The 109,189-nt window shown below is 72.1% G+C and carries 116 protein-coding genes and 1 tRNA gene (1 of these 117 cut by a window edge); 52 read left to right on the top strand and 65 right to left on the bottom strand.

All coding sequences use genetic code 11. The features are described from left to right. The 4 genes from kdpB to H6G99_RS06670 all read right to left on the bottom strand — a co-directional run. On the bottom strand, positions 1-264 hold the 5' portion of the coding sequence (kdpB, locus tag H6G99_RS06685; protein WP_190610661.1) for a potassium-transporting ATPase subunit KdpB. The gene continues 1,836 nt to the left of window position 1, outside the view; 264 of the gene's 2,100 nt are visible here — the first part of the coding sequence; it begins with the start codon at positions 262-264; its stop codon lies off the left edge, out of view. Between the two features lie 11 nt (positions 265-275). After that, positions 276-1,946 (bottom strand): potassium-transporting ATPase subunit KdpA, encoded by a 1,671-nt coding sequence (kdpA, locus tag H6G99_RS06680; RefSeq protein WP_190610660.1) that lies wholly within the window; start codon positions 1,944-1,946, stop codon positions 276-278. A gap of 98 nt (positions 1,947-2,044) precedes the next feature. Beyond that, positions 2,045-2,227, bottom strand: a complete 183-nt coding sequence (locus H6G99_RS06675) for a hypothetical protein (RefSeq protein ID WP_190610658.1) — start codon at positions 2,225-2,227, stop codon at positions 2,045-2,047. Between the two features lie 180 nt (positions 2,228-2,407). Continuing rightward, a complete protein-coding gene (locus tag H6G99_RS06670; RefSeq protein WP_094587295.1) occupies positions 2,408-3,022 on the bottom strand; it encodes a TetR/AcrR family transcriptional regulator in 615 nt (204 codons plus the stop codon). Between the two features lie 120 nt (positions 3,023-3,142). Here H6G99_RS06670 and H6G99_RS06665 point away from each other — a divergent pair, with 120 nt between their 5' ends. After that, positions 3,143-3,748, top strand: coding sequence for a glutathione S-transferase family protein (locus H6G99_RS06665; protein ID WP_190610656.1), 606 nt, complete (start codon positions 3,143-3,145; stop codon positions 3,746-3,748). A 14-nt stretch (positions 3,749-3,762) separates the two neighbouring features. After that, a complete protein-coding gene (locus H6G99_RS06660) occupies positions 3,763-4,368 on the top strand; it encodes a pyridoxamine 5'-phosphate oxidase family protein (RefSeq protein ID WP_190610654.1) in 606 nt (201 codons plus the stop codon). Here H6G99_RS06660 and H6G99_RS06655 read toward each other — a convergent pair. The 3 genes from H6G99_RS06655 to H6G99_RS06645 are packed head-to-tail and all read right to left on the bottom strand — an operon-like array spanning position 4,363 to position 6,364. Next, positions 4,363-4,743: a cupin domain-containing protein gene (locus H6G99_RS06655; RefSeq protein ID WP_190610652.1), complete on the bottom strand. Its 381-nt coding sequence runs from the start codon at positions 4,741-4,743 to the stop codon at positions 4,363-4,365. The genes H6G99_RS06660 and H6G99_RS06655 overlap by 6 nt on opposite strands. Then, positions 4,740-5,372 (bottom strand): alpha/beta fold hydrolase, encoded by a 633-nt coding sequence (locus tag H6G99_RS06650; RefSeq protein ID WP_190610651.1) that lies wholly within the window; start codon positions 5,370-5,372, stop codon positions 4,740-4,742. The genes H6G99_RS06655 and H6G99_RS06650 overlap by 4 nt, the downstream gene beginning before the upstream one ends. Further along, on the bottom strand, positions 5,369-6,364 hold the full coding sequence (locus H6G99_RS06645) for an SDR family NAD(P)-dependent oxidoreductase (RefSeq protein WP_190610649.1): 996 nt from the start codon (positions 6,362-6,364) through the stop codon (positions 5,369-5,371). The genes H6G99_RS06650 and H6G99_RS06645 overlap by 4 nt, the downstream gene beginning before the upstream one ends. A 98-nt stretch (positions 6,365-6,462) precedes the next feature. Between H6G99_RS06645 and H6G99_RS06640 the strand changes: the two genes are divergently transcribed. Further along, complete coding sequence (locus H6G99_RS06640) at positions 6,463-6,843, top strand: hypothetical protein (protein WP_190610648.1); 381 nt, start codon at positions 6,463-6,465, stop codon at positions 6,841-6,843. A gap of 5 nt (positions 6,844-6,848) precedes the next feature. On the opposite strand, the gene H6G99_RS06635 is transcribed toward H6G99_RS06640, so the two are convergent. Continuing rightward, the gene (locus H6G99_RS06635) at positions 6,849-8,021 is read right to left on the bottom strand and encodes a hypothetical protein (protein ID WP_190610646.1); all 1,173 of its coding nucleotides are present in this window, start codon (positions 8,019-8,021) and stop codon (positions 6,849-6,851) included. 51 nt (positions 8,022-8,072) lie between these two features. Here H6G99_RS06635 and H6G99_RS06630 point away from each other — a divergent pair, with 51 nt between their 5' ends. Further along, on the top strand, positions 8,073-8,609 hold the full coding sequence (locus H6G99_RS06630; RefSeq protein WP_190610645.1) for a WbuC family cupin fold metalloprotein: 537 nt from the start codon (positions 8,073-8,075) through the stop codon (positions 8,607-8,609). Positions 8,610-8,633: 24 nt separating this feature from the next. Here the strand turns inward: H6G99_RS06630 and H6G99_RS06625 are convergent, their stop codons facing one another. Continuing rightward, positions 8,634-9,221 carry a DciA family protein gene (locus H6G99_RS06625; protein WP_094587303.1) on the bottom strand — a complete coding sequence of 196 codons (588 nt, stop codon included), beginning with the start codon at positions 9,219-9,221 and terminating at the stop codon, positions 8,634-8,636. Positions 9,222-9,335: 114 nt separating this feature from the next. On the opposite strand from H6G99_RS06625, the gene H6G99_RS06620 reads away from it, so the two are divergent. From H6G99_RS06620 to H6G99_RS06595, 6 genes are all read left to right on the top strand, one after another. Next, the gene (locus H6G99_RS06620) at positions 9,336-10,397 is read left to right on the top strand and encodes a lipase family protein (RefSeq protein WP_190610643.1); all 1,062 of its coding nucleotides are present in this window, start codon (positions 9,336-9,338) and stop codon (positions 10,395-10,397) included. Positions 10,398-10,498: 101 nt separating this feature from the next. Then, on the top strand, positions 10,499-11,272 hold the full coding sequence (locus H6G99_RS06615; protein WP_094587305.1) for a PspA/IM30 family protein: 774 nt from the start codon (positions 10,499-10,501) through the stop codon (positions 11,270-11,272). Between the two features lie 35 nt (positions 11,273-11,307). Further along, positions 11,308-11,658: a thioredoxin family protein gene (locus H6G99_RS06610; RefSeq protein ID WP_190610642.1), complete on the top strand. Its 351-nt coding sequence runs from the start codon at positions 11,308-11,310 to the stop codon at positions 11,656-11,658. Continuing rightward, complete coding sequence (locus H6G99_RS06605; protein WP_190610640.1) at positions 11,645-12,856, top strand: aminotransferase class I/II-fold pyridoxal phosphate-dependent enzyme; 1,212 nt, start codon at positions 11,645-11,647, stop codon at positions 12,854-12,856. The genes H6G99_RS06610 and H6G99_RS06605 overlap by 14 nt, the downstream gene beginning before the upstream one ends. After that, complete coding sequence (locus H6G99_RS06600) at positions 12,853-13,671, top strand: biotin--[acetyl-CoA-carboxylase] ligase (RefSeq protein ID WP_190610638.1); 819 nt, start codon at positions 12,853-12,855, stop codon at positions 13,669-13,671. Before H6G99_RS06605 ends, H6G99_RS06600 begins: the two co-directional genes overlap by 4 nt. 78 nt (positions 13,672-13,749) lie before the next feature. Continuing rightward, entirely contained in the window at positions 13,750-15,015 is a 1,266-nt protein-coding gene (locus H6G99_RS06595; protein ID WP_190610637.1) for a M23 family metallopeptidase, read from the top strand. Positions 15,016-15,022: 7 nt separating this feature from the next. On the opposite strand, the gene H6G99_RS06590 is transcribed toward H6G99_RS06595, so the two are convergent. Next, positions 15,023-15,706, bottom strand: coding sequence for an ABC transporter ATP-binding protein (locus H6G99_RS06590; RefSeq protein WP_190610636.1), 684 nt, complete (start codon positions 15,704-15,706; stop codon positions 15,023-15,025). Positions 15,707-15,737: 31 nt separating this feature from the next. Further along, positions 15,738-17,279 carry an NAD(P)H-quinone oxidoreductase subunit N gene (locus tag H6G99_RS06585; RefSeq protein ID WP_190610825.1) on the bottom strand — a complete coding sequence of 514 codons (1,542 nt, stop codon included), beginning with the start codon at positions 17,277-17,279 and terminating at the stop codon, positions 15,738-15,740. A 184-nt stretch (positions 17,280-17,463) separates the two neighbouring features. On the opposite strand from H6G99_RS06585, the gene topA reads away from it, so the two are divergent. The 5 genes from topA to H6G99_RS06560 are packed head-to-tail and all read left to right on the top strand — an operon-like array spanning position 17,464 to position 23,600. Then, positions 17,464-20,253 carry a type I DNA topoisomerase gene (topA, locus tag H6G99_RS06580; protein WP_190610634.1) on the top strand — a complete coding sequence of 930 codons (2,790 nt, stop codon included), beginning with the start codon at positions 17,464-17,466 and terminating at the stop codon, positions 20,251-20,253. Next, positions 20,253-20,768: a hypothetical protein gene (locus H6G99_RS06575; protein ID WP_190610632.1), complete on the top strand. Its 516-nt coding sequence runs from the start codon at positions 20,253-20,255 to the stop codon at positions 20,766-20,768. The genes topA and H6G99_RS06575 overlap by 1 nt, the downstream gene beginning before the upstream one ends. 4 nt (positions 20,769-20,772) lie before the next feature. Then, positions 20,773-21,429 carry a DUF2232 domain-containing protein gene (locus tag H6G99_RS06570; RefSeq protein WP_106220404.1) on the top strand — a complete coding sequence of 219 codons (657 nt, stop codon included), beginning with the start codon at positions 20,773-20,775 and terminating at the stop codon, positions 21,427-21,429. Further along, a complete protein-coding gene (locus H6G99_RS06565) occupies positions 21,426-22,577 on the top strand; it encodes a nicotinate-nucleotide--dimethylbenzimidazole phosphoribosyltransferase family protein (protein WP_190610630.1) in 1,152 nt (383 codons plus the stop codon). Before H6G99_RS06570 ends, H6G99_RS06565 begins: the two co-directional genes overlap by 4 nt. Then, positions 22,578-23,600, top strand: coding sequence for a type 2 periplasmic-binding domain-containing protein (locus tag H6G99_RS06560; protein ID WP_190610629.1), 1,023 nt, complete (start codon positions 22,578-22,580; stop codon positions 23,598-23,600). A gap of 15 nt (positions 23,601-23,615) precedes the next feature. Here the strand turns inward: H6G99_RS06560 and H6G99_RS06555 are convergent, their stop codons facing one another. Together H6G99_RS06555 and H6G99_RS06550 are read right to left on the bottom strand one after the other, a co-directional pair. Beyond that, positions 23,616-24,692: an aldo/keto reductase gene (locus H6G99_RS06555; protein ID WP_286191054.1), complete on the bottom strand. Its 1,077-nt coding sequence runs from the start codon at positions 24,690-24,692 to the stop codon at positions 23,616-23,618. A gap of 79 nt (positions 24,693-24,771) precedes the next feature. Then, positions 24,772-25,317 carry a bifunctional nuclease family protein gene (locus H6G99_RS06550; RefSeq protein ID WP_190610626.1) on the bottom strand — a complete coding sequence of 182 codons (546 nt, stop codon included), beginning with the start codon at positions 25,315-25,317 and terminating at the stop codon, positions 24,772-24,774. 69 nt (positions 25,318-25,386) lie between these two features. On the opposite strand from H6G99_RS06550, the gene H6G99_RS06545 reads away from it, so the two are divergent. Together H6G99_RS06545 and H6G99_RS06540 are read left to right on the top strand one after the other, a co-directional pair. Further along, positions 25,387-26,025, top strand: coding sequence for a riboflavin synthase (locus H6G99_RS06545; protein ID WP_190610624.1), 639 nt, complete (start codon positions 25,387-25,389; stop codon positions 26,023-26,025). 91 nt (positions 26,026-26,116) lie between these two features. Further along, positions 26,117-26,707 (top strand): HdeD family acid-resistance protein, encoded by a 591-nt coding sequence (locus tag H6G99_RS06540; RefSeq protein ID WP_286191039.1) that lies wholly within the window; start codon positions 26,117-26,119, stop codon positions 26,705-26,707. Between the two features lie 9 nt (positions 26,708-26,716). Here the strand turns inward: H6G99_RS06540 and H6G99_RS06535 are convergent, their stop codons facing one another. The 4 genes from H6G99_RS06535 to H6G99_RS06520 all read right to left on the bottom strand — a co-directional run bounded on the left by H6G99_RS06535 (position 26,717) and on the right by H6G99_RS06520 (position 30,471). Further along, positions 26,717-27,091: an AbrB family transcriptional regulator gene (locus tag H6G99_RS06535; protein ID WP_094584905.1), complete on the bottom strand. Its 375-nt coding sequence runs from the start codon at positions 27,089-27,091 to the stop codon at positions 26,717-26,719. 121 nt (positions 27,092-27,212) lie between these two features. Next, on the bottom strand, positions 27,213-27,821 hold the full coding sequence (locus H6G99_RS06530) for a cytochrome c oxidase subunit 3 (protein ID WP_190610623.1): 609 nt from the start codon (positions 27,819-27,821) through the stop codon (positions 27,213-27,215). A 45-nt stretch (positions 27,822-27,866) separates the two neighbouring features. Then, positions 27,867-29,534, bottom strand: coding sequence for a cytochrome c oxidase subunit I (ctaD, locus tag H6G99_RS06525; protein ID WP_094584885.1), 1,668 nt, complete (start codon positions 29,532-29,534; stop codon positions 27,867-27,869). A 43-nt stretch (positions 29,535-29,577) separates the two neighbouring features. After that, the gene (locus tag H6G99_RS06520; protein ID WP_190610621.1) at positions 29,578-30,471 is read right to left on the bottom strand and encodes a cytochrome c oxidase subunit II; all 894 of its coding nucleotides are present in this window, start codon (positions 30,469-30,471) and stop codon (positions 29,578-29,580) included. A gap of 364 nt (positions 30,472-30,835) precedes the next feature. Between H6G99_RS06520 and H6G99_RS06515 the strand changes: the two genes are divergently transcribed. The 7 genes from H6G99_RS06515 (at position 30,836) to H6G99_RS06485 (ending at position 36,987) form a co-directional block, all read left to right on the top strand. Then, a complete protein-coding gene (locus tag H6G99_RS06515; RefSeq protein WP_190610619.1) occupies positions 30,836-31,609 on the top strand; it encodes a hypothetical protein in 774 nt (257 codons plus the stop codon). A gap of 229 nt (positions 31,610-31,838) precedes the next feature. Then, positions 31,839-32,792 carry a COX15/CtaA family protein gene (locus tag H6G99_RS06510; RefSeq protein WP_190610618.1) on the top strand — a complete coding sequence of 318 codons (954 nt, stop codon included), beginning with the start codon at positions 31,839-31,841 and terminating at the stop codon, positions 32,790-32,792. After that, positions 32,785-33,780: a heme o synthase gene (locus H6G99_RS06505; RefSeq protein ID WP_094584881.1), complete on the top strand. Its 996-nt coding sequence runs from the start codon at positions 32,785-32,787 to the stop codon at positions 33,778-33,780. Before H6G99_RS06510 ends, H6G99_RS06505 begins: the two co-directional genes overlap by 8 nt. A 38-nt stretch (positions 33,781-33,818) precedes the next feature. Then, positions 33,819-34,841: an ABC transporter ATP-binding protein gene (locus tag H6G99_RS06500; protein WP_190610616.1), complete on the top strand. Its 1,023-nt coding sequence runs from the start codon at positions 33,819-33,821 to the stop codon at positions 34,839-34,841. A 19-nt stretch (positions 34,842-34,860) separates the two neighbouring features. After that, positions 34,861-35,724: an ABC transporter permease gene (locus H6G99_RS06495; RefSeq protein ID WP_094584879.1), complete on the top strand. Its 864-nt coding sequence runs from the start codon at positions 34,861-34,863 to the stop codon at positions 35,722-35,724. Between the two features lie 11 nt (positions 35,725-35,735). Then, complete coding sequence (locus H6G99_RS06490) at positions 35,736-36,260, top strand: hypothetical protein (RefSeq protein WP_190610615.1); 525 nt, start codon at positions 35,736-35,738, stop codon at positions 36,258-36,260. A 22-nt stretch (positions 36,261-36,282) separates the two neighbouring features. After that, positions 36,283-36,987, top strand: a complete 705-nt coding sequence (locus H6G99_RS06485; protein WP_190610613.1) for an N-acetylmannosamine-6-phosphate 2-epimerase — start codon at positions 36,283-36,285, stop codon at positions 36,985-36,987. Positions 36,988-37,024: 37 nt separating this feature from the next. Here the strand turns inward: H6G99_RS06485 and groL are convergent, their stop codons facing one another. Next, positions 37,025-38,692, bottom strand: a complete 1,668-nt coding sequence (groL, locus tag H6G99_RS06480; RefSeq protein WP_190610612.1) for a chaperonin GroEL — start codon at positions 38,690-38,692, stop codon at positions 37,025-37,027. A gap of 138 nt (positions 38,693-38,830) precedes the next feature. On the opposite strand from groL, the gene H6G99_RS06475 reads away from it, so the two are divergent. Next, the gene (locus H6G99_RS06475; protein ID WP_190610851.1) at positions 38,831-39,073 is read left to right on the top strand and encodes a hypothetical protein; all 243 of its coding nucleotides are present in this window, start codon (positions 38,831-38,833) and stop codon (positions 39,071-39,073) included. 7 nt (positions 39,074-39,080) lie between these two features. Here H6G99_RS06475 and fabG read toward each other — a convergent pair whose 3' ends face one another. The 3 genes from fabG to H6G99_RS06460 are packed head-to-tail and all read right to left on the bottom strand — an operon-like array spanning position 39,081 to position 41,867. After that, complete coding sequence (gene fabG / locus H6G99_RS06470; protein ID WP_094584874.1) at positions 39,081-39,833, bottom strand: 3-oxoacyl-[acyl-carrier-protein] reductase; 753 nt, start codon at positions 39,831-39,833, stop codon at positions 39,081-39,083. A 57-nt stretch (positions 39,834-39,890) separates the two neighbouring features. Continuing rightward, positions 39,891-41,015 (bottom strand): potassium channel family protein, encoded by a 1,125-nt coding sequence (locus tag H6G99_RS06465; RefSeq protein ID WP_190610610.1) that lies wholly within the window; start codon positions 41,013-41,015, stop codon positions 39,891-39,893. Between the two features lie 9 nt (positions 41,016-41,024). After that, a complete protein-coding gene (locus tag H6G99_RS06460; RefSeq protein ID WP_190610609.1) occupies positions 41,025-41,867 on the bottom strand; it encodes a glycosyltransferase family 9 protein in 843 nt (280 codons plus the stop codon). Positions 41,868-41,946: 79 nt separating this feature from the next. Here H6G99_RS06460 and ispD point away from each other — a divergent pair, with 79 nt between their 5' ends. Both ispD and H6G99_RS06450 read left to right on the top strand, forming a co-directional pair. Beyond that, the gene (ispD, locus tag H6G99_RS06455; RefSeq protein ID WP_190610607.1) at positions 41,947-42,654 is read left to right on the top strand and encodes a 2-C-methyl-D-erythritol 4-phosphate cytidylyltransferase; all 708 of its coding nucleotides are present in this window, start codon (positions 41,947-41,949) and stop codon (positions 42,652-42,654) included. An 8-nt stretch (positions 42,655-42,662) separates the two neighbouring features. Further along, positions 42,663-43,745 (top strand): CpcT/CpeT family chromophore lyase, encoded by a 1,083-nt coding sequence (locus tag H6G99_RS06450; RefSeq protein WP_190610606.1) that lies wholly within the window; start codon positions 42,663-42,665, stop codon positions 43,743-43,745. Here H6G99_RS06450 and H6G99_RS06445 read toward each other — a convergent pair. After that, positions 43,732-44,688 (bottom strand): S66 peptidase family protein, encoded by a 957-nt coding sequence (locus H6G99_RS06445; protein WP_190610604.1) that lies wholly within the window; start codon positions 44,686-44,688, stop codon positions 43,732-43,734. The two genes, H6G99_RS06450 and H6G99_RS06445, sit on opposite strands and share 14 nt — an antisense overlap. A gap of 6 nt (positions 44,689-44,694) precedes the next feature. Continuing rightward, a complete protein-coding gene (locus H6G99_RS06440) occupies positions 44,695-45,588 on the bottom strand; it encodes a 4-hydroxybenzoate polyprenyltransferase (protein WP_190610822.1) in 894 nt (297 codons plus the stop codon). A 129-nt stretch (positions 45,589-45,717) separates the two neighbouring features. Here H6G99_RS06440 and H6G99_RS06435 point away from each other — a divergent pair, with 129 nt between their 5' ends. Next, positions 45,718-47,352: a Ppx/GppA phosphatase family protein gene (locus H6G99_RS06435; RefSeq protein WP_094584867.1), complete on the top strand. Its 1,635-nt coding sequence runs from the start codon at positions 45,718-45,720 to the stop codon at positions 47,350-47,352. On the opposite strand, the gene H6G99_RS06430 is transcribed toward H6G99_RS06435, so the two are convergent. From H6G99_RS06430 to petC, 8 genes are all read right to left on the bottom strand, one after another. After that, on the bottom strand, positions 47,327-48,109 hold the full coding sequence (locus H6G99_RS06430) for a helix-turn-helix domain-containing protein (RefSeq protein WP_190610603.1): 783 nt from the start codon (positions 48,107-48,109) through the stop codon (positions 47,327-47,329). The genes H6G99_RS06435 and H6G99_RS06430 overlap by 26 nt on opposite strands. A 134-nt stretch (positions 48,110-48,243) precedes the next feature. Beyond that, a tRNA-Val gene (locus tag H6G99_RS06425) sits at positions 48,244-48,315 on the bottom strand. A 120-nt stretch (positions 48,316-48,435) separates the two neighbouring features. Continuing rightward, complete coding sequence (locus H6G99_RS06420; RefSeq protein ID WP_190610602.1) at positions 48,436-49,089, bottom strand: hypothetical protein; 654 nt, start codon at positions 49,087-49,089, stop codon at positions 48,436-48,438. 82 nt (positions 49,090-49,171) lie between these two features. Next, complete coding sequence (locus tag H6G99_RS06415; protein ID WP_190610601.1) at positions 49,172-49,753, bottom strand: alpha-ketoglutarate-dependent dioxygenase AlkB family protein; 582 nt, start codon at positions 49,751-49,753, stop codon at positions 49,172-49,174. Next, on the bottom strand, positions 49,750-50,514 hold the full coding sequence (gene cobM / locus H6G99_RS06410; protein WP_094584863.1) for a precorrin-4 C(11)-methyltransferase: 765 nt from the start codon (positions 50,512-50,514) through the stop codon (positions 49,750-49,752). The genes H6G99_RS06415 and cobM overlap by 4 nt, the downstream gene beginning before the upstream one ends. Next, positions 50,511-51,371, bottom strand: a complete 861-nt coding sequence (gene lgt / locus H6G99_RS06405) for a prolipoprotein diacylglyceryl transferase (RefSeq protein WP_190610820.1) — start codon at positions 51,369-51,371, stop codon at positions 50,511-50,513. The genes cobM and lgt overlap by 4 nt, the downstream gene beginning before the upstream one ends. After that, the gene (gene petA / locus H6G99_RS06400; protein WP_190610599.1) at positions 51,368-52,309 is read right to left on the bottom strand and encodes a cytochrome f; all 942 of its coding nucleotides are present in this window, start codon (positions 52,307-52,309) and stop codon (positions 51,368-51,370) included. The genes lgt and petA overlap by 4 nt, the downstream gene beginning before the upstream one ends. Positions 52,310-52,365: 56 nt before the next feature. After that, positions 52,366-52,926 carry a cytochrome b6-f complex iron-sulfur subunit gene (petC, locus tag H6G99_RS06395; RefSeq protein WP_094584860.1) on the bottom strand — a complete coding sequence of 187 codons (561 nt, stop codon included), beginning with the start codon at positions 52,924-52,926 and terminating at the stop codon, positions 52,366-52,368. Positions 52,927-53,052: 126 nt separating this feature from the next. Between petC and H6G99_RS06390 the strand changes: the two genes are divergently transcribed. Beyond that, entirely contained in the window at positions 53,053-53,382 is a 330-nt protein-coding gene (locus H6G99_RS06390) for a DUF3067 family protein (protein WP_286191037.1), read from the top strand. A gap of 22 nt (positions 53,383-53,404) precedes the next feature. Here H6G99_RS06390 and tatC read toward each other — a convergent pair whose 3' ends face one another. Next, a complete protein-coding gene (gene tatC / locus H6G99_RS06385; protein ID WP_094584858.1) occupies positions 53,405-54,175 on the bottom strand; it encodes a twin-arginine translocase subunit TatC in 771 nt (256 codons plus the stop codon). Then, positions 54,172-55,887, bottom strand: coding sequence for an Rqc2 family fibronectin-binding protein (locus H6G99_RS06380; RefSeq protein WP_190610596.1), 1,716 nt, complete (start codon positions 55,885-55,887; stop codon positions 54,172-54,174). The genes tatC and H6G99_RS06380 overlap by 4 nt, the downstream gene beginning before the upstream one ends. Before the next feature lie 60 nt (positions 55,888-55,947). Between H6G99_RS06380 and gmk the strand changes: the two genes are divergently transcribed. Further along, positions 55,948-56,523 (top strand): guanylate kinase, encoded by a 576-nt coding sequence (gene gmk, locus H6G99_RS06375; RefSeq protein ID WP_190610594.1) that lies wholly within the window; start codon positions 55,948-55,950, stop codon positions 56,521-56,523. Positions 56,524-56,630: 107 nt separating this feature from the next. On the opposite strand, the gene H6G99_RS06370 is transcribed toward gmk, so the two are convergent. Further along, the gene (locus tag H6G99_RS06370; RefSeq protein WP_094584856.1) at positions 56,631-56,741 is read right to left on the bottom strand and encodes a Photosystem I reaction center subunit IX; all 111 of its coding nucleotides are present in this window, start codon (positions 56,739-56,741) and stop codon (positions 56,631-56,633) included. Positions 56,742-56,752: 11 nt separating this feature from the next. Then, positions 56,753-57,262 (bottom strand): Photosystem I reaction center subunit III, encoded by a 510-nt coding sequence (locus tag H6G99_RS06365; protein WP_190610593.1) that lies wholly within the window; start codon positions 57,260-57,262, stop codon positions 56,753-56,755. A 73-nt stretch (positions 57,263-57,335) separates the two neighbouring features. On the opposite strand from H6G99_RS06365, the gene tsaD reads away from it, so the two are divergent. Together tsaD and H6G99_RS06355 are read left to right on the top strand one after the other, a co-directional pair. Further along, positions 57,336-58,391 carry a tRNA (adenosine(37)-N6)-threonylcarbamoyltransferase complex transferase subunit TsaD gene (gene tsaD, locus H6G99_RS06360; protein WP_190610592.1) on the top strand — a complete coding sequence of 352 codons (1,056 nt, stop codon included), beginning with the start codon at positions 57,336-57,338 and terminating at the stop codon, positions 58,389-58,391. Positions 58,392-58,430: 39 nt separating this feature from the next. After that, the gene (locus H6G99_RS06355) at positions 58,431-58,628 is read left to right on the top strand and encodes a high light inducible protein (RefSeq protein WP_094584853.1); all 198 of its coding nucleotides are present in this window, start codon (positions 58,431-58,433) and stop codon (positions 58,626-58,628) included. Between the two features lie 56 nt (positions 58,629-58,684). Here H6G99_RS06355 and H6G99_RS06350 read toward each other — a convergent pair whose 3' ends face one another. After that, positions 58,685-59,716 (bottom strand): type IV pilus twitching motility protein PilT, encoded by a 1,032-nt coding sequence (locus H6G99_RS06350; RefSeq protein ID WP_502707672.1) that lies wholly within the window; start codon positions 59,714-59,716, stop codon positions 58,685-58,687. A gap of 330 nt (positions 59,717-60,046) precedes the next feature. On the opposite strand from H6G99_RS06350, the gene wecB reads away from it, so the two are divergent. Beyond that, entirely contained in the window at positions 60,047-61,165 is a 1,119-nt protein-coding gene (gene wecB / locus H6G99_RS06345; protein ID WP_190610591.1) for a non-hydrolyzing UDP-N-acetylglucosamine 2-epimerase, read from the top strand. On the opposite strand, the gene H6G99_RS06340 is transcribed toward wecB, so the two are convergent. Then, positions 61,162-62,271, bottom strand: a complete 1,110-nt coding sequence (locus tag H6G99_RS06340) for an efflux RND transporter periplasmic adaptor subunit (protein ID WP_233133850.1) — start codon at positions 62,269-62,271, stop codon at positions 61,162-61,164. The two genes, wecB and H6G99_RS06340, sit on opposite strands and share 4 nt — an antisense overlap. Positions 62,272-62,443: 172 nt before the next feature. On the opposite strand from H6G99_RS06340, the gene ychF reads away from it, so the two are divergent. From ychF to H6G99_RS06310, 6 genes are all read left to right on the top strand, one after another. Further along, complete coding sequence (gene ychF, locus H6G99_RS06335) at positions 62,444-63,535, top strand: redox-regulated ATPase YchF (protein ID WP_094584850.1); 1,092 nt, start codon at positions 62,444-62,446, stop codon at positions 63,533-63,535. Between the two features lie 9 nt (positions 63,536-63,544). Next, on the top strand, positions 63,545-64,435 hold the full coding sequence (locus H6G99_RS06330) for an NAD(P)-dependent oxidoreductase (RefSeq protein WP_190610589.1): 891 nt from the start codon (positions 63,545-63,547) through the stop codon (positions 64,433-64,435). A 62-nt stretch (positions 64,436-64,497) separates the two neighbouring features. Then, positions 64,498-65,241, top strand: coding sequence for an ABC transporter ATP-binding protein (locus H6G99_RS06325; RefSeq protein ID WP_190610588.1), 744 nt, complete (start codon positions 64,498-64,500; stop codon positions 65,239-65,241). Continuing rightward, on the top strand, positions 65,238-67,874 hold the full coding sequence (locus H6G99_RS06320; RefSeq protein WP_190610586.1) for an ABC transporter permease: 2,637 nt from the start codon (positions 65,238-65,240) through the stop codon (positions 67,872-67,874). Before H6G99_RS06325 ends, H6G99_RS06320 begins: the two co-directional genes overlap by 4 nt. Continuing rightward, on the top strand, positions 67,871-69,046 hold the full coding sequence (locus tag H6G99_RS06315; protein WP_190610585.1) for a lipocalin-like domain-containing protein: 1,176 nt from the start codon (positions 67,871-67,873) through the stop codon (positions 69,044-69,046). Before H6G99_RS06320 ends, H6G99_RS06315 begins: the two co-directional genes overlap by 4 nt. A 34-nt stretch (positions 69,047-69,080) precedes the next feature. Next, a complete protein-coding gene (locus H6G99_RS06310) occupies positions 69,081-69,314 on the top strand; it encodes a hypothetical protein (protein WP_094584845.1) in 234 nt (77 codons plus the stop codon). Here the strand turns inward: H6G99_RS06310 and H6G99_RS06305 are convergent. Continuing rightward, complete coding sequence (locus H6G99_RS06305; RefSeq protein ID WP_190610819.1) at positions 69,288-70,436, bottom strand: MFS transporter; 1,149 nt, start codon at positions 70,434-70,436, stop codon at positions 69,288-69,290. The genes H6G99_RS06310 and H6G99_RS06305 overlap by 27 nt on opposite strands. An 80-nt stretch (positions 70,437-70,516) precedes the next feature. On the opposite strand from H6G99_RS06305, the gene H6G99_RS06300 reads away from it, so the two are divergent. After that, positions 70,517-72,121, top strand: coding sequence for an alpha/beta hydrolase (locus H6G99_RS06300; RefSeq protein ID WP_190610583.1), 1,605 nt, complete (start codon positions 70,517-70,519; stop codon positions 72,119-72,121). 1 nt (position 72,122) lies between these two features. On the opposite strand, the gene H6G99_RS06295 is transcribed toward H6G99_RS06300, so the two are convergent. The 3 genes from H6G99_RS06295 to H6G99_RS06285 all read right to left on the bottom strand — a co-directional run bounded on the left by H6G99_RS06295 (position 72,123) and on the right by H6G99_RS06285 (position 75,609). Continuing rightward, entirely contained in the window at positions 72,123-73,142 is a 1,020-nt protein-coding gene (locus H6G99_RS06295) for an ABC transporter permease (protein ID WP_190610582.1), read from the bottom strand. Beyond that, positions 73,139-74,764 (bottom strand): ABC transporter substrate-binding protein, encoded by a 1,626-nt coding sequence (locus H6G99_RS06290; RefSeq protein WP_190610581.1) that lies wholly within the window; start codon positions 74,762-74,764, stop codon positions 73,139-73,141. Before H6G99_RS06290 ends, H6G99_RS06295 begins: the two co-directional genes overlap by 4 nt. Positions 74,765-74,826: 62 nt before the next feature. Beyond that, positions 74,827-75,609, bottom strand: a complete 783-nt coding sequence (locus tag H6G99_RS06285) for a hypothetical protein (RefSeq protein ID WP_190610579.1) — start codon at positions 75,607-75,609, stop codon at positions 74,827-74,829. Between the two features lie 159 nt (positions 75,610-75,768). Here H6G99_RS06285 and H6G99_RS06280 point away from each other — a divergent pair, with 159 nt between their 5' ends. Continuing rightward, positions 75,769-76,629 (top strand): hypothetical protein, encoded by an 861-nt coding sequence (locus H6G99_RS06280; protein WP_190610578.1) that lies wholly within the window; start codon positions 75,769-75,771, stop codon positions 76,627-76,629. 26 nt (positions 76,630-76,655) lie between these two features. On the opposite strand, the gene H6G99_RS06275 is transcribed toward H6G99_RS06280, so the two are convergent. The 11 genes from H6G99_RS06275 to H6G99_RS06225 all read right to left on the bottom strand — a co-directional run bounded on the left by H6G99_RS06275 (position 76,656) and on the right by H6G99_RS06225 (position 85,131). Continuing rightward, positions 76,656-77,993, bottom strand: coding sequence for a homoserine dehydrogenase (locus tag H6G99_RS06275; protein ID WP_190610577.1), 1,338 nt, complete (start codon positions 77,991-77,993; stop codon positions 76,656-76,658). Between the two features lie 33 nt (positions 77,994-78,026). After that, on the bottom strand, positions 78,027-78,446 hold the full coding sequence (locus tag H6G99_RS06270; protein WP_094584838.1) for a SufE family protein: 420 nt from the start codon (positions 78,444-78,446) through the stop codon (positions 78,027-78,029). Positions 78,447-78,463: 17 nt separating this feature from the next. After that, positions 78,464-78,973 carry a hypothetical protein gene (locus H6G99_RS06265; protein WP_094584837.1) on the bottom strand — a complete coding sequence of 170 codons (510 nt, stop codon included), beginning with the start codon at positions 78,971-78,973 and terminating at the stop codon, positions 78,464-78,466. 7 nt (positions 78,974-78,980) lie between these two features. Beyond that, the gene (locus H6G99_RS06260; protein ID WP_158219504.1) at positions 78,981-79,157 is read right to left on the bottom strand and encodes a hypothetical protein; all 177 of its coding nucleotides are present in this window, start codon (positions 79,155-79,157) and stop codon (positions 78,981-78,983) included. Positions 79,158-79,226: 69 nt separating this feature from the next. Further along, positions 79,227-79,847 (bottom strand): 5-formyltetrahydrofolate cyclo-ligase, encoded by a 621-nt coding sequence (locus tag H6G99_RS06255; protein WP_353617188.1) that lies wholly within the window; start codon positions 79,845-79,847, stop codon positions 79,227-79,229. Next, complete coding sequence (gene ruvC, locus H6G99_RS06250; RefSeq protein ID WP_094584836.1) at positions 79,844-80,326, bottom strand: crossover junction endodeoxyribonuclease RuvC; 483 nt, start codon at positions 80,324-80,326, stop codon at positions 79,844-79,846. Before ruvC ends, H6G99_RS06255 begins: the two co-directional genes overlap by 4 nt. Further along, the gene (gene bchI / locus H6G99_RS06245; protein WP_094584835.1) at positions 80,323-81,408 is read right to left on the bottom strand and encodes a magnesium chelatase ATPase subunit I; all 1,086 of its coding nucleotides are present in this window, start codon (positions 81,406-81,408) and stop codon (positions 80,323-80,325) included. The genes ruvC and bchI overlap by 4 nt, the downstream gene beginning before the upstream one ends. After that, positions 81,405-82,904, bottom strand: coding sequence for a DUF3370 domain-containing protein (locus H6G99_RS06240; protein WP_190610575.1), 1,500 nt, complete (start codon positions 82,902-82,904; stop codon positions 81,405-81,407). The genes bchI and H6G99_RS06240 overlap by 4 nt, the downstream gene beginning before the upstream one ends. Continuing rightward, positions 82,904-83,968, bottom strand: coding sequence for a serine hydrolase (locus H6G99_RS06235; protein ID WP_233133846.1), 1,065 nt, complete (start codon positions 83,966-83,968; stop codon positions 82,904-82,906). Before H6G99_RS06235 ends, H6G99_RS06240 begins: the two co-directional genes overlap by 1 nt. 30 nt (positions 83,969-83,998) lie before the next feature. Continuing rightward, entirely contained in the window at positions 83,999-84,757 is a 759-nt protein-coding gene (locus tag H6G99_RS06230; protein ID WP_190610574.1) for an RNA methyltransferase, read from the bottom strand. Then, positions 84,754-85,131, bottom strand: a complete 378-nt coding sequence (locus H6G99_RS06225) for a c-type cytochrome (protein ID WP_190610573.1) — start codon at positions 85,129-85,131, stop codon at positions 84,754-84,756. The genes H6G99_RS06230 and H6G99_RS06225 overlap by 4 nt, the downstream gene beginning before the upstream one ends. 126 nt (positions 85,132-85,257) lie before the next feature. On the opposite strand from H6G99_RS06225, the gene petG reads away from it, so the two are divergent. Continuing rightward, positions 85,258-85,371 carry a cytochrome b6-f complex subunit V gene (petG, locus tag H6G99_RS06220; protein WP_015110794.1) on the top strand — a complete coding sequence of 38 codons (114 nt, stop codon included), beginning with the start codon at positions 85,258-85,260 and terminating at the stop codon, positions 85,369-85,371. A gap of 63 nt (positions 85,372-85,434) precedes the next feature. Here petG and H6G99_RS06215 read toward each other — a convergent pair whose 3' ends face one another. The 9 genes from H6G99_RS06215 to H6G99_RS06175 all read right to left on the bottom strand — a co-directional run bounded on the left by H6G99_RS06215 (position 85,435) and on the right by H6G99_RS06175 (position 93,276). Continuing rightward, complete coding sequence (locus H6G99_RS06215) at positions 85,435-86,316, bottom strand: hypothetical protein (RefSeq protein ID WP_190610572.1); 882 nt, start codon at positions 86,314-86,316, stop codon at positions 85,435-85,437. Positions 86,317-86,416: 100 nt separating this feature from the next. Continuing rightward, positions 86,417-87,040 (bottom strand): hypothetical protein, encoded by a 624-nt coding sequence (locus H6G99_RS06210; protein ID WP_190610571.1) that lies wholly within the window; start codon positions 87,038-87,040, stop codon positions 86,417-86,419. A gap of 256 nt (positions 87,041-87,296) precedes the next feature. Further along, positions 87,297-87,887, bottom strand: a complete 591-nt coding sequence (gene rsmD, locus H6G99_RS06205; protein ID WP_190610570.1) for a 16S rRNA (guanine(966)-N(2))-methyltransferase RsmD — start codon at positions 87,885-87,887, stop codon at positions 87,297-87,299. Continuing rightward, positions 87,884-88,507: an imidazole glycerol phosphate synthase subunit HisH gene (gene hisH, locus H6G99_RS06200; RefSeq protein ID WP_190610569.1), complete on the bottom strand. Its 624-nt coding sequence runs from the start codon at positions 88,505-88,507 to the stop codon at positions 87,884-87,886. The genes rsmD and hisH overlap by 4 nt, the downstream gene beginning before the upstream one ends. Continuing rightward, positions 88,504-89,478, bottom strand: a complete 975-nt coding sequence (locus tag H6G99_RS06195) for an LOG family protein (RefSeq protein WP_353617187.1) — start codon at positions 89,476-89,478, stop codon at positions 88,504-88,506. Before H6G99_RS06195 ends, hisH begins: the two co-directional genes overlap by 4 nt. Before the next feature lie 121 nt (positions 89,479-89,599). Continuing rightward, positions 89,600-89,923, bottom strand: coding sequence for a thioredoxin (trxA, locus tag H6G99_RS06190; RefSeq protein ID WP_015110798.1), 324 nt, complete (start codon positions 89,921-89,923; stop codon positions 89,600-89,602). Positions 89,924-90,165: 242 nt separating this feature from the next. Beyond that, the gene (locus H6G99_RS06185; RefSeq protein ID WP_094584827.1) at positions 90,166-91,329 is read right to left on the bottom strand and encodes a GuaB3 family IMP dehydrogenase-related protein; all 1,164 of its coding nucleotides are present in this window, start codon (positions 91,327-91,329) and stop codon (positions 90,166-90,168) included. Between the two features lie 73 nt (positions 91,330-91,402). Then, positions 91,403-92,050, bottom strand: coding sequence for a CAAD domain-containing protein (locus H6G99_RS06180; RefSeq protein WP_190610568.1), 648 nt, complete (start codon positions 92,048-92,050; stop codon positions 91,403-91,405). 71 nt (positions 92,051-92,121) lie between these two features. Next, positions 92,122-93,276: a homocysteine biosynthesis protein gene (locus tag H6G99_RS06175; protein WP_190610567.1), complete on the bottom strand. Its 1,155-nt coding sequence runs from the start codon at positions 93,274-93,276 to the stop codon at positions 92,122-92,124. A gap of 33 nt (positions 93,277-93,309) precedes the next feature. Here H6G99_RS06175 and gyrA point away from each other — a divergent pair, with 33 nt between their 5' ends. Continuing rightward, positions 93,310-96,006: a DNA gyrase subunit A gene (gyrA, locus tag H6G99_RS06170; RefSeq protein WP_190610566.1), complete on the top strand. Its 2,697-nt coding sequence runs from the start codon at positions 93,310-93,312 to the stop codon at positions 96,004-96,006. A gap of 29 nt (positions 96,007-96,035) precedes the next feature. Here gyrA and H6G99_RS06165 read toward each other — a convergent pair whose 3' ends face one another. Then, positions 96,036-97,097 (bottom strand): ligand-gated ion channel, encoded by a 1,062-nt coding sequence (locus tag H6G99_RS06165; RefSeq protein WP_190610565.1) that lies wholly within the window; start codon positions 97,095-97,097, stop codon positions 96,036-96,038. 14 nt (positions 97,098-97,111) lie between these two features. Between H6G99_RS06165 and crtL the strand changes: the two genes are divergently transcribed. Continuing rightward, positions 97,112-98,368, top strand: a complete 1,257-nt coding sequence (gene crtL, locus H6G99_RS06160; RefSeq protein WP_190610564.1) for a lycopene beta cyclase — start codon at positions 97,112-97,114, stop codon at positions 98,366-98,368. Here crtL and mqo read toward each other — a convergent pair. Then, positions 98,365-99,852 (bottom strand): malate dehydrogenase (quinone), encoded by a 1,488-nt coding sequence (gene mqo, locus H6G99_RS06155; protein WP_190610563.1) that lies wholly within the window; start codon positions 99,850-99,852, stop codon positions 98,365-98,367. The genes crtL and mqo overlap by 4 nt on opposite strands. Positions 99,853-99,955: 103 nt before the next feature. Between mqo and H6G99_RS06150 the strand changes: the two genes are divergently transcribed. Then, positions 99,956-100,576 (top strand): PAP/fibrillin family protein, encoded by a 621-nt coding sequence (locus H6G99_RS06150; protein ID WP_353617186.1) that lies wholly within the window; start codon positions 99,956-99,958, stop codon positions 100,574-100,576. Positions 100,577-100,604: 28 nt separating this feature from the next. Here the strand turns inward: H6G99_RS06150 and xth are convergent, their stop codons facing one another. Further along, positions 100,605-101,441, bottom strand: a complete 837-nt coding sequence (gene xth, locus H6G99_RS06145; RefSeq protein WP_190610815.1) for an exodeoxyribonuclease III — start codon at positions 101,439-101,441, stop codon at positions 100,605-100,607. Positions 101,442-101,523: 82 nt separating this feature from the next. On the opposite strand from xth, the gene H6G99_RS06140 reads away from it, so the two are divergent. After that, entirely contained in the window at positions 101,524-101,871 is a 348-nt protein-coding gene (locus H6G99_RS06140) for a hypothetical protein (protein WP_190610561.1), read from the top strand. Here H6G99_RS06140 and H6G99_RS06135 read toward each other — a convergent pair. Continuing rightward, positions 101,801-102,652: a tetratricopeptide repeat protein gene (locus H6G99_RS06135; RefSeq protein ID WP_190610560.1), complete on the bottom strand. Its 852-nt coding sequence runs from the start codon at positions 102,650-102,652 to the stop codon at positions 101,801-101,803. The genes H6G99_RS06140 and H6G99_RS06135 overlap by 71 nt on opposite strands. A gap of 117 nt (positions 102,653-102,769) precedes the next feature. Between H6G99_RS06135 and patR the strand changes: the two genes are divergently transcribed. The 6 genes from patR (at position 102,770) to H6G99_RS06105 (ending at position 108,962) form a co-directional block, all read left to right on the top strand. After that, entirely contained in the window at positions 102,770-103,468 is a 699-nt protein-coding gene (patR, locus tag H6G99_RS06130) for a heterocyst master regulator PatR (protein ID WP_094584816.1), read from the top strand. A 1-nt stretch (position 103,469) separates the two neighbouring features. After that, positions 103,470-104,111, top strand: coding sequence for a hypothetical protein (locus tag H6G99_RS06125; RefSeq protein WP_190610559.1), 642 nt, complete (start codon positions 103,470-103,472; stop codon positions 104,109-104,111). Next, entirely contained in the window at positions 104,108-105,343 is a 1,236-nt protein-coding gene (larC, locus tag H6G99_RS06120; RefSeq protein ID WP_190610558.1) for a nickel pincer cofactor biosynthesis protein LarC, read from the top strand. Before H6G99_RS06125 ends, larC begins: the two co-directional genes overlap by 4 nt. Then, positions 105,340-106,422 (top strand): lysylphosphatidylglycerol synthase domain-containing protein, encoded by a 1,083-nt coding sequence (locus H6G99_RS06115; protein WP_190610557.1) that lies wholly within the window; start codon positions 105,340-105,342, stop codon positions 106,420-106,422. The genes larC and H6G99_RS06115 overlap by 4 nt, the downstream gene beginning before the upstream one ends. Before the next feature lie 32 nt (positions 106,423-106,454). Next, on the top strand, positions 106,455-106,922 hold the full coding sequence (locus H6G99_RS06110; RefSeq protein ID WP_106220513.1) for a Fur family transcriptional regulator: 468 nt from the start codon (positions 106,455-106,457) through the stop codon (positions 106,920-106,922). Positions 106,923-107,315: 393 nt separating this feature from the next. Then, entirely contained in the window at positions 107,316-108,962 is a 1,647-nt protein-coding gene (locus tag H6G99_RS06105; protein WP_190610556.1) for an urea transporter, read from the top strand. Positions 108,963-109,189 lie beyond the last annotated feature (227 nt).

Genomic DNA, 109,189 nt, shown 5'->3' with positions numbered 1-109,189 from the left:
GGCGTTGAACAGCCGGCCGGAGGCCTCCTTGCCGTCGCCGAACAGACCCGGGCTAACGGTGGCCAGCAGGCAGACGACCGTGCCGCACCAGACCACGAACATCACCGGATTGGCGGCGGCGGTGCGGGGATCGAGCTTCACGAACGCCTGCAGGGCGGCGCGGCGCACCAGGCCCTTCTGGCGGGGTCGGGGCGTGTAGCGCCGCTGGTCGCGGCGGCCCCGCGGCATGCGGGGAAAGAGGGTGCGGGCCGGCAGGGAGGTCATGGCGGGTCGAATCAGGTGGCGAGGAGCAGGCCGTCGGCGATCGGCCCGAGGGCGAGCACGGGGAAAAAGGTGAGGGCGCCGAGGATCACCAGCACCACCGCCACCACCACCGTGAACAGGCTGGTGTCGGTGGCGAGGGTGCCGGGGCCCGGCGGCAGCGCCGGCTTGCGGGCATAGCCGTCGGCCAGCAGCACCAGGGCGGCGATCGGCAGGTAGCGGCCCCCCACCAGGCTGACGCTGGTGCTGAGGTTCCACCAGAGGCTGCCGTCCCCCAGGCCCTCCATGCCGCTGCCGTTGTTGGCCGCCGCCGAGGCGTACTCGTAGACCACCTGGCTGATGCCGTGGGGCCCGGGGTTGCTGATCCCCGCCAGGTCCGTGGCTCCGGCCATGGTGAACGCCGCGGGCAGCAGCACGAACACCGGGTGGATCAGCAGGATCAGGCTGCTCCACACCACTTCCGCCTTCTCCACCTTGCGGCCCAGGAATTCAGGTGTCCGGCCCACCATCAGTCCGGTGAGGAACACCGCCAGCACCATGAACACCAGCAGGTAGGCGATGCCGGTGCCCTGGCCGCCGAAGACCACCTGCAGGAACAGGTTGAACAGGGCCACCAGGTTGGAGAGCGGCAGCAGCGAATCCATGGCGCCGTTGACCGCTCCCGTCATCGAGCCGGTGGTGAGAACGGCCCAGAACGCCGTCAGTCCGGCCCCGAAGCGCAGCTCCTTGCCCTCCAGGTTCGGGCCGCTGATCCAGGCCGACAGGGCCGGGTTGCCCCCCTGTTCGGCCGCCATCGCCAGGGCGGAACCAGCGGCGATCAGCGCCGTGACCAGCAGCAGCAACAGGGTGCTCTGGCGCCGGTTACCGAGAAAGCGCCCGAAGGCGTCGATGCTGGCGGCCGGGATGGCCACCATCGCCCAGCAGCTGAGCAGGTTGGTGAAGCCGTCGGGGTTCTCGAAGGGGTGGGCCGAGTTGGCGCCGTAGAAGCCGCCGCCGTTCTCACCCAGCTGCTTGATCGCCTCGAACAGGGCCACCGGGCCGCGGATCAGCAGCTGGCTGCCCCCCTCCAGGGTGGTGATCCGCAGGGGATCGGCCAGGGTCATCGGCACACCGCAGAACAGCAGCGGCACGGCAAGCAGCAGGCTGCCGGGGATCAGCACCCGGGTGAGGGCCCGCACCAGCTGGCGATGGAAGTTGCCCAGGGGCAGGCCGCAGAGGCCGCGGATCACCGCGAAGCCCACCGCCAGGCCGCTGGCCGCCGAGACGAACATCAGGAACTGGATCACCCCCAGCTGGGCGAAGGTGCCCAGGGTCTGCTCAGGCACGTAGTGCTGCTGATCGGTGTTGGTGAGGAAAGAGAGGGTGGTGTGCAGGGCCAGGTCCCAGCGCAGGCCGGGCCAGCCCAGGGGGTTCAGCCAGGGGGGCTGGAAGGCCAGCAGCAGGAAGGCCAGGCCGCCGAAGCAGGCGTTGGCCACCAGGAAGGGCTGCAGGTAGGCCCAGGCCGTGGCCGCCGGCTGGCCCCGGTCGCCGATCCAGCGCAGCAGCCCCGTCTCCAGCGGCAGCAGCCAGGGGTCCCAGGCGGGCTGGGGGCGGTCGTCGAAGACCTGCCAGAGGTGGCGGCCCAGGGGAAAGGCCGTCAGCACCGCCACCGCCAGGGTGACGGCGGCCAGAAACCAGGGGAGCATCGGGGGGCTGTCCTGCGGTCGCGCCCACCCTCCCGCCGGCGGGGTGGGCGCCGCAACTGACGAAAGGCAGGGGTGGGGCCAGCACGGCTGCGGCCGCTTCAGGCGCCGCCGCAGCTGTGCTGGCTGTCCGGCAGGGTCCAGGCGCCGCCGGTGCGCAGATGGCGGGCCCGGTTGATGCGACCGCGCCCGTCGCCGCGGGGAGCCCCGCTGCAATCCGGCAGCAAGCTCAGGCAGAGCTCCACCGCATCCCCTTCCCGGCTGCTGTGGATCGCCGGCACCATGTCGTAGGAGACCTGGTAGCCCCCATTGGTGTAGCTGACGGCGGAGCCGGAGCCGGCGATGGGGATCTGGACGCCGTTGGCGTCAGCGGCACTCAGCCGGTAGTGGATCTCCCGGACGAACGTCGGGCTGCACGCGCCGAGGCGGCGGTCCCCCGGTTGCAGGGCGCCCGCCAGGGCTTGTCACCGTGGCTCCCCGGTGGCCTCGCCCGCTCGCGGTGCCGAGGCCACCAGAGCTTCGGCGGCCCGCCGGGCATCGGCGCCGGCCAGGGGAGTCCGCTGCAGGAAGGCCACCACCAGGGCGCCTTCGAACAGCAGCTGCAGCTGGCGGGCCAGACCCTCCGGGTCGGCGACGGCGAGATCACGGCAGAGCCCTTCCAGCAGGTCGCGGCAACCCTGCTTGAAGGCCTCGGCCGCCTGCCGGGGCAGATCCTCCGCAGCGGGGTACTCGCTGGCGGCCTTGATGAACAGGCAGCCGTGGAACGCCGGCGAGCGCACCGCCTGCTCGAGCCAGTCGAACACCGCCAGCAGGCGCGTCCCGGGGTCCTCCGGCGCCGCGGCGATCCGCTTGGCCAGCCCCGCGGCGATGGCGTTGCCGCGGCGCTCCAGCACCGCGGCGATCAGCTCCTCCTTGGATCGGAAGTGCTTGTAGAGGGTCATCTTGGCCACCCCGGCCGCGGCCAGCACCGCGTCGATGCCCACGGCCCGGTAGCCGTGGCGGGCGAAGAGCCCTTCGGCCGTGTCCAGCAGCGCGTCCCGCTTGGCGGAGGTCCTGGTGGTGGCGCCGCTCGCTGGCATGGATTCTGCTGCAGTAGGCCCAATCTAGTGAGTAGACAGAAAGGTCTGCTACCTTTGGATGCGCAGACTGGTCTGTCTACTCAGGCTGTCCGCATCCCCGGCCCCCCATCCCTCGCCCCGATGCTCAAGCTCCACGGCCACGAACTCTCCGGCAACAGCTACAAGGTGCGCCTGCTCCTGGAACTGCTCGGGCTCGACTACGACTGGGTCCGCGTCGATCTGATGGCCGGCGAACACAAGGGGGAGGCGTTCCTCTCCCTCAATCCCTTCGGCCAGGTGCCCGTGCTCCAGGAGGACGGCACCACCCTCTCCGACGCCCAGGCGATCCTCTTCTACCTGGCGGCCCGCCAGGAGGATGACCTCTGGCTGCCCGCCGATCCCCTCGGCCAGGCCCGGGTGGTGCGCTGGCTCTCCACCGCCGCCGGTGAGGTGCGCCAGGGCCCGGAAAGTGCCCGGCTGCACCATCTGTTCGGCGTCAAGGCGATCCCGATCGAGCGGGCCACCGAGAAGGCCGCCTTCCTCCTCGACCAGCTGGAGCGGCACCTGGCCCACCGGCAGTGGCTGGAGCTGGAGCGCCCCACCATCGCCGACATCGCCGTGTTCCCCTACGTGGCCCTGGCCCCGGACGGCGGCATCGATCTGGCCCCCTATCCCAACGTCTGCGCCTGGATCGGGCGGATCAAGGCGCTGCCGGGCTACGTGCCCATGAAGGGCCTGGAGGCCTGAACGGAGCCATCCCCATGAGCCAGCACTACCTGCATCGCCATCTGACCCCCGCCGTGGGCGAGGCCCAGCTCCAGGCCTATGGCCAGAGCCAGGGCGTCCCCCCGGCTCCGGCATCCGATCGCCTCAGCGCCAGGGAGATCACCTTCATCAGCGCCCGCGACAGCTTCTACCTTGCCAGCCTCACCGAAGCGGGTGCCCCCTACCTGCAGCACCGGGGCGGGCCGGTGGGCTTCCTGCGGGTGCTCGACGAGCGCACCCTGGGGTTCGCCGATTACGGCGGCAATCGCCAGCTGCTCACCGCCGGCCATCTGCGCCGCGATCCGCGGGTGGCGTTGTTCCTGATGGATTACGCGGCCCGTCGCCGGCTCAAGATCGACGGGGAAGCGCAGGTGGTGCCGCTCGCTGATGATCCCCAGCTGGCGGAGCAGCTGGCACCGGAGGCTGCCGGGGAGGTGGAGCGGCTCTTCCGCATCCGGGTGGAGGCCTTCGACTGGAACTGCCCCCAGTTCATCACCCCCCGGTTCACGGCCGTGGAGCTGGAAGCCCAGCTGCGGCCGTTGCAGGCGCGGATCACTGCGCTGGAGGATGAGCTCCAGGGTCTGCGCCGGCTGCGCTCATGACAATCCTTCCCCTCCTCGATGGGGGAAGGAGATGTCCAGCACCAGGCAGCCCTCGGCGTCCGTGCGAAACGGGCCATGCACCTCCCCCGGCGGCCGGCTGGCGTAGTGCCCGCTCTCCAGCCACAGGCCGACGGCCGCGTCGAACAGGCGCCCGCTGACGATGAAGATCTCCTCGGGGAAGGGGTGGGCCTTGCCCCCGAAGGCGGTGGTGTCGGCCCCGCTCAGGAAGCGGGTGAGGCGGGTGATCTCCCCGGTGGCCGGATCCTCACTGAGCACCAGCTCCTGCACCTGGCCCTCCAGCCCCTCCAGCCAGCGCCAGCGATGGGCCTGCTCCAGCGCCAGCGGATTCCAGTACGTGCTGGTGGTTTTGCTCATGGTGGGGTGAGGTGAGCGGCGGCGGCCAGGTGGGCATCGATGAGCGGCGCCAGCCGCCCGGCGTGATCCAGGCCGAGATCATGGTCGCCGCCGTTGATCACGTGCAGACGGGCATCGGGCAACAACAGGGCCAGGCGCTCCCCGGCGGCCACCGGGCTGAACGGGTCGGCATCGCCCCACAGCAGCAGGGTGGGCGCGGCGACCTCCGCCAGGTGCTCGGAGAGGTCGGTCGTTTCCGTGGCGAACCAGTCGGGGAGGTGGGACAGGCTGGTGCGGAAGCCGGCCCGCCAGTCGGTGGCCCCCAGCTCCACCATCGGCAGGCCGCCGGAGGTGGCGGCCAGCACCAGGTGCGTCACCCAGCCGGGCCGGGCCAGGGCGGCCTGCAGGGCCAGCACCCCACCCATCGACTGGGCGATCAGGGCGCAGGGGCGATCCAGCGGTTCCAGCACCAGGGCCAGCAGGTCGTCGAAGCCCTCCACCCCCGGCCGGGGCGGGGTGTCGCCGAAGCCGGGCCAGCCCAGGTGCAGCCGCTCGGCGCGGCAGGCCAGCCGCTGCTCCAGGGGACGCCAGAAGGACGTGTCGCCCGAGGCGCCGGGAAGGAACAGCAGCCGCTCGGGCCGGCCGCTCACGGCCCATCCGCCCCCACGCCCACCAGGGCCGCACTCGCCTCCCAGAGCCGCCGGGCCAGGTCAGGGTCCTGGCCTTCGGCGCTGGTGGCGGTGGCCTCGAACAGGTGCCGTCCCGGGGCTGTGACGCGGTTGCGGAGGTAGGTGAAGCCGCTGGCGGCGTAGGCGTCATCGACGGCCAGGGCTGCCAGCAGCGCCCCGGCGTTCTCGACGCTCTCGGTGAGGCGCAGCAGCGAGCGGGCCGCCAGGGCGAACAGCCGCTGCCCCAGCTCATTCGACTGGCGGCTGTAGCGCCAGAAGCCGCCTGTGCTCGTGGGCGGGATCACCAGCCCCGGGCTCCAGGCGATCACCGGAGCGGGCGTGCCCCGCGCTTCCAGGCGCCGGGCGAACTCCCGGGCGAACAGCACGTTGCAGAGCTTGCTGTCCTTGTAGGCCTTGTCGGCACTGAATGGAGCCGAGCCGTCCACCATCGTGGTGCCCTGGCCCGGCCGCAGGCCCGCCAGCTCGCCCAGGCCCGCCGGGGCCCCCACCTTGCCCCCCGCGGTGGTGGGGTCGTGCACCTCGCTGGCGGTGACCACCAGCCGCGGGGATTGGGCGGCCGCCACCAGGGGCCAGAGCTGGTGGGCCAGCAGGACGTGGCCCAGATGGTTCACCCCGAAGCTGAGCTCATGGCCCTGGGCCGTGCGGCGCGGTTCGCTGGCGCCGGCGTACTGGAGGCCGGCATTGAGCACGAGGGTGTCGATGGGGGTCCCCCGGGCGAGCAGGGCGGCGGCACAGGCCTGCACGCTCTCCAGATCCGCCAGGTCGCAGACCGCGGCGGCGGGGGGCGTGCCGGTGCCAGCCCGCTCCAGCACCCGGCCTGCGGCCGCCTCGGCGCTGGCCCGGTCCCGGCAGGGCAGGGTGAGCCGGTGGCCGGCCCGGCAGAGGATCACCGCCGCCTCGAAGCCGATGCCGGAATTGCCGCCGGTCAGGAGGATGTGGCGCGCTGCAGCCAAGGGCGGACTCCTGGGGGTGCCGGAAGGGTGCCGAGCGAGCCAAGGCTACGGACCCCGGGCTCCCAGCTGCCGATGCCGGTCCTGCCAGAGTGCTGCCTGTGCCCCGACTCCCCCGACGCTCCTTCCTGGCGCTGGCGACGGCCGCGGGCCTGGCGGCGGCCATCGGCGCCGGCGTGGCGTTCCGGGAGCACACCCGCAACGCGCTCACGGTCACCAACCGGAGCGGCCGCACGATCACGTCCCTGGAAGTGTCCCTGCCCTGGGAGACGCTGCGGTTCGAGCCGATCGCCGCTGGGGAATCGGTCAGCCGCTCTTTCCGCATCGTCTCCGATGCGAGTTTCTTGATCGAGGGCGAGCTGGCGGACGGCACCCGTCTGCGGGCCGCCGAGGGCTACGTCACCAACGGCCAGTACGGGGAAGAGGTGCGGATCGAGGTCGGTCCCGGCGGTGCGATCCAGCTCCGCCAGCAGCGGCGCTGACGCGATCAGAACAGCCGGAACAGATTCAGACCGCCACCTTTGGGGGCCGGAGCCTCCTGGCCTTCGCTGGAGCCCGGATCGAGGCGCTCCATGCCTTCCCCCAGAAAACGGGTGGCGGTGGAGCGCCGCTCCAGGCTGAGCCGCCAGGCGGGGCTGCCCTGGGGGCTGCTCAGCAGCAGCGTGTCGCCGTAGGCGGTGAAGGTGACCATCGCCGCCTCCATCGCCGCCATGGCCTGGGCGCTCACCGCGCAGGTGGTGCGCTCCGGAGCCAGCAGCACCCCGCGCTGCACCAGCCGGGCCGCTTCCGGGGCTCTCAGGTCATCCGGCACAGCGCTGTCGGCCATCGGCAGCTCGCTGGAGGTCCACATCACGATGTCGCCCTCCTGGCGGCCCATGCCCGTGGCCGTCGCCTGGTAGCCGAGGGCGGTGGGGATGGCCGGCCAGCTCAGTCGCTGGGCGCCACCCGCCGGGGTGCTCGTCAGCTTCACCGGCGCCAGGAAGTCGTGGCCGCTGCCCACCGGGAAGCGGATCTCCGGGGCGTAGTTGCTGGCCACCACATGGTTCCCCACCAGGGAGGCCTGCTGCGGCACCGCCGGCGCCTCATCGCCCGATGGCCAACGGCCCGAGGTGCCCGCGGGGCCGGTGGCGGTCGCCAGCCGCTTCAGGCCCGAGAGCGCCTGGCGTCGCTGCTCCTTGGTCAGTCCCTGCAGGGTGATGATCTCGGGCTGGCCGGCGCCGGCGCTCTCGGCGCAGCCGCGGAAGATCAGCAGCCGGCCCCTCGCCTCGGGAATGTCCTCCTCCTTCCACTCCCGGCCCCGCTCCCCAGGGCTGTCGCTGCCGCTCTTCAGCGGCAGGGCCGTCCCCATCGCCATGGCCGCCGGGATGCGGTGCTCGGCCGTGGGGTTGGCGGTGGTCTGCGGGGACTGCAGCCGCAGCTCCAGCTGGCGGCTGGTGGCGCCCATCGCCGGCCGGCCGCCCAACATCATCTGCAGCATCCCGGCGCCGCCCATCGCCCCCATCCCCGCCGTGGTGGTGGCCTCGATCCTGTAGGTGGCGACCGGCGCCGGCGGCTTGGCGCCCGGTTTGGCCGCCGCCAGGGCCGGCAGGGCCTGGCCGGTGCCGAGCAGAACAACGAGCGGTGCGGCCGCCTGCCAGGACACCCGCGGACCAGCACCCATGACGTCCATGCCGTTGGAGGGACGCACAATCTATGGGCCGCCGACCCTGCGATGGACTCCGCCGCCCCGTCCCCGCTCCAGCGCATCGACCAGGACCTCTTCGATGCCGTGGCCGCCGCCGCCGCCGACTCCCCCCGCCGGCGCCGCAACCACAACTTCCACGCCCCCACCGACCGGGTGCAGCGCTTCCTGAACGTGCTGCAGCCCGGCACCTACGTGCGGCCCCACCGCCACCGGCGCGCCCAGCCCGGCGACGGTTTCGAGTGCTTCCTCGTGCTGCAGGGGGCGGTGGGGCTGCTGCTGCTCGATGCCAAGGGGCGGGTGCTGCAGCGGGAGCGGATCAGCGCCGCCGGCCCCCTGCGCGGCATCGAGCTGGCCGAGGGGGTCATTCACACCCTGGTGGCCCTCTCGCCCGATGCCGTGATGATGGAGATCAAGCAGGGGCCCTACGAGCCCGCCGCCGACAAGGACTTCCTGGCCGGATTCCCCCTCGAGGGAAGTGAGGCCGCGGCGGCGCAGGAGGCGGCCTGGCGGGCCCTGTTCGGGACCGGGGACGACCACCCCTCCCCTGACCAGCCCCTCCCCTGAGTGCCCGGCCCCGGGCCAGGCGGTTCAGGCCAGATCGGCGCGGCGGCAGAAGCTGCAGTGGCCCCAGCGGGCCATCTCCCCGGCCGGCGCCGGCCGGCCGCAGGCGGGGCAGTCGGCCAGACCGTGCACGTCGCAGCGGCTCGGATGGACGGCCCACACCTCCGCCTCGCTGAGGCTGCCCGGCGTGGTGGGGGCACCTGGGTGGTGCTGCTGCACCCGCACGTCCCGCACGCTGAAGCCGGCGCCGCGCAGCGATCCGAGCAGTTGGTGGCGGTTGTACTGCAGGGCCTGCAGCCAGGGCCCCGGCGCAGCGCCCACCGTCAGCAGCCCCCCCTGCAGCTGCAGGGGACGGCAGTGGGGAGCCAGCTGGGGCCCGGCGATCCGCGGCCAGTCCCGCCACAGGGCGGCCAGATGGCCGTCGCGACGCCACTCCTGCTGGAGGTTGTCCAGGCAGCTGGCCAGGGCACTGGCCGGCGGCCGGGCGGGCGGCATCAGCAGGGCGACGTTGCCCACCTGCCGCGTCTGCACCGCCTCGACGCGCTGGCGACGGGAGCCGCTGCGGGAGCCACTGGGCTCGGACGCGCGGCGCTGGCGGGACCGGGAGGGCTCCATCAGTCCACGCTAAGGCCGTCCATCGGCCCGTGATCGAAACCGGTTCCCGGGTTGACGGGGCGGGCGGCTGGGCAAGGCTGGGGCCCGGAGAACCTCCATCCCCGGGGCAGCGCCATGGCCGGCTACTTCGACGATCCCAACCTGATCCGCCAGGTCCCGGTCCTGCGCGCCGCCTATTCCGACCGCACCGCCTGGCTGCTGGCGGAGATCGCCCGGCTGGTCTACGAGAAGCTGCCCGCCGAGATCAGGGTCGACGAGCTGGTGCTCCGCATCCTCGAATCGGCCCGCAGCCAGCGGGGGGAGGCGGTGGTGCGGGCCCTGGTGGCGGCCGCCATCGAGAACGGCCAGACGGTGGACGGGGTGGTGGTCTCGGCCCTGGAGACGGCCGGCTTCGAACTGCTCGAGGGCATCGCCGTGCAGGGCAGCGAAGCGATCCTCGTCCGTCTGAATCTCCCCTCCGGCCGGGGACCCGACGCCATGCTCGTGCTGGCCTTCCGGGGCACCCAGGTCACCAGCATCCACGACATCAGCGCCGATCTGCGGGCCCATCTGGTGGCGGCCCCCGGCGGCGGCCGGGCCCACGCCGGTTTCCTGGCCGCCTTCGACAAGGTGCGCGCCCCCCTGGAGGCCGCCCTGGCGCGCCATCCGGGCGTTCCCCTGTACATCACCGGCCATTCCCTCGGCGGCGCCCTGGCCCTGGTGGCCACCCGCTACCTCGGCTCCGACAGCACCGGTGCCACCTACACCTTCGGCTGCCCCCGGGCCGGCGACGACACCTTCTTCGCCCCGATCCGGACACCCATCTACCGGATCGTCAACGCCGCCGATGGGGTGACGCGCATCCCCTTCGGCTACAGCCTGGTGATCCTGCTGAGTCTGATCCGGCTGATTCCCGTCAACGGCACCTTCCAGATCGCCGAGTTCCTGCGGCGGAACTTCTTCGGCTACACCCATGCCGGCAGCGTCGTGTTCCTCTCCGATGCCGACAACATCCCCGATGGGCAGCAGATCCCCTTCCGGGATCTGAAGGTGGTGATGAGTCCGGAGGCGTTCTGGCGCTTCTGCGTCGTGGTGCGTCGCTTTCTCCTGACCAGGGGCAAGGCGGTGGTCGCCGACCATTCCATGGGCGATTACGCCCTCAAGCTGCAGGCCCACGCCCGGCGTCGCAACACCTGAGCGCCGCTCCGTCGGGTGTGGGTGCGGCAATCCGCTGAGGGGCGGGCAAGACCGGGCGGCAGGTTCTGGCTACTCTCGATTCCTGCACTGGCCCCGCCTCCATGGGTTTCTTCGATCGGCTGAGCCGTCTTCTGCGCGCCAACCTCAACGATCTGGTGAGCAAGGCGGAGGATCCGGCCAAGATCCTCGACCAGTCCGTCGCCGACATGCAGGCCGACCTGGTCAAGCTGCGCCAGGCCGTGGCCACCGCCATCGCCAGCCAGAAGCGGCTGCAGAACCAGGCCGAGCAGGCTGAGGCCCAGGCCCGCACCTGGTACGAGCGTGCCGAGCTGGCCCTGAAGAAGGGGGAGGAGGATCTGGCCCGGGAGTCCCTCTCCCGCCGCAAGACCTACCAGGACACCGCCACCGCCCTCAACGCCCAGCTCAGCGGCCAGGCCGGCCAGGTCGACACCCTCAAGCGCAGCCTCACCGCCCTGGAAGGCAAGATCGCCGAGGCCAAGACCAAGAAGGACATGCTCAAGGCCCGCGCCCAGGCGGCCCAGGCCCAGGAGCAGCTCCAGAACGCCGTCGGCAGCCTGAACACCAACAGTTCGATGGCCGCCTTCGACCAGATGGAGGAGAAGGTGCTCAACATGGAGGCCCGCAGCCAGGCCGCCGCCGAGCTGGCCGGTGCCGACCTGGAGAGCCAGTTCGCCGCCCTCGAGGGCAGCGACGTCGATGACGAGCTGGCGGCCCTCAAGACCCGCCTCGAAGGCGGCAAGACCCCCATCTCCCTTCCCATGGAGGGGGGGCCGGCCCCCCAGCTGGAGCCGGTGAAGGTGGCCGAGGTGAACGCCGAGCTCGAGGAACTGCGCCAGTCCATCGACAAGCTCTGAATTCATACAATCGGGCCACCGCTACCCCTAACGCCGTGCCCGCCGACGTCGACTCCCCCGTCCTTGACCTCACCGATGCCAACTTCCGGGCCTCGGTCCTGGAGGTCCCGGGCCCGGTCCTCGTTGACGTCTGGGCGCCCTGGTGCGGCCCCTGCCGCCTGATGGCCCCCCTGATGACCTGGGCCGCCACGGCCTATGCCGAGGCCCCAGGCGGAGCCCTCACCGTCGGCAAGCTGGAGGCCGACCCCAACCCCATCAGCCGCGACAGCCTCAAGGTGCAGGGTCTGCCCACCCTGGTCCTGTTCCGCGGCGGCCAGGAACTGGCCCGCCATGAAGGGGCCATGGCCCAGTCCCAGCTGAAGGCTTTCCTGGATGCCCATCTCTGAGCGCCTGTCGCGGCTCGGCAACGGGGTCTTCGCCCGCAACGACCAGCGCAAGGCCGCCTACAGCGCCCGGGCCGCCGCCGGCCACGGCCCGGACGGCACGCCCCTGCCGCCGCTGCTGGATCTCTCCCTCGGCTCCACCGACCTGCAGCCGCCGGCCGTGGCCCTCGAGGCCATCGCCGCCGGCCTGAACCGGCCCGAGAGCGCCTCCTACTGCCTCCATGCCGCCACCCTGCCCTTCCGGGAGGCGGTGGCGGCCTGGGCGCGGCGCCGTTTCGACGTGGCGGTGGATCCCGAGACGGAGGTGCTGCTGCTGGTGGGCTCCCAGGAGGGCACGGCCCATCTGCCGCTGGCGGTGCTCAACCCCGGCGATCGGGCCCTGCTGCTCGACCCCTACTACCCCTCCCACATGGGGGGCCTGCACCTGGCCAGCGCCGAACCGGTGCTGCTGCCCCTCGACGCCGACGCCGGCTGGCGGCCGGATTTCGACCGGCTCTCCCCCAGCCAGTGGCAGGACCTCTCGCTGATGGTGCTGGGGTTCCCCCACAACCCCACGGCCACCACCGGCACCCAGGCCTGGCTGGATGGGGCGGTGGAGCGGGCCCTGCGCCATGACGTGGTGCTCGCCCACGACAACCCCTACGTGGATCTGGCCCTGGAGGGGGAGGCCCCCGCCCTGCTGCGCCACCCCGACTGGCGCCGCTGCGGCATCGAGTTCTTCTCCTTCTCCAAGAGCTGGTGCCTCGGCGGCTACCGGCTCGCCTTCGCCATCGGCGCCGAGGAGCTGATTACCGCCCTGCGCCAGCTCAAGGGGGTGGTGGATTTCAACCAGTCCCTGGCGCTGCAGGCCGGCGCGATCGCCGCCTTGGAGCAGGCCCCCCACTGGCCCGAACAGCTGCGCGGCGTCTACCGCGAGCGCCGCGACCGCATGGCCGCCGCCCTCGAGGCCCAGGGCTGGCCGGTGCGCCTGCCGTCGATGGCCCTCTACCTGTGGCTGCAGATCCCCGAGATGGCCCGGGCCCGGGGTCTGGATTCGGAACGTTTCTGCGCCGCCCTGCTGGAGGGCACCGGTGTCTGCCTCACCCCCGGCAACGGCTTCGGCCCCGGCGGTGAGGGCTGGCAGCGGCTGGCCCTGGTGCATCCGGCCGACGAGCTGGAGGCCGGTGCGGCCCGCATCGGCGACTGGCTGCGGCGGTTTTGATCGGTGCGATCGGGGCCCTGCGGCGGCGGGCCCCCCTGGCGCCCAGGGAGGCCCTGCTGGAGCTGGCCCCCTGGCAGCTGCGGGGCCTGCCGGTGTGCGCCAGCACCGAAACGGAACTGGATCGCTGGCTGGCCCAGGATCCACGGCTGGACGGCGACGCGCCCCTGCCAGCCCCGCGGGCCGTGATCGCTCGCCGGCAGCGCTTCGGCCGCGGCCAGCAGGGCCGCCCCTGGTGCTCCCCGGCCGGGGGGGTCTGGCTGAGTGCGGCCCTGCCCTGGCCGGCGGCGGCGGCGACGGCCGCGGCCCCCGGCCTGGCGGTGGCGGTCGGGCTCTGCCTGCGGCTGGAGGCCCGGGGGCTGCCGGTGCGGCTCAAGTGGCCCAACGACCTGCTGCTGGCCGGCGGGGTCGTGGGGGGTGGCGAGGGTGGGGGCGGTCCCCGGAAGCTGGCGGGCCTGCTGCCGCGCCTGCGGCTGCGGGGGGGCACCTGCCGCTGGGCCCGGATGGGGGTGGGGCTCAACGTCGCCAACCGGGCGCCGGTCGGTGCCGTGGCCCTGGCGGAGCTGCTGGGATCCGGCCGCGCCGATCCCCTGCTCTGGTGCGGGGAGGTGCTGGCGGCCCTGGAGTGGGCCATGGCCTGGGCCGGGCGGCCCCAGGAGGTCTGCCGGCAGGCGGAGCGGCGCCTGCATCTGCCCGATGGCCCGATCCACCTCGACGGTGTCGACTGGCGGCCCGCCGGGCTGGCGACCGACGGCGGGCTGCGCCTGGTGGCCGGCAGCGTCGAGCGGGTGCTGCACCGCGGCTTCGGCGCCGGATGATCACCCCCCGTACACTGTCCTTCGGCAATCCCGGCGCCGGGTCGTCCCCCTGCACGCCCCACGGCGCCCCCTCCTGACATGGCTCCCCAGCCCCTCACCGTCCTGACGGCGCTCGGCGCCGGCGCCACGGCCTCCTGGCTGGCCATGCCGCTGGTGCTCGCCCAGGCCGTTCCCGTCCTCGAGCCGGCGGACCAGGCGACCCCGGCCCCGGCACCGACGCCGGTGCAGCGGCCCTCGGTGCGGATCGCCACGCCGGTGACCCGCCCCGAGTTCCAGACGCCGGTGCAGCCCCTGGCCCCCCCGCCCCCGGTCACCGGGGAAGCCCCCCCGGCCACCCTGCGGCCCGGAACGGCGGACCGCCGGCCGGAGCCGCCCCGCCGCTTCGATGCCTCCCTCGATGCCCTGGTGCGGGAGGGGGTCGTCACCCCCGCGGAGCGGGTGCGGGTGCGCGGCTCGCTGCTGTCGCCGCAGGAGGCCGCCACCCGCAGCCGGGCCTGCAGGGCCGGCGCCCTCTCGGCCCAGGAGTGCAGCACCGGGGTGATCATCATCGGCCGCGGCCGCAAGGATGGCCTCACTGATGGACTGGGCGAGGGGGATCTGGTGGCCGGGGGCCGTGGGGCCGGTTTCGGCGGCTTCGGCTTCGACGCCTCGCCCCTGCCGCCGATCACCGTGCCCGTCAGCGCCCTGCTCACCGGCGCCGGCGGCAGCTTCCGGCTCACCGACGTCTTCCGCGTCACCCCCCGGCCCGCCCCGATCATCGGCAACGGCAACCAGCGGCTGCTCTTCCCCCTGATCGGCTCGGCCGTCACCACCAGCGGCTTCGGCTATCGCCTGCATCCGGTTCTGGGCAGCTGGCTGATGCACGCCGGCCGTGATCTGGCGGCGCCAGAGGGCACGCCGGTGGTGGCCGCCCTCTCCGGACGCGTCGTCAGCAGCGGCCTGGCCGGCGGCTACGGCCTGGCGGTGGAGCTGGAGCACGACCGGCCCCGGCGCCGCACCCTCTACGGCCACCTCTCCGAGCTCTACGTCAAGGACGGGGAGATGGTGCGCCAGGGCGAGGTGATCGGCCGGGTCGGCAGCACGGGCCTGAGCACCGGGCCCCACCTGCATTTCGAGCTGCGCCTGCCCCAGGACGGCGGCTGGGTGGCCACCGATCCGGGCGATCTCGACCCGGGCGGCGGCCTGTTCGCCGGCCTGGGCGGCGCGGACGGCAGCGGTCCCACCGACGCGGTGGCCCTGCTGATGGGACAGCTGATCGCCACCCTCGAGCGTCCCCGCTCCCCCCTGCCCCTGCCCGGGGAGAAGCTGGGCGTGCCCCCCGCCGCCCGCCCGACGCCGGGCTGAGGGCGCCTCAGGCGCTGATGCGGCCGTCGCGGAAGTGCACCACCCGGTCGGCCCTGGCGCCGACCTCGGGTTCGTGGGTCACCAGCAGGATGGTGATCCCCTGGGCATTGAGATCGCCGAACAGGCTCAGCACCTCCTCGGTGGTGTGCGAGTCGAGGGCACCGGTGGGTTCGTCGGCCAGCAGCATGGCCGGATCGTTGATGATCGCCCGGGCCAGGGCCACCCGCTGCTGCTGGCCGCCGGAGAGCTGGTTGGGCTTGTTCTCCAGCCGGTGGGAGAGGCCCACCCGATCGAGGGCCGCCATGGCCCGCCGCCGCCGCTCCTCCTTCGGGACACGGGCATAGATCATCGGCAGCATCACGTTGTCGATCGCGCTCAGCTGGGGCAGCAGGTGAAACTGCTGGAACACGAAGCCCAGCTGCTGGTTGCGCAGGTCGGCCAGCTCGTCGTCGTCGAGGCTGTCCACATCGGTGCCGTTGAGCCGGTAGCTGCCGGAGCTGGGCCGGTCCAGGCAGCCGAGAATGTTCATCGCCGTGCTCTTGCCGGAGCCGCTGGCCCCCATCACGGCCAGGTAGTCGCCCTGCTGGACCGTCAGGGACAGGTCGTCGAGGGCGCGGACCTCCGTGTCGCCGCTGCCGTAGACCTTCGAGACGTGGACCAGTTCGGCCACCGGTGGGGGGAGGGACTCCATGGCCGCCAGGCTAGGGAAATCTGCCCCCGAATCAGCCCAGCGGGGCGATGGCGGCGGCGGCGATGGCCTGCTGCAGGATCGGGGTGCCGGCCACGGTGGAGCTGGCCCAGTCGAACAGGGGGCTGGAGAGCACCCCTCCCACGGCGGTGATCACCACACAGCCCACTAGGGCGGCCCGAAGCGGCTGCATGCCGGCCAGGTTCCAGGTGATGGCGGGATAGGCCTTGACCACATCGGAGGCCTCCTGGGGTTCCTTCACCACCATCATCTTGATCACCGAGATGTAGTAGTAGATGGACACCACCGAGGTGACCAGACCCACCACGACGAGCAGGTACTGGTGGTCGGCCCAGCCGGCGAAGAACAGATAAATTTTGCCGAAGAAGCCCAGCATCGGCGGGATGCCGCCGAGGGAGAGCAGGCACAGACTCAGGCCCAGGGTGATCAGGGGATCCTTCTGATAGAGGCCGGCGTAGTCGGCGATGCGGTCGCTGCCGGTGCGCAGCGAGAAGAGGATGATGCAGGCGAAGGCGCCCAGGTTCATGAACAGATAGGCCGCCATGTAGAGCACCATCGCCGAGAAGCCGTCCTCGGTGCCGCACACCAGGCCGATCATCACGAAGCCGGCCTGGCCGATGGAGCTGTAGGCCAGCATCCGCTTCATCGAGGTCTGGGCGAGGGCGACCACGTTGCCCAGCACCATGCTCAGCACCGCCAGCACGGTGAACAGGAACTTCCACTGGGCATCGAAGCTCTCGAAGCAGCCCACCAGCAGCCGCACCGCCAGGGCGAAGCCGGCCGCCTTCGAGCCCACCGAGAGGAAGGCGACGACGGGGGTGGGGGAACCCTCATAGACGTCGGGCGTCCACTGGTGGAAGGGCACGGCCGCGATCTTGAAGGCCACGGTGGCCAGCACGAACACCAGGGCCAGGGCGGTGATCGGCGAGGCGCTCGTCTGCAGGGCCAGGCCGATGGTGGCCAGGCTGGTGGCACCGCCGCTGAGGCCGTAGAGGAGCGAGGCGCCGTAGAGGAACACTGCGGCGGCGGCCGATCCCACCAGCAGATACTTCAGGGCCGCCTCGGAACTGCGGGCATCCCGCTTCATGTACCCCGCCAGGAGGTAACTGGCGACCGAGAGGGTCTCCAGGGAGATGAAGATGCTGACCAGGTCGGTGGAGCCGCACAGGAACATGGCCCCCAGGGTGGCGGCCAGCAGGATGGCGGCGTATTCCCCCATCGGTGTGCCGCTGCGCTCCACGTAGCGCCAGCTCAGCAGCAGGGAGATCAGGGTGGAGGCGGCCACCACCGCCCGGAAGGCGATGGCCAGGTTGTCGGCCAGGAAGGAGCCCAGGAAGGAAGGTTCCAGCGGGCTGTTCCACTGCAGGGCCAGCAGCACCAGGGAGGCGCCCAGGCCGCCGTAGCAGATGGGCGGCACCCAGCGGCTGGCGGCCTTCTCGCCGGCCAGGTCGACGACGAGGCACACCACCAGGGTGAGCAGCACGGCCGCCTCCGGAGCGATCGCTCCGGCGTTCAGCTGCAGCGCAAGGGCGCCGGTGCCCAGACCCGAGACGATGGCCTCGGCGGCGGAAGCGGCGGTGGTGGCGGAGTTCGCTGCTGCCAGAAACAGGTCGGCCACAGGGTTCGGGTAGGCGCGCGATGTGGCGGACTGTAGCCGCCATCTGGAGGGGCGGTCTGGTGCCCGGATACCCGCCGGGCCCGTCGATGCGATAAAGAAGGAAGCGGTATCGCGCCTTCCCGTGGCCCACACCCTGGTCATCGTCGAGAGCCCCACCAAGGCCCGCACCATCCGGGCGTTCCTGCCCAAGACCTTCCGTGTGGAGGCGTCGATGGGCCACGTGCGTGATCTTCCCAACAACGCCAGCGAGATTCCGGCCGCCCACAAGGGCGAGAAGTGGGCCAACCTCGGCGTCAACACCGCCAACGGCTTCGAACCCCTCTACGTGGTGCCGAAGGACAAGAAAAAGGTGGTGAAGGAGCTCAAGGACGCCCTCAAGGACGCCGACCAGCTGCTGCTGGCCACGGACGAGGACCGGGAAGGCGAGAGCATCAGCTGGCACCTGCTCCAGCTCCTGGGGCCGAAGGTGCCGGTGAAGCGGATGGTGTTCCACGAGATCACCAAGGAGGCGATCGGCCGCGCCCTCGACCAGACCCGCGACCTGGACATGGAGCTGGTCCATGCCCAGGAGACCCGGCGGATCCTTGATCGTCTGGTGGGCTACACCCTCTCGCCCCTGCTCTGGAAGAAGGTGGCCTGGGGCCTCTCCGCCGGCCGGGTGCAGTCGGTGGCGGTGCGGCTGCTGGTGCAGCGCGAGCGGGCCCGGCGGGCGTTCCGCAGCGGCAGTTACTGGGATCTCAAGGCCCGTCTGGAGCAGACGGCCTCGCCCTTCGAGGCCAAGCTCACCCACGTGGGGGCCGAGCGCATCGCCGGCGGCTCCGACTTCGACGAGACCACCGGCGGCCTCAAGCCCGGCAGCAAGGTGAAGCTGCTCAGCGAGGCCGAGGCCGCCGCGCTCAAGGCCGCCGTCGAAACCTCCCCCTGGCGGGTGGCGGCGGTGGAGGAGAAGCCCACGGTGCGCAAGCCCGTGCCCCCCTTCACCACCAGCACCCTGCAGCAGGAGGCCAACCGCAAGCTGCGGCTCTCGGCCCGCGACACCATGCGCACGGCCCAGGCCCTCTACGAGCGCGGCTTCATCACCTACATGCGCACCGACTCGGTGCATCTCTCCGACCAGGCCCTGACGGCGGCCCGCAACTGCGTCGGCGCCATGTACGGCAAGGAGTTCCTCAGCCCGGCGCCGCGCCAGTTCAGTACCAAGGCCCGCAACGCCCAGGAGGCCCACGAGGCGATCCGGCCCGCCGGCGAGAGCTTCCGCACCCCGAAGGACACCGGCCTCGACGGCCGCGACCTGGCGCTCTACGAGCTGATCTGGAAGCGCACCGTGGCCAGCCAGATGGCCGATGCCCGGCTCACCCTGCTGGCCGTCGACATCGAGGCGGCGGGCGCCACCTTCCGGGCCAGCGGCAAGCGCATCGACTTCGCCGGCTTCTTCCGTGCCTACGTGGAGGGCAGCGACGACCCCGATGCAGCCCTGGAGGGCCAGGAGGTGCTGCTGCCCTCGCTCGCCGTCGGTGACGCGCCCCTCTGCCGGGGCGTCGAGGCCCTCGGCCACCAGACCCAGCCCCCCGCCCGCTACAGCGAGGCGGCCCTGGTCAAGACCCTGGAGAAGGAGGGCATCGGCCGCCCCTCCACCTACGCCAGCATCATCGGCACCATCGTCGATCGGGGTTACGCCACCCTGCAGAACAACTCCCTGACCCCCAGCTTCACGGCCTTCGCCGTGACGGCCCTGCTGGAGGAGCACTTCCCCGACCTGGTGGACACGGCCTTCACCTCGAAGATGGAGCAGACCCTCGACGAGATCTCCACCGGAAAGGTGTCCTGGCTGCCCTACCTCGAGGGCTTCTACAAGGGGGAGAAGGGCCTGGAGACCCAGGTGCAGCAGCGGGAGGGTGACATCGACCCCGGCATCTCCCGCACCGTGGTGCTGGAGGGCCTGCCCTGCGTGGTGCGCATCGGCCGCTTCGGCGCCTACCTGGAGACCAAGCGGGTGGCGGACGACGGCAGCGAGGAGCTGCTCAAGGCCACCCTGCCCCAGGAGATCACCCCGGCCGATCTCGATGCCGAGAAGGCCGAGCTGCTGCTGCGCCAGAAGGCCGAAGGCCCCGAGTCCCTCGGCGAGGATCCCGAGACCGGCGAGCAGGTGTATCTGCTGTTCGGCCAGTACGGCCCCTATGTGCAGCGCGGCCAGGTGAGCGAGGAGGTGCCCAAGCCCAAGCGGGCCTCCCTGCCCAAGGGCGTCAAGCCCGAGGACCTCAGCCTCGAGGACGCCCTGGGGTTGCTGCGGCTGCCCCGCCACCTGGGCGAGCACCCCGACGGCGGCAAGGTGCAGGCCGGGCTGGGGCGCTTCGGTCCCTACGTGGTCCACGACAAGGGCAAGGGCGAGAAGGACTACCGCTCCCTCAAGGCCGAGGACGACGTGCTGGCCGTGGGGCTGAGCCGGGCCCTGGAGCTGCTGGCCATGCCCAAGAAGGGCCGCGGCGGCCGCACCGCGCTCAAGGATCTCGGCGTGCCCGAGGGCTCCGAGGAGGCCATCCAGCTCTTCGACGGTCCCTACGGCCTTTACGTCAAGCAGGGCAAGGTGAACGCCTCCCTGCCGGAGGGCACCACCGCCGACACCATCAGCCTGGAGCAGGCGGTGGAACTGCTGGCCGCCAAGGCCGCCAGCGGCAAGGGGGCATCCCGGGCCCGGGCCGGGACCAAGGCGGCCGCCAAGCCCGCCGCCAGGAAGAGCGCCGCCAAGACCGGAACCACCAAGACGGCAGCCGCCAAGGCCCCCTCCACCAGGAGCGCGGCCGCCAAGGCCACCGGCACCACCACCGCCGCAGCCAAGAAGCCCCCCGCCACCACCAAGTCCGGTCGCCTGCGGGCCAGCGCCGTGCGGGTGATCAAGCCCGCGGCCAGCTGATGGCCCCGCCCCGCCCCCCCCTTTCGCTGGCGGGACCCCTGCTGACCCTGCCCCTGCTGCTCTCCGCCTGCGGCGGCACCCCCTTCGGCGACGCCCTCTCCCGCAGTTTCTCGCGCGCCCCGGCGGCTCCCGCCGCCCCGGCACCCGTGAGCCGGACCACCGCGCCGGCCACACCGGCTCCCGCCCCGGCCGCCCCGAAGCCTGCGGCCGGCAAGGAACCTGCGGTGCCCGGAGCGACCACGCCGGCCGGCCAGGCGGCCGGTGCCCTCCCGGTGGCCCCCGCGGCCCCGGCCGTCCGGCCGGCCCCCTACCGCGTCACCATCCGGCTGCCCCAGGCGGATCCCTCGGCCCCCGCCGAGGTGGTCACCAAGGCCCTGCGGGCCGCCGGTGTGCCCTTCGAGGTGGAGACGATCGAGCGCATGCCCCCGGCGGGCTCCGGGGCCGCCGAGACCCCCGCGGGCGCCGCCAACGGCACCGCCCCCGCCACCTCCCGACCGGCGCCGGCGCCGCGCTGACCCGATGACCCCTCCCCTCCGGCGCCAGCTGAGCCACCGCCAGGCGCGCCAGCTGATGGACACCGCCTACCTGGCGGCCGCCACCGCCCTGCTCTGGGTGGCGCTCTATTACCTGCCGGTGGGCAGTCCCCTGTTCCGCCTCGCCCTGCCGTTGCCCCTGGCCCTGCTGCAGCTGCGCCATGGCTGGCGCTGCGCCGTGGAGGGCGTGGTGGTGACGACCCTGCTGCTGGTGGCCCTGATGGGGCCGATCCGCGGGCCCCTGGTGCTGTTCCCCTACGGCCTGCTCTCCCTCTGGCTGGGCTGGGGCTGGCGCCGCCGCAGCAGCTGGTGGCTCACCCTGGGGGTGGGGGGCCTGATCGGCGCCGCCGGCTTCCTGGTGCGGGTGGCCGTGCTCTCGGTGCTGGTGGGGGAAAACCTCTGGGTGGTGATCACCACCGCTGCGGCCAACCTGCTCGACCGCCTGGCAGGGGTGGTGGGTCTGGCGGGCGGCTTCGACCTCGACCAGGTGCAGGTCGCGGCCCTGCTGCTGGTGCTGCTCCAGAACCTGATCGTGGTGCTGGCCCTCCACGCCGTGGCCTACTGGATCTTCCCCCGGCTCGACCAGCCGATCAGCGAGCCACCGCCGGCCCTGCGCGGCCTGGTGGCCCTCGACCCCCTTTGAGCCTGCCGGGGCGGATCGCCGGCACCGCGGCTGCCGCCGAGGCCTGGGTCCGGCCCTGGCGCCAGGGGTGGCGTGACGCGGAGGTGCTGGTCCTGCTGGCGGGCACCGCCACGGCCGCCGTGCCCGGCATCTCCGCCGCCGGCGCCACCCCCGCCTCCCGCCGCCGCACGGCGGCGGCCGACGCCGAACTGCTGGTGCTGGGACCCGCCGGGGAGCGCCCCCATGCCCTGCCGCCCCTGCCCGCCGGGGTGTCCCCCGCCCTGATCAGCCACGTGGTGCTGCGGGAGCTGGGCCTGGTTTCCCTCGTGGTCGACCTGGGCTGCCCGGTGGCCCCGGCGGTGGCTCACCTGCGGCTGCCGGGGCCGGCGGGGGCCGGACCGGCCCGGTGCCTGAGCGGGGGCGCGGCCCTCGACCCGGGGCGGCTGGAGGCCCTGCTGGCCCTGGGCCGGCGCTGGGGCGAGCGCCTGGCGCCGGGGGGGCGCCCCCTGCTGCTGGCGGAATGCGTGCCCGGGGGCACCAGCACGGCCCTGGCGGTGCTGAGCGGGCTGGGGGTGGCGGCCGACGGGCTGGTGAGCGGCAGCCTGCGCCACCCCGACCATGGCCGCAAGGCGGCCCTGGTGGCCCGGGGGCTGGCGGCGGCCGGCCTGGAGGGCGGCGACGGCGGTGCCGCCCAGGTGGCCGCCGCCGTGGGGGATCCGATGCAGCCCCTGGCGGCCGCCATGGTGCTGGCGGCCGCCGCCGCCGGCCGGCCGGTGCTGCTGGCGGGCGGCAGCCAGATGGCGGCGGTGCTGGCCCTGGCCCTGGCCCTGGCGCCCCCCTCCCTGCGCCCGGCGGTCGCCGCCGCCGCGGCCGTGGGCACGACCGCCTGGGTGGCCCAGGAGGCCGGCAGCGACCTGGCCCTGCTGCTGCAGCGCATCGGCGAGCGATGGGGGGTGGAGCCCCTGGCCTTCGCGGCCGACCTGCGCTTCCCCGAGCCCTGCCACCCGGCCCTGGCCGCCTACGAGCGCGGCTATGTGAAGGAGGGCGTGGGGGCGGGGGGCCTGGCCCTGCTCTGGCAGCTCAGCGGCCGCTCCGCCCCGGCCCTCGCCCGCCTCTGCGACCAGGCCTGCGCCACCCTGCTGGGGCCGCCGCCGCCTACGGTCCGCTAGATGGGTGCCCCCTTCCCCCCACCGTCGACCCCAGGCCTCAGCCGCCGCACCCTGCTGCGTCTCGGCGCCGCCTCCGCCCTCACCCTGCTGGCCGGCTGCGACCGCCAGGAGACGCTGCTGCTGGCCAGCCGCGGCGACCTGCCCACCGCCTGGGCCCGGCGCCTGCCGAACCCCTGGCGCAGCCAGCTCCTGGAGGATCCCGCCCAGGTGCTGGCCCGGGCGTCCGCCGCCCGGACGGGCCTGCTGCAGCTCAGTGACGGCTGGGCCGCCGAACTCAGGCCCGCCGACCTGCAGCCCATCGGCACCCAGGCCCTGATCGAGCGGCTGACGCCGCTGGCGGCCCCGCTGGCCCGGCTCCATGGCCCCGCCGGCGCCGCTCCGGTGGCCTTCCCCTGGTCCTACGGCCCCTGGGTCCTGGTGCTGCGCAGCCGCCCCGACCTGGCCCGGCGCCGGGCCGAGGGCTGGGATCTGCTGCTCGACCCCAGCCTGGCCGGTCGGCTGGTGCTGCCCTCCTCCCCCCGGGTGACGATCGCCCTGGTCGGGGAGGACCCGGAGCGCCTGCGGCGGCTGCGGCGGGCCGCTCTGGCCTATGACGAGAGGGACGGGCTCAGCCTGCTGCTCACCGGTGAGGCCGAGGCCGCCGTGCTGCCCCGCCAGCGGGTGGTGGGCCTGCTGCGCCGGGATCCCCGGCTGCAGGTGCTGCTGCCCGAGAGCGGCTCCCCCCTCACCTGGAACCTGCTGCTGCGGCCGGCCGGCCCCCATCCGGAGCCCCCCCTAGAGTGGCTGGGGGAGGCCCTGGAGCCCCCCCTGCTGCCGGCCCTGCTGGCGGGGGGCTGGGTGCCCCCCCTGCCCAGGGACCAGCTGCAGCGGGCCCTGGCGGACTTCCCGGCGGCCGTCGCCGCCCTGCTGCTGCCCCCCCAGCCGGTGCTGGAGCGCTGCTTCAGCCTGGCCCCCCTCACCGCCGCCGAGCGGACCGCGTTGCAGCGGCTCTGGGATGGGGCTGCCCCGGTCCCCGCCGCCTGATCGATCTGAGCGGGCTCAGCCCCACAGGCGCCGTCGCGGGGCGGCCGCCAGCCGGCGGTGGGTGTCCGCCAGCAGGTCGGGGATCGGCAGCTGCAGCGGACAGCGGGGCAGGCAGTCGCCGCAGCGGCCGCAGGCGGAGGCATCCACCGCCTCCCACCAGTGGCCGGCCCGGCCGATCAGGTTGTAGCGCTCCGTGGCGAAGGGCTCCATGCCATGGCCCACCGCCAGGTTGCGCAGCCGCAGCAGGGCCGGAATCGGCACCGCGTTGGGGCAGGGCAGGCACTGGCGGCACTGGCCGCAGCGGTCGGCCCCGAGCCGCTCCCTGCCGGCCGCCTCCAGGCGGGCCAGGGCCGCCGCCAGCTCCCGCCCGTCGCTGGTGGCACCGGCGTCGGCCAGCCGCACCGCCCAGGCCAGATCCGCCGGCACGGCGGCCCCCAGGGTGAGGGTGCTGATCCCCTCGGCCAGCAGGAAGCGGTAGGCCAGCTCCAGCGGTGCAAAGGGGGCGCAGTCGGCGACCAGCGCAGCGGGCGGGTCATGGAGGCGGCCGCCCTTGTCGGCCGGGGAGATGGCCATCACGCCGATCCCCGCCGCCAGGGCGGCCCGGGCCAGGGGCAGCCGCTCCTGGTCGAACAGGTGCACATGCAGGCTGCAGAAACTGAAACGGCCGCTCGCCAGGGCCGCGTCGATCAGGCCGGTGTCGCCGTGGCTGCTGAAGCCCACCTGCCCCACCAGGCCCTCCCCGGTGGCCCAGGCCAGCAGCTCGGCCCCGGGCCCCGAGAGGGCCCAGGCCAGATGCTCCGGCCGGTTGAGGCCGTGCACCGCCAGGTTGTCGAGCCGTTCGACCCCCAGCCGCCGCAGGCAGGCCCGCAGCTGGGCCTGGCCGTCGTCCAGGTCCGCTCCCGGCAGCAGCTTGCTGGTCAGCACCAGGGCCGCGCGGCCGGCGGGATCCCGCTCCCCAAGCCGCGCGAGGGCCCGACCGAGAAACGCCTCGGCCGGGCCGTAGGCGGGGGCCGTCTCGATGTGGTTGAGGCCCGCCGCCACGGCCGCGTCCAGCACCGCCTCCATCACCACAGGGGAGTCGAGGGCCCGCATCGTGCCGAGGGTGAAGGCCGACACCGGCCGCCCCCGTCCGAAGGGCCGCCGTTCCGCCGCCGGCGGCGTCACCGGCGGCTCAGAGGCCAGGGGCGCCGGCCTCAGGGCCCTCCTCCGGGCCCGGATCGGCCTCGGCGACGGTGCGGCCGATGTGGCGGATCAGGTCGGCCGGGGTGGTGCGCTCCAGGAAGCGGCGGAAATCCTCCTGGTCTTCGGCATCGGCCTCCGCATCGACGGGAATCGAGGCGTCAGCGACGACCTCCTCGAGCATCCAGATGCCGCTGTCGGTGCGCAGGGCCAGGGCGATGGCATCGCTGGGGCGGGCGTCCAGTTCCAGCAACTGGTCGGTGCCGTTCTGGAGCTTGAGGACGGCCCGGAACGTGTTGTCCTCGATCGTGTGAATGATCACCCGCTCCAGCCGCAGGCCACCGGCCTCCAGCAGGCTGGCCATCAGGTCGTGGCTGAGGGGCCGGGGCGGCCGCTCCCGGTTGAGGCCCGAGAGGATGTTCTGGGCCTGGTCGATCCAGATCGGCACCTGCCGGCGGCCGGAAGGGTCCCGCAGCAGAACGATGGGGCTGCGGCTGGCCGCATCCAGGGCGATCCCGGCGACACGCATTTCAACCATGGTCGGGCCCGTCCCTCGTGCGTGTTGGTCCCCGTGAAACGATTATGGCCAGTGCCGCCGCCTCAGGGGATGTTCACCGGACTGGTGCAGGCCATCGGCAGGCTGGAGCGGAGTCCGGCCGGTGTGCGGGTGCGCACCGACCTCGGCCCCCTGGCCCTGGGGGACAGCGTCGCCGTCGACGGGGTCTGCCTCACGGTGGCCGAGCTCCTGGCCGATGGCTTCCGGGCCGACGTCAGCGAGGAGACCCTGGGCCGCAGCACCCTGGCGGAGCGGGCCGCCAGCGTTGGCCGGGTGAACCTGGAGCCGGCCCTGCGCCTGGCGGACCGGCTCGGGGGCCATCTGGTCAGCGGCCACGTCGATGGCCTCGGGGAGATCACCGCCATCGAGCGGCAGCCCGGCTCCTGGCGGCTGGAGGTGGCCTGGCAGGATCCGGCCTACGGGCGCTATGTGTGCGAGAAGGCGAGCGTGGCCCTCGACGGCATCAGCCTCACGGTGGCGGGCTGTGAGCCCGACGGCAGCCGCTTCTGGATCGCCGTGATTCCCACCACCTGGACCGGCACCACCCTGGCGGAGCGCCGCGTGGGGGACCCGGTCAATCTGGAGGCCGACCTGCTGGCCAAGTACACCGAGCGGCTGCTGCGACCTGCGGCGGCGCCGCCCCAGGCCACGCTTTCCTCCGCCTGGCTGGCGAAGCACGGCTGGGGCTAGGTGCGCCGCCGCGGCGGATGCTGCGACAGATCACGTCTCGTTGTCAGCGGCAGGCGCCACCGTCACGCTGGCCTCAGTCAGAGCGGTGCCGATGTTGACCCCCGATGCCCCCTCCTCCCGCCAGGCCATGGGGGCGGCCCTGCGCGCCTTCACCCTGGCCGAAGGGGTGATGCTGATCGTGCTGGGGGTGCTGGCCCTGGTCTTTCCCGTGCTGGCCTCCAAGTGGGTCACCGCCGTGGTGGCCATCGCCTTCCTGGTGGGGGGCCTGGTGGGCTGGATCAGCTCCCTGCTGCGCTCTCCGGGCCTGAGCCGGGCGATCACCTTCTGGCGCCTGGTGACCTCCACCCTGTTCCTGGTGCTGGGGGTCTGGATGATCCAGCAGATGGCGGCCGGTCCGGCGGCGGCGGCGATTCCGATGGCGGGCCTGGCCCTGGCCGTCGGCGTGGTGTTCCTGGTGGAGGGGCTGGTGGAGGTCCTGGTGGCGACCTCCCACCGTCACATCGCCGGCTGGCGCTGGGGACTGGTGAACGGCCTGGTGACCCTCGCCCTGGGGCTGCTGATCCTCACCATGAAGTTCTGGAGCCTGCTCTGGGTGGTGGGCACCCTGGTGGGCATCAGTTTCCTGTTCAGCGGCATCGATCTGCTGCGCTTCAGCGCCAGCTTCCATCCCGAGCAGGACTGAGGGCGCGGATCAGGAAGGGCCGTCGGTGCTGGCGCCGTCGAGGGGCAGCAGCCAGATCGAACCGGTCTCCTTGTGGATCTCGATCCGGAACTCCTGGCCCGGCTCCAGCCCCATGCGCCGGGTGTAGGCCTGGCCGATCAGCAGGTTGCCGTTGCCGTGGACCCGGGTGCGGAACTCGGCCTGGCGCCCCTTGCCCACCCCGGCCGAGCCGCCGCCGGCGCTCGACGGCACGGGGTAGCCCTTGGCGGCCACCAGGGCGCGATAGAAGTTCTTCCTGAGCACCCGTCCGCTCGGCCCCACGTAGCCGCAGGCACGGGCGATCTGCTCCTCCGGCCGGTTGCTGAGGGAACGGGCCCGCTCCAGCAGGGCCTGGCCCTCCAGCATCACGGTGCCGGCTGGACTGTCCTCGTTGGCTGGTCCTTTCTGGGCACCCATCAGCCGGTCAGACGGAGACATCTGAATGAATTGTGCCGATTGCTGTGCTGAACGGGCAACGGTCAGCGAATCAGAGCAGGTAAAGAATCCCGTAAAGCACCACCCAGATGCCGTCGACGAAGTGCCAGTAGAGCTCGGCGGCCTCGAGGCCGAACGGGTCGGCGCTGGTGACGCGGCCGCCGTTGCGGGTCTGCACCCAGACCAGCAGGATGCAGATCACCCCGAGGGTGACGTGCAGGCCGTGGAAGCCCGTCAGGGCATAGAACGTGCTGGCGAAGAGGTTGTCGGTGAGGCCGAAGGGCAGGGTGAAGTACTCCACCATCTGGCCGGCCAGAAACGCCGCCCCCAGGGCCGCGGTGAGCAGCAGCCAGTTGCGGCAGGGCCCCATCCGACCCAGCAGCAGATTGCGGCCGGAGCGGTGGAAGGTGTAGCTGCTGACCAGCAGCAGCATGGTGTTGATCGATGGCAGCAGCAGTTCCAGCTCGTAGGTGGAGCCTGCCGGCAGGGGATTCACCGCCCGGAAGGTGAGATAGGCGGCGAAGAAGCCGGCGAAGGTCATCCCGTCGGCCACCAGGAAGGTGGCCAGGCCGAAGAGCCTGAGATCGACATGGCCGCCGTGGTCCTCGGCGGCGGTCGCTTCGGCGGCGGTGGCGCTGCTGCTGGTGGCGAGGCTGGTCATGGCGGCCGGACGGCGGTGGGGGGTGAAGCGGGCGGGGGCAGTGGGTCAGCGGCGGCCGGCGCCACTCCAGAGGTCCCGGCCGGTGGCGGCCTGAACGCTCAGGGTGTCTTCGTCGACCCCGTAACCGTAGGGGTGCTGCACCAGCGGCGCCTCACCGACCCAGTTCTCAACCGGCGGCGGTGAGGAGGTGAGCCATTCCGGGGTGAGGGCGTTCCAGGGGTTGTCGCCGGCCACCTGACCGCGGAAGGCGCTGACGATCACGTTGTAGAGGAAGGGCAGGCTGCTGACGGCCATCAGCAGGGCCCCCACACTGCTGATCTGGTTGAGGGTGGTGAAGCTGGGGTCGTACTCCGCCACCCGGCGCGGCATGCCGTTGAGGCCGAGCCAGTGCTGGGGGGCGAAGCAGAGGTTGAAGCCGATGAAGGTGAGCAGGAAGTGCAGCCGGCCGAGATCCTCGTTGAGCATGCGGCCGGTGAACTTCGGATACCAGTGATAGACCGAGGCGAAGATCACGAACACCGTGCCGCCATAGACGATGTAGTGGAAGTGTCCCACCACGAAGTAGGTGTCGTGGACATGGATATCGAAGGGCACCTGGGCCAGGGCCACGCCGGTGATGCCCCCGAAGACGAAATTGACGATGAAGGCGCAGGAGAACAGCATGGCGCTGTTGAGGGCCAGCTTGCCGCCCCATAGGGTGGCCAGCCAGTTGAAGAACTTGATCCCCGTAGGCACCGCGATGAAGGAGGTGGCGATCGTGAAGAACAGCCGCATCCAGGGCGGGGTGCCGCTGGTGAACATGTGGTGGGCCCAGACCACCAGACCCAGCACCACGATGGCCAGGATCGAATACACCATGGTGGTGTAGCCGAACAGGGGCTTGCGGGCGTGGATGGGCAGGATCTCGCTCACCAGCCCGAAGGCCGGCAGCACCATGATGTAGACGGCCGGGTGGGAATAGAACCAGAAGAGGTGCTGGTAGACCACCACGTTGCCGCCCAGGGCCGGGTTGAAGAAGCCCGTGTGAGCGACGATGTCGAAGCTCAGCAGCAGCAGGGTGCCGGCCAGGACGGGGGTGGAGAGCACCACCAGGATGCTGGTGCCGAGCATCGCCCAGCAGTACATGGGCAGCTGCATCAGCTTCAGGCCGGGCCGGCGCAGCTTGAGCACGGTGGCGATGAAGTTGATGCCGCCGAAGATTGAGCTGCCCCCCAGAAGCAGCACGCTGACGATCCAGACGACCTGGCCCAGGGCCGGGGTGGTGATGCTCAGGGGTGGGTAGGCCGTCCAGCCGGACTGGGCCGCCCCGGTGATGAAGTAGCTGCCGATCAGCAGGATCCCGGCCGGCGGAATCATCCAGAAGGCCACGGCGTTGAGCCTGGGGAAGGCCATGTCCCTGGCGCCCACATAAAAGGGAATCAGGTAGTTGCCGAAGGCGCCGTTCACCACCGGCACGATCCACAGGAAGATCATCACGGTCCCGTGGAGGGTGAGAACTTCGTTGTAGGTTTCCCGGCTGACGAAATCCGAGATCGGGCTAGCCAGTTCGGCGCGGATCACGCCGGCCAGGGCCCCGCCGATGAAATAGAAGAGAAATCCGGTCACCAGGTACTGCAGCCCGATCACCTTGTGATCCAGGCTGAAACTGAAGTAGCGCAGCCAGCCCTGCGGCTGAAGGCTCTCCTGGAAGTCGTTGGGGGAGGCGACGGTCATCGGGCGGATGGGTGCGGGCGGAGTCGGAATCGGGGTCGGGACGTCAGGCGGTGGGGTTGCCCGCGGCGCTGGCCACCGTGGCGGCCACGGGACTGTTCTTCTGCAGCCAGGCGTCATAGGCATCCGGCTCGTGCACCACCACGGTGGAGCGCATGCCGCCGTGGTAGGGCCCGCAGAGCTCGGCGCAGATGATCGGGTAGCTGCCCGCCTTGGTGGGGGTGAAGGTGAGCACGGTGGGCTGGCCCGGGATCACGTCCTGCTTGAGCCGGAACTGGGGCACCCAGAAGGCGTGGATCACGTCGTTGGCCTTCATGCGCAGCTCCACCGGCCGGCCGTTGGGCACATGCAGCTCACCGCTGGTGATGTCCCCTTCCGGGTAGTGGAAGATGAAGGCGAACTGCATGGCCGTCACCTCCACCGGCAGGACATTGGCTTCGCCGGCCGCCGTGCCGATGCCGCCCCAGACCCGGGGGGCCTTCACAGGGGCCGTGGCCTCGAGGGCGGGGTCCGCCGTGGTGACGGACGCCTCCATGGTTTCCATCCCCGGCATCCGGTGCATGGCGGAGTGGTCGTTGAGGCTGCTCATGCCCCCCATGCGCTCGTAGATGTCGTAGCTGTAGATGCCGACGAAGAGCACCACGACCGCAGGAATGGCGGTCCAGACGATCTCGAGCAGCAGATTTCCCTCGATAGCCAGGCCATCGGTGTGGTCGCCGCTGCGGCGGCGGAAGCGCACCAGGCTGAACACCACCAGGCCGACGATGCCCAGGAACAGGATGGTGCCGATGCTGAACAGCACCCGGAACAGGGAGTCGTAGACAGGCGCGTTGGCGCTGGCGTCGAGGGGCAGGAGGTTGACGTTGTACCCCACCCAGAGGCCGGACAGGACAAGCGCCATGCCCACCAGCAGGGTGACCAGGGAGGAGGGAATCGGCACGGGAACGGCGGCGGGACGGCTGACGGGAGGGTGGAGAGCCCCTGAGGCCAACAGCTTATGGACGGCCGTTCGCGCGCCGCGCGTTCGTTGTAACCAGCGAAGCAATTTCGGAGAAATTTCACATTCACTTCGGGCGATGTGCTGATTCGCACATCTTTCAAGGCCTGCATACTTCCTGGCCCGTCAAGGCGCCCGCCTGGGCCCCCGCTGCCCGGCGGCGTCCTGCCGCCCGGGGCCCGCTGCCGCGGCGGAAGGTCACTGCGAGCATGAAGCTCACCCATGCCCGGCTGTGGTGCGATCGGTCGCCGGGATCCCGGGGTTCCGAGGCTCCCCACACCCCGAGCTGCACCTGAGCGGAGCTGCGATGCCCTTCACCCACGAGCAGATCCAGAGACTCCGCCACCGCCATCGCGGCTACATCCTCACCCTCGCCACCGAGGTCCTGCTGATCCTGGCGCTGCCGTTCAGTCAGTCACACGCCTGGCTGCTCTCCCTGCTGCTGATCGGCCTGGCGGTGGTGCTGATCACCACCGTGACGCGCTACTCCCCCCTGGTCAGCACCCGGCCCCTGCTGTACGGGCTCGGTGGCCTGGCGCTCGCCCTGGAGGTGCTGTGGCATCTGGCCCTGGCCTTTGATCCACCCCTGGGGCGCCTCGTCACGGTGCCCCATGTGATCGCCTGGCTGCTGTTCTTTCTGGTGGCGCTGATGCGCAAGGTGAAGACCCTGGTGCGCGAGCCCTTCGTGACGCTGGCCGTGGTGATGGGTGCCACCTCCGGCTATCTCCTGGTCGGGATCGCCGGCGGGGTGATGCTGGTGGCCCTGTGGGTTCTGCACCCCGGCGCCTACGACCTCTCCGCCCTGCCGGTGCTTCAGGATCGCCACGCCGATGCCGTGGCCATGGCGCCGGCGCTGATGGCCGCCTCGTTCATGATCCTGACCAGCGTGGGCTCGGTGGTGCTGCGCAGCAGCGACGTGACCGGCCAGGTGATCACGGTGGTGATCACCATTTCCGGCCAGCTGTACATCGCCATCCTGATTGCCCTGATCCTCGGTCGCTTCCACACCAGGCCCGCCAGAGCCAGGGCCTTGCCGTTGTCCCGTCCCCATCGGGAGGGCCACCAGCCCTCGCACCGCTGACCCCGGACGGCCAGAGGCCCCACGTTCCCTGTCGGCCGGTGCCTGTGCCTGCCCTTCCATCCCCAGGGTGATCGCCACCGCTGAGGGGGCGAAGGGCCCTGCGCGCGCCTCAGTTTCGTTGTAGCCAGAGCGGCAATTTCGGAGAAATTTCACATTCACTTCGGGCGATGTGCTGATTCGCACATCTTTCAATGCCCGCTAACTTGGGCACCCGGAAGAGCAATCGTTCATGGCCGTGGCGCCGTCCGCGCAACCCCTGCCCCTGCCCCGGTCCGCCACCGGGGCGGGCTGGCCCGTGCGCCTGGTGCCCCTGCTCACCGCCCACCTCGTCGTCGCCCTGGTGGCCCTGGTGGCCATCGGTGGCGCCACCCGGGTGATGCAGGCCGGTCTGGCCTGTCCCGACTGGCCCCTCTGCTACGGGGTGCTCTGGCCGGGCCGCCAGTGGAACCTGCAGGTGTTCCTGGAGTGGTTCCACCGCCTCGACGCCTTCCTGGTGGGTGTGGCCCTGCTGCTCCTGTTCGCCCTCAGCCTGCGGTTCCGCGCCCGCTTCCCAGCCTGGCTGCCCTGGGGTGCCGGCCTGGCCCTGGCCCTTGTGGCTGTCCAGGGCGGCCTGGGGGCCCTCACAGTGCTCAGCCAGCTGGCCGCCCCCACCGTCACCCTGCACCTGGCTGCGGCCCTGAGCCTGGTGCTCCTGCTGAGCGCCATGCACCAGGGGCTGGAGCGCCGCGGCGACGTCGCGGCCGTCGATCTGCCGCGCTGGTGGTCCCCCCTCCCCGTCCTGGCCGCCCTGCTCGTCGGCGGCCAGTGCCTGCTGGGCGCGGCCATGGCCAGCCGCTGGGCCGCCCCGCTCTGCCTTGAGGCCGGGGAGGGCTGCCACTGGCTGCTGCTGCACCGGCAGGGGGCCTATCCAGCGGCGGTGACGGTGCTGCTGCTGGCGGCCGCCTCCGTGGCCCTCCCGGCCGGCAACGGCCGGTGCAGGGGGCTGGCCTTCGCCGCCGCTGGCCTGGTGGTGGTCCAGGTGGTGCTCGGGGTGCTCACCCTGCGGCTCCAGCTGGCCGTCCCGGCCGTCACCATCGCCCACCAGCTCACCGCCGCCCTGCTGGTGGGGGTGCTCGGTGGGCTCTGGGGACTCGCGTTCCCCTCCCCGTCCGTTCCTGACCGTCTTGAGGTGGCCCATGGTTAGTGTCAGCGCCGTGGCGGCCATCGCCGCTCCCTCCGCGCCGGCGGCGATCCGGCCTTCGGTGAAGCTCCCGGCCTGGCTGGAGGTGGCCAAGCCCCGGCTGATCCCCCTGCTGCTCGCCACCACCGTGGGCGGCATGGCTCTCACCGCCGCCTGGCCGCTCGATCCGGTGCGCCTGCTCTGCACCCTGGTCGGCGGTTCGATGGCCTCGGCCGCCGCCGGGGTCCTCAACTGCCTCTGGGAGCAGGAACTCGACGGCCGCATGCAGCGCACCAGCCGCCGTGCCCTGCCCTCGGGCCGACTGGCCCAGCGCCAGGCTTTCGGCCTCGCGGTCGCTCTCACCATCGCCTCGGTGCTGGTGCTGGTCCTGGGGGTCAACGCCCTGGCCGCGTCCCTGGCCCTGCTGGGCCTCTGCAGCTACGTGCTGCTCTACACGGCCCTGCTCAAGCCCCGCACCACCCAGAACATCGTCATCGGTGGCATGGCCGGGGCGATTCCGCCCCTGGTGGGCGCGGCGGCCGCCACCGGCCACCTGGGCTGGAGCAGCTGGTGGCTGTTCAGCCTGGTGATGGTCTGGACCCCGGCCCATTTCTGGGCCCTGGCCCTCCTCCTGCACGAGGACTACCGCTCCGTCGGCATTCCGATGCTGCCGGTGGTGAAGGGTCTGACGGTCACGGCCCGGGCCATCGGCCGCTACAGCTGGGCCACGGTGGCCCTGAGCCTGGCGGGGGTGGCCGCCCTCCCCAGCGGCGGCTGGCTCTACGGCCTGCTGGTGCTCCCCTTCAATGCCCGGCTGCTGCAGCTCAGCGCCAGCCTGGGGGAGGACCCCGGCGATCCGCGCCGGGCCCGCAGCCTGTTCCGCTGGTCGATCTTCTACCTCTTCGGCATCTGTTTGCTGCTGGTGCTGGCGCGCACGCCCCTGGCCAGCGCCGTCCACCCGGCCGCCCTGCTGGCCGCCGCCCTCCATCTGGCCCCGGCTGCGGCTGCCTAGATTGGCCTGGCTTCCAGCCCTTCGCGATTGATCCCGGCTTGATCGAGCTCGAGCACCTCAGCAAGCGTTTCGGTGGACGCAAGGTCGCGCCGGTGCAGGCCCTCGACGACCTCTCCCTCAGCGTGCCGGCGGGTTCCCTCTACGGTCTGCTCGGGCCGAACGGCGCCGGCAAGACCACGGCCCTGCGCATCCTCTGCACCCTCCTGGCCCCCGATGCCGGCCAGGTCCGGGTGGCTGGCGTCGATGCCCTGGCCGAGCCCCGGGCCGTCCGGCGCCTGCTCGGCTATGTGGCCCAGGAGGTGGCGATCGACAAGATCCTCACCGGTAGGGAGCTGCTCCACCTCCAGGCCGCCCTGCACCACATGGGGGCCGCCGACCGTCTGGAGCGCACCGCCGAACTGATCGAACTGCTCGCCATGGGCGACTGGATCGACCGCCGCTGCGGCAGCTATTCCGGCGGCATGCGCCGGCGCCTCGACCTGGCCGCCGGCCTGCTGCACCGCCCCAGGGTGCTGGTGCTCGATGAACCCACCGTCGGCCTCGACATCGAGAGCCGCGCCACCATCTGGCAGGTGCTGCGTCAGCTGAGGGACCAGGGCACCACGGTGCTGCTCAGCAGCCACTACCTCGAGGAGGTGGATGCCCTGGCCGACCGCCTGGCCATCATCGACGGCGGCAGGGTGATCGCCGAAGGCACCCCCGCCGCCCTCAAGGGCGCCCTCGGCGGCGACCGGGTGACGCTGCGGGTGCGGGAGTTCAGTGACGAACAGGAGGCGAGCCGGGTGCGCGACCTGCTCCAGGCCTGCCGCGGTGTCCGCCAGGTGGTGGTCAACCGGGCCCAGGGCTATTCCCTCAACCTGGTGGTGGAGGACAGCGGCGTGGTGGAGACCCTGCGGCAGCAGCTGGCCGAGGCCCAGCTGCCGGTGTTCGCCCTGGCCCAGAGCCGCCCCAGCCTGGATGACGTCTACCTTCAGGCCACCGGCCGCACCCTGAGCGATGCGGAACTCTCCGTGGCCGGTCGCCGCGACCTCAAGGAGGAACGCAAGCAGTCGATGCGATGACCCGCACCCCCCCATCCCCATGACCAGCGCCAGCCCCTCCCTGACCCCCCTTCCCGCCGCCAGCGGTGAACCGTCGGCCCTGGCCGAGATCGCCCAGGAGACGCTCGCCCTCACCCGCCGCCTGTTCGTCCAGCTGGCCCGGCGTCCCTCCACCCTGGTGGCGGGTGTGCTGCAGCCCCTGATCTGGCTGGTGCTGTTCGGGGCCCTGTTCGCCAACGCCCCGGAGGGTCTCCTGCCCGGCGGCATCAGCTACGGCCGCTTCCTGGGGGCCGGGGTGATCGTGTTCACCGCGTTCAGTGCCGCCCTCAACGCAGGGTTGCCCGTGATGTTCGACCGGGAGTTCGGCTTCCTCAACCGCCTGCTGGTGGCGCCGTTGCGCTCCCGCAGCTCGATCGTCTTCGCCTCGGTGCTTTACATCACCAGCCTGAGCCTGGTGCAGAGCCTGGCGATCATGGGCACCGCGGCCCTGCTGGGCTACGGCTGGCCCGGTGGGGCGGGGTTGCTGCTGGTGCTGGTCACCCTGCTGCTGCTCGTCTTCGCCGTCACAGCCCTCAGCCTCGGGCTGGCCTTCGCCCTGCCGGGCCACATCGAGCTGATCGCGGTGATCTTCGTGGCCAACCTGCCGCTCCTGTTCGCCAGCACCGCCCTGGCGCCGATTTCCTTCATGCCCCCCTGGCTGGGCTGGCTGGCGGCCCTGAATCCCCTTACCTTCGCGATTGAACCGATCCGCGCCGCCTACGCGGGATCCTTCCACCTCACCGATGTGGTGCTGGTGGCCCCCTACGGATCCCTCTCGGCCCTCACCTGCCTGGCCATCCTGGCGGGGCTGGCCGCCGGTCTGTTCCTGCTGATCCGCCCGATGCTGGATCGCAAGCTCACCTGACGCCCCGCCCCGTGTCCCTGCCGTCCCCCCGTCCAGAGCTTTCCCATCTGCTGCTCGAAGCCATCCGCCGCAGGGATGCCGCCACCGTCGCCCGCCTCACCGGCCAGTGGGCCCACCGCCATGGGGTGACCTCCCTGGAGAGCTTCCGCACCGGCAGCGTGGTCGCCGAGGCGGGCTGGGAGGCCGGCGACTGGCTGCTGCAGCACATGGACGCGGCGATGGCCCCCGCCAGCGTGACCATGGCCGAGGCCTTCGCGGCCCTCGAAGATTCCTTCTCCGCTCCCCTGCAGCCCAGCCCGGTCACTCCCATCAGGGCCTTCCCCGAGCCGACCGACCCCGTCACGGACACCGCCGAGGAGCCAGTCCCCGCCCCCGTTGACGCCCCCGTCGCCGCGGCCGAAGGGGCCGCCGGCCTGTCGGACGTCATCGCCTTGCACCCTCAGAGCCCGAGCGCCTCGCCGGCTCCGGCGCCCTCCACCCTGGCCGACCTGCGCTCCTGGCTCTCCGCGGCGCCGCAGCATCGCCGCGCCAGCTGATCCCCGAACCCTGCCCCCGCCCATGCCGTCCTCCCGTCCCCTGCCTGAGCGGGCCCAACTCGGTGGTCGACTGATCGTCTCGGTGCAGGCCCCCGAGGGTTCGCCCCTGCGCGATCCCGCCGTGATCGCGGCGATGGCGGAGGCCAGCCTGCTCCAGGGGGCCGCCGGGGTGCGGCTCGAGAGTCCGGAGCACATCGGCGCGGTGCGGCGTCGCTGCCCCGAGGCCCTGATCGTGGGTCTCTGGAAGCGCAGCTTCCCCGGCAGCCCGGTGTACATCACCCCTGGCTGGGAGGAGATCCGTGCCGTCTGGGCGGCAGGAGCCGATGTGGTGGCCATCGATGCCACCGAGCGCCCCCGCCCCGATGGCCAGGAGCTGGAGGCGCTGATCACGCGGGCCAGGCAGGAGCTGGGGGCTCCGCTCATGGCGGATGTGGACAGCGTGGCGAACGGGCTGCGGGCGGCGGCCCTGGGCTGCCAGTGGGTGGGGACCACCCTCTACGGCTACACCGAGGTCACCGCCACGCTGCCGCCTCCCGCCTGGGACCTGCTGGGCCCCCTGAGGCAGGAGCTGCCCGAAGCGGTGGCCCTGATCTGCGAGGGGGGCATCGCCTCGAAGCAGGAGGCGACCCGTGCCCTGGGCTGTGGGGCCGATGCCGTGGTGGTGGGGACGGCGATCACGGGTGTGGACCTGCAGGTGGCCGCCTACGTGAAGGCCATGGCCGGCTGAGCCCCAGCCCAACCGGCCCGTGCGAGCCCCCCGGGGCTCACATCATGCCGGGCATGCCCATGCCGCCCATGCCGCCCATGCCACCCATCCCTCCCATGCCGCCCATGCCGCCGTCACCGGCGGGGGGAGCGGGGGGTTCCGGCTTGTCGGCGATCACGGCCTCGGTGGTGATCAGCAGCGAGGCGATCGAGACCGCATCCTGCAGGGCGAGCCGCACCACCTTGGCCGCATCCAGGATGCCGACGGCGAGCAGATCGTCGTAGCTGTTGGTGAGGGCGTTGTAACCCTTGCCCTGGCTGAGCATCTGCTGCACCACCACGTCGCCGTTGGCGCCGGCGTTGATGGCGATCTGGCGGGCAGGGGCCGCCAGGGCCCGCTGGACGATCTCGACCCCGGTGCGGACGTCGCCCTCGCAGCGGCTGGCCAGGGCCCCGAGTTCCTCGGTGAGCTGCACCAGGGTGCTGCCACCGCCGCCGACGATGCCCTCATCGATGGCGGCCCGGGTGGCGTTGAGGGCGTCCTCGATGCGCAGCTTGCGGTTGCGCAGTTCGGTCTCGGTGGGGGCCCCCACCTTGATCACGGCCACCCCGCCGGCGAGCTTGGCGATGCGCTCGTTGAGCTTCTCGCGGTCGTAGTCGGAGTCGGTGGCCTCCAGCTCCCGCTTGATCGCCGCCACCCGATCGCTGACGGCGGCGCGCTGGTCGTCGGCCGCCACGATCGTGGTCGTGTCCTTGGTGATGGTGATGCGGTGGGCATGGCCCAGGTCGGCCAGGGTGGCCTTGTCGAGGGTCATGGCCCGGTCTTCGCTGATCACCGTGGCGCCCGTGAGGATGGCGATGTCCTCGAGCATGGCCTTGCGGCGGTCACCGAAGCCCGGCGCCCGCACGGCGGCCACCTGGAGCACGCCGCGCGTCTTGTTGACCACCAGGGTGGCCAGGGCTTCGCCCTCCACCTCTTCGGCCAGGATCACCAGGGGCCGGCCGCTTTTGGAGACGGCCTCGAGCACCGGCACCAGGTCGAGGACGGTGCTGATCTTGCGATCGGTGATCAGCAGCAGGGGATTGTCGAAGGCGCACTCGCGCCGGTCCTGGTCGGTGACGAAGTAGGGGGAGGAATAGCCGCGATCGAAGGCCATGCCCTCGGTCACCTCCAGCTCGGTGGCCAGGGATTTGGATTCCTCCACGGTGATCACGCCATCGGCGCTGACCTTCTCGACCGCTTCGGCGATCATCCGGCCGATCTCCTCGTCGTTGCCGGCGCTCACCGTGGCCACCTGGCGGATGGCGTCGCCCGCCACGGCACGGGAGCGCTCGGCGATGCCCGCCACCACCACGGCGGTGGCCTGCTCCATGCCGCGGCGCAGGGCGACGGGGCTGGCGCCGGCGGCCACGTTGCGCAGGCCCTCATGCACCAGGGACTGGGCCAGGACGGCCGCGGTGGTGGTGCCGTCGCCGGCGGTGTCCTTGGTTTTCGAGGCCACCTGCTGGATCAGCTTGGCGCCCAGGTTCTCGAAGGGATCCTCGAGTTCGATCTCCTTGGCGATGGTGACGCCGTCATTGATGATGTCGGGGGCGCCGTACTTCTTCTCCAGCACCACGTTGCGACCCTTCGGTCCGATGGTGACCTTCACCGCATCGACCAGGGCATTGACGCCCCGCTCGAGGGACTCGCGGGAGGCATCGGCGAACTGGATCAGTTTGGCCATCGACGGGGTGACATCAGGAGCATCCGTCGCAGCGTCCCACAGCGACCCTGCCGCAGGCACCCGCCCCTCGGTGGGGAAAGCCGAATGTCCCGTTCAGGGACGGCTGCGGCCCCCCGCCGCAGGAGGTACCTTCGATCCATGGAAGACCTGCTGCAGCAGACCCTCGACAGCGCGGCCACCGAATCGGCCCTCGTCCCCAGCACCAACGCCGACGGCATGGTGTTTCTGCTGATCGCCGCCCTGGGCCTGCTGATGGCCCTGGACTACGTGCCGATCCGCCTGTTCCTCACCCTCACGGCCCGCAGCCGTCGCCTGCGCCTGCTGCAGCGGATCCGCAAGCTGCGGGAAGACCTGGCCCAGCCCCTGGCTCCGGAATCCTGAGCGGCGCTCAGCGCATCACCATGCCGCCATCCACCTGCAGCACCTGGCCGGTGATGTAGGCCGCCGCCGGATCGGCCGCCAGGAACCGCACCGCCCCGGCCACCTCCTCTGGCTGGCCCATGCGGCCCAGGGGGATGGCGGCGAGGATCGGCTCCTTGTCGAGGTCCCTGGTCATGTCGCTGTCGATGAACCCGGGGGCAACGGCATTGACGGTGATGCCGCGGCTGGCGAATTCGGCGGCGGTGCTGCGGGTCAGGCCGATGACGCCGGCCTTGGCGGCGCTGTAGTTGGCCTGGCCGGGGTTGCCCATCAGGGCCACCACCGAGGTGATGTTGATGATGCGGCCGCGGCGGGCCTTGAGCATGCTGCGGCTGACGGCGCGGGTGCACAGGAACACCCCGGTCAGGTTGAGGTCGATCACGCTCTGCCAGTCGGCGGTCTTCATCCGCATCAGCAGGCCGTCGCGGGTGATGCCGGCGTTGTTGACCAGCACGTCGAGGCGCCCCTCCGTGTCCAGCACGGCTTTCACCATCGCCTCAACAGCCGCTTCATCGGCCACATCCGCCTGATGGCTCCAGGCCCGGCCACCGGCCGCGGTGATCGCCGCCACCACCTCCTCGGCCGCCTCGGGTGAGCGGGCGTAGTTCACCACCACCGTGGCTCCCGCCAGCGCCAGGGACTCGGCGATGGCCCGGCCGATCCCCCGGCTGGCACCGGTCACCAGGGCGACCTGACCGGAGAGGGGAGCGGCGCTGGACATGGGGTCGGGAGCAGGGTCAGGCGATCGTATGCCGTGCGCCGGCCCGACCAGATCGGCTCAGTCGGCCATCTGGTCGGCACTCTCCAGAGCAGGCCCGAGCACATCGGCGAAGCGCTGCAGCTGCTCCTTGCTGCCCATCACCACCAGCAGCTGGCCGGCCTCCAGCCGGATGTCGCCGCCGGGGTTGGTGACCAGCGTCGCCTCCGGGGTGCCGTAGGTGGTGCCCCGGTAGGCGTAGGGATTGGCCACCGCCGGCGGCGGCGTGCGGATGGCCAGCACCTGGGCGCCGCTGCGGCGGCCGAACTGCATCTCCGCCAGGCTGCGGCCCTGGAGCTCCCCCAGCCGGGAGGGGTCGTCCGTGAGCTGGAACTCCTCCACCTCGCAGTCGGAGCCGGCCAGCAGCTCCATGAAGTCGACGGCGAGGGGCCGCAGGGCGGTGGCGGCCATCACCCGGCCCCCGGCCACGTAGGGGCTCACCACCTGGTCAGCGCCGGCCAGGCGCAGCTTGCGGCCCGCCTCGGCGCTGTCGGAGCGGGCGATCAGCCGGCAGCGGGGGGCCAGCCCCCGGGCGCTCAGCACCACATAGAGGTTGGCGGCGTTGCTGGAGAGGGCCGCCACCAGGCTGCGGCACTGGTGGATGCCCGCCTCCAGCAGGGTCTCATCGAGGGTGGCGTCGGCGAACAGCACCGGCAGCCCCCGCTCCTCCGCCTCATCGCGGCAGCCCGCGTCCATCTCCACCACCAGCAGGGGCACCTTCTCCCGGATCAGCTGATCGGCGATCTCCTTGCCGATGCGGCCGTAGCCGCAGAGAATCACGTGGTTGTTCATGCTTTGGACCCAGGTGCGGAATCGGCGCTCCCGCAGGCGCCGGAAGTAGCCGGTTTCGGAGAGGCCCACCAGGTTCTGGATGGTGAGCTGGACGACCACGAGCCCACCGGCCAGGGAGAACACGGTGATGATCCGTCCGGCCGAGGAAAGGGGGTGGACCTCGCCGTAGCCGATGGTGGCGATGGTGATCGCCACCATCCAGTAGCAATCCCCCCAGTCCCAGCCCTCGGTGATCCGATAGCCGATGGCGCTGGCGTTGACCACCACGATCAGGGCGATCAAGGGGGTGACCCAGGGACGGCGGGACCGGGCGGTGGGGGGACGCTTCCTGCGGGCGAACCACAGGCGACTCATGGGCGTGGCTCAGCCCAGGCCGAGGGCCTTGAGCACGTCGTTGCTGGGGAGCTCACGCAGGTGGCCATCGGAACCAAGTCCTTGTACTCCGTCGCGAACCGGAAGGCTGTCGCTGCTGCGACCCAGGGCCACCACCGGGGTGCCGCTGAGCAGGGCCAGTTCGATCGTCACCGGATCGCTGGCCAGCACCACATCACTGGCGGCCACCAGGGCGGCCCGGCCGGGAATGTCGGCCGCCGAGGCCGGCGGCACCTGCCGGGAGCGCAGGCCGGGGAGGGTGGCGGCGATGCGGCCGGGCAGCTCCTGCCAGGCCGCTTCGGGCCAGTCGCCGGCACGGCCGGAGGGGGCCAGCAGCAGCATCGGCCGGTCGCCGGCCGGCAGCGCGGCCATGGCCTCGTCGAGGGCGGTGCGGGGAAGGGCCAGGCGGAAAGCGGCGGCCTCGAGCTTCACCCCGATGGGCCGCAGGTAGGCCGCCAGGGCCTGGGCCGGCCAGAGCCCCTGGGGCACCTGCACCTTCTCGGTGGCGGAGAAGCCCCCGGCCGCCATCCGGTTGGGGATGTGGCTCATCGAGAGCATCAGGTCGACCTGGCGGCCGGCCGCCAGATTGATGCAGGCCTGGAAATCCGGCTCCCGCACCGACCCCAGCAGGTTGGCCCAGTCGGCCAGGGTGGCGTCGCCGAAGTTGAAGGGGATCACCTTCTCCACCGCCGGCAGCAGCTTCCAGAGAGCGGCCAGCGAGGGGTGGCAGACCACCTGAATCTGGAACCGGAGCTGCTCGGCGGTGGCCGCCACGGCCGGGATCGCCTGCAGCTGGCTGGCGCCGTCGCCCGGGATCAGAAACAGTGCGCGCATCGGGCGTTGGGTCGGGCGGGCCTCGCGGCCTGATTGTATGGAGGGGACTCCAATGTTCCGCCCGGGCGGCCCATCGCTTGTGCATTTGCTGATCGCCGCCGCCGGCAGTGGGCGCCGCATGGGCGCCGCCACCAACAAGCTGCTGCTGCCCCTGGCCGGACGCCCCGTTCTGGCCTGGACGCTGGACGCCGCCCTGGCCTGCGGGGCGATCCGCTGGATCGGGGTGATGGGCCGGCCGGAGGACGAGGCGGCCATCGGCGCCATCCTGGCCGCGGCGGAGCCCCGCCGGTCCCTGGCCCAGCCGGTGGCCTGGATCGTCGGCGGCGACACCCGCCAGGAGTCCGTGCGGCGTGGTCTGGAGGCCCTGCCGGCCGATGCCGAGGCGGTGCTGATCCATGACGGCGCCCGTTGCCTGGCGGAACCGGACCTGCTGGAGCGCTGCGCCACGGCCCTGACCCAGGCCATGGCCGAGGGGGCCGGCATCATCGCCGCCACCCCCGTCACCGACACCATCAAGCAGGTGGATGGCTGCGGTGTGATCACCGCCACCCCCGAACGCGACGGGCTGTGGGCGGCCCAGACCCCCCAGGGCTTCGGGGTGGCCCAGTTGCGGGAGGCCCACGGGCGGGCCGAGCGCGAGGGCTGGAGCGTCACCGACGACGCCGCCCTCTACGAGCGCCTGGGGCTGCCGGTGCGGGTGCTGGAGGCGCCCCCCTCCAACATCAAGCTCACCACCCGCTTCGATCTCACCATCGCCAGCGCCGTGCTGGCGGCCCGCGGGGCCTGAGGTCGCCGATGGACAGCGCCACCCAGCTCGAGACGATCGCCGCCCGCTGGCAGGGGTCCTTCCACAACCGGCGCCAGGTGGCCGCCCACGTGGCCAGGGGCGGTCCGGCGGCGCCCGAGCTCACCCGGGAGCTGCGGACGATGGTGGTGGAGCGGCTGCAGGCGCCCCAGCTGGGGGCGGTGGTGCTCTATTTCCAGGAGTTCCGCGCCAGTGCTCCCCAGCTGGCCCAGCGCCAGCGGGTGGTGGTGCTGCGGCAGGACCCGGACCGCGGCGCCGTCCGGGCCGAGCAGCTGTTCTTCCGCGGCGGGCCCACCTACGACCGTCCGCCCCTGGCGGCCTCTCTGGTGGCGGAGCTGGGACCGGAGGCCTTTGATCGCCATCCGGGCTGCGACCTCTTCTTCACGGCGGAGCCGGCCCTCGATCGCTTCCGCGCCCGCATGGATCCCGGGGCCTGCCGCTACCACCATCCCCAGGACGGTGAGGTCTGCGCCGAGTTCGAGATGCTCCTCCATCCCGACCAGCTCTGGTACCGGGACCGCAGCCTGCGGCTGGCCGATGGCTCGGTGCGGGGCGAGGTCGACGGGTTCAGCTGGCTGCTGTTCGACCGGGCGGAGGGGGCTGCCGAGCTGCCGGCCCTGGTGGGGCAGCAGGGCGTCTGGTACGGCAGCTTCCGCCGCTACGACGCCGGGGGCGACCTGCTCGAGACCGTCCCCAGCAGGGTCACCATCCGGGTGGTCGAGGAGGCGGGCCACTGGCTTTACCACCAGAGCAACCTGCTGGGCAGCGAGGACGCGCCGCTGCGGCGCATCGAGGCCCGGGGCGAGATCCACTCCGGCCGGGTGTGGTTCGCCAGCGAGCGCTACCGGGGCTGGGCGATGGATCTGCCGGGGGAGCAGCCCGCCGCCGGCAGCCTGCTGGTCATGCACCCCCATGACCCCGCCGACCCGGAGGTGCACGAGATCATCAGCTGCAGCCCCGATGGCCGCCGCCGCTGGCGGGTGGCCCAGATGCTGAAGGAGGGCCGGCTGGTGGGGCGCACCGCCATCGACGAGGAGAGGCTCACGGAGGAGGGGAGCCTCACGGGCGACTGACGGGCCCACCGGCCCCTTCGATGAGGCTCAGCCGGCCCCGGTCGCCGTCGAGCCGGGCCCGCACCCCCAGGGGCAGGGCGGCATTGACGTCGCCGTGGCCCACCGGCAGTCCGGCCAGCACCGGGATCCCCAGATCGGCCGTGCGTTCCCTGAGCACCTGCTCCAGGCTGAAGCGGGAGCCGTCGCCTTCGGGGTCGGTGGGATCGCCGCAGCCCTCGAAGCTGCCGAAGCCGATGCCCCCCAGCCGCTGCAGGGCGCCGCAGAGGCGCCAGTGGGTGAGCATCCGCTCGATCCGGTAGGGCGCCTCGCCCACGTCCTCGAGGATCAGGATCGCCCCGTCCAGGTCCGGCAGGTGCGGCGTGCCCAGCAGGTGGGTCGCCACGGTGAGGTTGGCGGCCAGCAGGGGACCCTCCACCTGGCCGCCCACCCAGGGCTCCCCCTCGAGGTCGGCCAGGGGTTCGCCGAACAGCAGGGCCCGCAGCCGCTCCCGGCTCCAGGCCGGTTCGGCGGCCAGGGTGGTGAGCAGGGGGCCGTGGATGGCGCCCCCCTGGCCCGTCGCCAGCCGGTGCCACAGCAGGGAGGTGACATCGGAGAAGCCCAGCAGCCAGCCCCCCGCCGCCTCCAGGGGCCGCTCCAGCAGCCGGGCCGATCCCCACCCCCCCCGCACACAGGCCAGCAGGGCCGCCGGTTGCCCCGGGCCGGTGTCCGCGAGCAGATCGCCGGCCCGCTCAGCGTCCCGGCCCGCCAGGTAGCCCCAGCGGCGCGGCAGCAGCCGGGCGGGGTCGTCATCCAGCTCCAGGCCCCAGCCGGCCAGCACCGCCAGGCCCGCCTGCAGCCGTTCCAGGTCGGCCAGGGCGGAGCTGGCGGCCACCAGCCGCACCCGGTCGCCCGGCCGCAGGGCCGGTGGCTGGTGGGGCGGCGGCTGGGTCGCTGCGGCGGCCATGGGGAATCAGGCGCTGGTGGAGAGGATCACGGCCAGCAGCAGCAGGGCACCTAGCCACACCTGGACGGCGAAGTGGCGCCCATAGGCGCTGCGGGGCAGGTCGGCGCGACGCAGCTGGGCGGCCTGCTGCTGCATGGCCAGGGCGGCGACGGCCCAGGGCAGCCAGAACGGCAGGCCCGCCCGCCCCTGCAGCAGCACCGCCAGGGCCAGGGCGGCGCAGGTGAGGCCGTAGCAGAGCGCCACCGCCAGGGGCGCCCGGGCCCCCAGGCTCAGGGCGCTGCTGCGCACCCCGAGGCGCCGGTCGTCCTCCCGGTCGCTCATGGCGTAGACGGTGTCGAAGCCGAAGGTCCAGCTCACGGCCGCCAGCCAGGTGAGCAGCAGGGGCCAGCCCCCCAGGTCGCCCTGCAGGCCCCCCTGGGTGGCCGCCCAGGGAATCAGCACGGCGAAGCCCCAGCAGAGGGCCAGCACCAGCTGGGGATAGGCGAACCAGCGTTTGGCGGAGGGATAGAGCAGCACCAGGGGCAGGGTGGCCAGGGCGAGGCCGACGCAGAGCACCCGGTTGGCGGCCGGCAGGGCCAGCAGGGCCGCCAGCGCCACCACCAGGCAGAGCAGCAGCAGCACGGTCGCGGTGCCCACTCCGAGGCGGCCGTCGGCCAGGGGGCGGTGGCGGGTGCGTTCCACCAGGGGATCGATGCGCCGGTCCCAGAGGTCGTTGGCCACGCAGCCGGCGCCGCTCACCGCCAGTCCCCCCAGCACGATCCAGCCCACCAGCAGGGCCGGGGGCGGCACGGCCGGCCCCAGCCAGAGGGCCCAGCCGGCGGGGATCAGCAGGATCAGCCGGCCGCTGGGCTTGTGCCAGCGCAGCAGCTCGAGCCAGGCCGGAGCGCGGCCGGGGGCCATCGGGACGTTCACCGCGGGCAACGGTCGGGTGTCGGCACCCTATCCAACTCCTGTCGGTGACGTTCCAGCGGCCGATCCGGAGCGTCGCCCGGTGGCAAAGTGGCGCCGCCGCCGCCCGGGCCGACCCCCATGCCCCCGACCCCCGACACCGCCGGCTCCGCGGAACGGCGGGTGGCGGCCATCGACATCGGCACCAATTCCATCCACCTGCTGGTGGCGGCGATCGACCCGGTCCTGGGCAGCTTCTCGGTGGTGGTGGCGGAGAAGTCCACCACCCGGCTGGGGGAGAGGGATCCGGAAACGGGGGACCTCACCCCCGAGGCGATCGAGCGCGCCTACCTCACCCTTCGCCACTGCCGCGACCTGGCCACCAGCCACGGGGTGGAGCAGATCGTCACCGCCGCCACCAGCGCCGTGCGGGAGGCCCCGAACGGCCGGGCCTTCCTGCAGGGCCTGCAGGACCAGCTGGGGCTGGTGGTGGACCTGGTCAGCGGGCCGGAGGAGGCCCGGCTGATCTACCTGGGGGTGCTCTCGGGCCTGTCCTTCGGCGACCAGCCCTATTTCATCCTCGACATCGGCGGCGGCTCCACCGAGCTGGTGCTCGCCGACGGCCGCGATGCCCGCGCCCTGACCAGCACCCGCATCGGGGCGGTGCGGCTGCAGCGGGAGTTCTGCCGGGAGGATCCCCTGACGCCGGCCCGCCGAGGCTTCCTCGAGGCCTACATCCAGGGGGCGATGGATCCGGCCGTCGCCGAGGTGAAGCGGGAGCTGCGGCCGGGGGAGAAGCCCGTCCTGGTGGCCACCAGCGGCACCGCCATGGCGATGGCGGCCCTGGCCTCCGCCCAGGATCCCAATCCGCCCCTGAAGCTCGACGGCTATCGCCTCGGCCGGGCCCGCCTGGACGAGATCGTCGAGCGGCTGGTGGCGATGACCCCGGACCAGCGCCGGGCCCTCACCGCCATCAACGAACGCCGGGCCGAGATCATCGTCCCCGGCGCCCTGATCCTCCAGACCACCATGGAGATCCTCCAGGTCCGGGAACTGGTGGTCTGCGAGCGGGCCCTGCGGGAGGGCCTGATCGTCGACTGGATGCTGCGCAACGGCCTGCTGGTCGACCGATTCACCTTCCAGAGCACGATCCGCCGCCGCACCGTGCTGCACCTGGCCCGCACCTACGGGGTGGACACGGGCCGGGCCGACCGGGTGGCCAGCCATGCCATGAGCCTCTACGACCAGACCCGGGGCCTGCTCCACGATGACGACGGCGAGGGCCGCGCCCTGCTATGGGCGGCGGCCCAGCTGCATGCCTGCGGCAAGCACGTCAACATCGCCGCCTACCACAAGCACACCTGGTACCTGATCCGCCATGGGGAGCTGCTGGGGTACTCCGAGGCCGAGCACCTGATGGTGGCGGCGATCGCCCGCTATCACCGCCGCAGCCTGCCCAAGAAGCGCCACGAGTCGTGGCAGCTGATCGAAGCCGGCCAGCAGCGTCACACCGTGTTCACGATGGCCCTGCTGCTGCGGCTGGCCGCTGCCCTCGACCGCAGGCCCGCCCCCGGCATCGCCGCGATCACCGTTTCAGCGGACACCGACCGGGCCCATCAGCCCCGTGGCTTCACCATCGGCCTGCAGGCCGGACCTCCGGAGGCCGGGGAGCCCCCCCTGGATCTCAGCCTGGAGGAGTGGAGCCTCCGCTCGTGCGCGGATCTGGTGCTCGAGGCCACGGGCCTGCGGCTCACGGTGACGCAGGCGTCGCCCTGAAGGTGCGCCAGACCACCTGATCGATCCTCCCGAGGGTCTGGGGCGCCAGGCTGCCGGCGCTGGCCGTCACCAGGTCGGGCCGGCCGGCCAGGACCCGCAGACCGCTGCCCAGGGGGAAGCGCTTCTCACCGGTGAAGGTGCCGCGGAAGAGCGTCTCCCCGGCGGCCGTGCGCACCTCCAGCCAGCTGGGCTGGCGGCTCTCCAGCAGCAGCTGATCCGGCGCCGGCCGGGGTGCCGCCGGTGCAGGGGCCGGTGCGGCTGGCTGGCCGGAGGCCGTGGCCTGGCCGGGGGCCGCCGCCGGTGAGGGAATTCCGGCCGCCGGCGGGGAGGGGACCAGGCCCTTCAGTGCCGCCACCGCGACGGCACCGCCCCCCAGGAGGACCAGGGCCGCCCACAGCCAGCCGGGGGGGCCGCTGCGGCGGGCGGGGGGCGTGGCCGTCAGGACCTTGCGCTGCAGGGGCCGGGCGGCAGGCTTGCGCCCCACCCGCATCAGGCGGCTGTTCTGCAGATCGCTGATCTGCTGGCTGACGTCGATCCCCAGGGCGCCCGCCACCCGCTTGGCCTGGGCCACCACGAAGACGGCCTCCGGCAGGTGCCGATGGTCGCCGGTCTCGAGGGCCATCAGCTGTTCGCTCCCCAGCCGCAGGCGGTCGGCCAGGTCCTCCAGGCTCAGACCCTGGCCACGGCGGGCCGTGGCCAGCCGTTCGCCCAGCTCGACCAGTTCCGGGATCGGAGCGCTCCAGTCCTCTGCGGCCATGGTCGCGGCAGGAGATTCGGGCAAGGGCAGTGTCTCCTGAAGCGCTGCGTAGCCAGCAGTATGACGAGCGGTCCGGATCGAGACCAGCACCCGTCGCTGGGGACCTTACCGGTGCAGAAACCGGAGGAAAGACATGGGCGATACTGGATTCGAACCAGTGACCCCTTCCGTGTGAAGGAAGTGCGCTACCGCTGTGCTAATCGCCCGTCATTGCGGCCGACACCTCTTCGACGCTGAAAGTGATTCTTCCTGCGGCTGAGGGTTCCGGCCCGGCCCGTTGGCCAGATCCCTCCTACACGGTCGCCGAACTCACTGTCAAATGCCGGCTAGCTGCTGCAGCCAGTGCGCACCCGGCTGACCGCCACGGGATTGAATTCGATGCTCGCCGGCCCGGTGAACAGATCGGGCTGCAGGTCCCTCAGGGCCTGGGCGTCCCGGTCGAGGCGGTCCTGGGCGGCGGTGATGCGGGCCTCCCGCCGCTGGAGCCACCGCGCCCGCTCGCCGGCCACCTGCTGCTCCCAGGCCCCGAGGGCCTCCTCGTAGCGTTCGCGGTCGAGGCGCTGGTCCTCCGGGCGGTACCGGGATTCCCTGCCGTCGTCCAGGGGCTGGGGGGGCGCCACGCTGGGGCGGAAGGGGCTGTTGCGCGCCGCCGCCAGCTCCTGTTCGGCGTTGCGCAGGGACTCCATCAGGGTGGCGATCCTCCCCTGACGCCGGCGGCAGCGGTCGAGGGCCTCGCGCCGGGCGGCCGCCGCCTTCTCCATCGCCGCCCGCTCCATCGCCAGGCTGCGGTCCGTGCCGGGCAGGCAGCGGAAGTAGCTCAGGGCCGCCCTGAACGGATCGCCCGCGGCGGCGCTGAGCCGGCGGCAGCGCTCCTGGCCGGCCTCACTCACCCCGGCCCCCTGGCAGCCACCGGCCAGCAGGGTCAGGCCCAGCAGCACCGGCAGCAACGTCCGGACTCGGCTTCCACGGGAACTGGCCATCGCCCTCGAAACGCCCCTCGGAGGCACACCGCATCTATTGTCGCCACCGCCCCGGCGCTCCGATGCCCGACGCAGCCGCCCCCTACGGCGGCACTCGCACCACCCGGAAGGTCAGGTTGAGCCGGGGGGCGCCCACCTTCAGCCGCCGCGGCAGTCCGTGCTGCCAGTGGCGCTGGGTGGGCGGGTCCATCAGCAGCAGGTCCCCGTGGCCCAGTTCCACCGCCAGGGTCGGGGCGGTGCCCCGCTGGCGGGGGCGGAAGCGCAGGGTGCGGCTCGCCCCCAGGCTCAGGGAGGCGATCGGTGCCTCAGGGTCGAGCTCGGCCTCGTCATCGGCGTGCCAGCCCATGGCATCGCGGCCGTCGCGGTAGAGATTCAGCAGCAGGGAATTGAAGTCCCGCATGGCGGCCTCCCCCACACGCCGGCGGATGGCGCCGGTGAGGGGGGTCCAGGGCTCGATGGCGTTGTCCAGGCCCGAGTAGCGGTAGCCGCAGCCCGGATCGGCCATCCAGCAGGTGAGGCGGGGCATGGCGTGGCGGCGGCCGTAGACGGTGATGGACTCCTGCTTCCAGGGCACCTCCTCCAGCAGGGTCCGCAGCCAGCCATCGGCCTCCGCGGCCCCCACCCAACCCCGCCAGTGGCGCAGGCGGGGGGCCGCCGCCGTCACTCGGCGCCGCCGCGGAAGAGGTGGTTGTGGCTGGCGGAATAGAGCAGGGAACGGGCCCCGCCGGCGTCCCGCAGGGCCGGACTCACCACGTAGAGGGTGGTGCGGATCAGGTTCCGCTCGCGGCTGACCCGGGCCATCGCCTCCAGGGGCACCACCGTGAGCCACTGGTCGGGCCAGCTGACCCGGTAGCCGATGGCCACGGGGGTGTCCGCCGGGTAGTGCTGCAGGAGTTCCCCCTGCACCTCCTCCACATGGCGGGCGCTCAGGTACAGGCACAGGGAGGCCTGCAGGGCGGCGAGCCGGGCCAGGGATTCCCGCTCCGGCGTGCCGGTGCGTCCGCCCGCCCGGCTCAGCACGATCGTCTGCACCCGGCCGGGGATGGTCAGCTCGGCCCCCAGGGCGGCGGCGGTGGCCTGGTAGGCGCTCAGGCCCGGCACCACCTCCACGGCCAGGCCGGCGTCGGCCAGGCGGCAGATCTGCTCCTGCAGGGCGCCATAGAGGCAGGGATCGCCGTCATGGAGGCGCACCACCCGCTGCCCCGCCTGGGCCCGCTCCAGCACCACGGCCATCACCTCCTCGAGGGTGAGGGTGCTGGTGCGGACGCTCTCGCAGCCCGGCGGCGCCAGGGCGGCGATCTGGGGATTCACCAGGGAGTCGGTCCAGACCAGCACCTGGGCCGATTCGATGGCCCGCGCGGCCCGGAGGGTGAGCAGGTCCGGGGCGCCGGGACCGGCTCCCACGATCTGGACGGTGGCTGTCATGCGATCAGGCCGGAGGGGTCGGGGAGGGGACGGCGGAAGCGGTAGAGCCAGAGCAGGCCCGCCCCCCCCAGCAGGATCAGCAGCAGGCTCATCAGCTGGGCCATGCGCAGGCCGCCGCTGCAGAAGGGGGGCTGGGAGAACAGGCAGAGGGGATCGAGCCGCAGCCCCTCGATCCAGAGGCGGCCGCTGCTGTAGGCCATCAGGTAGACGCAGCTCAGGGCACCGGCCGGCAGCCGCAGGCGGCCGCTGCCGCCGAGGCGGAACAGGACCAGGAGCAGGGCGCAGACCCCCAGGTTCCAGAGCGACTCGTACAGGAAGGTGGGATGGAACGACGCCTGCTCGAGGAACTCCTGCGGCCGGTTGGCCATGGGAATCGTCAGGGCCCAGGGGAGGTTGGTGGGCAGGCCGAAGGCCTCGGAGTTGAAGAAGTTGCCCCAGCGTCCGATTGCCTGGCCCAGGGCCACGGCGGGCACGAGCACATCCAGCAGCGGCCAGAAGGCCTGGCGGCGCCAGCGGCAGAAGAGCACCGTCACCAGCGTGCCGCCGATCAGGGCGCCGTGGATGGCGATGCCGCCGCGCCAGATGGCGAAGACATCGGACCAGTCACTGCGGTACTGGCGCCATTCCAGGGCCACGTAGTAGATCCGGGCACCCACGACGGCCCAGAGCACCATCAGGGGCAGCAGGTCGGCGATCAGGGCCGGGTCGATGCCCCTGAGGCGGCCCAGCCGGGTGGCCAGCAGCAGACCCAGCAGCACCGCCAGGGCGATGAGCAGGCCGTACCAGCGAACGGAAACGGGACCCAGCTGGAAGATCAGGGGTCCCGGGGAGGTGAAGAGGCCGAGAGGAAGGCTCAGAAGCCCTCCGCCGCCTGGACCTTCTCGATCTGGCGCTTCTTGAGCACCAGCATGATCTGGGCGAGGGCCACGGCGGCGAAGAAGGCCAGCAGCCCATAGATGCGCACCGGGTTCTGAAGCACCACCTCGGCGTCGATCTGGCCGAAGCCACCGACGTTGGGGTCGTTGGTGATCGGGGCGCCGGCCTCGACGGCGTCGCCGACGGCGACGGTCAGGGTGGGCCCGGCGGGCACCGTCTCGGTGACGCTGCCGGCGGCGCCGGTGATCTCCACCACGGTGGCGCCGTTGGCGTCGGTGCTGATGGCGCTGACCGTGCCGGCCGCCGGGGCGGTGTAGACGGTGTTGTTGGTCTTCTCACCCTCAGGGGTCACCTGGCCGCGGCCGCGGTTGGCTCCGACGTGGACCTGGTACTTGCCGAAGTGGATGGCGCTGTCGGTGGCCGGGTCGGGGGAGAGGATCGGGAAGACGATCTCCTGGTGCTGGTCACCGGGGAGGGGGCCCACCAGGAGGATGTTGGGCTGGTCGTCGCTGTACTGGGTGTAGTAGATGCCGGCGGTCTCCTCCTTGAGCTCATCGCTGAGGCGGTCCTGGGGGGCCAGGGTGAAGCCGTCGGGGAGCATCACCACCGCGCCGACGTTCAGGCCGGCCGGGCTGCCGTTACCGGAGACCTGCTGCACCGAGGTGTCGTAGGGGATTTCGACCACCGCCTTGAACACCGTGTCGGGGAACACCGCCTGGGGAACTTCCACCCGGGTGGCCTTCTTGGCCAGGTGGCAGTTGGCGCAGACGATCTTGCCCGTGGCCTCACGCGGGGTGGCGTAGTTCTGCTGGGCCCAGAAGGGGTAGGCCCAGCTGGGGCTGGCCCCCAGGAGCACCACGCCCAGCGAGAGGCTGACGGTGAGCAGGGTGCCGAACAGGGGGGAGAGGAAGCGGCGCATGGGGGTGGAGGTGGCGGGCGTCGGAGAGGAGAACGGGGAGGGGATTCAGGCGCCGATCAGGCCCACCAGGCCTTTTCGCCCGTGCGGAAATCGGTTTCGGTCCACTGGCTGAGGAACACGTTGTCGTTCTCGACGCTGACGTGGGCCAGGGCCAGGGAGAGGGGCGCCGGGCCGCGCACCACCTTGCCGGTGGCGTCGTACTGGCTGCCGTGGCAGGGGCAGATGAAGCGGTTGGCGCCGCTGTTCCAGGGCACCACGCAGCCCAGGTGGGTGCAGATCGCGTTGATGCCGTAGTCGCCGATGGCCTCGCCACCCTCGACCAGCAGATAGGTGGGGTCACCCTTGAGACCCTGCACCAGGCTGCGGTCACCCTCCTTGTGGGTGGCCAGCCAGCCGGTGGCGGTGACGCTGTTGCCCAGTTCGTCCTTGGCGGTGACGCCGCCACCGCTGCCCGCGGCCTTGGGCGGGATGAAGTAGTTGACGACCGGGTAGAGGGCACCCAGGGCCACCCCCGTGACGGAGCCGAAGGTCAGCAGGTTCATGAACTGGCGGCGGCCCATGCCGGGCACATCACCAGAGGCACCGCCGTTCGAAGAGGCCGCAGGGATCTGGGTCATAGGGAACGGCGCGGTGTGACCGATTGACGTGGCGCCCATTATGAACCTTGCCCTTCCCGCCCCGGGTCCGAGCCGCACCCGGCCGAGACCGGCTGCAACATGCTGTTGTGGAGTGCGCCGTCCGCCATGACCTCACCGGAACCGCTGCGGCGGGAGGAACTGCTGGAGCTGCTGCGCAGCCGCTGGCAGGCCTCTTATGACCTGCAGCTGGTCCAGCGTCGCGGCCGCCTCTACCTGCATGTGATGTGGGGCTATCTCGAGCAGCAGTCGTTCCCGCTCACCCCCGAGGCCTACGAAGCGCACCTCGAGGAGCTGGTGGGCTCCCTCAACGGCCTCGGGGTGGCGTCCCAGGTGCGCCAGTGGCTGCGGACCACCAACGACAGGCCCCGGCTGGGCAAGGCCCTGTCCCTGCCCCTGGAGCTGCCGGCGGGGCGCGCCAGCGAGTTCATGCTCTGAGGCCCGGCCGGGCGCCGGCCGATCAGGTGGAGGGGGAGGGGGAGGGCCGCAGCCCCTCGGCCAGGGCCACCAGGGCCACCCCCAGCAGGTAGAGCGCCGTGATCGCCCCGGTGAGCAGCAGCATCGTGATCGGGTCGGTGGAGGGGGTCAGCACCGCCCCGGCCAGGGCCGCCACCAGCACCACCCAGCGCCAGGCTCCCAACATGGTGCGCCAGTCGATCAGCCCCAGGGCACCCAGCAGCAGCTGCAGCACCGGCAGCTGGAAGGCGAGGGCCGTGGCCACCATCAGCAGCAGCACGAAGTCGAGATAGCGCTCGATCGACCAGATCGGCTCCACCACATCGGCCCCGTAGGAGACCAGGAAGCGCAGGGCGGCCGGCACCAGGGCCCACCAGGCGAAGGCCAGACCGGCCGCGAACAGCACCGTCGAGCCGGCGACGGCGGGGGCCACCAGCCGCCGCTCCCGCCGGGTAAGCCCCGGCAGCACGAAGGCCAGGACCTCGAAGATCACGTAGGGCAGGGCCAGGGTGAGCCCCGCATAGCCGGCCACCTTCAGCGACACGAACAGGAATTCGCCCGGGGCCAGCTGCAGGAAGCGGATCCCCTCGGCCGGCACCTCCAGCAGCCGCACCAGGGGCCGCACCGCCAGCAGGCAGGCGGCGGCGCCGACCACCACCGCCAGCAGGCTGCGAAGCACCCGCCGGCGGAGCTCCTCGAGGTGCTCCACCAGGCTCATGTGAACCTCGCCGGGGAACTCGCCGGGGAAGGTGTCCTCGGGGATGGGGTCGCTCATGGCTGTTCCGTTCCCGGCAGCCTAGGGGGCGCGGCCAGCAGACCTGCGGCCCGTTCGGGCACCGCCCACAGCACCTCGCCCCCCCGGTGACGCACCGTTCCGGGGCCGGCGCCGGCGATGCGCTGCAGATCCGTGGTCGGCACCATCACCACCGGCACCCGGCCGTTGGCCCGGCCGCGGCTGAAGTGGGCCGCCAGGTCGGCCGCCTCCCGCAGGTCCGCGTCGCTGGGGGTGCCCTCCGAGCCCTTGAGCACCACGTGGCTGCCAGGACACTCCTGGGCATGGAACCAGAGGTCGCCGCGCCGGGCCTGCTGCAGGCTGATCCATTCGTTCTGGCGATGGTTGCGGCCCACCTGCAGCCGCAGGCCACCGCTGCTGCGCAGTTCCAGCGGGGCCGGAGCGCTGCCGGCCGCCCCGCGCCGGACCCGCCGGGACGGCCCGGGCCCCTGGCCCTCCCGGGCGGGCAGCAGGACGGGGAGGTCCTCCTCCACGGCGGCCAGCTGGGCCCCGTTTTCCGCCTGTTCGAGGAAGGTGAGGCTGGCTTCGATGGCGGCCAGCCGCTGCTGGTGCAGCTCTAGCCGCGGGGTGATCGCGGCCACGGAACGGCGCAGCTTGCGGGCCCGGCGGTACAGCCGCTGGGCTTCGTCGATCTCCTCCCGCGACGGCGACGGCCGGCTGAGCAGGCCGTCCGCCTGGCGCTGCATCGCGTCACTGCCGGGCACGGCCGCCAGCAGGCTCTGCTGCTGGTCGGCGTTGCGGCGCTCCTTGGCCAGTGCGTTCAGCAGCCGCTGCCGCAGGCTCGCCCGCCGCTGCTCCAGCTCCCGGCTCCCGAGGCGATCGGCGTAGTAGCCCGCCAGCCCCCGGTTGATCGCCCAGTCGTCGTCGTCGTCGTTGTCGGCGGCCGGCGGCCCTTCGGGGTCCCAGCAGCGGTAGTCGCTCGGGCCGCCCCAGCCCAGCTGGAAGCGCTCCTCGGCCACCGTCTCCAGCCAGAGGTGCCAGCGTTGCCAGAGCCGCTGCCAGGCTTCCTCCTCCAGGCTCTGCACCGGCCGGGCCAGCCCGTCCAGCGCCAGCTGGCGTGCCAGGGCCGGGCCGACCCCCTGGTAGGCGCCCATCAGGGCCTCGCCGACGGTCTGGGGCAGAAGGCCGAGGCGCCGCCGCCAGGAGGCGACCTCCTCCTCCAGCCGGGGCGGTTCGCCGGCCATGGGCGGTGGTGGCTGGTAGGGATCGCCGGTGCCGATCGGCCGCAGCCGCGACCGGTCCTGGCGCACCTGGCGGGCCAGGGCGATCACCCGCTGGTCTTCGTCGAGCAGGAACAGGTTGCTGTGGCGCCCCATCAGCTCCAGCACCAGCTGTCTCCGGATCGGCTCGCCGGGCCTGGGGGCGAAGCCCAGGGTCACCACCCGCTCCCAGCCCTGCTGCTCCAGGCTCACCAGGGCCAGGCCCCGCAGGCCGTGCTGCAGCTGCTGGGCCAGGGTGCTGCCCTCCCCCTGCTTCATCGGCGGTTCGACCACCAGCAGGCGCGGGGCCTCCGCCAGCCAGCTGAGCTCCAGCCAGAGGGTGCCCCGCAGGCTGCGCAGGCCCAGCTGCAGGCGGTGGGCATCGGGCTGCTGGGCCTTCTCGAAACGGCTGGGCAGCAGGCCGCGGCGCATCTCGGCCAGCACGGCGCGCAGGCTGGTCACATCCATGGCCTGGATGGACGGGGATGGGGCCATCGCCTCCTCTGTCGCCTCAGAGCGGTCCACCCCTACTGTGCGCCCCAGCGCCAGTCATCCATGGACTCCCCCCCCTCCAGCGGCCGGCTCACGGTGATCACCGGCCCCAGCGGGGTGGGCAAGGGGACCCTCGTGGCCCGGCTGCTGCAGCGGCACCCCGCCCTGTGGCTGTCCGTCTCGGCCACCACCCGCTCGCCCCGGCCCGGTGAGATCGACGGGCAGCACTACTTCTTCCTGACGCGCCCCGCCTTCGAGGCCCAGGTGGCCGGCGGGGGCTTCCTGGAGTGGGCCGAGTTCGCGGGCCACCTCTACGGCACCCCCCGGCCCCCGGTGGAGGCCCAGCTCGCCCAGGGGCGGCCGGTGCTGCTGGAGATCGAGCTGGAGGGCGCCCGCCAGGTGCGGCGCACCTTTCCGGCGGCCTTTCAGCTGCTGATCAAGCCGCCCAGCTTCGAGGAACTGGAGCGCCGCATCCGGGGCCGCGGCACCGACAGCGACGAGGCGATCGCGCGGCGGCTGGCGCGGGCACGCCAGGAGCTCACGGCCGAGGCGGAGTTCGATGCCGTGCTGGTCAACGGCGACCTTGACGCGGCCCAGTTGGAACTGGAGCGGCTGCTGGGATTTCGCGACACCCTCTGACAGCACCGCCAGGGGCGTGCCGCCATGAAAAAGCGGCCCTTCAAAGGGGCCGCAAGGTTGGTTGGGCTGCCGCACGCTTGGGGGCAGCCCCGTCGCTGGCTTCAGGGTCAGTGGATGATCAGATCCGGGAAGAAGCGGAAGACCTCGATCGTGATGCCGGCGGTGAGGGTGAACCAGACGGCGGCCACGACGGGAGCGGTGGTGAGGAATTTCTTCATGGCTCTGGGGATCAGCGGGGGGAAACGGTCACTTTGGAGTCGGATTCCACCAGGGCTCCGCTGGTGAACTCCTTCAGGGCCGCCAGGGGCCAGACGGCGGCGGCCAGGGTGGTCTTGAATGCCAGGGGCAGATCGATCTGGATTTCACGCATGGTGGCGTCCTTGCTGCCGCGGATGGCGATCAGGTAGCCACGGCCGGCCCAGCCGATCGTGCCGGCGATGTACAGAAAGAGGAGGCCGGGGATCGTGAAGTCACCGGCGTGGCTCCAGCGGCCATCCGTGATCAGGTGGGGCAGGCCATCGGTGCCACACAGGGCATCCCCGTAATACGCGAAGCGGGCCTTGGCCTGATCCGTTTTCGCAGCGGCGGCGCGCTGCTGGAAGCGGGGGGTCTCGCTGCAGGGGGTGAGTCCGCCGATGTCGGCCCGGGCCGAGGGGGCGAAGCCGAAGAGCAGGAACACGGACGCCACCAGGGCGAAGGCCCGGATGGCGAAGGAACGACTGGAGAGAAGACGGCGCATGGAGAGGGGCCGCGGGGGAACTGCCGCGGGGCAGGATGGCTCGTGCGGACAGTAGGGGAGCTCCCCAGGGAGCATGCGCACGGTTCTGGCCCTCGAAACAAGTTGTGACGAGTCAGCGGCGGCGATCGTGGCCGGTCGGCGGGTGCTGGCGGGGGCCGTGGCCTCCCAGATGGAGGAGCACGCCCGCTGGGGCGGGGTGGTGCCGGAGATCGCCTCGCGCCGCCACGTGGAGGCGCTGCCGGCCCTGATCGCCCGGGTGCTGGAGGAGAGCGGTCTGGCCATGGCCGATCTCGATGCCGTCGCCGCCACGGTCGCCCCCGGCCTGGCCGGGGCCCTGCTGGTGGGGTCGGTCACGGCCCGCACCCTGGCGCGGCTGCATGGCAAGCCCTTCCTGGGGGTGCATCACCTGGAGGGGCATCTGTGCTCGGTGCATCTGGGCGACCCCCTGCCGGCGGGTCCGTACCTCGTGCTGCTGGTCAGCGGCGGCCACACCGAGCTGATCCGCGTCGATGGTCCCGGGGCCTACACCCGCCTGGGCCGCAGCCGCGACGATGCGGCCGGCGAATGCTTCGACAAGGTGGCCCGGCTGCTCGGGCTGGGCTACCCGGGTGGGCCCGCCATCGAGGCGGCGGCAGCCGGTGGCGACCCCGGTCGTTTCCGCTTCCCCAAGGGAAGGGTCTCCCTTCCCGAGGGGGGCTTCCATCCCTACGACTTCAGCTTCAGCGGCCTCAAGACGGCGGTGCTGCGCCAGGTGCAGCGGCTCGCTGGCGAGGGCGCTCCCCTGCCCGTGGCCGACCTGGCGGCGAGCTTCGAGCAGGGGGTGGCCGAGGTGCTGGTGGAGCGCAGCTGCCGCTGTGCCGTCGAGGCGGGCCTGGAGACGGTGGTGCTGGTGGGGGGCGTGGCCGCCAACCGGCGCCTGCGCCGCCTGATGGCGGAGGCGACCGCCGCCCGCGGCCTCTCCTGGCGCGTCGCGCCCCTGGCCTACTGCACCGACAACGCCGCCATGGTGGGCCTGGCGGCGGTCGAGCGGCTCGAGGCGGGGGGGCGCAGCGGGATCAGCCTGGGGGTGGCGGCCCGGTTCCCCCTGGAGCAGGCGGGCTCGCTCTATGCGCCACAGCCACCCTTTTGATGCCCTTAAGGTGGGTGGATCGCCTTACCGTCTGGCCCCATGGCCCCCGCGAACCCCCTGCCCATTGAGCAGGGCGAAACCTCCCTCATCGACACGGAACCCGTGTCCCAGCAGGAACTCAACGCCTGGCGCCGTGGTTTCACCCCCCAGGCCGAGATCTGGAACGGCCGTCTGGCGATGCTCGGCCTTTCCGTGGGCCTCGGAGTTCTGCTGCTGGTGCGGCTGGCCGGCGGCTGAGCTCCGGCCCGTTTCTCCGCCCTCCCACAGTCCTCAGTCTTCCGAAAACCTGCTGTTCAGGTCCGCCCGCGCATCGTCTGGGCCAGTTCGCTGGGCCTGAGGCTGGCGGCGAGAGCATCTTCCGCGTGGACCCTGCCGGCGGACACCAGATTGGCGAGATACTGGTTGGAGGTGATCATGCCGTCGAAACCGCTGCGGGCCATGATCGATTCGATCTCATCGAGATTGGCCCGCATGATGTAGTCCTTGCAGGCATCAGTGTTGATGAAGACGTCGTGGTACGACGCCCGTTTGCCATCCACCGTCTTGATCAGGCCCTGGGAGATCACCCCCAGCAGCGAATCGGCCACCGATCGCCGGATGATCTCCTGTTCGTCGGGGGGATACATACCCAGCATCCGCTCGACGGAGCGCACGGCCGAGTTGGTGTGCAGGGTGCCCAGCAGCAGGTGTCCGGTCTGGGACGCTTCGATCGCCGTGGTGAGGGTGTCCTGGTCGCGGATCTCCCCCACCAGGATCACGTCCGGATCCTCCCGGAGTGCGGCGCGGAGCGCCGTCTTGAAGTGGCGGGTGTGGCTGCCCAGTTCCCGCTGGCGGATCAGGGACTGGCGGCTCTGGTGCACGAATTCGACCGGATCCTCGATGGTGAGGATGTGGCGCTTCATCGTGCGGTTGATGTGGTCGATCACCGCGGCCAGGGTGGTGCTCTTGCCTGAGCCCGTCGGGCCGGTGACCAGAAGCATGCCCTTGGGACGCTGGGCCAGATCCTTGAGCACCGGCGGCAGGTTGAGCTCGTCGATGGTGGGAATGGCCTGGGGAATCAGCCGCAGGACCATCGCCGGACCCTGCAGGGATTCGAGCAGGTTGATCCGCACCCGCACGAAACCGAAGGCGTAGGAGCCGTCGTATTCCTTCTGCTGGAAGAAACGATCGATCTGGGCCGGCTCCAGGATCTCCCGCAGCCAGTCGCGGAAGGTGTTGCCATCGGTCATGCCCAGACCGGCCAGGATCATGTCGCCGCGGCTGCGGAACCGGGGCGCCTCACCGACGCCGAGGTGGATGTCGGAGAAATTCCGTTCGAAGGCCACCCGAACGATCTGCTCGAGCGTCGGCGGGGCTCCACCATCGTCCGACATCGGCGTGCCCTGGACGGAAAGGGCAGCCCCTGCCTGCAGGCTCACGGGGGGCGGTGGTGGTGGGGCCTGGGGCATGGAGGAACGCGGCTGGAGCGCGGGGCGGTCCCGCTGGTCGATGGCGTTGGTCGAATGAGGCGGGCGAATTCGCCGACACGAATGTGACGCTCCGGGGGGATCCTAGGGGCGGATTCGCATCTGTGGACCAAGGCGACGACCGGCGCCCCGCCTGGCGGGGGAGTGGTGAACCCAGGCTGCCTAGGATCGTCCAATCCGCGTCGGCCCGTGTCCCTACAGCCTCTGGTCAGCATCGTTCTGGGCACGCGCCCCGAGGCCATCAAGCTGGCTCCGGTGATCCTGGCCTTCCAGCGGTCGCAGGACTTCCGCACCCGCGTCGTCCTCACCGGACAGCATCGCGAGATGGTCACCCAGGTGATGCATCTGTTCGGCCTCACCGCCGACCATGACCTGGCCCTGATGGCCCCGAAGCAGACCCTCACCCACGTCACCTGCGCGGCCCTGCAGGGACTGAAGCAGGAGTTCGAGGAGCACCGCCCCGACCTCGTGCTCGTCCAGGGCGACACCACCACCGCCTTCGCCAGCGCCCTGGCCGCCTTCTACGAACAGATCCCCGTCGGCCACGTGGAGGCCGGCCTGCGCACCGACGACCTGCTCGACCCCTTCCCCGAGGAAGCCAACCGCCGCCTGATCTCCCAGCTGGCCCGCCTCCACTTCGCCCCCACGGCCCAGTCGGCGGCGAACCTGAGGGCCTCGGGGGTGGTGGGCGAGATCCTCACCACGGGCAACACGGTCATTGATGCCCTGCTGCTGATGGCCAGCACGGCCCCCGACTGGGACCTGCCCGGCCTCGACTGGCAGAACCAGCGGGTGCTGCTGGCCACCGTGCACCGCCGCGAGAACTGGGGCGAGCGCCTCCAGGACATCGGCCGTGGCTTCCTCGCCCTGCTCGAACGCTTCCCCGACACCGCCCTGCTGCTGCCGCTGCACCGCAATCCCACGGTGCGGGAGCCCCTGCAGGCCCTGCTGGGCTCCCACCCCCGCGCCTTCCTCATCGAGCCGCTCGACTACGACCGCCTGGTGGCGGCGATGCGCGGCTGCACGCTGCTGCTCACCGATTCGGGTGGCCTGCAGGAGGAGGCCCCGGCCCTGGGCAAGCCCGTGCTGGTGCTGCGCCGCACCACCGAGCGGCCGGAGGCGGTGGCGGCGGGCACGGCGAAGCTGATCGGCACCGACAGCGAGGCGATCCTGGCGGAGGGCAGCCGGCTCCTGGAGGACCCGGAGGCCTACGGGGCCATGGCCCACGCCCACAACCCCTTCGGCGACGGGGCGGCCAGTGGCCGGATCGTCGAGGCGGCGCGCCGCTACCTGGGCCTCGCCACCTAGGGGCGCTTCTTGGCCCAGGGGGGCAGGTCGATGAACACCCGGGTGCCGCTCTCCAGGCCCGAGAGGATCTGGGTGTCCTTGCCGCTGCTGGCCCCCAGCTCCACGGGCTGGAAGGTGGGTTCCTGGCCCTTGCCCACCAGCAGCACCCCCGGCCGGCCGTCCTCGGTGACGATGGCGACGGTGGGCACCACGGTCCTGGCCTGAAGGGTGCCGGTCTGGAAGTCGATGTCGGCGGTCATGCCGATGCGCAGTTCCGGGGCCGGATCGGTCAGCTGGAGCTTCACCTCGAAGGAGGTGACGTTGTTGGTCTTCACCGCCCTCGGGGCGATCTGGCGCACCCTGGCCTGGAAGCGACGGTCGGGGAAGGCATCGACGCGCACGCTGGCGGGCAGGCCCACCCGCAGCCGGCCGATGTCGCTTTCCGGCACCTTGGCGACCACCTCCAGCCCTTCGGAGAGCTCCACGATCGAGGAGCTGGTGGCGCCGGCGGTGGCCGAAGCGGTGGTGGTGGGGGTGACGAAGGCGCCCGGTTCGGCGTAGCGCTGGCTGATCACCCCGTCGAAGGGGGCCCGCACGATCAGCTCGTCCTTCTCCACCATGCGCTGGCGGAGCCGTTGCCGGGCAGCGGCGGTGGCCAGGCGCCGCACCTCCGCCTCGGAACGGAAACGATTCATGGTGTCGAGGCTGATCGCCCCCTGGCGGAACAGGGGTTCGTTGCGGCGCAGCTCGCTGTCGCTGCGGCGCTGCTCCGACTCCGCCGACTGAACGTTGGCCTGCAGTTCCATCAGCCGGTCGCGCAGGTCGCCGTCATCCATCAGGGCCAGGGGCTGGCCCCGGCGCACGCTGTCGCCCTCGTCGACCATCAGCTCCAGCAGCACCCCCTGCCGCTTGGGGCTGACATTCACCCGCTTGACGGCATCGAGCTCGCCGCTGGCGGTGATCACCCCGGGCAGGGAGCCCTCGCGGGCCACCACGGTGAAGGGGGCCAGGTCGCGGCCGGCCTGCAGGCGCTGCCGCTGCCAGAGACCGGCCGTGGCGAGCAGGGCCAGGCCCACCGCCAGGCCGATCCAGAGGCGGCGGCGGCGGCCGCGGCGCCGGCCCTTCACCGCGGGAGTGGCTGGCGGGGGCGCCTCCCGGGTCGGAGCGGGGGCCGGCGGCAGGGGGGTGATGGCGGGAATGGGCCGGCGGATCGCTTGGGATAGTTTCGCGCGCCCGCGCGGTGGTTGTGAACGGCGGGAGACCGAAGGACCCCGTCCGGGCGCCCCCTACATTTCCCCCATGCTCAAAGCCGGAATCGTCGGGCTGCCCAATGTGGGCAAGTCGACCCTCTTCAACGCCCTGGTGGCCAACGCCCAGGCCCAGGCGGCCAACTTCCCCTTCTGCACCATCGAGCCCAATGTGGGGGTGGTGGCGGTTCCCGACGAGCGCCTGCAGAAGCTCTCCGATCTCTCCAGTTCCAAGGAGATCGTGCCGACCCGCGTCGAATTCGTGGACATCGCCGGGCTGGTGCAGGGGGCGAGCCAGGGGGAGGGACTCGGCAACAAGTTCCTGGCCAACATCCGCGAAGTCGATGCCATCGTCCACGTGGTGCGCTGCTTCGAGGACGACGACGTGATCCACGTCTCCGGCAGCGTCGACCCGGTGCGGGACGCCGAGATCATCAACCTGGAACTGGGCCTGGCGGATCTGGCCCAGATCGAGAAGCGGCGCGAGCGGCTCAAGAAACAGATGCGCACCAGCAAGGAGGCCGCCGCGGAGGACGGCGCCCTGGCCCGGCTGCAGGCGGAACTGGAGCAGGGCGGCGCCGTGCGGCGGGTGACCCTGACCGAGGAGGAGCAGGCCCTGGTGCGCAACCTGGGCCTGCTGACCGGCAAGCCGATCATCTATGCCACCAACGTCAGCGAGGACGACCTGGCGGAGGGCAACGCCTGGGTGGCCGCCGTCGAGGCCCTGGCCGCCCGGGAGGGGGCCGAAGCGGTGCGCATCTCCGCCCAGGTGGAGGCCGAGCTGGTGGATCTGGCCGCCGAGGAGCGCTCCGACTACCTGGCCGGGCTGGGGGTGAGCGAGGGCGGTCTGCAGAGTCTGATCCGCGCCACCTATCGCCTGCTGGGTCTGCGCACCTACTTCACCACCGGCGAGAAGGAGACCCGGGCCTGGACGATCACCGCCGGCATGACCGCCCCCCAGGCGGCCGGTGTGATCCACACCGATTTCGAGCGCGGCTTCATCCGTGCCCAGACCATCGCCTACGCCCAGCTGCTGGAGGCCGGCACCCTGGCCGAGGCCCGCAACCGGGGCTGGCTGCGCAGCGAGGGCAAGGAGTATGTGGTGGCCGAGGGCGATGTGATGGAGTTCCTGTTCAACGTCTGACGACGCCCCGTGGCCACACCCGTCGGTTTCATCGGTCTCGGGGCCCTGGGCGCGCCGATGGCCGCCAACCTGCTGGCCCAGGGCTTCCCGCTCACGGTCCACAACCGCCACCGTGACCGCGAGCTGCCCCTGGCCGTCGCCGGGGCAACACGGGCGGCCACGCCGGCGGCGGCGGCCCGGGGCGCCGCGGTGCTCGCCCTCTGCCTGAGCGACGACGCGGCGGTGGCGGCGGTGCTGCTGGGTGAGGGGGGCGACGGTGACGGCGCTGCCGTGGCCGGTCTGGCGCCCGGGGCCCTGGTGGTCGATTTCTCCACCATCGCGCCGCAGACCTCCCGGGCCATGGCCGCCGCCCTGGCCGAGCGCGGTGTGGCCTATCTGGATGCGCCGGTGACCGGCGGCACCGAGGGGGCCAGAGCCGGCACCCTCTCGGTGCTGGTGGGGGGAGCGGCCGCCGACCTGGAGCGGGCCCGGCCGCTGCTGGAGGCCGTGGGCCGCACGATCACGGCGATCGGTCCGGTCGGGGCGGGCCAGGCGGCGAAGGCCGTCAACCAGGTGCTGGTCGCAGGCAGCTACGCGGCGGTGGCCGAGGCCCTGGCCCTGGGGCAGCGGCTTGGCCTGCCGATGGAGGAGGTGCGGCAGGCGCTGCTCGGCGGGGCCGCCGGCTCCTGGGCCCTGGAGCACCGCGGCGGCGCCATGCTGCGGGGCGAGTTCCCGCTCGGGTTCCGCCTGCGGCTGCATCGCAAGGATCTGGCGATCGCCCTGGAGGCCGCCGCCGCCGGGGGCCTGGGGCTGCCGGTGGCCGAGCTGGTGGCGGCGATGGAGGACGACCTGATCGCGGCGGGCCATGGCGACGAGGACGTGTCCGCCCTGGCCCGCTGGTTCAGCGCCGGCTCCCGGTGAGCAGCCCTGGCTCCCTACCTTGGTGCCGCTCCTGTGGTGGTGGCCGCCAGGCCGTTGGCTGAATGCTTGAAGCGCCCCCCGCTGAGCCCTCCGCTGCGCCCCCGGCCTCCGCGATCGAACTGCGGGGGCTCAGCAAGCGATTCCAGGAGGGGGAGAGCGAGCGGACGGTGCTGCAGGCCGTCGACCTGACCATCGCCCCCGGCCAGTTCGTGGTCCTCCTCGGTCAGAGCGGCAGCGGCAAGAGCACCCTGCTGCACCTGATCGGCGGCATCGACACCCCCTCCTCCGGCAGTGTGGCCATCGGCGGGGTGGACCTCACTGCCCTCGATGAGCGCAACCGCACCCTGTTCCGCCGCGACCACATCGGCTTCATCTTCCAGTTCTTCAATCTCATCCCCACCCTGTCGGTGCTGGAGAACGTCACCCTGCCGGGTGAACTGGCGGGCAGGCCCCGGCCGGCCCTGGAGTCGGCCGCCCGCGACCTGCTCGGCCGGGTGGGGCTGGCCGACCGCGCCTCCACCAGGCCCGACAAGCTCTCCGGCGGCCAGCAGCAGCGTGTGGCCATCGCCCGCGCCCTGCTGCACCAGCCCCTGCTGATCCTGGCCGACGAGCCCACCGGCAACCTCGACGAACACACCGGTGAGCAGGTGCTGCAGCTTCTGATCGATCTCACGCGCCAGCAGGGACGCACCCTGATCATGGCCACCCACAACGGGGCCATCGCCGATCGGGCCGACCGGGTGCTGCGGGTGCAGGACGGCCACCTGCTCGAAGCGTCCGCCTCTGCGGCGGCGGTGCCGGCATGAGCCAGGGGGATGCACCGCCCGTGGTCCGCAACGGGCCCCTGTGGCGCCTCGCGGCCAGGCGCTGGCGTCGCCGCCCGCTCCAGTACCTGCTCTGCATCCTGGGCATCGCCCTGGGGGTGGCGATGCTGGTGTCGATCGATCTGGCCAGCGGCTCGGCCCAGCGGGCCTTCTCCCTCTCCACCGACGCCATCACGGGCCGCACCAGCCATCGCCTTGTGGCGATCGGGCCGGGTGGCGTGCCGGACAGCACCTTCGTGGAGCTGCGCCGCCGCTTTCCGCAGATCCCCGCCGCGCCGGTGATCGAGGCCTACGGCCGGGCCGAGGAGCTGGACGGGGAACTGCTGCGGCTGGTGGGGGTCGATCTGTTCAGCGAAGGTCCGTTCCGCGGCCTGCTGGGCGGCGACGCCGATGGCCAAGGGGGCCGCGGGAAATCCGGTGGCAGGGGCTTCGTTCCCTTCCTCACCGAGCCCGGCACGGCGGTGATCGCCGCCGACACCGCTGCGCGCTACGGCCTCCACCCCGGCGCCGCCGACGCCTCCGGAACCCTGCATCTCGATCTGGCCGGGCGGACGTCGGCCCTGCGGTTGGTGGGCAGCGTCAGCAGTGATTCGGCCCTGGAGCGCCGCGGGCTGGAGACCCTGCTGCTGGTCGACATCGCCACCGCCCAGGACCTGCTCGCCCCCGCCGGCGCCGCTGCGGCCCCGGCGCTGGGCCACATCGATCTGATCCTGGAGGGCGCCGCCCAGGAGCAGGCCATCCGCACCTGGTTGCCCGCCGGGCTGAAGCTGGAGACGGCGGCGGCGCGCGGCAATGCCGTGCAGCAGATGACGGCCGCCTTCGAGCTCAACCTCACTGCCATGAGCCTGCTGGCCATGGTGGTGGGCATCTTTCTCATCTACAACACGGTCACCTTCAGCGTGGTGCAGCGCCGCAGCCTCTTCGGGGTGCTGCGCTGCCTGGGGGTGACCCGCGGCCAGCTGTTCACCCTGATCCTGGGGGAGGCGGCCCTGTTCAGCCTGGTGGGCTCCCTGCTGGGCCTGGTGCTGGGGGTGGTGCTGGGGCGCACCGTCGTCGGCCTGATCACCCAGACGATCAACGACTTCTACTTCGTGGTCTCGGTGCGGCAGATCAGCCTCTCGGGATTCACCCTGGCCAAGGGCATGCTCGTGGGGGTGGCTTCGGCCCTGGTGGCCTCGGCCCTGCCCGCCTGGGAGGCGATGGCCACCCCGCCCCAGATGACCCTGCAGCGCTCCAGCCTCGAGGCCGGCTGGCAGCGACTGCTGCCCTGGTTCCTGCCCGCGGCCGCCCTCACCGGCGGCCTGGGGGTGCTGCTGCTCCGCTGGGACAGCCGGGATCTGGTGCCCGCCTTCGCCGGCCTGTTCGCCCTGCTGATGGGGGCCGCCCTGCTGATGCCACCCGTGCTGGCCGCCGTCATGGCGGCCCTGGGCCGGGCCGGCGGCGGTTTCGGGGTGGTGGCCCGCCTCGCCCCCCGCGACATCCTGCGCTCCCTCAGCCGCACCGCGGTGGCCGTGGCGGCCCTGATGGTGGCGGTGTCGGTGATCGTGGGGCTCTCGATCATGATCGGCTCCTTCCGGGGGACGGTGGTCACCTGGCTCGACCAGACCCTCCAGGCCGATCTGTTCGTCTCTCCGCCCAGCACCACCGCCAACCGGGTGCTGGGCAAGGTGGATCCCGCCATCGTCCGGGCCGTCGCCGCGCGCCCTGACCTGCGGGCCCTGGTCACCTTCAACAGCTTCGACGTGCACCTGGTCGACCAGGACCGGGAGATCACCCTGATCGCCGCCGGTGGCGACGTTTCCGCCGGCCGGCGCCCCTACGCCTGGGTCCGCCCGGGCGTCGACGATCCCTTCGCCGCCCTGGCAGCCCGCGAGGGGGTGATCCTCTCCGAGGCCGTCTATCTGCGCGACGGCCAGGGCGCCATCCCGGAGCAGGTCAGGCTCGAAACCCCTGACGGCGAAAGGAGCTTCCCGGTGATCGCCGTCTTCTACGACTATTCCTCCGACCGCGGCAGCGTGCTGATGGACCGCTCCCAGGTGGCGGAGCTCTGGCATGACGACAACATCGCCTCCCTGGGGCTGTTCCTGGCCCCGGGCGTGGAGCCCGAGGCGGTGGCCGCCGAGCTGCGGGAGGGCTTCCGCAGCCGCCAGAGCCTGCTGGTGCAGACCAACGGCGCCCTGCGCCAGGGATCGCTGGAGATCTTCGATCGCACCTTCGCCATCACCGGCGCCCTGCAGCTGCTCACGGTGCTGGTGGCCTTCATCGGCATCTTCAGCACCCTGATGAGCCTGCAGCTGGAGCGGGGCCGGGAGTTCGCCGTGCTGCGGGCCGGCGGCATAACGCCCCTCCAGCTGGGGCGCCTCACCCTGCTGGAGACAGGCCTGATGGGTCTGCTGGCCGGCACCTGCTCGATGCCCCTGGGCTACGGGCTGGCCTGGGTCCTGGTGCATGTGATCAACGTGCGCTCCTTCGGCTGGACCCTGCAGATCGCCCTGGAGCCCCGCTTCTTCGTCCAGTCCCTGCTGGTCGCGGTGGGGGCGGCGGTGCTGGCGGGCCTCTACCCGGCCCTGCGCCTTGGCCGCATGAACATCAGCGAGGCGCTGCGGCAGGAATGAACCACCCCCATCCCCTGCGCGCCCTGCTGGCCCTGGTGGCCGTGCTGCTGCTGAACCTGGCCGGTGCGGCCCCGGCCGGGGCCAGCAGCGGCATCCGCTGGGGGGAGGCGCCGGAGCCCGAGGGATTCGTGCGGGCCTTCAGCCCGCGTCAATGGCAGTTCCCCGCCGACTTCGGCCCCCATCCCGAGTACCGGACCGAGTGGTGGTACTACACGGGCAACCTGGAGGGCGACGACGGACGTCCCTTCGGCTACCAGCTGACGATCTTCCGCCAGGCCCTGGCCCCAGCCGCTCCCGAAGCCGCCGCCGCGGAGGCGGCGATCGCCGGCTCCCCCTGGCGCACCCCGCAGGTCTTCTCCGCCCACTTCACCGTCAGCGACATCGCCGCCGGTTCCTTCCTCGAGGAGGAACGCTTCGCCCGCGGCGCCCTCGGGCTGGCCGGGGCCGAGGCCGATCCCTATGCGGTCTGGCTCAACGACTGGCGCATCAGCGCCGAAGGGCCCGACCGGGTGCGGCTGCAGGCCGCCACCGACGCCATGGCCATCGACCTGAGCCTCACCCAGAGCCGGCCCCCGGTGCTCCAGGGCCAGGACGGCCTCAGCCGCAAGGGGCCCGAAGCGGGCAACGCCTCGCACTACTACTCCCAGGTGCAGCAGCCCACCGAGGGCACGGTCACGGTGGCGGGCCACACCTACGCCGTCCGCGGGGTCAGCTGGAAGGACCATGAGTTCTCCACCAGCGTCCTCAGCCCGGGCACCGTTGGCTGGGACTGGTTCTCCGCCCAGTTCGAGGACGGCTCCGCCCTGATGCTCTATGGCCTGCGCCGGGAGGACGGTGGCAAGGAGCCCTTCAGCGGCGGCCGCTGGATCGCCGGCGACGAGACGGTGGAGCTCGGCGCCGACGACTACACCCTCACGGTGAAGCGCACCTGGCGCAGCCCCCATAGCGGTGCCACCTACCCCGCCGCCTGGACGCTCACGATTCCGCGGCTGGACCTGGAGCTGGCGATCACCCCGCAGATGGCCGATCAGGAGCTGACCACGGCCTCGGCCACCTACTGGGAGGGGGCGCTGCGCTACGAGGGCCACCGGGGCGAGCGGCCGCTGCGGGGCCGCGGCTACGGCGAGCTCACCGGTTACGTCGACCGCCTCGATGGCCTGCGGGGTGGGTGATCGGCGAGGATGGCCCCAGCAGGAGCGAAGGGCCATGGCAGCAGCGGACCATCCCGGGATCCCGTCCCCCCCTTCGGAGGAGGCCGGCGACGCCGCCGCGGCTGCCGCCGAGCATCCCCACAATTTCGACGTCCAGAAGGAGATCCACCGCCGCATCCGCAACGACCCGGATTACGACGACTGGGAGTACGGCACCGAGCCCCTGCCCCACGAGGCCTGGGTGGAGCGGCAGTCCGCCGCCTCAGGGGAGCGCCCGGCGGGGGCCTAGGCCACGCACCAGCGGCAGTCCCCCCAGGCAGGCCAGGGCCATCAGCAGCCAGAGTCCGGCGCCATGCCCTTGGCCGTCCAGCAGTCGGCCGGCCAGCAGAGGCGCGGCGAAGCCGCTGATGGCGAAGCACTGGGACAGCAGCGCCAGGGCCAGGCCCTGGTGCTCGATCGGGCTGCGTTCCACCACCGCCTCGGTGGCGGTGGGCAGGAAGCAGGCGATCCCGAGGGCCAGGGGCAGCTGGGCGAGCAGCAGCAGGGCCAGACCCCGTTCGCTGTAGGCGGAGGCCGCCAGCAGCAGGTTGCCGGCCGCGAAGCTGACCAGGCTCAGGGTCAGGCCCGTCCTCACGGGCCGGCGGGCGAGGGCCTGACCCACGGGCCACTGGAGCAGCAGCAGCAGAGCCAGCTGCAGGCCGATGGTGAGGGCACCCAGGCTCACCGGCAGGGCCCGGCGCAGCAGGCTGCCCCGCACCAGCTCCAGGGGCAGGGCGCTCTGCATCAGGGCCGGCATCGCCGTGGCCAGCACGGCGACGGCCAGCAGCGGCGCCAGGCCGGGCAGCCAGGGGCCCCAGGGGCTGGGGTGGGCCAGCCGCTCCCTGGGCCTGGGATCCGGCAGCCCCTGGCGCGACAGCACCAGCAGCAGCGCCAGCATGCAGCCGATGTCTACGGCGTAGATGCCCCGCAGCCATCCCCGCCAGGCGAGCACCGCCCCCACCAGGGCGCCGATGGCGATGCCAAGGGCATCGGCGCTGCGCATCAGGGCGAAGGCCCGGCCCGAACCCACCGGGGCGCCCGAACCCACCGAAGCGCAGCTGAGCGGCACCGCCAGCTCGACTGCGGGCCAGTAGAAGCCCACGGCCATGCCGAGCAGCACCTGCCCCTGCAGGTAGCCGCCGAAGGAGCCGGCCGCCATCAGCCGGGCGTCGCCGGCGACGGCCAACAGGGCCGTCAGCAGCACCGGAACCGCGCAGTTCAGGCCCCGATCCAGCAGGACACCACTGAGGATCCGGCCGAAGGTCCCCGCCACCGCGGCCAGGGCCAGCCCTTCGGTGACTCGGGCCGCACTGAATTGCGCCTGGTGGAACACCATCGGCGTCAGATAGAGAACGCCGCCCGCCCCGAGCATGGCGATCACGCGGATCAGGGCGAGATGGCGCAGGGCTGCTGGAAACTGGGTGAACCAGGACCGCGCCCTGGCCCTCCCCTGTGCCTGTTCCACTCCGCTTTCGCCAGTTCAAGGGTCTGCTGGCCAGTCTGCTGATCGCCGGGACGCCCCTCGTGCCGCCGGTGGCTGCGGCGGAGGTGCTGGAGCTCCGCTTTGACGGGCTGGAGCTGCCGGTGAACCTCGAGCAGCTCGACGGCTGGACCCGCAGCCCGGCCGGCCGGAGCAGTGGCGGCGGGGATCTGGCGGTCTGGCTGGATCTGCTCGACCCCCGCAGCCGCCAGGACCTCAGGATCCTGCTGCGCGCCCCCCTGCTGCGGGACACCAGCTTCGGCCAGCAGCTGCTCGACAGCTGGGCCGGCAGCCAGATGCTGGCCCGCCTGGGGGACCTGCTGACCACGGCCGACGGCCGCAGCACCACGGCGGTGCTGCAGACGACCCTGCGCCGGCTGCTGGAGTCCCGTCAGGACGTCTCCACCATCGGCCTGCTGCGGGCCCTGCCGGTGCAGCGGCTGAGCCTCCAGCTCGACGGGCTCTACGAGCTGGCCGTTCAGTGGCGCCAGCAGATCGACCTGCAGCGCCAGGCCCTGCGGCGCCTCCAGGCCCTGGCCCTGCCGGAGCGCCGCACCGTTCCCCTGGCCTTCGCCGATCGCACCCCCCTGAGCCCCCGGCGGCTGGGGCTGGCCGTGGACCACCGCCAGCAGCCCCTGCCCCTGGAGATCTGGCCGGCGGTGGCGCCGGCCCCTGGCCGGGGGAACGGGGCCCCGCAGCGGCCGTGGCTGCTGCTGATGCCCGGCCTGGGGGGGAATGCCGACCAGTTCGGCTGGCTGGCCAGCGAGCTGGCCGAGCGGGGCTGGCCGGTGGTGGTGGTGCAGCACCCCGGCAGTGACGGCCCTGCCCTCAAGGCCGCCCTCGACGGCCAGCGGCCCCCACCGGGTGCCGAGACCCTGGCCATCCGGCTGGCCGACATCGAGGCGGTGCTGGCGGCCCAGCGCCGGGGCGAGCTGCCGGTGCGGGGCCGGGGGGTGGTGCTCCTCGGCCACTCGATGGGGGCCCTCTCCGCCCTGCTGGCGGCGGGGGTGATGCCGGAAGCAGGGCTGGCCGGGCGCTGCCGCAAGGCCCTCGACCGCCTGCCGATCGCCAACCCCTCCCGGCTGCTGCAGTGCCAGCTGCCCAGCACCGACCTGCCGGAGCGCTCCTCCCCCCCCGCCGACCTGCGGGGACTGGTGCTGCTCAACAGCTTCGGCAGCCTGCTCTGGCCGCGGCGGGGGCTGGCGTCCCTGGGGGTGCCGGTGCTGATGGTCGGCGGCAGCCTCGACCTGGTGACGCCGCCGCTGGAGGAGCAGCTGCGCCTGTTTCTGCAGGGGCGGGATCCCCGCAGCCGGCTGGTGATGGTGGAGGGGGGCAGCCATTTCTCCCCCGTGCGGCTGATGCCCACCGATGAGGTGCTCTTCCGCCTGGACGAGGAGCTGGTGGGGGTGGACCCGGCCCGGGTGCAGTCGGCGCTGCTGCGCCTCACCACCGAATACCTCCAGACCCTGGAGCAGCCCCTGCTGCTGCCGGCCCAGCGGCGGGTGCAGCAGGGCGTGACCCTCGACGTGCTCGACGCCGCCGCCGCCCGGCGCTGGAAGGCCGGTCTGAAGCCCTGACTCAGAAGCGGATGCGCGGATCGAGCAGGGCCACCAGCAGGTCCACAAGAACGGTCACCAGCACCACCAGGGCCGCCACCACCACCACGATCCCCTGCACCACGGGATAGTCGCGCTGGGCGATCGCCTCCTGCAGCCGGAAGGCGATGCCCGGCCAGGAGAAGGTGACCTCGATCAGCAGGGCGCCGCCGATCAGGGAGGCCACCGTGATGCCGGTGATCGTCAGCACGGGCAGCAGGGCGTTGGGCAGGGCGTGGTGCAGCACGACCCGCCGCTCGCTCAGGCCCCGGCTGCGTGCCGCCTCCACGTAGTCGGAGCCGAGGGCACGGCGCAGGTTGAGCCGCAGCGCATTGGTGAAGATGCCGCTGAGCAGCAGGCCCAGGGTGGCCGCCGGCAGCACCAGGTGGCGCAGGCTGCCGGCCAGCTGGCCCCAGTCGCCGGCCCGGAGGCTGTCGAGCAGGTAGAAGCCCGTGCCTTCCGGGGGCATCAGGGTGGCGGGGAAGCGCCCCCCCACCGGCAGCCAGCCCAGCCAGACGGAAAACACCAGCTGGACCACCATGGCGGCCCAGAAGGGGGGCAGGGCGTAGGTGCTGATGCCGTAAAGCCGGCCGGCCAGATCGATGCGTCCCTCGGGGCGGGCGATGCCGCTGAAGCCCACCGCCAGCCCCACCACGGCCGCCAGCAGCAGGGCCACCACGCCGAGTTCGAGGCTGGCGGGCAGGCTGGCCTGGATGATGCCGGTCACCGGTTCGCCGTTGGTGAGCGAGGTGCCGAGGTCGCCCCGCAGCAGATGGCCGAGGAACCGGCCGTACTGCTCGGCCAGGGGCAGATCCAGACCCAGCTGGGCCCGCAGGGCGGCGCGGGCCGCCTCCGGGGCGCGGGTGCCCAGCAGGGCGTCGATCGGATCCCCGGGGGCCACCCGCAGCAGCAGGAACACCAGCGAGGCGATCAGCCAGAGCATCACCGGAGCCAGGGCCAGACGGGAGGCCAGGTAACGCGCCAGGTCGGAACGGCGGCTCATGGCACCCTCGCCGCGGCGGCGGCGGGGAGACGGTGCAGCTCGCCCAGCATCACCCGGCCCGATCCGTCGAACCGGGGCCGGCTGACACTGCGTTGGCCCCAGGCCACCGGGGCGCTCAGCCACACCGGCACATAGGGACTGGCGGCGGCGACCCGGCGCTGGATGGCCACCAGCAGGGCGATCCGCTCGGGGCCGTCCAGCTGGCTGCTGCGCTGCAGCTCATCCTCCAGCCCCGGGGCGGTCCAGAAAGTGCCTCCCAGCACGCTGTTGCCCTTCAGGCAGCGCTCCCCCTCGGCCTTGCTGCAGGAGAGCAGCGGCATCAGGAAGTTCTCCGCATCGGGGTAATCGCCGATCCAGTCGTAGAAGAGCATCGTCAGGGCGCCTTTGTCGAGCTGGGAGTAGGCGGTAGTCGACTCCATGCCGCTCACCTCCAGCTTCACGCAGTCGCCCAGGTCCCTTCGCAGCTGGGCCTGCCAGGTGAGCGCGAACAGCCGGTCGGTGGGGATGTCGGACCGGTAGGTGAAGGGCAGGGTCAGCACCTTGCCGCCGCAGTACCCGGCCTGGCGGTAGAGGGCGCGGGCCCCGGCGGGGTCGTAGGCCGGCCAGGCGGTGGGATCGGAGCCCGGCAGGCCGGGGGGGACCAGCTGCCGCTGGGGGGAGCGCAGGCCCAGGGTCACCCGCCGCACGATGGTGGCCCGATCGAGGCTGCGGGCCACGGCCTGGCGCAGGGCAAGCCGGTTCAGCGGCGGCTGGTCGGTCAGCAGCGAAACCAGGCTGATCTCCTGGGAGGGGCCGACGGCCTGCCGCAGGCGGCCGGCCGCCGCGTCCCGCTTCAGGGCCTGCTGATGGTCGATCTCCAGCCCGCTGCTGAGCAGCAGGTCCACCTCGCCGCTGCGCAGGGCTCCGAACAGGGCGGTGGAGTTGCTCAGGGTGACCAGGTCGATGCCGCCGTTGGCCGGCCGCCGGCCCCAGTAGCGGGACCAGGGCACCAGTCGCTGCTGCTGGCCGCCGAAGAAGGCCAGGGCGTAGGGGCCCGTGCCCACGAAGCGGTCGTTCAGGGGCTTGTCCCGGTGCTGCCGGTAGGCGGTGGGGGAGACCGGGGTCAGGAAGATGGCGCTGAGCAGCCGCGGCAGGGGACTGAAGGGGCGCTTCAGCACCAGCTCGATCTCGTGGGGAGCGGTGACCCGCACACTCTCGACCCGCTCGCTCAGCTGGTAACCGAGGGTGCCGATCGCCATGAAGCGCCGCAGGGAGAAGGCCATGGCGGCGGCATCGAAGCGGGTGCCGTCGTGGAACAGCACCCCCCGGCGCAGGGGGATGCGGGCCCGCAGCCCGTCGGGGCTCAGCACCGGCAGGGCCGTGGCCAGCCGCGGCTCGATGCGGCCGCTGGCGTCGATGGCATAGAGGGGGTCCCCCAGGCCGCTGAGCACCTGCATCACCCCGATCCGGGAGGCCTGGACAGGATCGAGGGAATCGATGCGGCTCTTGGTCGCCACCACCAGGGACCGGCGCGATCCCGATGGCTGGCAGCCCGCCAGCAGCGGCAGGGCCAGCAGCAGGGTGGCGAGGGCGGTGGCCGTCGCGGCCGGCCCGCGGCGTGTTCTCCCCCTGGTCGTCGGCAAGACCTTGCGATCCGGTGGGGCCCATTCAAGCGGCCTGTCCAGCGCGTCCCCGACGGCGGAGCTCAGGGGGTCCGTCGCTTGCTCCTGGGGCGCCGCCCGCGCAGGATCTCCAGCTGTCGGATCAGCTGCTGGAGCAGGGTGAGGGAGGCGCGAGGGCGCTGGGCGCCGGCGGCGAAGGCCGCGGCGAAGCCCACCGAGGCGATGGTCACCCTCGCCACCCCCTGGCCGAGGGCCCAGACGTCGGTGGGGGCGGGCCCGCTGATCCGGCCGGAGGCGCGGGTCTCCGTCTTCTGGAGCTCCTCAAGCAGGCTGCGCTTCAGCTCGTTGAGGGGCAGGCTGAGGGCCGCCGGGGGGAGCTGGGGCCGGGGGGCCTGGAGCCGGGAGAAGCGGGCCTGCAGGTCCTCCGGGCTGGTGGCGGCCTCGATGGCCTGGCGTATCCGGGTCACCCGTTCGTCGAGCACCGTGCGCTGCATCGCCTGGGCGCCCTTCGCCTGGGAGAGGACGCGCCAGGTGGCGAAGCCCTGCAGGGGCACCAGCAGCAGGAAGGCGAACACCACGACGATGGCCCACTGGCGGGCGATGGTCAGCTTCGCCCGCAGGAAGCCATTGCTGGGCTCGATGAACAGCCCCAGGTGGAGCAGCAGGAACCCCAGCAGGGCCAGCAGCGCGGTGTTGACCATGCGGTTGGTGAACCGCAGCTGCCAGGAGGGACTGAGGAGCTGGAGGGGCAGGGAGTCGACCAGGACGAAGGCCAGGAACACCAGCAGCAGGCCGCCACCGCTCCAGGCGAACAGGCGGCTGAAGCCGGCGAGCGTCTCCTCGCGGCTGGGGGCGTGGTCAGGCATCCGTGGTCCGGGCTGGACAGGGTGGTGAGAACTGGCCAGCGGCCCAGACCTTAGGGGGCCCCACCGGCGCCGTCAGGGGCCCGGAGGCCGCCGATGGGGACCCCCACCCGGCCGACTTAAGCGGATGCCAGGCAAGCCTGAAGATTGGCTGATAAGCTGGTGAAACATTCCTGGCTGTTCATGGTGCGCTTCCTTGGGTTCGGTGCCCTCGGACTGCGGCGTTTCCGCCCTTCCGTCCACCTCTACCCTCCCCTCGTTCTGCTGAGCTGTCTGATCGCCAGCACCGCGGCCCCGGCGGGGGGCATCCATGGGCACGACGGGCTGACCGAGCTGCAGGAGCTGCGCGAGCTTCTGGTTCCAGGCTTCGGGCGGGACCCCGAGATCCTCATCGGCGTCGGTGGCATCACCCTGGGCAACCCCGTGACGGGCACGGTCGTGCCGCCTTTCCAGGTCAGCGCCCTCTCCGGACCGGATTCCATCATCGACGGCTTCGTCGTGCCGTCGGGCTACTTCCTGGCCCGCTCCGGACCCGTTCCAGGCCGCAGCGGCTTCCGGCTGACCAACCCCCTCGCCTTCCGTTGGACCGGCACGGCGTCCACTCCCCCGCTGCAGCTCACCTGGCAGGCCGGCACGCTCTTCGACAACGTCTTAGACGGTGCCACCGGCGCCTTCGTTCCTTTCCAGATCGTCCCCGGCGGCTCGACGGGCGAGGCCCCCTCCACCGAGCCCAGGCTGGCCCTGGCGGCCGAGCTCGCCGAGGAGACCCCCGGCCAGGGTGAGGGGGACGACGTGTTCAAGACGGCCCTGCTTCTGCCACCGCCTGGAGCCCCCTCCGGCGAGCAGCCCGGCAACGGCCCCACCGACCAGCCCGGTGAAGGCGGCGACGGTCCCGGTGACCAGGGTCCGGCCGCTGAGGGCCCTGATCCGGCCTCGGTGCCGGGTCCCCTGCCCGTGGCCGGCGTGGCCATCGCCTGGCGTTGCAGCCGTCGGCTGCGGCAGCGCCTGCGCCAGGCGCGCTGAGCTGCCGGTGCCGGCTCAGGGCCGGTTCAGAGCGTCCGCAGGCAGGCGGCCACCGCCTCAACGCCCTCCAGGGCCTCGATCGCCCCGAGGGCCTCGCGAAAGCGGTCCTCTCTCACCTCGTGGGTGATTACGACGATCTCCGCCTCCCCCTCCCTGGCGTCGAGCTGCACGATCGACTGGATCGACACCTGGGCGGCACCGAAGCAGGTGCCGATGCGTCCGATCACGCCGGCCTCGTCGCGGGTGCGCAGCCGGACGTAGTTGCGATGGCGGCTCATGGAGCCGTCCACCAGGCTGCAGTGGCGCCAGCTGCTGGCGGCCAGCAGGGGATCGAGGCCGGCCTGGGGGCCGCCCACCTGGCGGATCCCGGCGATGTTGAGGATGTCGGCCACCACCGCCGAGGCGGTGGGCCCGGCCCCGGCGCCGGGCCCGAAGAACATCACCTGGCCCACCGGATCCCCTTCCACCAGGATCGCGTTGTTGACCCCGTGGACCCCCGCCAGGGGATGGTGCTTGGGCAGCAGGGTGGGGTGCACTCGCACGTCGAGCGCCACGCCACCGGGCGGCTCGGCGCCGTGGCCGTCGCCAGCGGCGGCGGAATCCTCCTCCACCTTTTCGGCCACCGCCAGCAGCTTCACCACGAAGCCCAGCTGGGCCGCATAGGCCACGTCGCGGGCGTCGAGCCGGTCGATGCCTTCGGTGGCGATGCCGCCGCGTTCCACCGGGCCGCCGTAGGCCAGTCCGGCCAGGATGGCGATCTTGTCGGCCGCGTCACCCCCCTCCACATCGGCGGCGGGGTCGGCTTCGGCGTAGCCGAGCCGCTGGGCGTCGGCCAGCACCTCGGCGTAGGCCGCCCCCTCGTCGGCCATGCGGCTGAGGATGTAGTTGGTGGTGCCGTTGATGATGCCGCTGACCCGGCGGATGCGGTTGCCGCCGAGGGACTGCTTGATCGGCTCGATGATCGGGATGCCACCGCCCACGGCGGCCTCGATCAGCACGTAGACGCCCTTGGCGGCGGCGGCGGCGGCGATTTCCTGGCCGTAGCGGGCGATCACGGCCTTGTTGGCCGTGACCACCGGCTTGCCGGCGGCGATGGCCCGCAGGATCAGGCTGCGGGCGGGCTCCAGCCCCCCCATCACCTCCACGACGATGTCCACGGCAGGATCGTCGATCACCGCCTCGGGGTCGGTGGTGAGACGCTCCGGGGGCAGGGTCAGGGGGCGGGGGCGGCTGAGGTCACGCACGGCCACCCGTTCCAGCACCAGTTCACCGACCAGGGGATGGCGCCCCTGGGGACTGGCCAGGATCGCCGCCACCCCGCTCCCCACCGTGCCCAGCCCGAGCAAGCCGATGCCGATGGCCATGGGCTGCAACCCCACAAACCACCATCCTAGAAATCAACCGGCATCCAGCCGGCTGGCCTGGGCCTGCATGGTGCGCAGGATGTTGAGGAAACCGTTGGCCCGCGAGGGCGTCAGGCTCGCCTGCAGGCCCGTCGCGGCGATGAACGAGGGATCGAGGGCGGTGGCCTCGGCCGGGGTCAGGCCCTCCAGCCCCTCGATCAGCAGGGCCAGCAGCCCCTTGGTGATCTGGGCATCGGAATCGCCGCGCCAGTGCAGCCGACCCTCCTGGAGGTTGCCCACCACGTAGACCTGCGACACACACCCCTTCACCTTGAAGGCGTCCTGGCGCAGCTCATCGGGAAAGGGCTCCAGCTTCTTGGCCAGCCACAGCACGTACTCGTAGCGGCGACGGGGGTCGCTGGTGCTCCCCAGCCGTTCCACGATCCGGTCGAGAGCGGGACTGCCGGTGGCCATGGACGACACGGAGGGAATCAGGACGGGCGGCGCGTCCGCAGCATCCCGGCCAGACCGGCCACGGCGAGCACGCCGAGGGGGGGCAGATAGGCCCATCCCTCCAACCGAGGGTAGGAATGGGAGCGGCTCACCCGTGCGGGGGCCGCGGAGGTGGCCTCCGGTTCCGGCAGCTCGAGGTAATCGCGATGACCCGGGCCCGCATCCACCTGCACCTCCCACTGGCGGCTGGCCTGGGGCGGCAGGGTGAAGACGATGCTGCCGTCGGCGCCGGTGCGTCCCAGCTCGATCGGGGTGCCGCCATCGGGGGGGACGATCCGGACCGCGGCATCACTGGCCGGCTGGCCGCCGGAGAACTGGCTCTCCAGGCGCAGGGTCTCGGGGCCGGGGGTCGCCGCGGAGCGGTGCAGGGACTCGTTGAGGCTGGTGAGCCGCTCCAGGCTGCTCTCGATGGCGTGGGCGCGGACCTGCGTGGGGGCGACCACCAGAGCGGCAAGGCCGACCAGCCCGGTGAACAGAAGGGGCTTCATCCGTGAATCAGGAGGCTTTCCAGCGACTATCGCTGCTTTTCCCCGCCTGCACCATCCTGGCGACCGAACTGACCATCATCGAGAGGGCGTCGCTGGAGGCGCCACGGCCCTGGATCTCGGAGGTCATCACCCGCTCGGCGGCCGTCAGGGGACGGTTCTGGAGCGACGAGGGGATCGAATCCAAGGACGGCACGGATGCACTGCCCCGATCCTGGCAAACGATCGGGACCTTGTCCCGGCCGCAGCTCCATCGTTAAGAGCTTGCAACCTTCCGCTGACCCGCCGGTGTCAGATGGCAGTCGCGCTCATCGATCCAGCCATCAAAGGGGATGTCCCAGGGATCCCGGGGAAGGTCCGTGGTGACGCAGGCGGCGGGCAGCACCGCCAGGGCGGGCACCGCCGCCCAGCGGGGATCGGCCCGCAGCCGGTCGTACCAGCCGCCCCCGGAGCCCAGCCGCAGGCCCCCGGGGTCCATGGCCAGGGCGGGCACCAGCAGCAGGGCCATGGCGGCGGGGTCCAGGTCCTCCCGCGGCTTCGGGCCGGCCGCCCCCACGGTCGGCGCCGGAATGCCGCAGGCATCGGCGGCCAGGGGATCGCCCGGCGCCCAGGGCCGGTACACCAGCTCAGGGCCGGCCACCGCCGGCAGGGCCAGCCGGCCGGCCCAGGCCGGGGCCAGGGGGCGCAGGTCGGGTTCGCTGCCGAGGGGCCAGTAGAGGCCGAGGCGGCCCGGCCGCCGCGCCAGCAGGACCTCCAGGTGCCGCCGGGCCGTTGCCAGGATTCCCGGGGCAGCGGCCGCCAGGCACTGGCGCCGCCGGCGGCGGAACAGGCGCCGCAGCTCCTCCTTGGAGGTCCCTTCGCCGGCGGGCGGAATCACCGCTGAAACCAGCCGGTCAGCGCCACCGCCAGGGCGTCGGCGGCGTCGTCGGGGCGGGGGGGGTGCTCCAGATCCAGCTCCCGCATCACCGCCGCCAGCACCTCGTCCTTCTCGGCATGGCCCGAACCCGCCAGCGCCAGCTTGATCTGCATCGGCGGGAACTCCACCACCGGAATGGCGAAGCGGGCCAGGGTCATCATCACCACCCCCCGGGCCTGCACCACCGCGATCGTGGTGCTGGAGCGGTAGAAGAAGAACTTCTCCACCGCCGCCAGCTGGGGCCGCCAGCGGCGCACGATCACCCGAAGATCGCGGGCGATCTCCACCATCCGATCCCCGTCGCTGCGGCCGGGTTCGGTGCGGATCATGCCGCAGTCGAGCAGGCGCTGGTGGCCGCCGCCCGCGGCGGAGCGGCCTTCCACATCGATCACCCCGTAGCCGACGCGCGCCAGCCCGGGATCGATGCCCAGAATCCTCACCCCGCCAGGGCCAGCTGGAAGGCGGAGGGGTCGCCGGCGGGGCGATCGAACACCTTGCAGAACGTCTTCACCACCCGCTCGCCGGAGTCGATCTGTTCGAGGGGGTCCTTGCGCAGCCGGTGGCGCAGGCAGCAGGCCACCACGCGGGCCACGTCGTCGTCGCTCACCTCGAGGTGGCCCTCGAAGGCCGCCAGGGCCCGGGCGGCCCGGTTGGTGACGATGTCGCCCCGCAGGCCGTCCACGTCCAGATCGCCGCAGACCGCCGAAATGCGGATGCGCAGGTCGTCGTCGATGGACACCTGGGGCAGCCGCTCCTGGGCCTCCACCACCCGGGCCTGCAGGGCCTCCTGGGTGCTCTGCAGCCGGTCACTGAAGCTGTCGGGGTCGGCATCGAAGCTGGTGCGCTGATCCACCACCTGAACCCGCAGCTCCGGATCCCGCACGGTGCGCACCTCCACGCTCATGCCGAAGCGATCCAGCAGCTGGGGCCGCAGTTCGCCCTCCTCCGGGTTGCCGGAGCCGATCAGCACGAAGCGGGCCGGGTGCCGCACCGAGACGCCCTCCCGTTCCACCGTGTTCCAGCCCGAGGCGGCCGAATCCAGCAGCACGTCCACCAGGTGGTCGTCGAGCAGGTTCACCTCGTCGACGTAGAGCAGGCCGCGGTTGGCCTTGGCCAGCAGCCCCGGCTCGAAGGCGCGCACGCCCTCGCTGAGGGCCTTCTCGATGTCGATCGTGCCGCAGAGGCGGTCTTCGGTGGCCCCCAGGGGCAGGTCGACCATCGGCACCTGGCGGGGCTCCACGGGCAGCTGTTCGCCCCGCTCGGCCCGCTGGCGCACCTCGCTGCTCTGCAGGTCGGGGTCGCTCGGGGAGCTGTTGTAGGGGTCCCCCGCCACCACGTCGATCGCCGGCAGCAGGTCGGCGAGGGCGCGGATGGTGGTGGATTTGCCCGTGCCCCGGTCGCCCATGATCATCACCCCGCCGATGCGGGGATCGATCACGTTGAGCAGCAGCGCCAGCTTCATCTCCTCCTGACCCACGATGGCGGTGAAGGGGAAGACCCTGCGCTTCCTGGTTGGCGTCACGGACGGCTTGCGGGCGGAGCCCCGGATTGTTTCACAGCCGCCCCTGGGGTCGCCCCCGGGCCTGCCCCCGGGGCCGCTGGCGTCACCACCGGAATCAGCGACAGCACCTGGGGCGGGGTGGCGTCGGCCGGGTAGATCAGCCGCACCCGCAGCTGCCGTTCCTGGCCGGGGCGCAGACTGACCGTGCCCAGGGGCGGGCCCTCCTGGCCGGCCCGCAGCACCAGGTGGAAGCGGCGCCGACCCCCCGGGCCGCCGGCGTCGTTGTCGAGGCCGCTGACCTCCACGGTGCCCCGGAACATCACCGCCCGCGCCGGGGTGGTGTTGAAGCGCAGGCCGCCCAGGGGCTGGTCGGTCTTGATCGGCGATTCCAAGGCCACCGCGAGCTGCACCGGCCGCGGGGTGTCGTTGCGCAGCGGCAGGGTGAGGTCGTAGGTGACGCCGTAGTTGCCATGGGCCGCCCAGGCGGTGCCGGGGTAGAAGGCGCGCAGGGGGGCGGTCTGCACCTGGCCGGTGCCCAGGGTGCCCCGCTCCAGCGAGGCGATCGGCCAGGAGATCGGGGCCCGGCTCACCGAGAGGGTCGGGCGGCCCGGATCGGTGATTCGCCCCACCCAGGCGCTGCCGTCCTGGACCCCGCTGACGCGGGAATAGATCATCGGTCCCTTGGCCCCCCGGGGGCTGGGACTGTGCTCCTTCGGGCTGAGTCCGCCCTGCAGCAGGCGCTGCCAGACGGCCGGATCCGGCGGGCGATCCACGGGCCCGAAGGCGGCCAGGGTGGCCACATCCACCGGACCGTCACTGTTGAGGCGCAGCTGCAGGTTGAGGCCGTTGAGCAGGGGGTCGAGGCCGCGCACCGGCAGGGGCAGCACCATCAGGGTGCTCAGCTGCCCTGGCGGCAGGGTCCAGCCCTCCGGCACCAGGGGGCTGCGCTGCCGGGCGAGCAGCTCGGTCGCCACCCGGCTGCCGGGGCCGGCCCAGATCGGGGTGGTGCCCTGCTCCATGAGCGCCGGCAGGGGCAGGAAGGGGGCCGAGGGCTGGTCGGGGGTCACCGACTGGGACAGGGCGGTGGATCCCGCCACGGTCCGCAGCTTCACCGGGACCTTGCCCCGCGGGGCCGCCACCACCGCCACCCAGAGGGTGGAGTCGAGGCTTTCGGGGGTGCCGGCATAGATGTGATGGCTGAACAGCTCGAAGGGGCCGCTGACGGCGGCGTTGAGGTGCGCCGCCGGCACGCCCAGGGGCCGGCCGTCGTACCCCCGCTGGCCATCGAAGGTGGACAGCAGGATGCCGGGCCCCTTGATCACCTCGGGGTTGTTGTCGTTCACCATCGGCACGCCATCCAGCCGGCCCGGCAGGGGCGCCACCGTGCCCGGGCGCAGCACCGGTGGTGTCGGGGCTGCCTGCGGCGCTGGGGAGGGTTGCGGCTGGGCGAGCAGGGGACCGCCCAGGGCGGCCAGCCCCAGAACGGGCAGCACCAGGGCGCGGATGGGAGCGTTCATCAGCGTTTGACGAGGGTTTTGGTGACGGCCCCGGCCATCGCCCGGATCAGCTCGGCGGAGCGGGGATCGTTGAAGGGACCCTTCACCATCAGGGCCAGGACGGCCCGCTGGCCGTTGGGCAGCTGGATCAGGGCGGCGTCGGAGTAGGCGATGCCGATGTCGCCGGTTTTGTTGTAGACGGTGATGCCCTCGGGCAGCAGCTCGCTGTCGGGATCGGAGGAGTCCTTGCCCATCCCCATCAGCAGGCCGAGGGGGATCAGGGTGTTGGTGCGGGAGGTGGCCATGATCTCCCTGAACAGGTCACGGGCCCGGGGGGTGAGCTTGTCGCCGGTGTCCACCAGGGCGATGGAGCGGGCGAGATCGCGGGAGCTGGTGGTGTTGGTGCCGTCGAGGTCCGGCAGCCAGTTGTTCACCACCGTGGCCGTCAGGCCGAGGCTGCGGAAGCGGGTGTTGAGATTGGTTTTGCCGCCCAGACGGCGGATCAGCAGGTTGGTGGCGGTGTTGTCGCTCACCCGGATCATCTCCGTGGCGGCCTCGAAGAAGGGGAAGCGGGTGCCCAGGGGCTTGTTGGCCATCCAGCCGGCACCGCCCCCCACCACCTCCTTGGTGAGCGGCATGGGCTCGTTCCAGCGCAGCTTGCCGCCATCGAGATCCTCCAGGCTGGCCAGCAGGATCGGCACCTTGATGGAACTGGCCGCCGACAGGGGCAGGTCCGGCTGCAGCTGGGCGAAGCGGCCGTCGTCGAGCACCAGCAGGAAGGCGCTGGCGGTCAGCCCCTTCTGGGCCGCCGCCAGCCGGGCCCACTGCTGGCTGAGGCCGACCAGTTCCTGGCGCGGTTCGAACCGCCCCAGGGCCATGGGGCCGGTGCCGGGTTTCTTCACGACCGGTGCGGACGGCGCAGGGGTGCCGATCGCCCCCTGGACCAGGCGCGGCGCCATCAGCTTGAGGGCGGTGCCCACGATCACCCCCAGACCCACGCCCAGCACGATCAGCCGCAGCACCAGCCCCACCGGGCGAAGCCAGGGGTTGCTGCTGCGGGGACGGGATGGACGGCCAGCGCTCACGGATGCAGGACGTTGGGGCGATGTCCGACGCTAGTGGTCCTGGGAAGAAGGGAAAGGGCGACGGCTCGCCCAGCGCAACTGGCACACCATGCCCCGCAGCAGGGCCACCTCCGGGCCACTGACCTGGCCGCGCTGCAGCAGGGCCCGCAGCTTGGCCATCCGGGCGGCGGCGGTGTGGGGCAGCAGGAAGCCCACCTCCAGCAGCAGCTCCCGGGCGTCGTCGAGCATGGCTTCGAGCACCCCCCGGGGGCAGGGGCCCTCCCCGACGGGAGCCTGCGGGGCCGGGGCCTGCGCCGGCGTCGGGCCGCGCCGCCCGAGGCGGTGCAGGTCGTGCAGCACGACTGCCACGGCATGGGAGAGGTTGAGGGAGCCGTGGGGGGTGGGGGTGGGAATCTGCAGCAGCCGGCCCGCCTGCAGCAGCTCGTCGTTGCTCAGCCCCCGGTCCTCCCGTCCGAACACCAGCGCCGACGGCAGGGCCCGGTCGCCGGCCAGCAGCCAGGCCAGGGCCTCATCGGGTTCCTCCAGGGGCAGGGGCTCCCCCTCCGGACGGCCCGTGGCGGCCACCACCCGTCCGCAGTCGGCCAGGGCGGCGGCCAGGGTGGGGAAGATGGTCGCCCGCTCCAGCAGGGGCAGCCCTTTGACGGCCATCAGACGGGCCTCCTCACCGAGGGGATCGCAGCGGGGGGCGACCAGGCGCAGACCCTCGATGCCGTAGTTGCGGCAGAGCCGGGCCACGCTGCCCACGTTGAGGGGGCCGGCCGGTTCCACCAGGACCAGCGTGGGGCTCAAGGCAGGGAGTGCAGGAAGGCCAGCAGATCGGCCATGGCCTGGGGTTCGGGCTGGAAGCTGGGCATGGGCGGGGTCCGGCCGCTGACCACCTGCTGGATCAGCTGGCGATCGTTCTTGCGCCGCTCGACGCCGTGCAGATCAGGGCCCACCAGCCCCTGGGCGGCCAGCCCGTGGCAGCCGGCGCAGTTGAGCCGGAACAGGCGGCCCCCATCGGTGGCCGAGCCGGTGAGCTCGAGGGTCTGGCGGGTGTAGGGATCGCTGCGGGCCGCCGGCAGCACCACCACCACCAGCAGCAGGATGCAGGCCACCGCCGCCAGCGTCGCCAGGGCCGCCACCAGGCTGCGGCGCCGGGCGAGGGGCTGTTCGCCTCCCATGGGAGTGGAGGGCGTCACGGCGGCCGGGGTGCTGGGGGACGGACTGATCACAGTGCTGCGGTGGGTCTCGCGCTGCCGGCGGTGGTCGTGGAAGAATTGTGCATCGCCGGAACCGACCGCCCCTCCATGATCGAACCCCTCCTCTGCGGCATCGTGCTTGGACTGATCCCCGTGACGCTCGTGGGTCTGTTCGTGGCGGCCTGGAACCAGTACCGCCGGGGCAGTGCCCTCGGGGGCTGAGCGTTCGTTTCGACACACCCTAGCCAGTCCGGCCGCCCGGTTCTCCCCCTCGGCGTCTGAACCTCAGCCCTTCCGTTGGGATGGCGATGGCGTCGCCGTCGTCGTCCCTTCGTCGCAGAGGCTCTGCAGAAAGGCATCCGCCTTGCTGCGGTTGTGCCTCCTGAACAGTCCCGTGCGCCGGTGGCCGAAGCCCCCCCGGCGTTGGTCGAACCTTGCCAGCCAGCTCTGCAGCAGCGTCATCGACCAGTCCCGGCGCCGGGAGAAGGCGGCGAAGCCGACCACCAGCACGAGGGCGGAGAGCACGGCACGGATGCTGCCCTGGATGATCTGCCAGAGACCCGACGGCTGAATCCCCCGGAGCTGGTCACCGGCGCGGATCTCCGTCCGCTCCAGCGTTTCGAGCATGGTCTTGCGCAGCGCCGGCAGGGGCTGGGCGAGGTCGGCGGGGCTCAGGGGAGGGACCCCGAGGCCCTGCAGGCGACGTTGCAGGTCCGCGGTGCTGGCGGATTTGTTGATGGCGTCCCGCACGGCCGAGATCCTGCCGGTGACCTGGCGGAGTTGGCTGCTCTGCTGGCCGTTGGCGTTGCTGACGCCGCGCCACACCGCATAGCCCTGCAGGGGGATCAGCAGCAGAAAGCCCAGCACGGCGGCCAGGGCCAGGGCGGCGAGGTTGTCGCGGCGGCGGATTAGATGGGGATTGGCGGGGTCGAGATAGGCAGCCAGATGGAGCACGGCCAGGCCGAGCAGGCCGAGGAAGCCGTTGTTGATCAGGGCGTTGGTGAACCGCAGCTGCCAGGCCGGATCCAGGAGCCGCGGCGGCAGGATGGCGGCCAGCACCACCAGCGCGTAAAGGATCAGCAGGCAGACGGCGAGAAGCCCGAACTGGGAGGCCATCTGTCGGGAATCGTCGGAGCGCGGATCGACACGCGTCGGGGAGGCAGCCATGGCGGTTCCGGGAGGAAGGGGCGGAAGTGGGTAGGCAGGTGAAGAAAGAAAAAAGGCCCTGCCGGGAGGCGGGGCCGGGAAACGTTCTCAGCAGCGGGCGTCAGGCCTTGACGCGCGCCCCGTTGATGCGACGGCGCAGCTTGCGGCTGAAACCGAAGGCCACACCGGCGCCGAGGACGGGCAGGGGACCAGGGACAGTGGAGGTTTGCTGGAAGCTGTTCTCGAAGGAATCAATGGCCCCAGCGCCGTTGTATTCATTTCGTACGGTCAGGATCTGTGGGCCGCCAGCTACGTCGTCAAAGCTCGACGATCCATTCGTGCTGCTGAGAGTAATTGGGACTGTGCCGCCAGTGAAATTGGCCGTCAGAATGCTGGGGGGATTTGCGAATGGATCTGCGTCGGAGTCAAGGTCGACAGCACTGAAGACCCGGCTGGGATCGGTGATCGAAGCCACGTAGGTGAAGTCGAAGCTGTTCGTGGTGAAAGTGGGAAAGTCCAGGTTGAAGAGATAGTCGCCTGGGAGAGGTTGATTTGCAGAGACAGTCGATGAGGCAAGATTGCCGAGTATGGCTGTCGAGTCGTGGGAGAAGACTTTGTCGCCGCAGGTGAGGTCCGTACCGGCGACCCAAGCTGCCCAGGAGATCTGAACTCCGCAGCCTGTTGCGGCTTCGGCCGACCCCGCCGAGAGCGCCGCGCCGGCGCCGCCAAGCAGGGCGGCCGCCATCAGGCCCCGGGTCAGGAGGCGCTTGGGGCCGAAGGGGGTGGGGGTGGATGGTCTGGAAGGGGTTGATGGAAGGGATGGCATGGCCGTGAACGCCGGAATGGGCCCTATCTGAATACCATCCATATCCGGGGTGAAAGGTGTTAATCGGGGTCACGACTTGACATCTGCAGCGGATATACTGCAGATGGACTGACCGCGCATGAAGATTTTTCAGCTGGAGATAAAGCCCGTCAGCAGATCTGCAAAAAAGGAGACTTCAGGTTGGCCAGGTATCAGCAGGCAGCGCGGGTGCAATCTCCAGCAGCACCACCGTGCTCCCCCCGTAGCGCCGCTGATCACGACAGCGCCATCCCGGCGGCACCTCCGGCACCCCATCGCTGGCGCATTCCCACACCAGGATCCCCTCGGGGGCCAGCCAGCCGCCCTTGAGCACGGCCGCCGCGATGGGTACGTAGAGGCCGGCCGCATAGGGGGGATCAACGTAGATCAGGTCAAAGGAGCTGGGGTCGGCGCGGGCCAGCCAGCGCAGCACCTCATCGCCGTCCACCCGGCAGCGGGGGGGGGCCTCCGGCGCGGCCGATCGGCCCTGGCGCACCAGTTCCAGATTGGCCCGGGCCACCGCGGCGATGCGGCGATCCCGCTCCACGGCCACCACCTCGGCGGCGCCGCGCTGCAGGGCCTCGCAGGCCATCACGCCGCTGCCGCAGCAGAGATCCAGCCAGCGGCTGCCGGGGACCCGGTGGGCCAGCAGGTTCATCACCGCCAGACGCACCCGGGCGGCGGTGGGCCGGGCGGTGCTGCCGGGCGGGCTCTGCAGCCGCCGCCCGCCGCTCAGCCGCAGCGTCACAGGCTGGCGACCCAGTCGAGCCAGCGGCGCAGCATCGCTTCGCCCACGGGCCCGGACTTCTCCGGGTGGAACTGGCAGGCGGCGATGGTCCCCTGCCACACCGCCGCGGTCACCGGGGTGCCGGCGTAGTCGACGAGGGCCGTGCTGGCCGCGGCGTCGGCCGGCTCGGCGGCGAAGGAGTGCACGAAGTAAACCCAGGCCTCGGGGGTGGCGGCCGGCAGCAGGGGGCTGGCGGTGGCCGGGATCAGGGGGGCCCAGCCCATGTGGGGCAGGGGGTGGCCCGCCACCCGCGGCAGGGAGCGCACGCGGCCGGCCAGCACGCCAAGCCCATCGGTTCGGCCTTCCTCGCTGGCCTCGAACAGCAGCTGAAGCCCCAGGCAGATCCCCAGCAGCGGGCGGCCGCTGGCGCAGGAGCGGCGCAGGGCCTGCTCCAGCCCGGCCGAGCGCAGCCGCTCCATGGCCGGATCGAAGGCGCCGACGCCCGGGAGCACCAGGGCCTCGCAGGCCTCCAGGTCGGCCGGGCCGTGCACGCTCACCAGCTCGGCACCGAGCCGCGCAAAGGTGCGCTGCACCGAATGGAGGTTGCCCATGCCGTAGTCGATCAGGCCGATGCGGCTCATGGCTGGCTGACGCTCGGGACCCGCTCGGCCGGATGCTCCAGGGCCGGTGAGGCGGGCAGGTCGAGGCCGTTGAGGTGGTCGATGAACTGATAGAGCCTGCCGACGCGGCGTTTGTCGAAGCGCAGCCGCAGGCAGGGCCGCAGCAGGCCGTTGTCGTCGACGCCCTCACCGGACTGGATGGCGCCGTCTTCCAGCAGGTCGGCGAAGCGGCGGTTCAGCTCCGGCAGCAGGCTGCGGGGCACCTCGGCGTTGAGCAGCAGCTCGATGCGGTCCTGCCCCAGCTGGGCGCTGTGGAACACCCGGTAGAACCGGCAGATATGGGTCACGGCCTCCTCGGCGCTGGAGGCTTCCACCATCAGATCCACATCCTCCGGGGAGATCAGTCCCCGGGTGGCCAGCTCCTGGTGCACGTTGTGCTTCCAGACCTTCCAGAAATCGTCGCCGTCCGGGGAGAGCAGCACCAGGGGAATCGGCGACGTGCGCCCGGTCTGGATGAGGGTGAGGCACTCGAACAGTTCATCGAGGGTGCCGAATCCCCCGGGCATCACCACCAGCGCATCGCTCTCCATCAGGAAGAACAGCTTGCGGGTGAAGAAGTAGCGGAAGTAGAGGAGGCGCCCCTCGCAGGCGCTCACGTAGGGGTTGGGATGCTGCTCGAAGGGCAGATCCACGTTGAGGCCGATGCTGTGGTCGCATCCCGCGCCGCTGTTGGCGCCCTCCATGACGCCGGCCCCGGCTCCCGTCATCACCTCGAAACCGGCCTCCACCGCCTGGCGGGCGACGTCCTCGGCCAGCAGGTAGCAGGGATCCTCGCGGCGGGTGCGCGCCGAGCCGAAGACGCTGATCTTGCGCGCGCTGCGCCTGGGGCGGAACACCTCGAGGGCCTCGCTGATGTCGGCCAGACAGCCGGCGATCAGGCGCCACTCCTCCTCCTCCTTCTCCTGACGCGCCACCTGGAGCAGCGACACCACGGCGCGCTCGATCTGACGGCGCTGGGGGTGGCCGTGGAGAGCTTCGGCGAGGGCCTGCAGGGGGCTGATGCCCGCCGCCGGCGGGGGATTCGGGGGGAGGGGCGGCGTCAGCGGAGCGGTGTCAGAGGTATTTGGAGATGGTGCCCGACAGGGTGTTTTTGGGAACGGCACCCACCACGGTGTCGACCTTCTGGCCACCCTTGAAGAGCATCAGGGTGGGAATGCTGCGGATGCCGTACTGGCTGGCGACGTTGGGGTTTTCGTCGGTGTTGAGCTTGTAGACGCGGATCTTGCCCTCGTATTCCTTGGCGATCTCATCGACGATCGGGGCCACCATGCGGCAGGGGCCGCACCAGGGTGCCCAGAAATCAACCAGCACGGGCACATCACTCTTGAGCACGTCTTGCTCGAAGGAGGCGTCGGTGACGGCAGCGGCGCTGGACATTCCTTGCAGACTCGGGATGTAGTGAATCTAGCAACCGGGTTCGGCCGCTCTTCCCGGGAATGGGGCCAGCGTTGCAGGCCGTAGCGGAACCCGGAGGCAGTGCCGCCGGGATCGGCGGCAGAAGACAAAAAGCCCGGACACGCCGGGCCGGGGGGTGTGAGGAGTGTGCGAGCCGGAGCCCCCACATCCAGAGGTTAGCCCCCATCTCGCCTTGAGGCCGTGGCGTCCAGACCTGGGACGACCTACTTGCCCATGCCCAGTTGCTGGGCCTTCTGGTACACCTTGCCCTCGGTCAGAAGGGAGGGCGCCACCACCACCTCCACCTCCCGCATTTCCTTGAGGGTGCGGGCCCCGAGGGTGCCCATGGAGGTGCGGATGCAGCCCAGCAGGTTCTGGGTGCCGTCGTCGAGGCCGGCCGGACCGCGCAGGATCTTCTCCAGGCTGCCGGTGGTGCCCACCTTGATGCGCGTGCCCCGGGGCAGCACCGGGCTGGGGGTGGCCATGCCCCAGTGGAAGCCCCGGCCGGGGGCCTCGGCGGCCCGGGCGATCGGGGAGCCGATCATCACCGCATCGGCCCCGCAGGCCAGGCACTTGCAGATGTCACCGCCGGTGACGATGCCGCCGTCGGCCACCACCGGTACGTAGCGGCCGCTCTCCCGCTCGTAATCGTCCCGGGCTGCGGCGCAGTCGGCCACGGCCGTGGCCTGGGGAATGCCGACGCCCAGCACACCCCGTGACGTGCAGGCGGCGCCGGGGCCGATGCCCACCATCACCCCGGCGGCCCCGGCCCGCATCAGCTGCAGGGTGACGTCGTAGGTGACGCAGTTGCCGATCACCACCGGCACGCCGAGGTCGCGGCAGAGGGCGGCCAGGTCGAGGGTCTGGCGGCCTTCCGGGCCGATGTGCTCGGTGGAGACCACCGTCGCCTGCACGAAGAACAGGTCGGCGCCCGATTCCGCCACCGCCGCCCCGAAGCGCAGGGCGGCCACCGGGGTGGCACTCACCGCCGCGATGCCGCCGCCCGCCTTGATCTCGGCGATCCGCTGCCGCACCAGGTCCTCACGGACCGGCTGGCTGTAGAGCTCCTGCATCAGGCCCACGAACTCCTCGCGGCCCACCGAGGCGATCTTCTCGAGCACCGGCTCGGGGTCGTCGTAGCGGCACTGGACGCCTTCGAGGTTGAGCACCCCGAGCGCCCCCAGGCGGGTGAGCTCGATGCACATGCCCACATCCACCACCCCGTCCATGGCGCTGGCGATGATCGGGATCTCCCGCTGGATTCCCCCCAGGCTCCAGCTGCTGTCGGTCACCTCGGGATCGACGGTGCGACCGCCCGGGACCAGAGCGATTTCATCGATGCCGTAGGCGCGGCGTACGGTCCGGGAGCGACCGAGCTGAATGTTCACCGTTGGACGGACACAGTGGGCACAAACTATCAACCGGTCCGCGACGGCCCCTGGCCCGTGCCCGTGCCCTGGATCACTCCCGGCCGCGGAAGTCGTTCCAACGGCGGCTCCAGTCGGCGAAGACCTGGTCCCGGTCGCTCTTGCGCACCAGCCGGGTCGCGGTGAACCGGAGCGCGGCGATCAGGCCCACCAGCTCCAGCAGGCCGCCCACCAGGGGCAGGCTGTCGAGCGTGCCGATCAGGGACGCGTAGACCCGCAGCAGCAGCACCACCCCGATCAGGATCGCCAGCCCCTTGAGGGGGCCGCGGAAGCGCTGCCACTGGGCCTGCAGTTCGCCGCTGCCGAGCCAGTCCTTGATCTTCTGCAGCAGCAGATCGAATTCGCCGCCGCCCTCGCCGGCCGGCTCCGCCGAGCCCTCCAGGGGGGGCACCTCCAGGGTGGCGGTGATGCCGGGTTCCGGCTCGCTCACCGGGGTGGGCACCGGCGCCGGGACCTCGCTGTCGGCTTCGGCCAGGGGCTCGAACCCGGCACTCATCGGCTCCGGCTCTGGCTCCGGTTCCGGCTCGGGGGCCACGTGCTCCGGTTCATGGGCCACGGGTTCCGCCGCCCACGGCTGCGGCGACGGTCCGTTCTCCTGGGCCTCGGGGCTGGAGGGGGCCTCGGGGCTGGAGGGGGCCTCGGGGCTGGAGGGGGGCTCGGGGCTGAAGGGGGTCTCGGCCATGGCAGGCGCCGGCAGCTCACGGCGGAGCTTACGGCCGTTTTCCCCCACCGCCCCGGAGCTGTGCAGGGAGTTCAGCTGTCGAGGGGAATCAGCCCACCACGGCCGGAGAGGGGCCGGACCGGCAGGCGCAGCGGAAAGCGGTCCTCCTCGAGCCAGGTGATCAGCTCGGCGCCGATCGACTCGGCCAGCCGTGGGCTGTGGGCCGGAGCGGCGGTGACGCGGCGTCCCTCCACCTGGATCCGGCCGGACCTGAGCCCGGCGTAACTGACCGAACCGAGGCGGGGCCGCAGGCGGCGCGGAATGGAGACATCCAGCACCGGCGCCTCCAGGTCCTCGTCGCCGCAGGCGGCCTGGCGGGCGACCGCTTCGTTGATCAGGGGGATCGGCGCCGCCAGGCCCACCAGCAGGGCGGCGCCGTGGCCCTCGAAGAAGCACGGCCGCAGCCATTCGGGCCGCAGGCCGTGCAGATCCACGCTCACCGCCGCCACCGCCCCGGGGCTGAGGGCATGGCCGGCGGCGGAGCGCCGCACGCCGGGCTGGTGGCCGCTGCCGCTGCCCACCACCCAGCCGATGGCCCCCGCCACCAGCACCGGTGAGCCCGGCCCCAGCAGCGCCAGCCCCGGCATGGTCAGGCCGATACTGCCGGCACCGCCGCAGCTGTGCAGGGCATTGCCGAACGGTCCCAGCGCGGGGCCCCAGGGGCTGCGCAGCACCCCTTCGGCGCTGCTCACCGCCACCAGGCCGTTCTCGGTGATGCCCCGGTGCAGCAGCAGCCGGCCGGAGCCGATCCGCTCCAGATCCAGCTGGGCCTGCAGGTCCCGGCGGGGATGCAGGGCGGTGATGTCCCCGGTGGCGGCGAGGGTCAGGCTCCCGCCCCGCAGCAGCCGGTCGAGCAGGTGGGCGCCCCCCTGCCGCTGGGCTTCCCCGAGCCCACCGCCGATGGGCAGCACCAGGTCGCCGCCACCGCCGCCGCTCTGGGCGCCGAAGGATTCCAGCTGGGCGTCCCGGAAGCGGATCGGCGGATCGCTGGGGCCGATATTGAGGTGCAGGCTGCCCTGATCGGTGAATTCGGCATTGGCGGCCACCACCACGTCGGTGGCCGCGTAGGCCTCCGCCAGCCCCGCCTCGGCCACCAGCCGGCGGAAGTCGGCGGCGGCCCGCACCCGCAGCACACCCTTGCGCTGGCGCTGGCGCAGGGCCGATTCACTCCGGGCCGGCAGGGTCATCGATAGAGTGGGTTGTGCCCCATACGGTCTTGCATGGCGGATCCAACCGGACCCGGTGAATCCGACGGACGGATCATCCAGACCGACCTGCGCAATGAGATGTCGCGCTCCTACCTGGAGTATGCGATGAGCGTGATCGTGGGCCGGGCCCTGCCCGATGCCCGCGACGGCCTCAAGCCGGTGCACCGGCGCATCCTCTACGCGATGTACGAGCTCGGCCTCACGAGCGACAGGCCCTACCGGAAATGTGCCCGTGTGGTGGGGGAGGTGCTCGGTAAGTACCACCCCCACGGCGACACGGCCGTCTACGACGCCCTGGTGCGCATGGCCCAGGACTTCTCGATGCGGATGCCCCTGATCGACGGGCACGGCAACTTCGGCTCGGTCGACAACGATCCGCCGGCCGCGATGCGGTACACGGAATCGCGCCTGCAGGCCCTGACCACCGACAGCCTGCTGGAGGACATCGAAGCCGAGACCGTCGACTACATCGACAACTTCGACGGCTCCCAGCAGGAACCCACCGTGATGCCGGCCCGGGTGCCGCATCTGCTGCTCAACGGCTCCTCCGGCATCGCCGTGGGGATGGCGACCAACATCCCCCCCCACAACCTCACCGAGCTGATCGACGGGCTGCTGGCCCTGATCGACGATCCGGAGATCGAGGACCGAGCCCTGATGGCGATCATCCCCGGACCCGATTTCCCCACCGGCGGCCAGATCCTCGGCCGCCGCGGCATCCGCGAGACCTACACCACCGGCCGCGGTTCGATCACCATGCGCGGCGTGGCCTCGATCGAAACGGTGGAAGCCAAGGGCCGCCCCGACCGGGATGCGGTGATCATCACCGAACTCCCCTACCAGACCAACAAGGCCTCCCTGATCGAGCGCATCGCCGAGCTGGTCAACGACAAGAAGCTCGAGGGCATCGCCGACATCCGCGACGAAAGCGATCGCGACGGCATGCGCATCGTGATCGAACTGCGCCGCGACGCCTACCCCCAGGTGGTGCTGAACAACCTGTTCAAGCTCACGCCGCTGCAGAACAACTTCAGCGCCTACATGCTGGCCCTGGTGAAGGGCGAACCGGTGCTGCTCACCCTCGGCAGGATGCTGCGGGTGTTCCTGGATTTCCGCATCGAGACGATCGAGCGGCGCACCCGTTACTTCCTGCGCAAGGCGGAGGAACGCGACCACATCCTGCAGGGTCTGCTGCTCGCCCTCGACCAGCTCGACCCGATCATCGCCCTGATCCGGGCCGCCCCCGACACCGCCACCGCCCGGGCCCAGCTGCAGGAGCGCCATGGCCTCAGCGAGATCCAGGCCGACGCCATCCTGCAGATGCAGCTGCGGCGTCTCACGGCCCTGGAGGCCGACAAGATCCGGCTCGAACACGACGACCTCGTCGCCAAGATCGCCGACTACAAGGACATCCTCGGCCGCCGGGAGCGGGTGCTGGGCCTGATCCAGGAGGAGCTCCAGGTGCTCCGCACCCGTTATGACTCCCCCCGCCGCACCGAGATCCTCGACCTTGAGGGCGGGCTGGAGGACATCGACCTGATCGCCAATGAGCGCTCGGTGGTGCTGCTCACCGAGAACGGCTACCTCAAGCGGATGCCGGTGAGCGAGTTCGAGGCCACCAGCCGCGGCACCCGCGGCAAGGCCGGCACCCGCAGCCAGGGCGAGGAGGCGGTGAAGCTGTTCATCAGCTGCAACGACCACGACGCCCTGCTGCTGTTCAGCGACCGGGGGGTGGTGTATTCCATTCCCGCCTACAGGGTGCCGATCTGCAGCCGTTCCGCCAAGGGCACGCCGATCGTGCAGCTGCTGCCGATTCCCCGCGAGGAGGCGATCACCTCCCTGCTGGCGGTGAGCGCCTTCGATGACGACGTCCAGCTGGTGATGCTCACCAGCGGCGGCTACATCAAGCGCACCCGGCTATCGGCCTTCAGCAACATCCGCTCCAACGGCCTGATCGCCATCTCCCTCGAGGACGGTGACGCCCTGCGCTGGGTGCGGCTGGCCCTGCCCGGCGACAGCGTGCTGATCGGCTCCCTCAAAGGCATGACGATCCACTTCCGCCTCAGCGATGAGGAGCTGCGTCCCCTGGGCCGCACCGCCCGCGGCGTGCGGGCCATGAATCTGCGCCCCGGCGACGAGCTGGTGAGCATGGATGTGCTCACGGCGGAACTGGCCGACCGTGTCGCCAGCACGGCCGAGACCGGCGCCGACGAGGAGGAGGGTGACGAGGTCGCCCCCAGCGAGGGTCCCTGGGTGCTGGTGGCCAGCGCCAGCGGCCTCGGCAAGCGGGTGCCGGTGGATCAGTTCCGGCTGCAGCGCCGCGCCGGCATGGGTCTGCGGGCAATCAAGTTCCGCCGCGACGGCGATGTGCTGGTGGGCCTCAAGGTGCTCGGGGCCGGCGAGGAGCTGCTGCTGGTGAGCGAGCGGGGGGTGATCGTGCGCATGAAGGCCGACGCCATTCCCCAGCAGTCCCGGGCGGCCACCGGGGTGCGGCTGCAGAAGCTGGATGCCGGCGATCGCCTCACCGAGGTGGTGCTGGTGCCGCCGGCCGCCGAGGAGGAGGAGCTGGCCGATGGGCCGGTGGTGGACACCGTTGATGTCACTGCCGGCGCTGCTCCAGAGGATGCGCCCCCGCCGGGTGCCCCCACGGACGCTCCCGGGGCCCCGGCCGGCGAGGAGCCCACTGTCCCTGAGGCCAGCGACGACTGATCCCACCACCGACTGAGCCCCCGGCGGGCTCAGCGCTGGCCCAGGGCCCAGAGCAGCAGCACCCCGTAACCGGCCAGGCTCGCCAGCTGCAGGCCCAGCTCCAGCCGTTCGATGCGGCGTTCGAGCCGTGGCCGCTGCGGGCCGCTGCCGTCGCTGGCGAGACGATCCAGCCGATTGGCGCACCAGATGAACTCGCAGAAGAACACCAGGGTCACCAGGTAGGAGAAGGCGTAGAGCCCATCCAGCACGGTGAGATAGGGCAGGGAGGGCAGGGAGTCGCGGTAGGCCTGCTGCATGAACACCAGCGTCAGCAGGATCACCGGTGGGATCGCCAGGCGCTCGGAGCTGAAGCCGGCCCGCAGATTGGGGGTGAGCAGCATCACCACCATCGTGATCGTCAGGGGCAGCAGCCACTTGACCAGGGCCGCCCAGCCGATCGGGTCATAGAGCAGCTCCATCTCCAAGCCGCCGCGGCTGGGGAACAGGCGCCAGCTGCGCAGCCGGTAGCCGTTCATGTTGCTGCGGCGGCTGACGCCGGAGGCGGCGCTGTCGGCCTCCAGCCGGATCCTGGGCGGGTCAGGGATCGTGGCGGGAAAGCTGGGGTCGGCCACCAGCCGGATCTGCAGCGGCAGGGTGCCGAAGGGGTAACCCCGATAGTCGATCTCATCGGAGTAGAAGTTGCCGTTGAAGCGGTAGTCGCGGCCCAGATCCGCCCCCAGCCGCAGCGGACCGCTGCTGGCCTCCAGCAGGGAGTCCCAGGGCTCCACCAGGTTCTGGAAACGCACCAGCGTCAGGGGATCCACGCCGGCCGCCAGCCACCGCCCCATCACCGCCGCCGGTGCCGAGAGCCGCAGCGTCCCTTCGACGCTGAAGGTCTTCTCCCGCGAGGAGAAGCGGTAGACGTTGTCCACCGCCATGGCGACCCGGATCGTCACCCCGGAGGGCGGCACCACCGGGGGCGGCACTGCGCCCCCTGCCCCTGCCGCTCTCGGCAGGGCGTGACCCGGGCCCGCCTGCAGGGCCAGGATGAGGATCAGGCCCAGGCCCAGGCAGGCCAGCGTCGCCAGCCGCCGGCGAGCAACACCGCGCATGGCCGTGGTGCAGGATGAGCCCTCACCGTACCGGCGAGATGGCGAGGGACGTGCTGGTGCTCGGCGGCGGCCCCGCCGCCCTCTGCATCGCGGCGGCCCTGGCGGACCAGGGGCTCGCCGTGGCCCTGCTGGCGCCCGACGATCCGCGCGCCCCCTGGCTCAACACCTACGGCATCTGGGGGGACGAGGTGGATGCCCTGGGCCTGGGCCATCTGCTGGAGCACCGCTGGAGCCACACGGTCAGCTACTTCGGCGCCGGTGATCCGGACCCGGAGGCGGCGGCCAACCGCCCCACGGCCCACGGCCGCGATTACGGCCTGTTCGACCGCGCCGCCCTGCAGGGGCACTGGCTGGAGGCCTGCGGGCGCGGCGGGGTGGAGCTGCTCCAGGGGCTGGCCAGCGGCTGCGACGCCTCCGGGGCGTTGAGTGCGGTGGCGCTGGCCGATGGGCGCCGGCTGCAGGTGCGGCTGGTGGTGGACGCCACCGGCCATCAGCCGCTGCTGGTGCAGCGGCCCGACCGGGGCCCGGTGGCCGGCCAGTCGGCCTACGGCATCATCGGCCGCTTCTCGGCGCCGCCGGTGCAGCCCGATCAGTTCGTGCTGATGGACTACCGCGCCGACCACCTCAGCGAGGCGGAGCGGGCCGAGCCCCCCACCTTTCTCTATGCGATGGACCTGGGCGGCGGCCGCTTCTTCGTCGAGGAGACGTCGCTGGCCCTGGCCCCCCCGGTGCCCTTCGATGTGCTCCAGCAGCGCCTCCACCGCCGCCTGGCCCACCGCGGCGTGGTGGTGCAGGAGGTGGAGCACGAGGAGTTCTGCCTGTTTCCGATGAACCTGCCCCTGCCGGACCTGCAGCAGCCGGTGCTGGGCTTCGGCGGGGCGGCCTCGATGGTGCACCCGGCCTCCGGCTACATGGTGGGCGCCCTGCTGCGCCGGGCCCCGGCGGTGGCGGCGGCGGTGGCGGCGGCGATGGCCGATGCCGATGCCCCCTCGGCCCTGCTGGCCCGAGCGGGCTGGGGCGCCCTCTGGCCCCCGGCCCTGCGCAGCAAGCACGCCCTCTACCAGTTCGGTCTGGGCAAGCTGATGGGCTTCTCCGAGGCCGAACTGCGCCAGTTCTTCGCCAGCTTCTTCTCCCTGCCGGGCCCCCAGTGGTATGGCTTCCTGGCCAACACCCTGACGGTGCCGGAGCTGCTGGCGGCCATGCTGCGCCTGTTCGCCCTGTCCCCGTGGGCGGTGCGGGCCGGCCTGCTGCTGCCGCCGCGCCGGCCCTAGGCCGGCGGCGCCAGCCCCAGCACCTCGGCGCTCTCGCTGCGGATCCGGCGGCAGAGGTCGGCGTCGCTGCGGATTGATTCGCCGTAGGAGGGCAGGATCCGCTTGAGGGTGTCCTGCCAGCCGTCGGGCAGCTTCTCGCGGAAGCAGGAGTGGAGGATTTCCAGGGCGATCGCCACGGCGGCCGACGCGCCGGGGGACGCCCCCAGCACGGCCACCAGGGACGTGTCGGCGGCGTGCACCACCTCGGTGCCGAACTGGAGCACCCCGCCGCGCCGGGCATCGGCCTTGATGATCTGCACCCGCTGGCCGGCCACGGCCAGGGTCCAGTCGGAGGGGCGGGCGGTCGGATAGAAGTCGCGCAGGGCGGCGAAGCGCTGCTCGGCGCTGGCGAACACCTGGCCGATCAGGTACTGGGTCAGGGGCAGGTTGTCCCGGGCCACCGCCAGCAGTGGCAGCAGGTTGCCGGTCCGCAGGGAGCGGGGCCAGTCGCAGAGGGAGCCGCTCTTGAGGAACTTGCTGGAGAAGCCCGCGTAGGGACCGAACAGGATCCAGTGGCGGCCGTCGACGAGGCGGGTGTCGAGGTGGGGCACCGACATCGGCGGTGAGCCGGCGGCCGCCATGCCGTAGACCTTCGCATGGTGGCGGCTGGCCACGGCGGAGTCGCCGCAGCGCAGCCAGAGGCCGCTGACGGGAAAGCCGCCGTAGCCCCGCCCCTCCGGGATCCCCGATTTCTGCAGCAGGGTGAGGGCGCCGCCGCCGGCCCCGAGAAACACGGTGCCCGAATCGATCAGCCGGGTCTCCCCGGTGGTCTGGTCCCGGGTCTCCAGGCGCCAGCCACCCTCCGGCCGCCGCCGCAGCGATTGCACCGCCGTGGAGAACCGCGCCTTAAAGGCCCCGCTGGCCCGCAGGTGATCCAGCAGCTGGCTGGTGAGGGCCCCGAAGTTCACGTCGGTGCCGTCGGCGATGTGGGTGGCGCCGATCGCCTGGGCCGGGTTCCGGCCCTCGATCAGCAGCGGTGCCCATGCCGCCACCTGGGCGTGGTCCTCGCTGTAGGCCATCCCCCGGTAGCAGTGGTGGGCCGCCATCACCCGGTGGCGTTCCCGCAGGTAGGCCCGCCGCTCCTCCCCCAGCACGAAGCTCATGTGGGGGACGCCCTGGATGAAGGCCCCGGGGGAGCCCAGGGCCCCGTCCCGCACCAGGTGGGTCCAGAACTGACGCGACAGGTCGAAGGCTTCGTTGATGTCGAGCGCCTTGGCGAGGCTGATCGAGCCGTCCGCCGCCATCGGCGTGTAGTTGAGCTCGCAGTTCCCCGCATGGCCCGTGCCGGCGTTGTTCCAGGCGCTGGAACTCTCCTGGGCCTCCTGGGGCAGGCCCTCGACGAGCAGGAGACGCAGGTCCGGCCGCAGCTGCCGCAGCAGGGTGCCCAGGGTGGCGCCCATGATCCCCGCCCCGACCAGGGTCACATCGACGGTGGTCAGGGTCACGGGGTCTGCGGTGGGATCGGTTCGGCCAGCAGGCCGGGCGACACGGTATCCGATGGCCGTCGGCGCCTGGCAGCATGGATCCTCTTGCGCCCCCGTGCCGCGGGTGAGAGCAGTGACGCAGGCTCCCCCGGCCATCCCCGATGGCCCTGCCGCTGGCGCCGGCGACGCCCAGGCCTGCCGGGAAGAACTGCTGGGGTTGCTGCGGGGCGGATCTCCCGGCGCTGCAGCCCCCGCCGCCGGGCGCATCGAGGCCCTGATCGAGCGGTTGGAGCACCTGCAGCCCGCCGATCTCACGGCCCAGGCTGACCAGCTGGCGGGGGTGTGGGAGCTGCGCTGGAGCAGCAGTTCCCTGCCCTATCTGGCGGTCAGGCCCTGGCTGGAGAATCTGCAGTTGCTCGATCCCGCCGGTGGGCGTGCCCTGAACCTGCTGCGGCCGGCCGGCCCCCTCGGGCCCCTGGCGGGGATCGCCGTGCAGGCCAGCATCGCCGTGGCTGCCGAGGCCCCCCACCAGCGGGTGTCGGTGCGGTTCGAGCGGGGCGGCTGGCTGGGGCCCAGGTTCGGAGACCAGCGGCTGGAGCTGTTCCGGCAGGTGCGGCAGAGCTTTCCCGCCTGGCTCGATGTCACCGTGCTCGATGACGAGCTGCGGGTGAGCCGCGGCCAGAACGGCACCCTGTTCGCCCTGGTGCGGCGTCAGGACCTGGCCCTGGCGGCGTTTCTGGCCTGAGGGCCCCGAGCCCCCTCACCAGCGCCCCTCACCAGCCCCCGTCGTCGTCCCCGTCCTCGGCCGGCTCGGGCGGCCAGGCCAGGTGCACCGCCACCGGCGCATGGTCGCTGGGCTGCGCGTTGCCGCGCACCCCCTTGTGGATCACGCAGCCCGTGGCACAGGCCAGCAGCTCCTCGGAGAGATAGATGTGGTCGATGCGCCAGCCCCTGTCCATGTCCCAGGCGCCGGTGCGGTAGTCCCACCAGCTCCAGTGGCCGGTGTCCGGTTCGAAGACGCGGAACACGTCCTCCAGGCGATCGCCCAGGGCGTCCCTCAGGGCCTGGCGCTCCGGCTCGCTGGCCATGATCCCGCCGCTGAGGCGGTCCGGGTCGTGGATATCGCGGCCCTCCAGGGCGATGTTGAAGTCCCCCACCATCGCCAGGGGTTCCCCTTCGGCGTCCTGGGCCTCCAGGTAGCGCCGCAGACACCCCAGCCACGCCAGCTTGTAGGGGTACTTGTCTGACGTCAGGGCCGAGCCATTGGGCACGTAGAGGTTGAGCACCCGCACCCCTTCGATCCAGGCACTGATCACCCGTTTCTGTTCGCCCAGCTCCTCGGCCGCCGGATCGTCCGGCAGCAGGGCGGCGAAGCCCACCCGCACGTCCTCGATCGGCAGCCGGCTGAGGATGGCCACGCCGTTGTAGGCCTTCTGGCCGCTGATCACGGCCCGGTAGCCCAGGGCCTCGAAGGCCGCGTGGGGGAACAGCTCGTCCGCCACCTTGGTTTCCTGCAGGCAGAGCACGTCGGGCGCTTCGGCCTGGAGCCAGGCGCACACCTGATCGAGCCGGGTGCGCACCGAGTTGACGTTCCAGGTGGCGATCCGCAGGGCCATGGCGACAGAACGGGGAACCGGCTGAGGGCCCTTATCATGAAGGCCTTGGTGATTCGACCCTCCGCCGGCAGGAGCCATGAACCGTTCGTTTTCTCTGCAGGCCTGCGCGGCCGGCGTCGGGGCCCTCGCCCTGCTGATGGCTGGTGAGGCCCGGGCCCAGCAGGCCGGCTACGGCCAGACCCTCGGTACCAGCATCCAGGAGCGTCAGCTCTACGACTACGGGCCGAGCAAATCGGGATCCGGCAGCGGTTCGATCCTCGACAGCACCAACCCGCTCGACCTGATGAACAAGCTGAAGCGCAGCACCGCCCTGGACGACGCCACGCCCCCCAGCTCCGCCATCGATCAGGCCCTCAGGGAGTTTGACGCGAAGACGCCGAAGCCGGCGCCGGCGGGGTCGGCCGGGCAGCTGAAGGGGATCTGAGCGGCTCGAGGCCCCAGCTGGCCGCCAGTTTGTCGAGCCTCGGATCCGGCTTGTCGGGATCGGGGCTCCGCAGTCGTGCCTGGGCCAGGGCCTCCTGGGCTCCCTTGGTGTCGCCCCGGTCGTGGCGCAGCATGGCCAGCCCCAGCAGGGGGCGCTGGTCCTGGGGGAACAGGTTGGCCAGCTGCAGGTAGGTGGCCGCCGCCGTTGTCGCCTGGCCACGTTTGAGCTGCAGTTCCGCCAGCAGCAGGCCGATGCCGAGGGCCTCCGGCCTCACGTCGGGTTTGATCGCCATCCCGTAGGCCGCCTTGACGCGGGCCTCCGCGGCGGCGCCGCGCCCCTGCTCCAGGTTCAGCAGGCTGAGCAGCTGCAGGGCCTCCACCTGGGTGGGACGCAGGTTGAGGATCTGACGCAGTTCCCGTTCGGCGCCGCTGCTGTCGCCCTGGTCACGGCGCAGCTCGGCCAGCATCAGCCGCAGGGACCAGCGCTCGGGCTCCCGGTCGGCCATCGGCTCGAGCAGGCCGACGGCCTCCCCCTTGCGATCGAGGGCGACGAGCAGTTCCAGCAGCCGCTGACGGTCGGCCGGGGTGGCCTCATCGGCGTCGAGCCGCAGCCGCAGGCGGGTGGCCTCCTTGGTCAACAGCGTCCGCTTCGGATCGGCGCTGGCCTGGGTGGCTGACTGGCGGTGACCCAGCCACCAGCCTCCCCCGAGGGCCAGGATCCCGACCAGGCTGACGGCCAGCAGCGACCAGAGGCCGCTCAGGCTTCGGTTCGGGGAGGGCATCCGTTGACGGTGTGGGCTCGGTGTCGCGACCGAGTCTGGCCTGGGCATCGCGCTTCCGCTGCTGCTTACATTGACCCGGGCCAGTCCAGGTACCGCCACGGGGTTTTTCCTTCCACCATGCGCCAGCATCCCATTTCCCCGGTCACCGAGCCGCTCCAGTACCGGGCCATCGGAGTGGTGCGCGGTTCCTACGTGCCGGCCGATCCGGCCCAGCTCACCAGGGGCGTGATCCGCACCGCCGAGGGCACCGAGATCGAAGCGGTGGTGCTCGGCCGCCTGCTCACCCTGATGCGCCGCCATCTCGACCTGGAGACCCCCCATCTGTGGGTCGTCTACCCCCGCTCCCGGGAGGAGAACCAGCTCCACCTGCAGATGGTGGGGGTGTGGGAGCCCAGCACCCTCTCGACGCCAGGGGCCGAAGCCGCCGAGCCCGCCGCAGAGGCGCCCGCTGCCGCCGACCAGCTCCCCGAGGGCGACGACTACTTCTCGATCCGCGGCGAGCTGATCTTCACCCGCCCCGAGACCGGCGATCTGGTGATCAAGGTGCGGCAGCAGCCCCGCCCCGACGGCAACCGTCCGGTGCCGTTCAAGCTCCAGCTGCGCGGTGAGATTCCCCTGGAGCACCTGCGCCATTTCGTCTCCCTCGACCTGCGCCGCCAGGGCCAGCAGCTCGCCGTCGAGCGTTTCGAGGTGATCGGCCCGGTGGCCCAGCGGGGCAACCGCGGTGGTCGGGGGGCCCGCCGACCCGGCGCTGACAAGGGCGGCCCGGCCAAGCCCAAGGGCCATGACCGGGCCGTGACCCGCCAGGGCCGCTGAGATGACCAGCGGTGCCTTCACGGCCGGGGTCGTGGTGCTGCTGCTCAGTCTTGCCGCCGTGGTCGGTCCGCTGGTCGGGCTCTCCCCCTGGTGGGTCACCCTGCTGGTGGCCCTGGGCCTGGGTTCCCTCACTGTTGACGCGGCCCGCTTCGGCGGGCGGGGCGGCCACCTGCTGGCCGAAGCCCTGCCCGGCGGTGCGTGGCGCCTGCGCCGCATCGCCGTGCACGAGGCCGGCCATGCCCTGGCGGCGGACAGCGACGGCCTGGCGGTCCGGCGGGTGCTGGTGGGCAGCCTGGCCTGCCTGCGGGCCGGCGTCGACAGCGGCGGCTGCACCGAATTCGCCCTGCCAGAGAGCGTGAAGCTCTCCGCCGAGGACCTGCGCCGCTGGAGCCGGGTGCTGCAGGCCGGCATGGTGGCCGAGACCCTGGTCTACGGCGACAGCGTCGGCGGCGACGACGACCGGGCCCTGCTGGGCCGTCTCTGGGGCCTCTCGGGTTTCGACGTCGAGATGGCCCGGCTGGAGCAGCGCCGGGCCCGCCGTGAGGTGGAGCAGGCCCTGCGGGCGCGCCGCGCCGAGATCGAAGCCGAGGCCGACCGGCTGCTGGCGGCGGCGCCCCGGTTCGGACGCCGGACCCCTTCATGACCCTGGCCCTGCTGGATTGCCCCACCGGTCTGGCCGGCAACATGTTGCTGGCGGCCCTGCTGGACCTCGGCCTTCCCCCGGAGGTGATCGCGGCCCCCCTGGCCGCCCTGGGGCTGGAGGGCCGCTACCGGCTGCGGATCGAGGAGCGGCGCAGCGCCGGGCTGCGGGGACTGCACCTGGACGTGGAGTCGCTGGAGCCCCAGCCGCACCATCGGCCCTGGGGGGCGTTGCGCGGGCAGCTCCAGAGCGCTCCCCTGGAGCCGGCGCTGCAGGAGAAGGTGCTGGCGGTGTTCGGGCTGCTGGCGGAGGCGGAGGCGGCGGTCCACGGCCACGCCGCCGAGGCCGTGGAGTTCCACGAGGTGGGGGCGATCGATGCCCTGGTCGACATCGTCGGCGTCTGCGCCGGGCTGCTCCATATGGGGGTTGAGCAGCTCGTCTGTGGCGTGCCGCCGGCGGGCCATGGCCGTGTCGTCACCGCCCACGGGGCCCTGCCCCTGCCCGCCCCGGCGGTGCTGGAAATCGCCCGTTCCCGGGGGCTGCCGCTGGGCTCCAGTGAGGGCTTCCCCGCCGGCGAGCTCACCACCCCCACCGGGATGGCCCTGGCGGCCTGCTGGGCCGACCGGTTCGGCCCCTCCCCCGCGGCCCTGCCGCTGCGGGTGGGGGTGGGTCTGGGCAGCCGCGAGCTGGATCGGGCCAACCTGCTTCGGCTCACCCTGGCCCGTCCCCTGGCGGAGGCGGGTGCGGAGGGGGCCATTGAGGGGGGCAGCGAGGGGGGCGAGCTGCGCGAAGCCCTGCTGCAGCAGCAGGCCCAGATCGACGACGCCACGGCCGAGGACCTGGCCTTCCTGGCCGAGGCCCTGCGCCGGGACGGGGCGCTGGAGGTGTTCAGCCAGCCGGTGGCGATGAAGAAGGGACGCACCGGCACCCTGATGACGGCGCTGATGCCCCCGGAGCTGGGGCCCCGGCTGCGCCGGGTGTGGTGGCGCCACGGCACGACGCTGGGGGTGCGGGAGCAGCTGCAGGACCGCTGGATCCTGCCGCGACAGAGCGAGACGCTGGCCACCCGGCTGGGGCCGGTGCGGATCAAGTGGGCCACCCTCCCCGACGGCCGCCGGCGGGCCAAGGCGGAGCACGCCGACCTCGTGGAGCTGGCCGCACGCCTGGGGCGCTCGATCGAGGAGGTGCGCGACGAGGTGCGCCGGGCCCTGCCCGCCGACGGGGGAGCCCCATGAGCGCCTGGTCCCGCCACCTGCTGGCCCTGCTCCAACGCCTGGGGACCGGCCTCGGGGCCCTGCGGCGCCGGCTGCCGTCGCCCCCCAAGCTGCCGGCCCTGCCCGGCGGCCTGCGCCCCTGGATCACCCTGGGCAGCATCGGCTTCGTGATGGCGGCCCTGCTCAGCCACGGTCGCCAGCTGGTCCAGCTGCGGCTCGATGGCCAGGGCTGGCTGTGGTTGCTCCTGGGCGTCGGCGTGAGCCTGCTCAGCCTGGTGGTCAACGGCCTGGCCTGGGGCGTGGTGCTGCGCTGGCTGGGCCTGCGCCCCGACTGGGCCGCGGTGGTGGAACTGCACGTGGCCACCAACCTGCGCAAGTTCCTGCCCGGGGGCATCTGGCACCTGGCCTCGCGGGTCCAGCGGCTGCGCAGCGAGGACACGCCCCTGGCCGCGCCGGTCGGCACGACCATGGCGCTGGTGGCGGTGCTGCTGGATCCCCTGGTGGCGGCGGTGGCGGCCCTGGCGCTGGTGCCCCTTGGCGGCTGGCAGGGCGGGCTGGGCCTGGTCTGTCTGCTGCCCCTGGCCCTGCTGCTGCCCCGCTGGCTCGACCCCCTGCTGCTGCGGCTGGAGCGGCGCCGGGCGCGGGACCTCGGCCTGGAGGAGGAGCTCAGGCAGGAGACGCCGCTGGAGCGGTCGACCGTGCTGCGGGGCTATCCCTGGCCGCCCCTGCTGGCGGAGATGGCCTTCGTGCTGCTGCGCTTCGCCGGCTTCTGCTGCTGCATCCAGGCCTTCGACCTGCCACTGGCGAACGATGCCACCGTCTGGCTGGCGGGATTCGCCCTCGCCTGGACCGCCGGACTGGTGGTGCCGGGGGCGCCGGGGGGCCTGGGGGTGTTCGAGGCGGTGCTGCTGTTGCGGATGGGGGTGGCCCTGCCGGAGGCGCCGCTGCTGGCGGTGGCCCTCAGCTACCGCCTGATCGTCACGCTCACTGATCTGCTGGGGGCCGCCCTGGTCAGCCTGGACGGCAGCCTGGCCCGGGGGGCGTCGTCCGGGCCCCCGACGTCGGCCAGCACACCAACCTCCGACACCCCTTCTCAATAGGCCCTAGTGTTGCGAAGGTCTGGGATCGCGTGGTGAACACTCCCCCCACCGGTCTGGCCCAGCCCCGCAGCCTGCGCACCACCCTGAACGACCGGGGCCAGCGGCTCACGCCCCAGCGTCAGCGGGTGCTGGATCTGTTCGAGCGGATCGGCGAGGGCAGCCACCTGAGCGCCGAGGAGGTGCACCTGCGCCTGGTGCGCAGCCAGGAGCGGGTGTCGCTGGCCACCGTCTACCGCACCCTGCGGCTGCTGAGCTCCATGGGGCTGCTGCAGGAGCTGGAGCTCCCGGAGGGGGGGCGCCGCTTCGAGCTGGCCGGTGACGCCCACCGCGACCATCACCATCTGGTCTGTGTCCGCTGCGGCCGCACCGAGGAGTTCGAGAGCGGTGCCGTGCTGGCGGCCGGCGAGGCGGCGGCAGGGGCCTTCGGCTTCCGGCTGCTGGAGTGCGTCCTCAACGTGCGGGCCCTCTGTCCGGCCTGCGCAGCTGAGGAGCAGGGCTGAGGGGGACGCCGGGGCCGAGCAGGGGCAGCTGCAATTGCTGATCGGCCCAGTGGGCCGCCAGGGCCGCCAGCAGGCTGGACCGGTCGCCACGGATGCGGAGCATGGGGTGGAAGGGGGAGATGTCGGCCTCCAGGCTGGGGCGCGTCCCCCGGGCCGGCGCGATCCATGGCACGGCTCCAGGCAGCGGATGACACCAGTGGATGAAACCGGCGGGAGGTGCGCAGCTCCTGAAGAGCCGTGGCAGGGACCCGTCGAGCCCCCTAGATGGAGGGGGTGCCCGGAGTGGGAGAGGCAAGATCCGGTCTTCCCGAGCACGATGGCCGCTCCCGCCGTGATCGAACCCCATCCATCCACGGGCGATGGGGACTTTCCTGTAGCCACGGCGCCCTGGCCATGAACCGCACAGGCCCCCCGGACCCCCTTCCCGTCCACCAGCTCCTGCTCTCCCTGCTGGCGACGGAAGCTCCTGTCGCGTGTTGGTACGAGCGGGTGCTGCCGTTCAGCGGCACCCTGCCCCAGCTCACCAGCCGCTGGAGGCATCGGCGCGCCGTCGTTGCCGTGGTGGCGGCCTTTCGCAGCCTGGGCCAGGTGATCTTCATCAACAATCCCCTCAGTGGCCTGCTGCTGCTGCTGGCTCTGCTGCTGCAGTCGCCGTCGGTGGCGCTGTTCGCCGCCTTCGGAATCGCGGCGGCCCACCTGGCCGCCAAGGCCCTCGGCAGCTCCTGGGACGACCGCCACAACGGCATCTACGGCTTCAACGGAGCCCTGGTGGGCAGTGCCATCGGCACCTTCGCCGATCTGGGTCCTCCCGGAGCTTTTCTGCTCTGGACGCTGGCGGCCCTGGGGAGTGGGGCGCTGAGTTCCGTGCTGGTCCACGGCCCGGGCCGTCGTCTGCATGCCGCCACCGGCCTGCCGCCGATGACGCTGCCCTTCTGTCTGGTGACCTGGGGGTTGCTGGCGCTGGTCACCCTGGCGGACGTGCCGCCGCTGCAGCTCCACAGTCCCGCGATGGTGCCACCGGCGGGTTCGGCCCTGCAGGCCTTTCTGCTGGCCCTGCCGCGGGGCTTCGGTCAGGTCTTCTTCTGTGGTGATCTGGCCAGTGGCTTGTTGGTGCTGGCGGCCACGGCCGTCGCCAGTCCGATGGCGGCAGGGGTGGGTCTGATGGGGGCGGCGATCGGGGCGTTGGCGGGCCTGGCCAGCGGTGCCGCCGGCGCCGTCGGCCTGGGCCTCTGGAGCTACGACGGCGTTCTCAGCGCCATTGCCATCGGTGGCATCTTCCATGCCCCCACCAGGCGCAGCCTGGGGGTGGCGGCCCTGGCGGCCCTCGCGGCCAGCCTGCTCACCCAGCCAATGGAGCGGCTGATGCCGCTCGGATTGCCGGCGCTCACGCTGTCCTTCATCGTCGCCACCCTGGCCACCCTGCTGGTGGTGCGCCGGGCGCTGCCCACCGTTGTGCCGGTGGCGCTGCACGCGATCCTCACGCCGGAGGAGCATCTGCAGCGCTATCTGGTGACCCGGCGGCTGCTGAACGATTACCGCTCCCGTCTGCGCGGGGCCGTGGGCGGAGGCGCCTGGACCAGCCTGGCCCCGTCGGCGGATCCGGCGCTGCTGGGGAGGTTTGAGGAGCTGTTCGAGCGCCTCGACCGCGACCGGGACGGCCAGCTGAGCCTGTCGGAACTGGTCGACGGAATCGAACAGGTCCCCGGCGACCCTGACCAGGGCCCCAGCGACCCTGCGGCGGCCCTGGCCAGGGTGCTTGCGGCCATGGATCTCGATGGCGACGGGGTGGTGGACAGGGCCGAGTTCATCGAGGTGATGCTGCGCCTGCGCCGGCTCTGGGACGGACAGGAGCGGCTGAAGCGCTACCTGATCCCCGTCGATGCGGATGGCGATGACCGGCTCGACCCTGGCGAGATGGACCGGCTGCTGAGCAGCATCGGCCAGCCACCACTCAATCGGCTGGAGCAGCGGGCGGTGTTCGGGCCTGAGCGTTCCGGGCTGACCTGGCACGCCTTCTTCGATCGGTTGCTGCTCACCTGAGGGCCTGGGGGCCGCCGCTGCGGCAGAGCGGCTTCGCAATCACCAGCTGCTATTGAGAATCGCTTGCAAAAGTGCCCGTGGGTCCTCTAGGTTGAGAGCCATTCGCAATAAGGCCCCCTCCCTTCCCCCGATGCGTTACCGCTTCCTCCCCGACGATCCCGTCAGTGCCGTGCGCATGCCCGCCGGTCAGACGGTCCTGCTTGACCCCACCCCCCGCCCCGGCGGTT

The organism is Synechococcus sp. FACHB-909 (genome assembly GCF_014698945.1).
Lineage (GTDB): Bacteria > Cyanobacteriota > Cyanobacteriia > PCC-6307 > Cyanobiaceae > Cyanobium.
Note: the sequence above shows the minus strand (reverse complement) of the source record. Positions and strands in the feature narration are given on the sequence as shown.

Bases quoted from the DNA above. Each gene is read 5' to 3' on its own strand.
- kdpA (WP_190610660.1), bottom strand. From the start codon at position 1,946: ATGCTCCCCTGGTTTCTGGCCGCCGTCACCCTGGCGGTGGCGGTGCTG.
- H6G99_RS06675 (WP_190610658.1), bottom strand. From the start codon at position 2,227: ATGGTGCCGGCGATCCACAGCAGCCGGGAAGGGGATGCGGTGGAGCTC.
- H6G99_RS06670 (WP_094587295.1), bottom strand. From the start codon at position 3,022: ATGCCAGCGAGCGGCGCCACCACCAGGACCTCCGCCAAGCGGGACGCG.
- H6G99_RS06665 (WP_190610656.1), top strand. From the start codon at position 3,143: ATGCTCAAGCTCCACGGCCACGAACTCTCCGGCAACAGCTACAAGGTG.
- H6G99_RS06660 (WP_190610654.1), top strand. From the start codon at position 3,763: ATGAGCCAGCACTACCTGCATCGCCATCTGACCCCCGCCGTGGGCGAG.
- H6G99_RS06655 (WP_190610652.1), bottom strand. From the start codon at position 4,743: ATGAGCAAAACCACCAGCACGTACTGGAATCCGCTGGCGCTGGAGCAG.
- H6G99_RS06635 (WP_190610646.1), bottom strand. From the start codon at position 8,021: ATGGGTGCTGGTCCGCGGGTGTCCTGGCAGGCGGCCGCACCGCTCGTT.
- H6G99_RS06630 (WP_190610645.1), top strand. From the start codon at position 8,073: ATGGACTCCGCCGCCCCGTCCCCGCTCCAGCGCATCGACCAGGACCTC.
- H6G99_RS06625 (WP_094587303.1), bottom strand. From the start codon at position 9,221: ATGGAGCCCTCCCGGTCCCGCCAGCGCCGCGCGTCCGAGCCCAGTGGC.
- H6G99_RS06620 (WP_190610643.1), top strand. From the start codon at position 9,336: ATGGCCGGCTACTTCGACGATCCCAACCTGATCCGCCAGGTCCCGGTC.
- H6G99_RS06615 (WP_094587305.1), top strand. From the start codon at position 10,499: ATGGGTTTCTTCGATCGGCTGAGCCGTCTTCTGCGCGCCAACCTCAAC.
- H6G99_RS06605 (WP_190610640.1), top strand. From the start codon at position 11,645: ATGCCCATCTCTGAGCGCCTGTCGCGGCTCGGCAACGGGGTCTTCGCC.
- H6G99_RS06595 (WP_190610637.1), top strand. From the start codon at position 13,750: ATGGCTCCCCAGCCCCTCACCGTCCTGACGGCGCTCGGCGCCGGCGCC.
- H6G99_RS06590 (WP_190610636.1), bottom strand. From the start codon at position 15,706: ATGGAGTCCCTCCCCCCACCGGTGGCCGAACTGGTCCACGTCTCGAAG.
- H6G99_RS06575 (WP_190610632.1), top strand. From the start codon at position 20,253: ATGGCCCCGCCCCGCCCCCCCCTTTCGCTGGCGGGACCCCTGCTGACC.
- H6G99_RS06570 (WP_106220404.1), top strand. From the start codon at position 20,773: ATGACCCCTCCCCTCCGGCGCCAGCTGAGCCACCGCCAGGCGCGCCAG.
- H6G99_RS06560 (WP_190610629.1), top strand. From the start codon at position 22,578: ATGGGTGCCCCCTTCCCCCCACCGTCGACCCCAGGCCTCAGCCGCCGC.
- H6G99_RS06555 (WP_286191054.1), bottom strand. From the start codon at position 24,692: ATGCGGGCCCTCGACTCCCCTGTGGTGATGGAGGCGGTGCTGGACGCG.
- H6G99_RS06550 (WP_190610626.1), bottom strand. From the start codon at position 25,317: ATGGTTGAAATGCGTGTCGCCGGGATCGCCCTGGATGCGGCCAGCCGC.
- H6G99_RS06545 (WP_190610624.1), top strand. From the start codon at position 25,387: ATGTTCACCGGACTGGTGCAGGCCATCGGCAGGCTGGAGCGGAGTCCG.
- H6G99_RS06540 (WP_286191039.1), top strand. From the start codon at position 26,117: ATGTTGACCCCCGATGCCCCCTCCTCCCGCCAGGCCATGGGGGCGGCC.
- H6G99_RS06535 (WP_094584905.1), bottom strand. From the start codon at position 27,091: ATGCTGGAGGGCCAGGCCCTGCTGGAGCGGGCCCGTTCCCTCAGCAAC.
- H6G99_RS06530 (WP_190610623.1), bottom strand. From the start codon at position 27,821: ATGACCAGCCTCGCCACCAGCAGCAGCGCCACCGCCGCCGAAGCGACC.
- ctaD (WP_094584885.1), bottom strand. From the start codon at position 29,534: ATGACCGTCGCCTCCCCCAACGACTTCCAGGAGAGCCTTCAGCCGCAG.
- H6G99_RS06515 (WP_190610619.1), top strand. From the start codon at position 30,836: ATGCCCTTCACCCACGAGCAGATCCAGAGACTCCGCCACCGCCATCGC.
- H6G99_RS06510 (WP_190610618.1), top strand. From the start codon at position 31,839: ATGGCCGTGGCGCCGTCCGCGCAACCCCTGCCCCTGCCCCGGTCCGCC.
- H6G99_RS06505 (WP_094584881.1), top strand. From the start codon at position 32,785: ATGGTTAGTGTCAGCGCCGTGGCGGCCATCGCCGCTCCCTCCGCGCCG.
- H6G99_RS06495 (WP_094584879.1), top strand. From the start codon at position 34,861: ATGACCAGCGCCAGCCCCTCCCTGACCCCCCTTCCCGCCGCCAGCGGT.
- H6G99_RS06485 (WP_190610613.1), top strand. From the start codon at position 36,283: ATGCCGTCCTCCCGTCCCCTGCCTGAGCGGGCCCAACTCGGTGGTCGA.
- groL (WP_190610612.1), bottom strand. From the start codon at position 38,692: ATGGCCAAACTGATCCAGTTCGCCGATGCCTCCCGCGAGTCCCTCGAG.
- H6G99_RS06475 (WP_190610851.1), top strand. From the start codon at position 38,831: ATGGAAGACCTGCTGCAGCAGACCCTCGACAGCGCGGCCACCGAATCG.
- fabG (WP_094584874.1), bottom strand. From the start codon at position 39,833: ATGTCCAGCGCCGCTCCCCTCTCCGGTCAGGTCGCCCTGGTGACCGGT.
- H6G99_RS06465 (WP_190610610.1), bottom strand. From the start codon at position 41,015: ATGAGTCGCCTGTGGTTCGCCCGCAGGAAGCGTCCCCCCACCGCCCGG.
- H6G99_RS06460 (WP_190610609.1), bottom strand. From the start codon at position 41,867: ATGCGCGCACTGTTTCTGATCCCGGGCGACGGCGCCAGCCAGCTGCAG.
- H6G99_RS06450 (WP_190610606.1), top strand. From the start codon at position 42,663: ATGGACAGCGCCACCCAGCTCGAGACGATCGCCGCCCGCTGGCAGGGG.
- H6G99_RS06445 (WP_190610604.1), bottom strand. From the start codon at position 44,688: ATGGCCGCCGCAGCGACCCAGCCGCCGCCCCACCAGCCACCGGCCCTG.
- H6G99_RS06440 (WP_190610822.1), bottom strand. From the start codon at position 45,588: ATGGCCCCCGGCCGCGCTCCGGCCTGGCTCGAGCTGCTGCGCTGGCAC.
- H6G99_RS06435 (WP_094584867.1), top strand. From the start codon at position 45,718: ATGCCCCCGACCCCCGACACCGCCGGCTCCGCGGAACGGCGGGTGGCG.
- H6G99_RS06430 (WP_190610603.1), bottom strand. From the start codon at position 48,109: ATGGCCGCAGAGGACTGGAGCGCTCCGATCCCGGAACTGGTCGAGCTG.
- H6G99_RS06420 (WP_190610602.1), bottom strand. From the start codon at position 49,089: ATGGCCAGTTCCCGTGGAAGCCGAGTCCGGACGTTGCTGCCGGTGCTG.
- cobM (WP_094584863.1), bottom strand. From the start codon at position 50,514: ATGACAGCCACCGTCCAGATCGTGGGAGCCGGTCCCGGCGCCCCGGAC.
- petA (WP_190610599.1), bottom strand. From the start codon at position 52,309: ATGCGCCGCTTCCTCTCCCCCCTGTTCGGCACCCTGCTCACCGTCAGC.
- petC (WP_094584860.1), bottom strand. From the start codon at position 52,926: ATGACCCAGATCCCTGCGGCCTCTTCGAACGGCGGTGCCTCTGGTGAT.
- H6G99_RS06390 (WP_286191037.1), top strand. From the start codon at position 53,053: ATGACCTCACCGGAACCGCTGCGGCGGGAGGAACTGCTGGAGCTGCTG.
- tatC (WP_094584858.1), bottom strand. From the start codon at position 54,175: ATGAGCGACCCCATCCCCGAGGACACCTTCCCCGGCGAGTTCCCCGGC.
- H6G99_RS06380 (WP_190610596.1), bottom strand. From the start codon at position 55,887: ATGGCCCCATCCCCGTCCATCCAGGCCATGGATGTGACCAGCCTGCGC.
- gmk (WP_190610594.1), top strand. From the start codon at position 55,948: ATGGACTCCCCCCCCTCCAGCGGCCGGCTCACGGTGATCACCGGCCCC.
- H6G99_RS06370 (WP_094584856.1), bottom strand. From the start codon at position 56,741: ATGAAGAAATTCCTCACCACCGCTCCCGTCGTGGCCGCCGTCTGGTTC.
- H6G99_RS06365 (WP_190610593.1), bottom strand. From the start codon at position 57,262: ATGCGCCGTCTTCTCTCCAGTCGTTCCTTCGCCATCCGGGCCTTCGCC.
- tsaD (WP_190610592.1), top strand. From the start codon at position 57,336: ATGCGCACGGTTCTGGCCCTCGAAACAAGTTGTGACGAGTCAGCGGCG.
- H6G99_RS06355 (WP_094584853.1), top strand. From the start codon at position 58,431: ATGGCCCCCGCGAACCCCCTGCCCATTGAGCAGGGCGAAACCTCCCTC.
- ychF (WP_094584850.1), top strand. From the start codon at position 62,444: ATGCTCAAAGCCGGAATCGTCGGGCTGCCCAATGTGGGCAAGTCGACC.
- H6G99_RS06325 (WP_190610588.1), top strand. From the start codon at position 64,498: ATGCTTGAAGCGCCCCCCGCTGAGCCCTCCGCTGCGCCCCCGGCCTCC.
- H6G99_RS06320 (WP_190610586.1), top strand. From the start codon at position 65,238: ATGAGCCAGGGGGATGCACCGCCCGTGGTCCGCAACGGGCCCCTGTGG.
- H6G99_RS06315 (WP_190610585.1), top strand. From the start codon at position 67,871: ATGAACCACCCCCATCCCCTGCGCGCCCTGCTGGCCCTGGTGGCCGTG.
- H6G99_RS06310 (WP_094584845.1), top strand. From the start codon at position 69,081: ATGGCAGCAGCGGACCATCCCGGGATCCCGTCCCCCCCTTCGGAGGAG.
- H6G99_RS06305 (WP_190610819.1), bottom strand. From the start codon at position 70,436: ATGCTCGGGGCGGGCGGCGTTCTCTATCTGACGCCGATGGTGTTCCAC.
- H6G99_RS06295 (WP_190610582.1), bottom strand. From the start codon at position 73,142: ATGAGCCGCCGTTCCGACCTGGCGCGTTACCTGGCCTCCCGTCTGGCC.
- H6G99_RS06285 (WP_190610579.1), bottom strand. From the start codon at position 75,609: ATGCCTGACCACGCCCCCAGCCGCGAGGAGACGCTCGCCGGCTTCAGC.
- H6G99_RS06275 (WP_190610577.1), bottom strand. From the start codon at position 77,993: ATGGCCATCGGCATCGGCTTGCTCGGGCTGGGCACGGTGGGGAGCGGG.
- H6G99_RS06270 (WP_094584838.1), bottom strand. From the start codon at position 78,446: ATGGCCACCGGCAGTCCCGCTCTCGACCGGATCGTGGAACGGCTGGGG.
- H6G99_RS06265 (WP_094584837.1), bottom strand. From the start codon at position 78,973: ATGAAGCCCCTTCTGTTCACCGGGCTGGTCGGCCTTGCCGCTCTGGTG.
- H6G99_RS06240 (WP_190610575.1), bottom strand. From the start codon at position 82,904: ATGAACGCTCCCATCCGCGCCCTGGTGCTGCCCGTTCTGGGGCTGGCC.
- H6G99_RS06225 (WP_190610573.1), bottom strand. From the start codon at position 85,131: ATGGGAGGCGAACAGCCCCTCGCCCGGCGCCGCAGCCTGGTGGCGGCC.
- petG (WP_015110794.1), top strand. From the start codon at position 85,258: ATGATCGAACCCCTCCTCTGCGGCATCGTGCTTGGACTGATCCCCGTG.
- H6G99_RS06215 (WP_190610572.1), bottom strand. From the start codon at position 86,316: ATGGCTGCCTCCCCGACGCGTGTCGATCCGCGCTCCGACGATTCCCGA.
- H6G99_RS06210 (WP_190610571.1), bottom strand. From the start codon at position 87,040: ATGGCGGCCGCCCTGCTTGGCGGCGCCGGCGCGGCGCTCTCGGCGGGG.
- hisH (WP_190610569.1), bottom strand. From the start codon at position 88,507: ATGAGCCGCATCGGCCTGATCGACTACGGCATGGGCAACCTCCATTCG.
- trxA (WP_015110798.1), bottom strand. From the start codon at position 89,923: ATGTCCAGCGCCGCTGCCGTCACCGACGCCTCCTTCGAGCAAGACGTG.
- H6G99_RS06180 (WP_190610568.1), bottom strand. From the start codon at position 92,050: ATGGCCGAGACCCCCTTCAGCCCCGAGCCCCCCTCCAGCCCCGAGGCC.
- H6G99_RS06175 (WP_190610567.1), bottom strand. From the start codon at position 93,276: ATGACCCTGCCGGCCCGGAGTGAATCGGCCCTGCGCCAGCGCCAGCGC.
- gyrA (WP_190610566.1), top strand. From the start codon at position 93,310: ATGGCGGATCCAACCGGACCCGGTGAATCCGACGGACGGATCATCCAG.
- H6G99_RS06165 (WP_190610565.1), bottom strand. From the start codon at position 97,097: ATGCGCGGTGTTGCTCGCCGGCGGCTGGCGACGCTGGCCTGCCTGGGC.
- crtL (WP_190610564.1), top strand. From the start codon at position 97,112: ATGAGCCCTCACCGTACCGGCGAGATGGCGAGGGACGTGCTGGTGCTC.
- H6G99_RS06140 (WP_190610561.1), top strand. From the start codon at position 101,524: ATGAACCGTTCGTTTTCTCTGCAGGCCTGCGCGGCCGGCGTCGGGGCC.
- H6G99_RS06135 (WP_190610560.1), bottom strand. From the start codon at position 102,652: ATGCCCTCCCCGAACCGAAGCCTGAGCGGCCTCTGGTCGCTGCTGGCC.
- patR (WP_094584816.1), top strand. From the start codon at position 102,770: ATGCGCCAGCATCCCATTTCCCCGGTCACCGAGCCGCTCCAGTACCGG.
- H6G99_RS06125 (WP_190610559.1), top strand. From the start codon at position 103,470: ATGACCAGCGGTGCCTTCACGGCCGGGGTCGTGGTGCTGCTGCTCAGT.
- larC (WP_190610558.1), top strand. From the start codon at position 104,108: ATGACCCTGGCCCTGCTGGATTGCCCCACCGGTCTGGCCGGCAACATG.
- H6G99_RS06115 (WP_190610557.1), top strand. From the start codon at position 105,340: ATGAGCGCCTGGTCCCGCCACCTGCTGGCCCTGCTCCAACGCCTGGGG.
- H6G99_RS06105 (WP_190610556.1), top strand. From the start codon at position 107,316: ATGAACCGCACAGGCCCCCCGGACCCCCTTCCCGTCCACCAGCTCCTG.